Annotated in this window: 110 protein-coding genes (1 of these 110 running past the window's edge); 51 read left to right on the top strand and 59 right to left on the bottom strand. The window is 63.6% G+C overall.

Annotated features, from left to right (window positions below; all coding sequences use genetic code 11):
- The first annotated feature begins 211 nt into the window (after positions 1-211).
- Both ABWL39_RS02695 and ABWL39_RS02690 read left to right on the top strand, forming a co-directional pair.
- Positions 212-451: a DUF4160 domain-containing protein gene (locus tag ABWL39_RS02695; RefSeq protein WP_367786896.1), complete on the top strand. Its 240-nt coding sequence runs from the start codon at positions 212-214 to the stop codon at positions 449-451.
- Positions 411-674, top strand: coding sequence for a DUF2442 domain-containing protein (locus ABWL39_RS02690; protein WP_367786894.1), 264 nt, complete (start codon positions 411-413; stop codon positions 672-674). Before ABWL39_RS02695 ends, ABWL39_RS02690 begins: the two co-directional genes overlap by 41 nt.
- A gap of 562 nt (positions 675-1,236) precedes the next feature.
- Here ABWL39_RS02690 and ABWL39_RS02685 read toward each other — a convergent pair.
- Positions 1,237-1,872 carry a helix-turn-helix transcriptional regulator gene (locus ABWL39_RS02685; RefSeq protein WP_367786892.1) on the bottom strand — a complete coding sequence of 212 codons (636 nt, stop codon included), beginning with the start codon at positions 1,870-1,872 and terminating at the stop codon, positions 1,237-1,239.
- Positions 1,873-2,159: 287 nt separating this feature from the next.
- Here ABWL39_RS02685 and ABWL39_RS02680 point away from each other — a divergent pair, with 287 nt between their 5' ends.
- Both ABWL39_RS02680 and folE2 read left to right on the top strand, forming a co-directional pair.
- Positions 2,160-2,813, top strand: coding sequence for a hypothetical protein (locus ABWL39_RS02680; RefSeq protein ID WP_367786890.1), 654 nt, complete (start codon positions 2,160-2,162; stop codon positions 2,811-2,813).
- A gap of 13 nt (positions 2,814-2,826) precedes the next feature.
- Positions 2,827-3,627 (top strand): GTP cyclohydrolase FolE2, encoded by an 801-nt coding sequence (gene folE2, locus ABWL39_RS02675; RefSeq protein ID WP_367786889.1) that lies wholly within the window; start codon positions 2,827-2,829, stop codon positions 3,625-3,627.
- Positions 3,628-3,830: 203 nt separating this feature from the next.
- On the opposite strand, the gene ABWL39_RS02670 is transcribed toward folE2, so the two are convergent.
- Positions 3,831-5,222, bottom strand: a complete 1,392-nt coding sequence (locus ABWL39_RS02670; protein ID WP_367786887.1) for a cytochrome P450 — start codon at positions 5,220-5,222, stop codon at positions 3,831-3,833.
- A 601-nt stretch (positions 5,223-5,823) separates the two neighbouring features.
- Here ABWL39_RS02670 and ABWL39_RS02665 point away from each other — a divergent pair.
- Complete coding sequence (locus ABWL39_RS02665; RefSeq protein ID WP_367786885.1) at positions 5,824-6,243, top strand: hypothetical protein; 420 nt, start codon at positions 5,824-5,826, stop codon at positions 6,241-6,243.
- Positions 6,244-6,255: 12 nt separating this feature from the next.
- On the opposite strand, the gene ABWL39_RS02660 is transcribed toward ABWL39_RS02665, so the two are convergent.
- From ABWL39_RS02660 to ABWL39_RS02630, 7 genes are all read right to left on the bottom strand, one after another.
- On the bottom strand, positions 6,256-6,840 hold the full coding sequence (locus tag ABWL39_RS02660; protein ID WP_367786925.1) for a glycoside hydrolase family protein: 585 nt from the start codon (positions 6,838-6,840) through the stop codon (positions 6,256-6,258).
- A gap of 480 nt (positions 6,841-7,320) precedes the next feature.
- The gene (locus ABWL39_RS02655) at positions 7,321-8,712 is read right to left on the bottom strand and encodes an alpha/beta fold hydrolase (protein ID WP_367786883.1); all 1,392 of its coding nucleotides are present in this window, start codon (positions 8,710-8,712) and stop codon (positions 7,321-7,323) included.
- 101 nt (positions 8,713-8,813) lie between these two features.
- Positions 8,814-9,443 carry an FABP family protein gene (locus tag ABWL39_RS02650; RefSeq protein ID WP_367786881.1) on the bottom strand — a complete coding sequence of 210 codons (630 nt, stop codon included), beginning with the start codon at positions 9,441-9,443 and terminating at the stop codon, positions 8,814-8,816.
- Between the two features lie 170 nt (positions 9,444-9,613).
- Entirely contained in the window at positions 9,614-10,615 is a 1,002-nt protein-coding gene (locus tag ABWL39_RS02645; protein ID WP_367786880.1) for an alpha/beta fold hydrolase, read from the bottom strand.
- 120 nt (positions 10,616-10,735) lie between these two features.
- Entirely contained in the window at positions 10,736-11,221 is a 486-nt protein-coding gene (locus ABWL39_RS02640) for an acyl-CoA thioesterase (RefSeq protein ID WP_367786879.1), read from the bottom strand.
- Positions 11,218-12,315 carry a M48 family metallopeptidase gene (locus tag ABWL39_RS02635; RefSeq protein WP_367786878.1) on the bottom strand — a complete coding sequence of 366 codons (1,098 nt, stop codon included), beginning with the start codon at positions 12,313-12,315 and terminating at the stop codon, positions 11,218-11,220. Before ABWL39_RS02635 ends, ABWL39_RS02640 begins: the two co-directional genes overlap by 4 nt.
- Positions 12,316-13,116 (bottom strand): TIGR00266 family protein, encoded by an 801-nt coding sequence (locus ABWL39_RS02630; RefSeq protein ID WP_367786877.1) that lies wholly within the window; start codon positions 13,114-13,116, stop codon positions 12,316-12,318. It abuts the gene before it with no gap.
- A 286-nt stretch (positions 13,117-13,402) separates the two neighbouring features.
- Between ABWL39_RS02630 and ABWL39_RS02625 the strand changes: the two genes are divergently transcribed.
- On the top strand, positions 13,403-14,359 hold the full coding sequence (locus ABWL39_RS02625) for a diguanylate cyclase (protein WP_367786876.1): 957 nt from the start codon (positions 13,403-13,405) through the stop codon (positions 14,357-14,359).
- Between the two features lie 191 nt (positions 14,360-14,550).
- On the opposite strand, the gene ABWL39_RS02620 is transcribed toward ABWL39_RS02625, so the two are convergent.
- Positions 14,551-15,870 carry an FAD-dependent oxidoreductase gene (locus ABWL39_RS02620; RefSeq protein ID WP_367786874.1) on the bottom strand — a complete coding sequence of 440 codons (1,320 nt, stop codon included), beginning with the start codon at positions 15,868-15,870 and terminating at the stop codon, positions 14,551-14,553.
- Positions 15,871-16,068: 198 nt separating this feature from the next.
- Here ABWL39_RS02620 and ABWL39_RS02615 point away from each other — a divergent pair, with 198 nt between their 5' ends.
- From ABWL39_RS02615 to ABWL39_RS02605, 3 genes are all read left to right on the top strand, one after another.
- On the top strand, positions 16,069-16,650 hold the full coding sequence (locus ABWL39_RS02615) for a TetR/AcrR family transcriptional regulator (RefSeq protein ID WP_367786873.1): 582 nt from the start codon (positions 16,069-16,071) through the stop codon (positions 16,648-16,650).
- A gap of 357 nt (positions 16,651-17,007) precedes the next feature.
- Complete coding sequence (locus ABWL39_RS02610; RefSeq protein WP_367786871.1) at positions 17,008-18,528, top strand: phytoene desaturase family protein; 1,521 nt, start codon at positions 17,008-17,010, stop codon at positions 18,526-18,528.
- On the top strand, positions 18,521-19,681 hold the full coding sequence (locus tag ABWL39_RS02605) for an FAD-binding oxidoreductase (protein ID WP_367786869.1): 1,161 nt from the start codon (positions 18,521-18,523) through the stop codon (positions 19,679-19,681). The genes ABWL39_RS02610 and ABWL39_RS02605 overlap by 8 nt, the downstream gene beginning before the upstream one ends.
- A gap of 86 nt (positions 19,682-19,767) precedes the next feature.
- Here the strand turns inward: ABWL39_RS02605 and ABWL39_RS02600 are convergent, their stop codons facing one another.
- The 6 genes from ABWL39_RS02600 to rdgB form a co-directional block, all read right to left on the bottom strand.
- Positions 19,768-21,387 (bottom strand): NAD(P)/FAD-dependent oxidoreductase, encoded by a 1,620-nt coding sequence (locus ABWL39_RS02600; RefSeq protein WP_367786867.1) that lies wholly within the window; start codon positions 21,385-21,387, stop codon positions 19,768-19,770.
- Positions 21,388-21,492: 105 nt separating this feature from the next.
- The gene (locus tag ABWL39_RS02595; RefSeq protein WP_367786865.1) at positions 21,493-21,783 is read right to left on the bottom strand and encodes a hypothetical protein; all 291 of its coding nucleotides are present in this window, start codon (positions 21,781-21,783) and stop codon (positions 21,493-21,495) included.
- A gap of 95 nt (positions 21,784-21,878) precedes the next feature.
- On the bottom strand, positions 21,879-22,259 hold the full coding sequence (locus ABWL39_RS02590) for a RidA family protein (RefSeq protein WP_367786864.1): 381 nt from the start codon (positions 22,257-22,259) through the stop codon (positions 21,879-21,881).
- 13 nt (positions 22,260-22,272) lie between these two features.
- A complete protein-coding gene (gene hemW / locus ABWL39_RS02585; protein WP_367786862.1) occupies positions 22,273-23,466 on the bottom strand; it encodes a radical SAM family heme chaperone HemW in 1,194 nt (397 codons plus the stop codon).
- Positions 23,467-23,478: 12 nt separating this feature from the next.
- Positions 23,479-23,937: an N-acetyltransferase family protein gene (locus ABWL39_RS02580; RefSeq protein ID WP_367786860.1), complete on the bottom strand. Its 459-nt coding sequence runs from the start codon at positions 23,935-23,937 to the stop codon at positions 23,479-23,481.
- Positions 23,934-24,536 carry an RdgB/HAM1 family non-canonical purine NTP pyrophosphatase gene (gene rdgB, locus ABWL39_RS02575; protein WP_367786859.1) on the bottom strand — a complete coding sequence of 201 codons (603 nt, stop codon included), beginning with the start codon at positions 24,534-24,536 and terminating at the stop codon, positions 23,934-23,936. The genes ABWL39_RS02580 and rdgB overlap by 4 nt, the downstream gene beginning before the upstream one ends.
- A 131-nt stretch (positions 24,537-24,667) precedes the next feature.
- Between rdgB and ABWL39_RS02570 the strand changes: the two genes are divergently transcribed.
- Positions 24,668-25,507, top strand: coding sequence for a mechanosensitive ion channel domain-containing protein (locus ABWL39_RS02570; protein WP_367786857.1), 840 nt, complete (start codon positions 24,668-24,670; stop codon positions 25,505-25,507).
- Between the two features lie 17 nt (positions 25,508-25,524).
- Here the strand turns inward: ABWL39_RS02570 and ABWL39_RS02565 are convergent, their stop codons facing one another.
- Positions 25,525-25,791: a hypothetical protein gene (locus tag ABWL39_RS02565; RefSeq protein WP_367786855.1), complete on the bottom strand. Its 267-nt coding sequence runs from the start codon at positions 25,789-25,791 to the stop codon at positions 25,525-25,527.
- A gap of 412 nt (positions 25,792-26,203) precedes the next feature.
- Here ABWL39_RS02565 and ABWL39_RS02560 point away from each other — a divergent pair, with 412 nt between their 5' ends.
- On the top strand, positions 26,204-26,788 hold the full coding sequence (locus ABWL39_RS02560; RefSeq protein ID WP_367786853.1) for a putative metalloprotease CJM1_0395 family protein: 585 nt from the start codon (positions 26,204-26,206) through the stop codon (positions 26,786-26,788).
- 115 nt (positions 26,789-26,903) lie between these two features.
- Here ABWL39_RS02560 and ABWL39_RS02555 read toward each other — a convergent pair whose 3' ends face one another.
- The 3 genes from ABWL39_RS02555 to purT form a co-directional block, all read right to left on the bottom strand.
- The gene (locus tag ABWL39_RS02555) at positions 26,904-29,018 is read right to left on the bottom strand and encodes a diguanylate cyclase (RefSeq protein ID WP_367786851.1); all 2,115 of its coding nucleotides are present in this window, start codon (positions 29,016-29,018) and stop codon (positions 26,904-26,906) included.
- Positions 29,019-29,127: 109 nt separating this feature from the next.
- Positions 29,128-29,511: a group II truncated hemoglobin gene (locus ABWL39_RS02550; protein WP_367786850.1), complete on the bottom strand. Its 384-nt coding sequence runs from the start codon at positions 29,509-29,511 to the stop codon at positions 29,128-29,130.
- A gap of 1 nt (position 29,512) precedes the next feature.
- Positions 29,513-30,715: a formate-dependent phosphoribosylglycinamide formyltransferase gene (gene purT, locus ABWL39_RS02545; protein WP_367786848.1), complete on the bottom strand. Its 1,203-nt coding sequence runs from the start codon at positions 30,713-30,715 to the stop codon at positions 29,513-29,515.
- Between the two features lie 157 nt (positions 30,716-30,872).
- On the opposite strand from purT, the gene ABWL39_RS02540 reads away from it, so the two are divergent.
- The 3 genes from ABWL39_RS02540 to ABWL39_RS02530 all read left to right on the top strand — a co-directional run bounded on the left by ABWL39_RS02540 (position 30,873) and on the right by ABWL39_RS02530 (position 33,865).
- Complete coding sequence (locus ABWL39_RS02540) at positions 30,873-32,513, top strand: methyl-accepting chemotaxis protein (protein ID WP_367786847.1); 1,641 nt, start codon at positions 30,873-30,875, stop codon at positions 32,511-32,513.
- Positions 32,514-32,555: 42 nt separating this feature from the next.
- Positions 32,556-32,900, top strand: a complete 345-nt coding sequence (locus ABWL39_RS02535) for an FKBP-type peptidyl-prolyl cis-trans isomerase (RefSeq protein WP_367786846.1) — start codon at positions 32,556-32,558, stop codon at positions 32,898-32,900.
- Between the two features lie 179 nt (positions 32,901-33,079).
- Positions 33,080-33,865: a DUF2189 domain-containing protein gene (locus ABWL39_RS02530; RefSeq protein WP_367786845.1), complete on the top strand. Its 786-nt coding sequence runs from the start codon at positions 33,080-33,082 to the stop codon at positions 33,863-33,865.
- 77 nt (positions 33,866-33,942) lie between these two features.
- Here the strand turns inward: ABWL39_RS02530 and ABWL39_RS02525 are convergent, their stop codons facing one another.
- On the bottom strand, positions 33,943-34,692 hold the full coding sequence (locus tag ABWL39_RS02525; protein WP_367786843.1) for an SDR family oxidoreductase: 750 nt from the start codon (positions 34,690-34,692) through the stop codon (positions 33,943-33,945).
- 142 nt (positions 34,693-34,834) lie between these two features.
- Between ABWL39_RS02525 and ABWL39_RS02520 the strand changes: the two genes are divergently transcribed.
- The 8 genes from ABWL39_RS02520 (at position 34,835) to ABWL39_RS02485 (ending at position 44,099) form a co-directional block, all read left to right on the top strand.
- Positions 34,835-35,788: a D-2-hydroxyacid dehydrogenase gene (locus ABWL39_RS02520; RefSeq protein WP_367786841.1), complete on the top strand. Its 954-nt coding sequence runs from the start codon at positions 34,835-34,837 to the stop codon at positions 35,786-35,788.
- Between the two features lie 10 nt (positions 35,789-35,798).
- A complete protein-coding gene (locus ABWL39_RS02515) occupies positions 35,799-36,128 on the top strand; it encodes a DHCW motif cupin fold protein (protein ID WP_367786839.1) in 330 nt (109 codons plus the stop codon).
- Between the two features lie 371 nt (positions 36,129-36,499).
- Positions 36,500-38,158 (top strand): electron transfer flavoprotein-ubiquinone oxidoreductase, encoded by a 1,659-nt coding sequence (locus ABWL39_RS02510; RefSeq protein WP_367786837.1) that lies wholly within the window; start codon positions 36,500-36,502, stop codon positions 38,156-38,158.
- A 1,019-nt stretch (positions 38,159-39,177) separates the two neighbouring features.
- A complete protein-coding gene (gene ltrA / locus ABWL39_RS02505) occupies positions 39,178-40,857 on the top strand; it encodes a group II intron reverse transcriptase/maturase (RefSeq protein WP_367786923.1) in 1,680 nt (559 codons plus the stop codon).
- Positions 40,858-41,244: 387 nt separating this feature from the next.
- The gene (locus ABWL39_RS02500; RefSeq protein WP_367786835.1) at positions 41,245-41,511 is read left to right on the top strand and encodes a PepSY domain-containing protein; all 267 of its coding nucleotides are present in this window, start codon (positions 41,245-41,247) and stop codon (positions 41,509-41,511) included.
- 51 nt (positions 41,512-41,562) lie between these two features.
- Entirely contained in the window at positions 41,563-42,090 is a 528-nt protein-coding gene (locus ABWL39_RS02495; protein WP_367786834.1) for a cytochrome b/b6 domain-containing protein, read from the top strand.
- Between the two features lie 9 nt (positions 42,091-42,099).
- Complete coding sequence (locus ABWL39_RS02490) at positions 42,100-42,765, top strand: response regulator (RefSeq protein WP_367786832.1); 666 nt, start codon at positions 42,100-42,102, stop codon at positions 42,763-42,765.
- A complete protein-coding gene (locus tag ABWL39_RS02485; protein WP_367786830.1) occupies positions 42,762-44,099 on the top strand; it encodes an ATP-binding protein in 1,338 nt (445 codons plus the stop codon). Before ABWL39_RS02490 ends, ABWL39_RS02485 begins: the two co-directional genes overlap by 4 nt.
- Before the next feature lie 28 nt (positions 44,100-44,127).
- Here the strand turns inward: ABWL39_RS02485 and ABWL39_RS02480 are convergent, their stop codons facing one another.
- The 4 genes from ABWL39_RS02480 to ABWL39_RS02465 all read right to left on the bottom strand — a co-directional run bounded on the left by ABWL39_RS02480 (position 44,128) and on the right by ABWL39_RS02465 (position 48,483).
- Positions 44,128-44,574 (bottom strand): cytochrome c, encoded by a 447-nt coding sequence (locus tag ABWL39_RS02480; RefSeq protein ID WP_367786828.1) that lies wholly within the window; start codon positions 44,572-44,574, stop codon positions 44,128-44,130.
- Positions 44,575-44,780: 206 nt separating this feature from the next.
- Positions 44,781-46,571: an acyl-CoA dehydrogenase C-terminal domain-containing protein gene (locus ABWL39_RS02475; RefSeq protein ID WP_367786826.1), complete on the bottom strand. Its 1,791-nt coding sequence runs from the start codon at positions 46,569-46,571 to the stop codon at positions 44,781-44,783.
- A gap of 224 nt (positions 46,572-46,795) precedes the next feature.
- Entirely contained in the window at positions 46,796-47,734 is a 939-nt protein-coding gene (locus ABWL39_RS02470) for an electron transfer flavoprotein subunit alpha/FixB family protein (RefSeq protein ID WP_367786824.1), read from the bottom strand.
- The gene (locus ABWL39_RS02465; protein WP_367786822.1) at positions 47,734-48,483 is read right to left on the bottom strand and encodes an electron transfer flavoprotein subunit beta/FixA family protein; all 750 of its coding nucleotides are present in this window, start codon (positions 48,481-48,483) and stop codon (positions 47,734-47,736) included. Before ABWL39_RS02465 ends, ABWL39_RS02470 begins: the two co-directional genes overlap by 1 nt.
- A 358-nt stretch (positions 48,484-48,841) precedes the next feature.
- On the opposite strand from ABWL39_RS02465, the gene ABWL39_RS02460 reads away from it, so the two are divergent.
- Both ABWL39_RS02460 and cysE read left to right on the top strand, forming a co-directional pair.
- Positions 48,842-49,264, top strand: coding sequence for a MaoC family dehydratase (locus ABWL39_RS02460; RefSeq protein ID WP_367786820.1), 423 nt, complete (start codon positions 48,842-48,844; stop codon positions 49,262-49,264).
- Between the two features lie 236 nt (positions 49,265-49,500).
- Positions 49,501-50,289 (top strand): serine O-acetyltransferase, encoded by a 789-nt coding sequence (gene cysE / locus ABWL39_RS02455; RefSeq protein WP_367786819.1) that lies wholly within the window; start codon positions 49,501-49,503, stop codon positions 50,287-50,289.
- 170 nt (positions 50,290-50,459) lie between these two features.
- On the opposite strand, the gene ABWL39_RS02450 is transcribed toward cysE, so the two are convergent.
- Positions 50,460-51,383: a histone deacetylase family protein gene (locus tag ABWL39_RS02450; protein WP_367786817.1), complete on the bottom strand. Its 924-nt coding sequence runs from the start codon at positions 51,381-51,383 to the stop codon at positions 50,460-50,462.
- A gap of 171 nt (positions 51,384-51,554) precedes the next feature.
- On the opposite strand from ABWL39_RS02450, the gene ABWL39_RS02445 reads away from it, so the two are divergent.
- From ABWL39_RS02445 to ABWL39_RS02435, 3 genes are read left to right on the top strand one after another with little or no spacing between them, the layout of a single operon-like run.
- Positions 51,555-52,463 (top strand): AAA family ATPase, encoded by a 909-nt coding sequence (locus ABWL39_RS02445; RefSeq protein WP_367786815.1) that lies wholly within the window; start codon positions 51,555-51,557, stop codon positions 52,461-52,463.
- Positions 52,464-52,518: 55 nt separating this feature from the next.
- Positions 52,519-53,487 (top strand): DUF58 domain-containing protein, encoded by a 969-nt coding sequence (locus ABWL39_RS02440; RefSeq protein WP_367786814.1) that lies wholly within the window; start codon positions 52,519-52,521, stop codon positions 53,485-53,487.
- Complete coding sequence (locus ABWL39_RS02435; protein ID WP_367786813.1) at positions 53,487-55,451, top strand: DUF3488 and DUF4129 domain-containing transglutaminase family protein; 1,965 nt, start codon at positions 53,487-53,489, stop codon at positions 55,449-55,451. Before ABWL39_RS02440 ends, ABWL39_RS02435 begins: the two co-directional genes overlap by 1 nt.
- A 78-nt stretch (positions 55,452-55,529) precedes the next feature.
- Here the strand turns inward: ABWL39_RS02435 and rpoS are convergent, their stop codons facing one another.
- The 4 genes from rpoS to surE form a co-directional block, all read right to left on the bottom strand.
- On the bottom strand, positions 55,530-56,486 hold the full coding sequence (rpoS, locus tag ABWL39_RS02430; RefSeq protein WP_367786812.1) for an RNA polymerase sigma factor RpoS: 957 nt from the start codon (positions 56,484-56,486) through the stop codon (positions 55,530-55,532).
- Positions 56,483-57,373 (bottom strand): peptidoglycan DD-metalloendopeptidase family protein, encoded by an 891-nt coding sequence (locus ABWL39_RS02425; RefSeq protein WP_367786811.1) that lies wholly within the window; start codon positions 57,371-57,373, stop codon positions 56,483-56,485. The genes rpoS and ABWL39_RS02425 overlap by 4 nt, the downstream gene beginning before the upstream one ends.
- A gap of 306 nt (positions 57,374-57,679) precedes the next feature.
- Entirely contained in the window at positions 57,680-58,339 is a 660-nt protein-coding gene (locus tag ABWL39_RS02420; protein WP_367786810.1) for a protein-L-isoaspartate(D-aspartate) O-methyltransferase, read from the bottom strand.
- Positions 58,336-59,079 carry a 5'/3'-nucleotidase SurE gene (surE, locus tag ABWL39_RS02415; protein WP_367786809.1) on the bottom strand — a complete coding sequence of 248 codons (744 nt, stop codon included), beginning with the start codon at positions 59,077-59,079 and terminating at the stop codon, positions 58,336-58,338. Before surE ends, ABWL39_RS02420 begins: the two co-directional genes overlap by 4 nt.
- Positions 59,080-59,251: 172 nt before the next feature.
- Between surE and flhA the strand changes: the two genes are divergently transcribed.
- The 8 genes from flhA (at position 59,252) to ABWL39_RS02375 (ending at position 69,761) form a co-directional block, all read left to right on the top strand.
- Positions 59,252-61,348 (top strand): flagellar biosynthesis protein FlhA, encoded by a 2,097-nt coding sequence (gene flhA, locus ABWL39_RS02410; RefSeq protein WP_367786808.1) that lies wholly within the window; start codon positions 59,252-59,254, stop codon positions 61,346-61,348.
- 84 nt (positions 61,349-61,432) lie between these two features.
- Complete coding sequence (gene flhF, locus ABWL39_RS02405) at positions 61,433-62,911, top strand: flagellar biosynthesis protein FlhF (protein WP_367786807.1); 1,479 nt, start codon at positions 61,433-61,435, stop codon at positions 62,909-62,911.
- The gene (locus ABWL39_RS02400) at positions 62,904-63,788 is read left to right on the top strand and encodes a MinD/ParA family protein (protein ID WP_367786805.1); all 885 of its coding nucleotides are present in this window, start codon (positions 62,904-62,906) and stop codon (positions 63,786-63,788) included. The genes flhF and ABWL39_RS02400 overlap by 8 nt, the downstream gene beginning before the upstream one ends.
- Positions 63,789-63,798: 10 nt before the next feature.
- A complete protein-coding gene (locus tag ABWL39_RS02395; protein WP_367786804.1) occupies positions 63,799-64,548 on the top strand; it encodes an RNA polymerase sigma factor FliA in 750 nt (249 codons plus the stop codon).
- A 136-nt stretch (positions 64,549-64,684) separates the two neighbouring features.
- Positions 64,685-65,434, top strand: coding sequence for a flagellar motor protein (locus ABWL39_RS02390; RefSeq protein WP_367786802.1), 750 nt, complete (start codon positions 64,685-64,687; stop codon positions 65,432-65,434).
- Positions 65,435-65,651: 217 nt separating this feature from the next.
- On the top strand, positions 65,652-66,401 hold the full coding sequence (locus tag ABWL39_RS02385) for a lysophospholipid acyltransferase family protein (RefSeq protein ID WP_367786800.1): 750 nt from the start codon (positions 65,652-65,654) through the stop codon (positions 66,399-66,401).
- Positions 66,402-66,584: 183 nt separating this feature from the next.
- Positions 66,585-68,954: a DNA translocase FtsK gene (locus ABWL39_RS02380; protein ID WP_367786798.1), complete on the top strand. Its 2,370-nt coding sequence runs from the start codon at positions 66,585-66,587 to the stop codon at positions 68,952-68,954.
- Positions 68,955-69,161: 207 nt separating this feature from the next.
- Positions 69,162-69,761, top strand: a complete 600-nt coding sequence (locus ABWL39_RS02375) for a CBS domain-containing protein (protein ID WP_367786796.1) — start codon at positions 69,162-69,164, stop codon at positions 69,759-69,761.
- A gap of 4 nt (positions 69,762-69,765) precedes the next feature.
- Here the strand turns inward: ABWL39_RS02375 and ABWL39_RS02370 are convergent, their stop codons facing one another.
- Positions 69,766-70,650, bottom strand: a complete 885-nt coding sequence (locus ABWL39_RS02370) for a LysR family transcriptional regulator (protein WP_367786794.1) — start codon at positions 70,648-70,650, stop codon at positions 69,766-69,768.
- Positions 70,651-70,917: 267 nt separating this feature from the next.
- On the opposite strand from ABWL39_RS02370, the gene ABWL39_RS02365 reads away from it, so the two are divergent.
- Complete coding sequence (locus tag ABWL39_RS02365) at positions 70,918-72,567, top strand: MFS transporter (protein WP_367786793.1); 1,650 nt, start codon at positions 70,918-70,920, stop codon at positions 72,565-72,567.
- 71 nt (positions 72,568-72,638) lie between these two features.
- On the opposite strand, the gene ABWL39_RS02360 is transcribed toward ABWL39_RS02365, so the two are convergent.
- Together ABWL39_RS02360 and ABWL39_RS02355 are read right to left on the bottom strand one after the other, a co-directional pair.
- The gene (locus ABWL39_RS02360) at positions 72,639-72,827 is read right to left on the bottom strand and encodes a glycosyltransferase (RefSeq protein WP_367786791.1); all 189 of its coding nucleotides are present in this window, start codon (positions 72,825-72,827) and stop codon (positions 72,639-72,641) included.
- Positions 72,828-72,916: 89 nt separating this feature from the next.
- Entirely contained in the window at positions 72,917-73,891 is a 975-nt protein-coding gene (locus ABWL39_RS02355; RefSeq protein ID WP_367786789.1) for a glycosyltransferase family 2 protein, read from the bottom strand.
- Positions 73,892-74,242: 351 nt separating this feature from the next.
- Here ABWL39_RS02355 and ABWL39_RS02350 point away from each other — a divergent pair, with 351 nt between their 5' ends.
- The 3 genes from ABWL39_RS02350 to acs all read left to right on the top strand — a co-directional run bounded on the left by ABWL39_RS02350 (position 74,243) and on the right by acs (position 78,450).
- Positions 74,243-74,551 (top strand): DUF485 domain-containing protein, encoded by a 309-nt coding sequence (locus tag ABWL39_RS02350; RefSeq protein WP_367786787.1) that lies wholly within the window; start codon positions 74,243-74,245, stop codon positions 74,549-74,551.
- Positions 74,552-74,556: 5 nt separating this feature from the next.
- Positions 74,557-76,212: a cation acetate symporter gene (locus ABWL39_RS02345; RefSeq protein ID WP_367786921.1), complete on the top strand. Its 1,656-nt coding sequence runs from the start codon at positions 74,557-74,559 to the stop codon at positions 76,210-76,212.
- A gap of 267 nt (positions 76,213-76,479) precedes the next feature.
- Positions 76,480-78,450: an acetate--CoA ligase gene (acs, locus tag ABWL39_RS02340; protein WP_367786785.1), complete on the top strand. Its 1,971-nt coding sequence runs from the start codon at positions 76,480-76,482 to the stop codon at positions 78,448-78,450.
- 152 nt (positions 78,451-78,602) lie between these two features.
- Here acs and ABWL39_RS02335 read toward each other — a convergent pair whose 3' ends face one another.
- The 4 genes from ABWL39_RS02335 to ABWL39_RS02320 form a co-directional block, all read right to left on the bottom strand.
- Complete coding sequence (locus ABWL39_RS02335) at positions 78,603-79,562, bottom strand: hypothetical protein (protein WP_367786783.1); 960 nt, start codon at positions 79,560-79,562, stop codon at positions 78,603-78,605.
- Between the two features lie 131 nt (positions 79,563-79,693).
- Positions 79,694-80,233 (bottom strand): DUF6160 family protein, encoded by a 540-nt coding sequence (locus ABWL39_RS02330; protein ID WP_367786781.1) that lies wholly within the window; start codon positions 80,231-80,233, stop codon positions 79,694-79,696.
- Position 80,234: 1 nt separating this feature from the next.
- Positions 80,235-81,248, bottom strand: coding sequence for a DUF6160 family protein (locus tag ABWL39_RS02325; protein ID WP_367786779.1), 1,014 nt, complete (start codon positions 81,246-81,248; stop codon positions 80,235-80,237).
- Between the two features lie 4 nt (positions 81,249-81,252).
- The gene (locus ABWL39_RS02320) at positions 81,253-81,702 is read right to left on the bottom strand and encodes a DUF6160 family protein (RefSeq protein ID WP_367786777.1); all 450 of its coding nucleotides are present in this window, start codon (positions 81,700-81,702) and stop codon (positions 81,253-81,255) included.
- A gap of 331 nt (positions 81,703-82,033) precedes the next feature.
- On the opposite strand from ABWL39_RS02320, the gene ABWL39_RS02315 reads away from it, so the two are divergent.
- Positions 82,034-83,203, top strand: coding sequence for an NAD(P)/FAD-dependent oxidoreductase (locus ABWL39_RS02315; RefSeq protein WP_367786776.1), 1,170 nt, complete (start codon positions 82,034-82,036; stop codon positions 83,201-83,203).
- A gap of 6 nt (positions 83,204-83,209) precedes the next feature.
- Here ABWL39_RS02315 and ABWL39_RS02310 read toward each other — a convergent pair whose 3' ends face one another.
- From ABWL39_RS02310 to ABWL39_RS02295, 4 genes are all read right to left on the bottom strand, one after another.
- Positions 83,210-83,695 carry a thioredoxin family protein gene (locus tag ABWL39_RS02310; RefSeq protein WP_367786774.1) on the bottom strand — a complete coding sequence of 162 codons (486 nt, stop codon included), beginning with the start codon at positions 83,693-83,695 and terminating at the stop codon, positions 83,210-83,212.
- On the bottom strand, positions 83,679-83,879 hold the full coding sequence (locus tag ABWL39_RS02305; RefSeq protein WP_367786772.1) for a hypothetical protein: 201 nt from the start codon (positions 83,877-83,879) through the stop codon (positions 83,679-83,681). The genes ABWL39_RS02310 and ABWL39_RS02305 overlap by 17 nt, the downstream gene beginning before the upstream one ends.
- A gap of 222 nt (positions 83,880-84,101) precedes the next feature.
- A complete protein-coding gene (locus ABWL39_RS02300; protein ID WP_367786770.1) occupies positions 84,102-84,638 on the bottom strand; it encodes a phosphatase PAP2 family protein in 537 nt (178 codons plus the stop codon).
- Positions 84,625-85,830 carry a glycosyltransferase family 4 protein gene (locus ABWL39_RS02295; protein WP_367786768.1) on the bottom strand — a complete coding sequence of 402 codons (1,206 nt, stop codon included), beginning with the start codon at positions 85,828-85,830 and terminating at the stop codon, positions 84,625-84,627. The genes ABWL39_RS02300 and ABWL39_RS02295 overlap by 14 nt, the downstream gene beginning before the upstream one ends.
- Before the next feature lie 141 nt (positions 85,831-85,971).
- Here ABWL39_RS02295 and recQ point away from each other — a divergent pair, with 141 nt between their 5' ends.
- Entirely contained in the window at positions 85,972-87,771 is a 1,800-nt protein-coding gene (recQ, locus tag ABWL39_RS02290; RefSeq protein ID WP_367786766.1) for a DNA helicase RecQ, read from the top strand.
- 75 nt (positions 87,772-87,846) lie between these two features.
- Here the strand turns inward: recQ and ABWL39_RS02285 are convergent, their stop codons facing one another.
- Positions 87,847-88,146 (bottom strand): hypothetical protein, encoded by a 300-nt coding sequence (locus ABWL39_RS02285; protein WP_367786764.1) that lies wholly within the window; start codon positions 88,144-88,146, stop codon positions 87,847-87,849.
- A 207-nt stretch (positions 88,147-88,353) separates the two neighbouring features.
- Positions 88,354-91,038 carry a GNAT family N-acetyltransferase gene (locus ABWL39_RS02280; protein ID WP_367786763.1) on the bottom strand — a complete coding sequence of 895 codons (2,685 nt, stop codon included), beginning with the start codon at positions 91,036-91,038 and terminating at the stop codon, positions 88,354-88,356.
- 216 nt (positions 91,039-91,254) lie between these two features.
- On the opposite strand from ABWL39_RS02280, the gene cysS reads away from it, so the two are divergent.
- From cysS to ABWL39_RS02245, 7 genes are all read left to right on the top strand, one after another.
- Positions 91,255-92,622 (top strand): cysteine--tRNA ligase, encoded by a 1,368-nt coding sequence (cysS, locus tag ABWL39_RS02275; RefSeq protein ID WP_367786761.1) that lies wholly within the window; start codon positions 91,255-91,257, stop codon positions 92,620-92,622.
- Between the two features lie 11 nt (positions 92,623-92,633).
- Positions 92,634-93,116: a Cys-tRNA(Pro) deacylase gene (gene ybaK / locus ABWL39_RS02270; protein ID WP_367786759.1), complete on the top strand. Its 483-nt coding sequence runs from the start codon at positions 92,634-92,636 to the stop codon at positions 93,114-93,116.
- 6 nt (positions 93,117-93,122) lie between these two features.
- Positions 93,123-93,695 carry a class I SAM-dependent methyltransferase gene (locus ABWL39_RS02265; RefSeq protein ID WP_367786757.1) on the top strand — a complete coding sequence of 191 codons (573 nt, stop codon included), beginning with the start codon at positions 93,123-93,125 and terminating at the stop codon, positions 93,693-93,695.
- 12 nt (positions 93,696-93,707) lie between these two features.
- A complete protein-coding gene (locus ABWL39_RS02260) occupies positions 93,708-94,304 on the top strand; it encodes a trimeric intracellular cation channel family protein (RefSeq protein ID WP_367786756.1) in 597 nt (198 codons plus the stop codon).
- A gap of 69 nt (positions 94,305-94,373) precedes the next feature.
- Positions 94,374-94,985: a CoA pyrophosphatase gene (locus tag ABWL39_RS02255; RefSeq protein ID WP_367786755.1), complete on the top strand. Its 612-nt coding sequence runs from the start codon at positions 94,374-94,376 to the stop codon at positions 94,983-94,985.
- Between the two features lie 114 nt (positions 94,986-95,099).
- A complete protein-coding gene (locus ABWL39_RS02250) occupies positions 95,100-95,537 on the top strand; it encodes a hypothetical protein (protein ID WP_367786753.1) in 438 nt (145 codons plus the stop codon).
- Positions 95,538-95,695: 158 nt separating this feature from the next.
- On the top strand, positions 95,696-96,040 hold the full coding sequence (locus ABWL39_RS02245) for a hypothetical protein (protein WP_367786751.1): 345 nt from the start codon (positions 95,696-95,698) through the stop codon (positions 96,038-96,040).
- Between the two features lie 16 nt (positions 96,041-96,056).
- On the opposite strand, the gene ABWL39_RS02240 is transcribed toward ABWL39_RS02245, so the two are convergent.
- The 12 genes from ABWL39_RS02240 to ABWL39_RS02185 form a co-directional block, all read right to left on the bottom strand.
- Positions 96,057-96,740, bottom strand: coding sequence for a flavin prenyltransferase UbiX (locus ABWL39_RS02240; protein WP_367786749.1), 684 nt, complete (start codon positions 96,738-96,740; stop codon positions 96,057-96,059).
- Between the two features lie 8 nt (positions 96,741-96,748).
- The gene (locus ABWL39_RS02235; protein WP_367786747.1) at positions 96,749-97,297 is read right to left on the bottom strand and encodes a surface-adhesin E family protein; all 549 of its coding nucleotides are present in this window, start codon (positions 97,295-97,297) and stop codon (positions 96,749-96,751) included.
- Complete coding sequence (gene rapZ, locus ABWL39_RS02230) at positions 97,297-98,133, bottom strand: RNase adapter RapZ (protein ID WP_367786745.1); 837 nt, start codon at positions 98,131-98,133, stop codon at positions 97,297-97,299. The genes ABWL39_RS02235 and rapZ overlap by 1 nt, the downstream gene beginning before the upstream one ends.
- Before the next feature lie 67 nt (positions 98,134-98,200).
- Positions 98,201-99,151 (bottom strand): HPr(Ser) kinase/phosphatase, encoded by a 951-nt coding sequence (gene hprK, locus ABWL39_RS02225; RefSeq protein WP_367786743.1) that lies wholly within the window; start codon positions 99,149-99,151, stop codon positions 98,201-98,203.
- Positions 99,138-99,608 (bottom strand): PTS sugar transporter subunit IIA, encoded by a 471-nt coding sequence (locus tag ABWL39_RS02220; RefSeq protein ID WP_367786742.1) that lies wholly within the window; start codon positions 99,606-99,608, stop codon positions 99,138-99,140. Before ABWL39_RS02220 ends, hprK begins: the two co-directional genes overlap by 14 nt.
- Before the next feature lie 284 nt (positions 99,609-99,892).
- Positions 99,893-100,234: a ribosome-associated translation inhibitor RaiA gene (raiA, locus tag ABWL39_RS02215; protein ID WP_367786740.1), complete on the bottom strand. Its 342-nt coding sequence runs from the start codon at positions 100,232-100,234 to the stop codon at positions 99,893-99,895.
- Positions 100,235-100,252: 18 nt separating this feature from the next.
- A complete protein-coding gene (locus ABWL39_RS02210) occupies positions 100,253-101,683 on the bottom strand; it encodes an RNA polymerase factor sigma-54 (protein WP_367786738.1) in 1,431 nt (476 codons plus the stop codon).
- Between the two features lie 49 nt (positions 101,684-101,732).
- Positions 101,733-102,455, bottom strand: a complete 723-nt coding sequence (lptB, locus tag ABWL39_RS02205) for an LPS export ABC transporter ATP-binding protein (protein WP_367786736.1) — start codon at positions 102,453-102,455, stop codon at positions 101,733-101,735.
- Between the two features lie 7 nt (positions 102,456-102,462).
- Positions 102,463-103,068 (bottom strand): lipopolysaccharide transport periplasmic protein LptA, encoded by a 606-nt coding sequence (gene lptA / locus ABWL39_RS02200; protein ID WP_367786734.1) that lies wholly within the window; start codon positions 103,066-103,068, stop codon positions 102,463-102,465.
- Positions 103,049-103,627, bottom strand: coding sequence for an LPS export ABC transporter periplasmic protein LptC (gene lptC / locus ABWL39_RS02195; protein WP_367786732.1), 579 nt, complete (start codon positions 103,625-103,627; stop codon positions 103,049-103,051). The genes lptA and lptC overlap by 20 nt, the downstream gene beginning before the upstream one ends.
- Entirely contained in the window at positions 103,624-104,163 is a 540-nt protein-coding gene (kdsC, locus tag ABWL39_RS02190; RefSeq protein ID WP_367786919.1) for a 3-deoxy-manno-octulosonate-8-phosphatase KdsC, read from the bottom strand. The genes lptC and kdsC overlap by 4 nt, the downstream gene beginning before the upstream one ends.
- Positions 104,164-104,200: 37 nt before the next feature.
- Positions 104,201-105,187 (bottom strand): SIS domain-containing protein, encoded by a 987-nt coding sequence (locus ABWL39_RS02185; protein ID WP_367786730.1) that lies wholly within the window; start codon positions 105,185-105,187, stop codon positions 104,201-104,203.
- A 122-nt stretch (positions 105,188-105,309) separates the two neighbouring features.
- Here ABWL39_RS02185 and ABWL39_RS02180 point away from each other — a divergent pair, with 122 nt between their 5' ends.
- Positions 105,310-107,277 (top strand): cation:proton antiporter, encoded by a 1,968-nt coding sequence (locus ABWL39_RS02180; RefSeq protein WP_367786729.1) that lies wholly within the window; start codon positions 105,310-105,312, stop codon positions 107,275-107,277.
- Positions 107,278-107,349: 72 nt separating this feature from the next.
- Here ABWL39_RS02180 and ABWL39_RS02175 read toward each other — a convergent pair whose 3' ends face one another.
- From ABWL39_RS02175 to pmbA, 4 genes are all read right to left on the bottom strand, one after another.
- Complete coding sequence (locus ABWL39_RS02175; RefSeq protein ID WP_367786727.1) at positions 107,350-108,678, bottom strand: dicarboxylate/amino acid:cation symporter; 1,329 nt, start codon at positions 108,676-108,678, stop codon at positions 107,350-107,352.
- 199 nt (positions 108,679-108,877) lie between these two features.
- On the bottom strand, positions 108,878-109,660 hold the full coding sequence (locus ABWL39_RS02170) for a hypothetical protein (RefSeq protein WP_367786725.1): 783 nt from the start codon (positions 109,658-109,660) through the stop codon (positions 108,878-108,880).
- Between the two features lie 93 nt (positions 109,661-109,753).
- On the bottom strand, positions 109,754-110,389 hold the full coding sequence (locus ABWL39_RS02165) for a DNA-3-methyladenine glycosylase (RefSeq protein WP_367786723.1): 636 nt from the start codon (positions 110,387-110,389) through the stop codon (positions 109,754-109,756).
- Between the two features lie 3 nt (positions 110,390-110,392).
- Entirely contained in the window at positions 110,393-111,745 is a 1,353-nt protein-coding gene (pmbA, locus tag ABWL39_RS02160) for a metalloprotease PmbA (RefSeq protein ID WP_367786721.1), read from the bottom strand.
- Between the two features lie 128 nt (positions 111,746-111,873).
- Here pmbA and yjgA point away from each other — a divergent pair, with 128 nt between their 5' ends.
- The gene (gene yjgA, locus ABWL39_RS02155; protein WP_367786719.1) at positions 111,874-112,416 is read left to right on the top strand and encodes a ribosome biogenesis factor YjgA; all 543 of its coding nucleotides are present in this window, start codon (positions 111,874-111,876) and stop codon (positions 112,414-112,416) included.
- Positions 112,413-112,652: the 5' portion of a molybdopterin adenylyltransferase gene (mog, locus tag ABWL39_RS02150; RefSeq protein WP_367786717.1), read on the top strand. Its footprint extends 345 nt past the window's final position; the window shows 240 of its 585 coding nt (coding positions 1-240); the start codon lies at positions 112,413-112,415; its stop codon lies beyond the right edge, outside the window. Before yjgA ends, mog begins: the two co-directional genes overlap by 4 nt.

Raw genomic sequence — 112,652 nt, 5'->3', positions numbered from 1 at the left:
GTTAAGCCATGATGGATGATCAATCTCTTTGCAACGCTGGGATAGCGCTTCTTACTGCTTGCCCGGCTCAGGCCGGCATGTCGAATGGGGCTCGTTGCTGTGTTCTGTCGAGCGGACGTCCACAATGCAGCTTCGCAGCATTGTGGACGTCCCTCATGTCAAACAGTAGCCGAAATTGGGGCGAGTACCACTGCCATGGTAATATTTGCCAATGGCGCCAACCGTTTTCCGCGAAGGCGGTTTCCGTTTCTTTTTCTTCTCCCGCGAAGAGCCGAGAATGCACGTTCATGTCAGTCATTCGGATGGCGAGGCGAAGTTCTGGCTTGAACCTCAGATCGCCTTGGCTCAAAGTATTGGGTTGAACGATCGCCTACTGCGACAGGCTCAAGCCTTGATTGAGGTGCACGAACATGACATCCGTAGCGCTTGGCAACAGCATTTCGGTAGCTGAAGTAACCCACATCTCTAAGAATGGCTTGTGGCTACTACTGGGCAACGAAGAGCTTTTTGTTCCCTTCTCTGAATTCCCTTGGTTCCAGGATGCGCCTATTGGCAAGGTTCTCGATGTCGAATGGCCTCATCCCAACCACCTATATTGGCCAGCTCTGGATATTGATTTGTCGGTTGAATCCATCCGCAATCCGGCTGCCTTTCCTCTTCGCTCCATGGGCTAACCCGGCATATATGGACTCCCCCCGCAAAGCAAGGGACTGATCGTTTTTGTGGCGGGCAGGAACAGCGGGCAGTCGTATATCCGGCATCTGATGTGGGTGCGGTGTGACCCGTGCCGACATGAAATCTGCAACACGACGCGCCAATCGGTACAAACGGCAGGCGAGCTGCCGGCAGGGTTATCGGCGTCTGATCGTGCGGATTGCTTCCGTTAAGCCATGATGGATGATCAATCTCTTTGCAACGCTGGGATGGCGCTTCTTACTGCTTGCCCGGCTCAGGCCGGCATGTCGAATGCGGTTCGTTGCAGTGTTCTCTGCAAGCACACCGTTTCCTCAAAACCACAGCCATCCCGCAGGGTGGCATCCCGAGTGTAGCCCGCATGAAGCCGCAAGGCGCAATCCGGGGAGCAGGCAGCTTCAACCGCCGTCCGATTGATCCTGCCCGATGGCGCACCGTCGCTCCCGGATTTCGCTGCGCGCTATCCAGGCTACAGCGGCGTTGATCTCTACGCGATACAAGGGGCTCCGCGCCGTTCGACAAGGGCGCGGTTTGCCCGGCGCCCTACCCTTTCCCGCCAATCCTGAAGCGGCAGACGTGTTCGCCCTTGGCCATGCAGCGTTCGTGCTCGATGGGGCCATCGGCGAAGGTGGACATCAGTGCGAGGTCGAAGCGGCAGACCTCGGGGTTTTGCATCGCGAGCGTGTGGAAGATGCAGTTGTCGGCCTCGATCACGCCTTCCGCGTCTTTCGATTCGGCCACCGTGGCGTCGTAGCCGAGGTCGGCCATCACCTCGGCCAGGCGCTGGATGCGTGCCGGCAGCGTGGGCAGGCCGGGGTGCTGGCTGCGCACCTGTTGCGCGACCTGTTCGCCGAGCCGGCCCAGGCGTTCGCCGAGCGCGTCGGCGCCGGCCTCCTGTTTGATCGACTCGATCAGGAGTTGTGCGAACCATGAGTAGTGGCGCGGAAAGCATTCGCGGCCGGCGTCGGTGAGCACATAGAGCTGCTGCGGGCGGCCGCCGGAGGGGCGGGTCTGGCCTTGCGCCACCAGACGGTCGTTTTCGAGCGCGGCGAGGTGCTGACGCACGGCATTGCGCGTGATCTGCAGCTGTTGCGACAGCTCGTCGGCGGTGAGGCCATCCTTATTGCGCAACAGCAGTTGCAGCAGTTCCTTCTGCCGGTTTCCGAGCATGTCCAGCATGGGTCGATTCCTTCGTTCTGCGGGCGGGCCGGGCTGGCCTGCTGACCCACCCATTATAGCGCCTTGCGCCACTATAAACACTTTACACATATTTATATGTACAAAGTGCCTTTTATCTTCTAGACTGGTCTGGCAGTCCACCGGAGGGCCCGAGACCGTGCGCACGGCCAAGGAGCAAGCGGCACGGCAACCACAGCCAACCGGGCGACACACCGCGCCTCCGCCGTGGCCGGTTCGGCCCTTCCCACGCATTCCCCCTCAATGCTTAATCCTGTCAGGAGATCATCATGAACCGCACTTCCCGCCTGTTGCTTTCCTCTGCCCTGCTCGCCGCCCTGGCGCTGCCTGCCATGCCCGTGCTGGCGCATGACTGTCCGCACGACACCGCGACCACCGCCGCCCCGAAACTCGAGCAGACCCGCGCCGTACTGCGCGACCTGTGGGTCGGCCATGCGTTCTGGGTACGCGACGTGGTGGAACAGACGCTGGCCGGCAACACGGCCGCCGCCGCCGAAGCCGAAAAACAGGTGGTGGCCAATGCCAGGCAGATCGCCGGCGCGATCGAGCCCTTCTACGGCAAACCCGCGTCGGACAGGCTGTTTGGCCTGCTGACCGGCCACTACGGCGCGGTCAAGCAATATCTCGAAGCGGCCAAGGCGCGCAGCACCGCCAAGCAGGATGCCGCCACCAAGGCGCTGACCGACAACGCGGGCGAGATCGCCGTGTTCCTGAGCGGCGCCAACCCCAACCTGCCGCTCGACACGCTGCGCGGCCTGCTGCTGGCCCACGGCGGCCACCACATCCAGCAGATCACGCAGTTGCGTGACAAGCAGTACGCGCAGGAAGCCGAGACCTGGGCGGCGATGAAGGACCACATGTACGTCATCGCCGACGCGCTGGCAGGGGCGCTGGCCAAGCAGTTCCCGGCCAAGTTCGCCTGAGCGGAGGACGACGATGAACGCCCCTGAACGCTTACCGCTGCCCGACATCCAGTCGCTGCCGGATGTGCGCAATCTTGCGATCACCGCCGTCGGCGTGAAGGATGTGCGCTACCCGCTGCGGCTCGCTGGTGGCGCCCGGCCGGCCGCGACGGTCGGCACCTGGTCTATGAGCGTGGGCCTGCCGGCCCATGTCAAAGGTACGCACATGTCGCGCTTCATCGAGCTGCTGACCGACGATGCCGCCGTACCGCTCGACGCGGCGCGCTTCACCGCGCTGGCGCAGGCGATGCTGACGCGGCTCGATGCGGACAGCGGCACGCTGGCCGTCGACTTTCCCTACTTCATCGCCAAGGCGGCGCCGGTATCGGGCGTCGAGAGCCTGCTCGACCATCAGGTCACGTGGCGCGTGTCGCTCGCGCCGCATCGTGCGCCGGATTTCCGCATGCGGGTGATGGTACCGGCCACCAGCCTGTGCCCGTGCTCGAAGGAAATCTCGGCCTACGGCGCCCACAACCAGCGCTCGCACATCGGCATCGAGGCCCAGTTGCTGGGGCCGATGACGATCGAGACGCTGGTGGCGGTGGCCGAACAGGGGGCGTCGTGCGAGGTGTACGGCTTGTTGAAGCGCAGCGACGAAAAGTACGTGACCGAGCGCGCCTACGACAACCCGAAGTTTGTCGAGGATCTGGTGCGCGACATCGCACTGGCGCTCGAACACGATTCCCGCATCGGGGATTACCGCGTCGAGGCGGAGAACTTCGAATCCATCCACAACCACTCGGCCTACGCCCTGATCGAGCGGGCGCCGCACTAGGTCTTGTCATGCCGGCAACGCCAGGCCGCGTCTTGGGGCGCGGGCCCTGGCTTGCGCCGTCAACCGGGCGGTGCCGGCCTCAATCTGCGCGACATGGCCAAGTCGCCGGCCAGGCACGCATCGGGCCATCGCCCTGCACGCCAATACCGGCGCGCCCTCCAGGCCGGCCGGAAGGCCCGTCTGGCGCGGCCTCTGGCCCTGGCTCAAACCGGCTGCAGCGTCATGCGCATGCCGTGGCGCGGTCGCATGGTGACGGCGACCTCGGCCTCGACCGGGTGGCCCGGCACCAGCGTCAGCCGGTAGCGCTGCAGAATCTGCGCCAGCAGCAGTTGCCCCTCCATCATCGCGAAATGGTTGCCGATGCACACGCGCGGGCCGGCGCCGAATGGCAGGTAGGCGCAGCGGTGGCGCGCCACGTCGCTCTGCGGCGGCAGGAAGCGCGCCGGGTCGAAGCGCTCGGGCGCCTCCCAGTACGCCGGATGGCGGTGGATCAGGTGGACATTGGTCATCGTGCGGTCGCCATGCCGCATCAGGTAGCCACCGACCGTGGTATCGCGCATCACGGCACGCGGCAGCACCGGCGCGGGCGGATAGAGCCGCATCGACTCCTCGAACACCGCCCGCGTGTAGCTGAGCCGGGCCAGATCGTCGAATACCGGCGTGCGCCCGCCGAGCACCTGCGCCAGCTCGGCACGCAGCCGGGCAGCGGCGTCGGGGTGTAGCGACAGCAGGTAGAAGGCCCAGGTCAGCGCGTTGGCCGTGGTCTCGTGCCCGGCGCCGAAGATCGTGGCGATCTCGTCGCGCAGCTGGCGGATCGGCATCCCCTCGCCACTGGCGTCGTCCCTGGCGGCGAGCAGCATGTCGAGCAGGTCGCCATGCAGCACCCTGCTCTGCACGCGGCGGTCGACCACCTCGTAGATCATCTCGTCGAGCTGCCCCAGCATGCGCCGGAAATGACGGTTGCCCGGCGTGGGCCAGCGGGGCGGCGGCATCAGCGGGTTGGTGAAGCTGGCAAAGGCATAGCGCAGCAGCGCCGTGAACGACTTGCCGAGCTCGTCGGTGCGATCGAGCAGGTCGGAGCCGAACATGGTCTGGCTGACGATATCGACGGTGACGCGCATCATCTCCTGCGCCACGTCGATCTGCGCGCTGGGCGCATAGCGCTGCTGCCAGCGGTCGAGCAGGCGCGTGCCGGCATCGGTCATGGCGGTCGCCATCAGCGCGATCTGCGTCTTGTGGAAGATCGGCTGCATCATCTGCCGCTGGCGCTTCCACGACTCGCCGAAATTCACCACCAAACCCCGTCCCAGCACCAGCGGCAGGCCGCGCACCTCGCCGCCAAGCTCGGCCAGCTTGCCGAAGCTGTCACGCTCCTTGATCAGCACCTGCTCGGCAACATCGGGATGCGAGAAAATGAACAGGCTGCGTTTGCCTAGCCTGACGCGAAACACATCGCCCAACTCGGCGCGCGTGTTTGCCAGAAAGCCCAGCATGTCGCGCTTGAACGGCAGCAGGTTGCCGATCAGGAATTGCCCGGGCGGTGCCGGCGGACGCGGCGGCAGCCCGCCGCCGGGCAGGGTGAGGCTCGGTTGCATGGTCGCTCCAGAGGGATGGGTCACCTATGCTATTAGACTATTTTTTGACCTGCTGCCAGGAAGGTTGACGCCGCTCTGCCCGCACCGCCATTGGACTCACGCCAACCGCGCCGAATGACGCATGCTTGCCCGGCCGGCGACCGGCAGATCGTTGCCAGCAGCTCGCTCGGGCTATCGTCTATCATGAGACTAGCAGCACTTGATCAGTCAAAACTGCACCGTTGCGTCAACTGCCAGTGCAGGAGGCAACGCCTGAAGGATGAAGCAATGTCAGCTCAGCCAGCCGGCCTGTTGTACACCTGTCTTGTCGTCCAGTTGTTTACGTCGAACGCTTGGTCAGACTCCCTCGCAGTGCAACGCCACCCCTTCCGTTCGCCTTCGATTCCTGCACCAACGAACCTGTCCATCTGCTGGTCACCTGAGCTCGGTCTGAAATAGCTAGGCAATATTGGTGAACGACTTGCCGATACGTTCGACTACCCAATCGATGAAATTCGGGATGGACGGGTGTCACAAGCAAAAAATTGCCTGGATCTGTTGGCATTGCGCAAGCAAGGGTACGAGCCACAAGGAGACTGGGGATTGACACAGGAGAGCGAGCTTGGTGCTCAATGCATTGCAACGGCTCGGTCAGGCGACGCCTGCGAAAACCAGCTATGTCAGCGGATTTCATCTCTTGCCTGGCTCACTTGCACTCCTGCCACCAACACTGACGGCGACATTCAGCAGCATCGACGCAGATGCCGCCTATATGGCGGAGTCGAAGGGCAAGAGCTGGCTAAGCTATCAACCCCGGATCAAGGCCAAATTGGATCATGGAGTGTTAGTCGTTGGCGAAAAGACCTGGGAAGTCCGGTTGAAGGTCGTTGCACGGGCCGATTTTGACGGCGATGGCATCGATGATCTGTTGATCAGCATCGGGCAATCAGCCACGCAAGGCACATTTGCCAGTACCAAGTTGCTGTTGATGACCCGGATGACTCCCACCAGCAGGCTAGTAACACTCGAACGCCTGCAGTAAAACTGTTCGCGGTCAGGGCATTTTGGCTGCTGGAGCACTATCTGCGGCGTCGAATAACGCTTTCCGTTTGTCATTCCGACTCTTCTGGCCCTCCAATGCCGAGCAAACGGTCGCGGCCGACTTCCAATCGCCCTTCTCGGCATACTCCTTCAACTTACCCTTGGCAGCATTCTTTGCCGCTCCCGATGCGCCATATTGATAGGCAATGTCGGTGAGTGCCTGTTTAGCCTTCGCCGGGTAGGTAGCAAAACCTTTGAAATAGGTTGGCCGCTGTTTTTGAAATTGTTTGACGTCCCTTAGCCAGCGCTCACCAATGTCTGAGGGAGTCATGACAAGCTTGGTGAATATGTAGTATGCCGTTGCAGGAGGATGATTTTTCCATTTCCCGCCTTTAGGTGGAGCCGGCTTTGCACTGACTACTGACTTGAATTCCGAGGCCTTGTCTTCATCAGGCGCCAATATCTTGGTTTTCGCGTCATACATGCGTAGTTGCTTGGCATCGTCAACCGTCCGCAAGTAAGTTCCAATTCCAACGGTGACCTTGTTTTTACTATCTAGGTACATGTATGGAATATTTCCCTCTGCAGTAACAAGCATCTCGTACAACTCAGCATACTCGTCCGGAGGTGACCGAAGTTTCCAATCGCGGATTCACAAAGTAAGTGCAACACGGCCCCGAAAAGGAGGGCAAGCTGAGATACTGAAAGCATCCGACTTCCGCCAAGAAAAAGGATGCCTTGATGAATAAGTACCACCAGCTCACCCAAGACGAACGATACCTGATGACGGCGCTGAAGCGTAGCGGCTACCGCCAAGCCAACACCGGCAGGCTGGGGCTGCCATAGTCGTTACTGCCAAGGGGACCAGGCGTATCACCAAGCAATGTGGTGAAGTTTGGATCAGCCTGATCAAAGCTTCCCAAGGGGCCACAAGTCCGCGCAGGAATATTGACCGGCCCAAGTGGCGTACAAAGTGGGCCAGGTATGCGTGATCCATTTAATCTCCTCCAAATCACACACATCAGCGGCAAATTTGTATTTAGACGATAAGGTTTATTTTGCCTATGCCCGCAATGCCCTATTTCCCACCCGCCGCGCCCTCCCACGGCAGATTGCGCGACAGCAGCACGTTGAGCAGGTTGTCCTGAAAGTTGATGTTGTTGGTGAGCTGGTCGTGGTTCTCGCACAGGAAGAACCAGTAGGCGATCGGCAGGAAATTGTCCTCGCTCTGCTCGTCCATCGGGTCCAGCGATTCGCGCGCCAGCAGCGAGGGCTTGGTGACGCGGCCATCGCCGGGCTCCAGCATCAGCTCCTCGTAGGGCACGCCGGGCTGCGGGTGGCGGATGTCGCCGGGGGTCAGCCGTACCTGGGGCTGGCCCTTATCCTGCTCCATCAGCAGTCTGGCCGGGGTCAGCCCGCAGTCGCCGCCGAACAGCACATAGCGGATCGGCGTGGCCGGCTCGGGCGTCGACAGCGCCCACAAAAAGCGCCGCGCGCGTTCGAGGCGGTAGGCGAAGAAGCGCCGCAGCGCTGCCAGCCGCGCGCTGGCCTGTGGCCCGCCCGGGCCGAGCAGGCGGGCCTCGACGGCCGGGTCGTAGACGCCCCAGCGGTAGCGCTGCCAGGTTTCGGGGGCAAACAGGTCTTCGTGCAACGTGTGGCCTTCCGCGTCGATCAGCCAGCTCAGCAGGGGGTGGGGAAACAGCTCGTAGCCGCTCGGCAGCGTCGCCAGCACCTCGGGCGGGATGCGGCCGAGCCCGATCGGCTCGCCGGCGAGAAAGGCATGCAGCGACGACACCGAGCCGAGATTGGGGGTGCCGAGCAGGATGAACTTGCGCACGCGCGAGGTGCCGTAGCGCAGGTAGTAGCGCGCCACCAGCCCGCCCATGCTGTGCGCGACGAAATCGACGCGCAGCCCCGGGTCGCCGTAATCCTGGCGGATGGTGTCGATCAGCCGCTCCAGCGCCTGCGCGTGCTGCGTGTTGTCCTGGCGGAAATCGTAGGGAAACACGTAGTAGCGCCGCTCGCCGGGCTTCACCGGGGTGCCCGGCACGCCGCGCACGTAACCGCCGTAGCGTTCGAGGGTTTTCACGATCGGCCCGTAGATGTCGCGCCCCAGCACCTGGTCGGCGATGTCGTAGGCCTCGAGCGAATCGGCCAGCACCTGCAGGCTCGTCGGGTCGAAGCGCAAGGCGAGGCGCTGATAGTCGCTGAACAACACGTCGTAACCCGAGCCCGGCCACACTTCGGCGCCGGTCCGGCGGTCGCGCAGCTTGGAGCCGAACAGGCCGGGGATCAGCACCAGCGGCGTGGTGTCGGAGGCGTTGTCGGCAACCCGGTACAGGCGCGCCAGGTCGGGCCGTGGCGCCGTCGCGCAGGCGGCGAGCAGCACGCAGAACAGCGCGATCAGGGCATGAAGCGCACGCTGCATTGGCGTGGCGCGCGCGCGGTGACAGGCCGGTGACGTCAGCATTCGCCCTCCCTTGCCGGTGCCGAGGCCGCCTGCCGGCCTCACTACAGCATAGAACAAAGCCGGCAATTGCCGGCTTGTCGGGGCTAGCGCCAGGCGGCGGACTAACGCGCGAGCGGGTTGGGCGTCGGCTCGGCGAGCTTGCTGAGCAGGTTGCGGTCGGTGTGGTGGAAGGGCTCGCTCTGGCCGCGGATCATCATCACCGTGTCTTCGTCGTAGCCCCAGCTGCCGTCAGGGTGGATCGTCACCTTGATGCGGAACTCGACGGTGCGGAAGCCGTAGTCGAGGAACGGCGTCGAGCGGATGCCGAAATTCGGGTCGTCGGCCGTCGCCACCAGCTCGAACTCGGTTGCATCGGGCTTGACCTTGCCCACCGCCATGACCACCTGGCCGCGCGGGATGGTGAGCGTGTGGACCACCGTCTCGGTAGCCGGCTCCCACAGCCAGTAGCCGACCTGCTCGTGGTAGGTCTTCACCTGCTCGGGCTTGGTGATATGGATGTGGTAGCGCAGGCCGTAGAGCAGTTGCGGGCCGTTGGTCTGCGGGTCGGTCGGCTGCAGCTCGTAGCGCTCGACATAGGCCTGCTTCTTCGGGCCTTCGGCTTTAGGCTTCACGTCGAGCCCGCGCGTGCCCTGCCAGATGCCGGCCATGGGGCGCAGCGGGCCGAGGTTGGCAAGGGTATCGACGTCGAGCGGGCTGGGCTCGGTATAGATGTCTTGGGGGAAATCGGCCATCACATGCTCCGGGGCGGTTTTCGACAAGCTGACAGTGTAGCGCGGCGGCGGCCGGCCCGCTGCCAGATGCGCTGTTTGCCCGCCGCAAAGCCGCCCGGGCTGCGGCATCCACACCACAACGACGCAAAAAAGGCCGCGCTGGGTGGCCTGGTGTTGTGGCGCGCGGGCGCTCAGCGCATGTTGACCACCGTCTCGGTGCCCACGCTGCCGGTCTGGATGAAGCGGTCGAGATCCTGCGACGAGCGCCACGGCAGCTCTTCCATCGGCATGTGGCCGACGCCGTCGTAGAACACGTATTGCGCGCTCGGCAGCGCCTTGAGCCAGCGCATCGCCACCGACAGCGGCACCCATGGGTCCTGCTTACCCCACATGATCAGTGTGGGCATGGTGATCTTGTCGATGCCGGGCGAGTCGGTCTTCGAGCGCTCCACCATCTCGCGGAAGATCTTCACATAGGCATCGCGGTTGCCCGGCCGTAGCGTCATCTCGTAGTAGCGGTCGACCAGCGCATCGGTGACGAGGCCCTTGTTCATGTACACGTCGCGCAGGTTGGCGGCAACCATGAAGCGCGGTGTCATCGATGTCACCACCTTGTCGGCGCCGGGGGTCTGCGCCAGCTTGACGATGAACGGCACCGGCTGCTGGAAGCCGGGCGAATCGAGCAGCACCAGCTTGCTGACCTTCTCCGGGTGGGCCACGGCGTAGTTCCAGGCGAAGAAGGCGCCGAGCGAGTTGCCGGCCATCACGCAGTTGTCGACGCCGACGCGCGCCAGGAACTTGTCGAGGAAATCGACGTAGCCTGCCGTGGTGTAGTTGCCGCTCGCCATCGGCCCGGTCAGGCCGAAGCCGGGCACGTCGAGGCGCACGATGCGGTAGCGGCCCTTCAGCCGCTCGGTCCAGCCGTCCCAGGTCTGCAGCGAGGCGACGATGCCGTGCAGCAGCACGATGGTCGGGCCCTTGCCCTCGATGCGGTAGTGCACCATGGTGCCGTCGATGTCGACGAACTTCGACTCGGCGTTGGCGTACTTGGCTTTCAGCGTTTCGAGCGGGATATCCTTGACCGCCACGGTGCCGGAGCAGCCGGCGACGGCGAACAAGGCCAGCAGCGCGAACAGCAGGCGCAGCTGCGCGAGACGAAGGTAGGCCTGGCGGCCGGCAAGGGATCGGTACATGAACTGCAACTCCGGAGGGGCTGTCGCCACATTGACGACGGCATATTCGACTAGAGCGATTAGTCTAACACAGCAATGGGAAGTTCCCGCGACCAGGCGGCAGCCCGCACCGCCACGGCGTCAGCCGCCGCTGGCCCGTATCTGCCCGGCGCGCTGCTCGAATTCCTGCCGCAGCTGGCGGCGCAACTGGGCCGCCTCGAAGCGCTGCACCTGCTCGGGCGTGCGCAGATCGAGCGGCGGCACCGGCGTGGCGCGGCCTTCCTCGTCCACCGCCACCATCGTGAAGTAGCAGCTGTTGGTATGACGCACGGCCTGCCCGCGGATGTCCTCGGCGATCACCTTGATGCCGACCTCCATCGAGGTGCGGCCGGTGTGGTTGATCGAGGCGAGAAAGGTCACCAGCTCGCCGACATGGATGGGCTGGCGGAACATCACCTGGTCCACCGACAGCGTGACGACATAACGGCCGGCATAGCGGCTGGCACAGGCGTAGGCGACCTGGTCGAGCAGCTTGAGGATGGTGCCGCCGTGCACATTGCCGGAGAAGTTGGCCATGTCCGGCGTCATCAGCACCGACATGGAGAGCTCGTGATTGGGAAGGTTCATGGCTTGAGGCTGGCTTTGATCGTCCCCCAATCATACGGCAAAGGCCTCGCCGGCCATCCGCCTTTTTTGCCAAGCTCGGCCTCCAGCGCGGCAAAGCGGGCATCGCTGGTGGGATGGGTGGAGAGCATCGCCGGGGTGGCGCCACCTTGCGAGCTGGCCAGCTTGCGGTAGAAGCGCAACATGCCCTGCGGCGCGATGCCGGCACGGCGCAGCGCATCCAGCCCATGCAGATCGGCATCGCTTTCCTGCTCGCGGCTGAAACTGAGCCCGGCCAGCTGCTGCGCCATGCCGGCCGCCACGCCGCCACTGGCGTCACCCAGCGCGAGCGAGGCCAGCGCCGAGAGCCCGAGCCCGTGCACCAGCGCCTTGAGCGAGTGGCGGCGCTCCACATGCTGCACCTCGTGCGCCAGCACACCGGCCAGCTCCTCGGCGCTGTCCGCCCGCGCCAGCAAGCCGGTGTAGACAACGACGGTGCCGCCGGGCACGGCGTAGGCGTTCACCTCGGGCGATTGCGCGAGGTAGAAGCGGTAGCGGTAAGCCGAGCCTTGCGTCAGGCGCGCGCCGATCTCGCTCACGGCCTGCGCGGCTGGCCCGCGCCCGATGAGCTTGAGAGCGGGCTTCTCGCGCGCGAACACCAGCTCGCCGAGCTGGCGCTCCTGCTCGATCGGAATGCGGTCGGCAAGCCAGCCGGCGATGCGCGCCGATTGCCAGACGAACAGCCCAAGCAGCAGAAAAGGCAGCAGCACGGCGAGCCCGAGCACGCCCCATAGTGTCATGGCGCGGCGCTGGCGTTGCCGCCCGGCGCGGCCGACAGCCGCCACCTGCGCCAGCAGGCCCGCCGGTGGCCGTGCTGCGAGCCGCTGCAGGCTTGCCTTGTCGGCCAGATGCGCGGCATAGCGCGCGTCCCCCGCCTGCCAGGCCAGTTGCCACTCGTCGAGGCCGAAGCCGGCCAGCGTCAGGCTCACCTGCGACAGCGCGACCGCCAGCTCGGGCCGGCCGGGCACGGCCAGCGCGCCGTCGCTCAGTTCGAGCTCGACCGCCTCGCCGCCTGCAGCGAGCCCCGGCCCGAACAGCCGCGCGGGAACACGCCGCATTTACTCATCACCGCCAAACAGGCCGCCCAGCACCGCGCCGCCGAGCACCGAGCCCTGCTCCTGGCTGCGCCCGCCGGCCGCCGGTGCGGCCAGCACGATGCGGTTGGCCAGCCGCGACAGCGGCAGCGACTGCAGCCACACCTTGCCCGGCCCGCGCAGCGTGGCAAAGAACAGCCCCTCGCCGCCAAACAGCGCGCTCTTGACCTTGCCGACAAACTGGATGTCGAAATCAATGCTGGGCTGGAAGGCCACCACGCAGCCGGTATCGACCCGGATCGTCTCGCCCGGCGCCAGCACCTTCTCGGCGATCGCGCCGCAGGCGTTGATGAAGGCCAGACCGTCGCCTTCGAGCTTCTGCATGATGAAGCCCTCGCCGCCGAAGAAACCGGCGCCGAGCTTCTTCTGGAAGGCGATACCCATCGACACGCCCTTGGCGGCGCAGAGGAAGGCATCCTTCTGGCAGATCAGCGTGCCGCCGATGTCGGGCAACTGCACCGGCACGATCTTGCCCGGAAACGGCGCGGCAAACGCGATGCGGCGCTTGCCCGAACCCTCGTTGTGGAACACCGTGGTGAACATCGATTCGCCGGTCAGCAGCCGCTTGCCCGCACCGAGCAGCTTGCCCATGAAGCCCGACTGCTGGGCCGAGCCATCGCCGAAGATGGTGTCCATCTCGATGCCGTCCTGCATGTACATCATCATGCCCGGCTCGCCCACGGCGGCCTCGCCCGGGTCGAGTTCCACTTCGACATACTGCATGTCGTCGCCGAAGATTTCGTAGTCGATTACGTCCATTGCCATGGTAGTGCTCCGTCAGGTTGATGAATGGATTCTGTTGCCGTGTTCAAATCATGATGCGCGGCACTCGGACCAGGGCCGGGCCCGCGGGTTCCCGCTGTGGGTGGCCGGAGGCGACTTGCCGGGCGGCATCTTTGCAGACCGCACCTTGTCGGCTGCATTTGGCCAGCCGCGTCTCGCCGGCCACACTTAGCCAGCCGCGTCTCGCCGACCGCCACTATCCCACATCACGGGGGGGCGCAACATGCCTATAATGGCTACACATAACGACTATAGAGGGATCGCCACCATGACCGCCAAGCTCGCCGACGACAGATTGTCGATTCTGATCGTCGCGGAACAGGACGTTGCCGGCCCGTTTGCCGCAGAGCTGGCGCGGCGCGGCGACAAGGTCAGGCAGACGGCCGACCCGGCCGGTGCCGTGGCGCTGACGGTGGCATCGTCGCCCGATCTGGTGCTGGTGGCACCGCAGGCATCGCTGTTGAGCGAGCTGGTCGGATCGTTGCGCGACAATATGCAGGGCCAGCCGCCGCTGGTCATCGCGCTGGTCGATTTCGCCCAGCATGGGCAGATCGAGGCCGCGCTGCAGGCCGGCGTCGACGACGTGCTGCCGCGCCAGCTGAACCCGAGCCTGCTGCTCGCCAAGTTGCGCTGGCTGCGCAGCGTGCGGCCGTTCTCGGGGCGGCCGGTGGCGATGGTCACCGACCGCGCCCACGGCGGGCTGGACCCGGTCACCGGCCTGCCCAACCGCTTCCTCTTCGACGACCGGCTCAACCACGCGCTGTACCGTGCCAAGCGCGAGCTGTTCAAGGTCGCCACGCTGCTGATCGATCTGGACGGCTTCCGCCAGGTCAACGAGCGCTATGGCGAGGAAGCCTGCGAGCTGGTGCTGCGCCAGATCGGCGCACGGCTGCTGGCGGCGCTGCGCAAGACCGACACCATCGCACGCATCGGCCGCGACAAGTTCGCGGTGCTGCTCGAACGGGCCGAGCAGCAGGACGATGTCGCCATGCTGGCGCGGCGTTTCATCGACCGCGTGAACCTGCCGGTCGAATTCGGCGGCGTACCGCTGACGCTCGGCGCCAGCGTGGGGGTTGCCCTGTTCCCGATCGACGGCAGCGATGCCGAACAGCTGCACAAGGCCATGGACCTGGCGATGTACAAGGCCAAGACCAACGGCAAGAACACCTATGCCTTCATCAGCGAGCGGCAGGAGCAGGATATCTGCATGCTCAACCCCTCGTGACCGCCCGCCGGTAGCGACAATCGATCAAGCCCGGCGGCCTGCCGTGGTGCCGGCCGTGGTGGCCGCGCTGGGCCTCGCGTTGCACGGCAGGCAGGTGCGCGCCGGGGTGATCCAGATCGTAGAGGACAGCCCGGGCGAGGCAGCCGCCATCGCCGCGCCCAGCCTTTATTCGAGCCTATCTCCCGCAACCGTCAGGTCCGGCCCGCGCGCAGCGCCCGGTAGACCACCGCTGGCGCGAGCAGGGCGCTCGGCCTGTCCAGCAAGTGCACCACGCGCAGCACCGCACGGGCCACGGCCATATCGCGGCTGGCGGCGTGCATGACCCGCTCGACATAGCGTTGCATCAAGCCAAAGCCAAACGGGCGCTTCGCCGCCACGCAAGGCAGCGCAAGGTCGCTGGCGATTGCGAATTCCCACGGGTCGGCCACCACCCTGGCGGCGCGTCTGAAGAATGCAGGCCAGATCCGCTCGCCGCCGGCTGCCAGGCAGTCGCGCAGCGCCAAGGCCTGTTGCGCCGCGATGGTCATGCCTTGGCCGTAAACAGGATTGAAGCTGCACAGCGCATCGCCCGTGACGAGATAGCCCGCAGGAAAGCGCGACAGCTTATCGTAGCGGTTGCGCACGCTGGCCGGGTATTTGAAGCGTTGCGGGGCGCCGATGGCCTCGGCCTGTGAGATGACCGCGTCGATCTCCGGCGCGCTGTGGCGGCGGATATAGTCGCGGAATGCCTCCAGCGTCGCCGGCGCGGCGCTGTCGCCATAGCTGCCGCAGCTGACGATCCAGCGCTCCCCTTCCTGCTCCATCATGCCGGACGGCACGGGGTTGGCGGCATCGGGCGCCACGAACACCGCGCGCACCCCGGCGTCGTGCGGCTCGCTCCGCCGGAACCAGCAACTGCTGTAGGTGACGTTGACCGTGAGCGTATCCTGCATGGGCAGCGGAAAGCCCGCCTGCTGCAGCCACTGGCGGGAGCGGCTGCCACGGCCGCTGGCGTCGATCACCAGGTCCGCGTCGAGCGTTTGCGGCGCAGCGCCATCCGCGCTGTAGCTGACGCCGACGACGCGCCTGCCGTCGCCGCTGAAGACAAGGCCGCCAACGCTGACCCCGTGGCGCAGCTCGACCTGGCCGATGGCGGCGACCCGCCCGGCCACCACGTGTTCGAGCAACGGCCGGCTCGCCACCAGGCCAGCGATGCCGCTGTCGCCGCTGACGAAGCGCGTGCGCTTGCCGACATAGAACAGCGCATCCTTCAGCATGTCGCCGACCGCACCGCCCTGCGCCACCACGTCGTCGACGATGCCGGGCAACAATTGCTCCAGCGCGATGCGGCCCGCGGCCAGAAAACCGTGCACATGCGCCCCTTGCGGCACGCCCTTGCGCGGCACGATCGCCTCACGCCGGGTGTCACGTTCGAGAATCAGCACCTGCTCGAAAAAGGGCGCGACCGCCGCCGCCACGAGCAGGCCCGCCATGCTGCCGCCGATGATGACGGCACGCTTGCCATCCGACATTGAGTTTTCCCCGTGAGCGAGTGTGATGGCCACCATGCAGCCGGGCCCGGTATGGCATGGCCCACCTGCGGCGGGCTGGCGCCATGCGATGGCAGCACGTCGGCGACCAAAGTGGCAGCCGCTATCGATACGCGGCACCACAAATCTTGACATCGTAAAGTTGCCATCGTAGTTGGGCTGGCTTTACATTGTCAACATATGAGCGAATCCAGTTATCACCATGGCGATCTGCGCAATGCCTTGCTGTCGGCCGCCGAGCAGATCCTGCGCGAACAGGGGCCGGAGGCGCTGACGCTGCGCGCCTGCGCGCGCCAGGCCGGCGTCTCGCACGCCGCGCCCACCCACCATTTCGGCAATATCGCGGGCCTGTTGACGGCACTGGCCTGCATCGGCTTTCAGCGCATGCTGCAGGTACAGCAGCGGATGCTGAGCGACGAGCCGTCCGATCCCACCGCCCGCGCCAAGGTGGCGGGGATGGGCTATATCCAGTTCGCGCTCGACAACCCGGCGCTGTTCGACCTGATGTTCCGCGATCCCAGAATCGACTGGCAGGATGCGGCGCTGGTCAGCGCCTTCAAGGCGGCGCGCCAGCCGGTGTTCGACGCCATTCACGCGCTCGAGGCCACGCACGGCCCGGCACCGGGGCAACTGAGCTGGATCAAGGCCTGGAGCCTGGTGCACGGCTTCTCGACACTCGCCACCAGCGGCCTCTTGCGCAACACCGACAGCACGCAGCCACAGCAGGACCTGCAGGAACTGATGCGCAAGCTGTTCGACTGAGCCACGGGTTCGAGCCCCCCGCGCCTACTAAGCTGCACGGGCCGTGCCTGGCCGACTCGTCGGCAATCAAACATTACCGTACTGGCCCGGGAGGAGCATGCAAGCGCCCGGCCACGCGGGCCCGCCACCGCAGCAGCACAACGCCCCTCTTCCCCCTCCCGGGTCTCGCTCTGACGTCAACCCGCGCACCATGTTGACGTCGACAAGATTTCCCTCTACGCTAAATCTTGGCATCGGCAAGATTAGCCGCTCGCAGCCGCGACGACTGCGGCCCCGCATTGACCGACGGTATGCCGAGCACGGCCATGGCGGCTTATTTCAACCAAATCTTTACATCGACAAGATAAGGAGACACGGATGGCGCATTTTGACGCGGTGGTGATCGGTGCCGGCAATGCCGGGCTGACCGCCGCCACCAAGCTGCAGCGCAGCGGCTGCAAGACCCTGCTGCTGGAGCGGCACAATGTTCCCGGTGGCTGCGCCACCTCGTTCATACGCGGCGATTACGAATTCGAAGTCGCGCTGCACCAGCTGAGCGGCCTCGGCACCGAGGCGCAGCCCTTCATCATGCGCCAGCTGTTTGCCGACCTGGGCGTGCTCGACAAGGTCGAGTTCGTGCAGGAACACGAACTGTACCGGCTGGTGATCCCCGGCCTGTTCGACACCACGCTGCCGGCGAGCTGGAAGGGCATGATGAAGCAGCTGCAGGCCAACTACCCGCAGGAAAGCGACGCCATCGAGCGCTTCTTCGACATGGCCTCGAAGCTGACCATGGAAAACTTCCTGCAACTGCCGCAGTGCCGCCGCGCCAACGACGCCGCGATGCTGCAGGCGACCTGCCCGACCTATGTCGCCTACGGCCTGCGCCCGGCGCAGGACGTGCTGGACGAGTTCTTCGACGATGACAAGCTGATCTCCACGATCGCCATCTACTGGTGCTATCTGGGTGTGCCGCCAAGCCAGCTGCCGTTTGCCGACCTGATGGCGATGCTGTTCGCCTATTGCACCTTCAAGCCCTGGAATATCCGCGGCGGCTCGCAGGCCCTGTCCAGCGCCCTGCTCGACGCCTTCCTGCGTGCCGGTGGCGAGGTGCGCTTCAACTGCGGCGCCGAGAAGATCCTCACCGAAGGCCGGCGCGTGAGCGGCGTGCGGCTGGCCTCGGGCGAGACCGTCCGCTGCGACGCGGTGCTGTCCAATGCCAGCCCGCTGGTCACCTACAACGAGCTGCTCGACTGGGACGCGCCGCCGCTGGAAATCCAGCAGGATTTCAAATCGCGGCGCATGGGCACCTCGGCGCTGGTCGTGTACGTCGGGCTCGATTGCCCGCCGGAAGCCGTCGGCATCACCACCGCCTCGACCTTCATCGGCAGCACCACCGACAACGATGCGATCCACGAGCGCATGAGCAGCTTCGACAAGCCGCTGTTCGGCATGGCCACCTGCTACAACTTCGTCGATACCAAGCTGGTGCCACCGGGCAAGAGCCTGATCTCGCTGGTGGCGCTGCAATACGGCGAGATGTGGCGCAAGCTGCCGCCCGGGGACTATCTGCGCACCAAGTACGAGCAGGGCGAATTGCTGATGCAACTGATCGAGGCCGTCTTTCCCAGGCTGCGCGAGCACATCGAGGAGCTCGAAGTGGCCACGCCGCTGACCATGATGCGCTACCTCAACAGCCCGGACGGCGCGATCTACGGCTTCAAGCAGCACACCGTCGATTCCGAACTGTTCCGCGATCGCCTGCAAGGGGTGGCAGGCCTCTACAACGCCGGCAGCTGGGTCGGCATGGGGGGCTTCCAGCCTGCCTATATGTCGGGCGAAGCGACTGCGCGCGCCGTGTTGAAACATCTGTTACAGAAGGAATTGGCCCATGCCTGACACTACCCTCCTCAACGCCGTGGCCGGCTATGCCGAGGCAATGGCCGACAAGCACCAGCTGGAGCAGCACGGCAGCGATTTCAGCGAGCTCAGGCACGCAGTCGGCGCAACACTCGCGCAACTGCACCCCACGCGCATCGCGCTCACGATCGCCGACATCATCGACGAGACGCCGAGCACCCGCACGCTCCGCCTGGTGCCGCTCGCAGGCGAGCTGCCGCCGTTCCAGGCGGGGCAGTATGTCAATCTGTACGTGGACATCGACGGCGTGCAGACGGCGCGCCCCTACGCGATCTCGTCGTCGCCGTCGGTGCGCAGCCACTATGACCTGACTATCAAGCGCGCGCGGGATGGCTATGTCAGCCACTACCTGCTCGACCGCGTCGCGGTCGGCCAGCGGCTGGAGAGCAGCGGACCCATGGGCACCTTCTTCCACAACCCGCTGTTTCACGGCAGCGAGCTGGTCTTTCTCGCCGGCGGCTCAGGCATCGTGCCGGCGCGCAGCATGATCCTGGATATGCTCGATCGCCACCTGCCGTGGCGCTTTCAGGTGATCTACGGCAACAGCTACGCCGACGACGTGATCTTCCAGCAGGAATTGCGCGAGCTCGCGGCAGCGCACGACAACTTCACGCTGACCGAAATCGTTTCACGGCCCGCCGACGGCTATACCGGCCTGGCCGGGCATCTGTCGGCGGAACTGATCGAGCGCCTGGTCGGCGATGTGGCAGGCAGGATGTACTACATCTGCGGCCCAACACCGTTTAACGACAATTGCCTGGCCCAGCTGGCGCAGCTGGGCGTCAAGCGCCGGCGCATCCGCGTCGAGGCCAACGGCGCGCCCAAGTGCCCGGCCAGCCTGGCGCAGTGGCCCGCGCATGTGAGGCAGGACCACGAGGTGACGGTCACCGTGCATGGCAAGGGCAGCTTCCGCGCGCGCGCCGGCGAGCCGCTGCTCAACAGCCTGGAGCGTAACGGCTATGCCGCCGAGAACGCCTGCCGCTCGGGCGAATGCAGCCTGTGCCGGGTCAAGCTGCTGTCGGGCGAGGTGTTCAACCCGCCCGAGGCCAAGCTGCGTCAATCCGATCGCGATTTCGGCTGGGTCCACACCTGCGTGGCTTTCCCGACGCAGGACATCGAAATCCTGCTGTAAGTGACGGCGGTACCGGTGCACGATCGCACCGGTGCCGCTGGCGGGCAGGCCCGACGCAGCCAGCCGCCCCCCAGACGAGGCTGCGCTCAACGCGGGGCGGGCTGCCCCGTCATGCTGAGCGCCACGGCCTCGGCCACCTCGATGCCATCGACCGCGGCCGACAGGATGCCGCCCGCGTAGCCGGCCCCCTCGCCCGCCGGGAACAGACCGCGCGTATTGAGGCTCTGGTAGTCGTCGCGATTACGCGTGATGCGGATCGGCGACGAGGTGCGCGTCTCGACGCCGGTAAGCACCGCGTCGTGCATCGCATAGCCCTTGATCTGCTTGTCGAAGGCCGGCAGCGCCTCGCGGATCGCCTCGATCGCATAGGCGGGCAGGCTCGGGTTCAGATCGCCGAATTTCACGCCGGGCTTGTAGGATGGCTCGACCTCGCCGACACCGCTCGACGGCCGGTTGGCGATGAAGTCGCCGACCAGCTGACCCGGCGCCAGGTAACCGCCGCCACCGAGCTCGTAGGCGCGCGACTCCAGCTCGCGCTGCAGCTCGATGCCGGCCAGCGGGTGATCGCTCGGGAAATCGGCCGGGGTGATGCCGACGACGATGCCGCTGTTGGCGTTGCGCTCGTTGCGCGAATACTGGCTCATGCCGTTGGTGACGACGCGGTTCGGTTCCGACGTGGCCGCCACCACCGTCCCGCCCGGGCACATGCAGAAGCTGTATACCGAGCGGCCGTTGCTCGCGTGGTAGACGAGCTTGTAGTCGGCCGCGCCAAGGATGGCGTTGCCTGCAAAATCGCCGAAGCGCGCGCGGTCGATCAGGGACTGCGGGTGCTCGATGCGGAAGCCGACCGAGAACGGCTTCGCCTCGACATACACCCCCTTGTCGTAAAGCATCTGGAAGGTATCGCGCGCGCTGTGGCCGATCGCCAGCACCACGTGCGAGGTGGCGATGCGCTCGCCGCCGGCCAGCACCACGCCGCGCACCTGGCCGTTGTCGATCTCGATCTCGTCGACCTTGCTCTGGAAGCGCACCTCGCCGCCGAGCGCCTCGATACCGGCTCGCATCTCCTCGACCATGCCGACGAGGCGGAAGGTGCCGATATGCGGCTTGCTGACGTAGAGGATCTCCTCCGGCGCGCCAGCCTTGACGAACTCGTCGAGCACCTTGCGGCTGTGGAATTTCGGGTCCTTGATCTGGCTATAGAGCTTGCCGTCGGAGAAGGTGCCGGCGCCGCCCTCGCCGAACTGCACATTGGATTCGGGGTTCAGTACCGACTTGCGCCACAGGCCCCAAGTATCCTTGGTGCGCTCGCGCACGGCCTTGCCACGCTCGAGGATGATGGGACGGAAACCCATCTGGGCCAGGATCAGGCCGGCAAACAGGCCGCACGGCCCCATGCCGATGATGACGGGGCGTTCGCTCAAGCCGGCCGGCGCCTGCGCCACGAACTGGTAGCGCATGTCGGGCGCGGGCCCGATGTGGCGGTCGTCACGCAGGCGTTTGAGCACCGCGGCCTCGTTGCGCAGCTCGACATCGACGCTGTAGACCAGCGAGATCGCACTCCTCTTGCGCGCGTCGTAGCCCCGCCGGAAGATGCTGAAGCCGAGCAGGTCGCCCTCCTTCACGCCAAGCCGCTTGAGTACGGCAGCCTTGAGCTCGGGCTCGGCATGGTCAAGGGGGAGTTTCACTTCAGTCAGTCGCAACATACGCATCTTCCGGGTTTACAAACAACACAGCCGCACGTTCGCGCGGCTGGAAAAATAGCATTTTACCGCTGTATCGACGCGCGGCAAAATCGGGCGCGGGCCGGCTCAGCCGCGGAACTTGGCACCTGTCGCGGCTGCGTGCTGGTTGACCGCGTCCACCGCGAACGCCTCGTCGAAGCGCGCGCAATCCTCGTTGCGGCATTCGAAGAAGGCCTTCTGCACGTGCCAGGTGTCACCCGAGCGGCTCAGGCCTTCCTGGCGCGGCGAAAATACCAGGTGCCGGCCGCAGAACGGGCAGGCGATATCGGTTTCCTGGGTGTAGGCGTCGGCAATCTTGCCGACCTCGAGCGTGCCCATGAAACGGAATCTGTCGGGGGCTTGGTCTGTCATCTTCATGCTTTCTACTGGCTGGCGGGCGGCTGCCCGCGCGCATCTTGCAAAGTAAAAACGGCGATCGTCGACCGCCGTCTCACGCTTGATGGGCGAGCGGATCAGCTCAACACCATCACCGCATCGGCCTCGACCACGCCGCCGCGCGGCAGGCTGGCAACGCCGACTGCAGCGCGCGCCGGGTAAGGCTCCTGGAAATACTGCCCCATGATCTCGTTGAACTTGGCGAAGTTCGACAGATCGGTCAGGTAGGCATTGAGCTTGACGATGTCACGCGTGGTGCCGCCCGCGGCCTCGCACACGGCGCGCAGGTTCTTGAATACCTGGTGGGTCTGCGCTTCGAAGCCCTCGGCCATCTCCATGGTGGCCGGATCGAGGCCGATCTGGCCCGACATGTAAACGGTGGCGCCGGCCACGACGGCCTGCGAGTAGGTGCCGATGGCCTTGGGGGCGCGCTCGGTGGAGATGATTTCCTTCTTCATGCTGACTCCTTGTTCAGTCCGGTTCCCCGTTGAGGAACAGTTGCAGTAAATCGTTGAGAAAACGCTGGCCGGCCTGTGTCGGGCGGATGCCGACATGGTCGCGCTCGAGCAGGCCACGCGCTTCCGCCTCGCTCAGCTCACGCTCAATTCTAGCCAAGGGCAGGCCGGTGCGCTCGGTAAACAGCTGGCTCTCGAAGCCGCCCGTCAGCCGCAGCAGGTTCATCATGAACTCGAAAGGCAGCTCATCGAGCGCGACCTGACGGCTTTCCTGCACCGGCGCGCCGGCGGCGATCTCGCGCAGATACTGCGTCGGCTGCTTGTAGCGCATCTCGCGCACGATGCGGTCATGGAAGGTCAGCTTGGAATGTGCGCCGGCGCCGATGCCGAGATAATCGCCGAACTGCCAGTAGTTGAGGTTGTGCTGGCAGCGCCGGCCGGGCCGCGCAAACGCCGAGGTCTCGTAATGATCGAAGCCGGCAGAGGCAAGCTCCGCCTCGACCATCTCCTGCATGTCGGCCGACAGCTCGTCGTCGGGCAAGGCGGGCGGGTAGCGGTAGAACAGCGTGTTCGGCTCCAGCGTCAGGTGGTAGGCCGACAGATGCGTGGAGCCGGCGTCGATCGCGGTGCGGATGTCGGCCTGCGCCTCGGCCAGCGTCTGCCCGGGCAGCGCGTACATCAGGTCGAGATTGAAGTTGTCGAAATGCCGGTGGGCAATCTCGATCGCGCGCTGCGCCTCGCGCTCGTCGTGGATGCGGCCGAGCGCCTTGAGGTGACCTGCGTTGAAGCTCTGGATGCCGATCGACAGGCGGTTGATGCCGGCCGCACGGTAATCGCGGAACTTGTCGGCTTCGAAGGTGCCGGGGTTGGCCTCCAGCGTGATCTCGGCATCGGCATTCAACGCCACGCGCGCGCGGATGTCGGCCAGCAGCCGGTCGAGCCCGGCGGCCGAGAACAGGCTCGGCGTGCCGCCGCCGAAGAAGATGCTGACCACGCGGCGGCCCCAGATCGACGGCAGCGCCAGCTCCAGGTCGCGCACCAGCGCATCGAGATAGCCGTTCTCGTCGAAGCCGTTCTTCGCCTCGTGCGAATTGAAGTCGCAATACGGGCACTTGCGCACGCACCACGGCATGTGGATGTACAGCGCCAGTGGTGGCAGCGCCTGCAGCTGCCAATGGCTGCGCCCGGCGGGAAGGGAAATCGTCTGCATGGCGGGTAAGACTCAGCCGAGCGGCGCGAGATTCAGCGCGTAGTAAAAAAACTGTATGTCGCGCTGCCAGCCCAGCGATTCGTACAGTGCCTGCGCCGTCGCATTGTCGGTGGCGGTGGACAGCACCAGCTGCACGGCGCCCCGCTCGCGCCCGGCTGCCGCCGCCGCAGTCATCAGCTGGCGGCCGACGCCGTGGCCGCGATAGGCCGGATCGACGAACAGGTCTTCGAGGGTGTAGATGCGGTCGGCGGCGAGCGAGGAAAAGGTCGGGTACATCTGGATGAAGCCGGCCAGCCCGTCGCCCGCATCGGCCACCAGCAGCAGCGATTCGGCCTTGCGCATGCGTTCGCCGAGATAGGCACGCGACAGCGCGAGGTCAGCCGGCAGCGTGTAGAACTGGCGATACGCGTCGAACAGTAGCGCCAATCGGTCGAGGTCGGCGGGTGTCGCCAGGCGGACGTGCAGGTTCATGCGGCACCACCATCGCGGCGGCGCAGCTTCGCCACCAGTTCGACCAGGGCCTTGCCACGATGGCTCATGCGGTTCTTGATATCGGCGTCGAGCTCGGCCACCGTCTTGCCGGTTTCCGGCACCAGGAACAGTGGGTCATAACCGAAACCGCCCTCCCCGCGCGGCGCGTCGAGCACCTCGCCATGCCACTCGCCCTCGGCGATCAGCGGCTGCGGGTCGTCGGCATGGCGCACGAACACCAGCACCGCCACATAGTGCGCACGGCGGTCGACCTGCCCGGCCAGGTCGGCCAGCAGCTTGTCGTTGTTGCGCGAGTCCGATTTCGGCTCGCCGGCGAAGCGTGCCGAATACACGCCCGGCGCGCCGCCCAGCGCCGATACGCAGATGCCGGAATCGTCGGCCAGCGCCGGCAGGCCGGTCACGCGGCTCGCATGGCGCGCCTTGGCCAGCGCATTCTCGACGAAGGTGCAGTGCGGTTCTTCCGCCTCGCTCACGCCCAGCTGGCCCTGCGGCACGATGTCGAACCCGAGCGGCGCCAGCAGTGCGCCGAACTCGCGCAGCTTGCCCGCGTTATTGCTTGCGATAACCAGTTGTTGCATGAGAGGAATTCCCGAAAAGAGGCGGCAGGCGAAAAGGGCCGAAGGTTACTCCAACTGGCCGGTGCGCGCCAGCCGATGACATAATCGCCGGGTTCATGCCATCAACGGACCAGAAAGCGCCCACAGCCGCCATGCCGCCACTCTCCACCCTGTTCCAGGAACGCACGATGCTGCTGGACCTGTTCAGCACGATCCTGTTCGCGCTATTGCTGGTCGTTGCCCGCTTCGTGGTCAGGCGCATGATCGTCGCGCGCCAGGATCTGCCGCCGGAAGTCCGCCGGCGCTGGCAGGTGACGCTGCGCAACAGTATCCTGCTGACCTTTCTGCTCGGGCTGGTATTCATCTGGGGGCATGAGATCCGCACGCTGGCCGTGTCGCTGGTCGCCATCGCGGCGGCGATCGTGTTGGCCACCAAGGAGCTGATCCTGTGCCTGATCGGCGGTATCTATCGCACCAGCTCGCGCGTGTTCGACATCGGCGATGTGGTCGAGATCGGCAGCACGCGCGGCAAGGTGGTCGACCGCAACCTGCTGTCCACCACGCTGCTGGTCAGCGGCTCGACGGCGGCCGGCCGGCTGGCCACGATCCCGAACAGCCTTCTGCTGAACCAGCCTGTATTCAACGACGCCCTGTTCGGCGACTACACCTTGCAGCTGATCACGATCCCCCTGCCCACGGGGGCCGACTGGCAGCGCGCCGAGGCGCTGCTGCTGGCCGCAGGCGAGGCCGAATGCGCGCCCTACCTGTCGCACGTGAGCGACCATGCAGCCCACGTCGAGCGCCACCGCGCACTCGACGTACCGAGCGTGGCGCCACGCGTGCGCCTCAAGCTGCCCGATCACGAGCACATGGAGTTGCAGCTGCAGGTGCCGCTGCCGATAAACGGCCGCCTCAGCGCCGAGCAGCGCATCCTGCATGCCTTCATGTCGGCATGGCAGGCGCCTTCCGCCAACGCGCCGCTGGCGAGCTAGCATGCCGCTGCGGTGGGCTATTTCCAGGGGATCTCGATGAAGATGCCGCGCTTGCGGATGCGGACCTTCATCTTCTCGCCGCCGAACTGGAGCTCGAGCCGCTTGCCCATGGCTTTCTTGAGCTCGCGTTCCTGGTCCTGCTCGGCCAGGTTGGGCGGCGGTGGAATCAGGTAGCTAGGTGGGTTCTGCAGTTCGGCGGGAATCGCCGGAATGAGGCTGGGGTCAACCAGACGCAGCTTGAGTGGGATGGTCACCTTGGCGGGCGGCGCATCGGGATGGTCCAAAAGAATGGCAGGCGGCTCCGCAGCCCGGAGACCGCCTGCCCAACATGCCGTCGTCGCTGCCAGGACTAGGCACAACCCACACTTCAGCATCGTCTGTACTCCCATAACAGGTGCGGGAGAAAAGGTGCTCAATTGGCGGACAAGGCCGCGTCAGCACACCTCATGTCTGTACATTAGCATTTACTAATCGTTATGCAAGCGAACTGGGGAAGGCTTCTCGAATTCAGTTTCGGATTATTTGAAGCAGAGCACAAGGTCAGAATGAGCGTTTGCGAGAGGCCGCGGGCAAACACATATGCGCTGCTTCAAATAATTTCATGTCATACCGCCTGTTTAGCCTGAAAAACCCAGCATTGTCATTCTCAATCAAGCACCTATACTCATAGCAAGGCTCGCTTTACGGCTGCCCATCATGCTGAATTCTGTAAGCTCCTCCTCCGGTCTTTCCTACGCCACGCCGCAGACGCGTGGCCAGGGTCAGGTCGCGTCCGGCGATCAGGCCAAGGGCCAGGGTGGCACCGACAAAGCCAGCGCCGGCAATTCATCGCAAGACAGCCAGCAGGTCGACCAGACCAATATCGCTCAACTGAAAGCCCGCGACAGCGCGGTGCGCGCTCACGAACAGGCGCACATCGCCGCCAGTGGCGGGCTGGCTGAGGGCGGCCCGAGCTTCGTCTACCAGCGGGGGCCCGATGGCAAGAATTATGCGATTGGCGGCGAGGTCAATATCGATGCCTCGCCAGGCAGAACGCCACAGGAGACCATTACCAAGGCGCAGCTGGTCAGGGCTGCCGCGCTCGCCCCGGCCGACCCATCGCCGCAGGACCGTTCGGTTGCGGCACACGCCACGCAGATGGAGCTGCAGGCACGAGCCGAGTTGCTGACGCAGGGCTCGCAGCAGACCGCCAAATCACGTGAGTTGAATGGTGACAGCAACCCCGCGATCCGTGCCTATAGCGGCGCGGATAACGGCTCGAGCTTCAACGCCTATGCCTGACCCGGCGCTCGTCGCCTTGCACCGCGTTGGTGATCTGCCGCACACAGGGCTTGGTTGCACGAACCGCCGCGCATAAAGCAGACCGGCGCAACACAACAGGATCGCGCACCGGCCTTTACGACGCCACCACCCGCCCCTTGCCCTGCCGCTTGGCCTGATACATCGCCTCGTCGGCGCGCGCCAGCAATTGCTCGGCAGTCATGCCCGGCATGACCAGTTGCACGCCGATGCTGGCGCTGATGCTCGCGCGGCCAGCGGCGAGATCAAACGGCAGCAGGATTTGCGCCAGCATCTTCTCGGCGATGTCGGCAGCGTCCAGCGGATTGGCCAGGTCGGTCAGCAGCACGGCGAATTCGTCGCCACCCAGCCGTGCCACCAGGTCGGTGCGGCGCAGCAGTTCCGCCAGGCGCTGCGCGACGATCTGCAGCAGCTCATCGCCCGCTTCATGCCCCAGCGTGTCGTTGATCGCCTTGAATCCGTCGAGGTCGACGAACAGCAAGGCATCGTGGCGGCCGCCCGGTCGCGCCATCTCCACCATCGCCGACAAGGCCTGATCGAAGCCACGCCGGTTGGCCACGCCGGTCAGCGCGTCTTGCCGAGCCAGCCGCATTGCCTGCTCCATGCTCTGGCGCTGGTCCGAGACGTCACGGCCGATCAACACATAGCGCAGCCCGCCCTCGTCGGCCAGATCGATCGACCAGATCCAGACATCCACGATCTTGAGCTGCCGCTCCCGCGACAAGACGGTCAGCTCGCCGTGCCACTCCGTGCCGTGCCGCAGCACCGCCGCGACGTCATCGAAGGTGAACTGCACCGGCCGCGGAAACAGGAACCATGGCCGCCGGCCGCGACAGGCCGAGACGGGCCACCCGGCGATGGCCTCGAAGGCGGCATTGGCCTGCTCGACGCGAAAACGTCCGTCGAGCACCACGATCGCATCATGGGCGTGGGCATAGATACGATCGAGCACCCGCCCCCTGAGCCGCCCCTCGCGCTGATCGGTCATGTCGCGGCAGATGCCGATCAGGCCGAGGAACTGGCCGTTGCGGCCGAAACGGCCACGCGCACGCACCTGCAGATAACGCCAGCCATTCGCACCATGCCAGCGGAAGTAAGTTTCGACCTGGGCCTGCTCGCCGTTCTGCAGCTCGTCGAAGCGGGGCACCAGATCATGGGCCAGGCCGCCGGCTGCGCGGTGCAGGAACTCGATGACCGGCGTGCCGATCAGCCCGTGATATTGATCGCCGAGCAGCTCCGCCACTCCTGGCGACAAGTAGCTGAAACGGCCGGCGCGGTCGGTTTCCCAGATCCAGTCCGACTCCATCTCGACCACGTCGCGAAAGCGCGACTCCATCCTGTCGCGCTCGCCGCGCACGGCATCGAGCAGCTCGGCCGAACGACTCGCGCGCGAAGCCTGCACCATGACGATGGCGAAGCCCAGCAGCAGTATGCCCGCCAGTGGCCAGATCATGTGGTGGGCCAGGCGCGGGGAGATCGGCTCGCTGTCCCACAGTAGGGAACCGATGGGCTTGCCGCTGACATCGGTCAGCACCAGGCTGCGTGGGTTGTCCACGCCGTCGCTGGCATAGCGCACATGCCCCAGCCCCAGTTGCTGCTCCATCTCGCTGAGTCGCAGCAGGTTGAGGGGGTAGATGAAAACGGTGACAAAACCATCGTTCGGCGCCTTGGCGAACGCCGACGGGGTGTCGGGCTGAATCGCCGCCGCTGCGACAATGACAGGCTGGCCTTGCAGGCGCAGCATCCCCGCCGCCACGCGCGGTGTGGCCGAGCGCCGTGCCTGCGCCGCCAGCCGCGCTACAGCGGCATGAGCCTCGGCATCGAGCAAGGGCGGCTTGCTGGTTGCGCCAAATGGCGTCAGCCAGGGGCGGTCGTCGGGGTCGAGGAAATAGATCGCCTGGATGCCGAACGCCCACAAGCCCGGCGTCGCGATGTTCTGTACGGCCCACCGCTCGTTGCGACGCTCAACGACCTGCTCATAGGCCTCGTTCCAGTGGCTGTTGTCGACGGCGAGCCACTTCACTTGCCGCTGCTGGCTCGCCAGCGTCTGCGTCAGCAGCTGGCGCGCATAATTGTGCGTATTGATGTCGAGCTCGCGCTCGGCGACAAACAGCAGGCCGAGCACGCCCGCGCTGCCGAGCAGCAGGACGTAGAGGGTGGGCCGGATCAGGGCCCACAGGATGGTTCGGGAATCCGCAACAGGCTCAGCCATGGCGCGATGTCAGTCCGTCGGACGATGCCGGGCCCGCACTCAGCGGGCGCCAGGAAATGGATGTTCTGCCATCGTTATAGCCACAGACCGATGCCGCTGCCGCCCGCCACTACTCGCGATTGCGCATGAAATCCGCGGTACGCCAGAACGATACTTCGAGCCGTTCGCGCAGGGCGTCTTCCATCGGGATCTCGGCCATGGCCTGCAGCATGCACAGCATCCACTGGTCGCGCGCCGCTTCGTCCACGGCAAACGGCAGATGGCGCGCACGCAACATCGGGTGGCCGTGCTTCTGCACGAACAGGTCCGGCCCGCCGAGCCAGCCGGACAGGAACATGAACAGCTTGTCGCGCGACGAGGTCAGGTCGGCCGGGTGCATCTCGCGGATGTGCGCGGCGCGCGGGTCGCTCGCCATGATTTCGTAAAAGCGGTCGACCAGCTGGCGCACCACCGCCTCACCGCCGAGCAATTCATAGGCGCTCAACTCGGCCATGTCACACCCCCTTCACTGGCTGCACTCGCGTGGCTGCGAGCTTGGCCCGCTCGCGCGCCAGCTCGGTATCGTCGCCATTGGCCAGCGCGACCCCCATGCGGCGGCGCGCGAACGACTCGGGCTTGCCGAACAGGCGCAGGTCGGTTTCTGCCACCGCCAGCGCCTCATCGACGCCTTCAAAGGCAATGCCGGGCGCATCGAGCTCGCCGTAGATCACGGCCGATGCGCCCGGGCGCCGCAGGCTGACGTCGACCGGCAGGCCGAGAATGGCCCGTGCATGCAGCTCGAACTCGGAGAAGCGCTGCGAACACAAGGTGACGAGCCCGGTATCGTGCGGCCGCGGGCTCACCTCGGAGAACCACACATCGTCGCCCTTGACGAACAATTCGACGCCAAACAGGCCGCGCCCGCCCAGGTTGTCGGTTACCGCCTTGGCGATCTCGCGCGAGCGGATCAGCGCGCCCTGGCTCATCGCCTGCGGCTGCCAGCTCTCGACATAGTCGCCCTTGACCTGCAGATGGCCGATCGGTGCGCAGAAATACGTTTCAACATTGCCGTCCGCCCCATTGGCGCGCACGGTCAGCTGCGTGATCTCGTAATCGAAATCGATGAAGCCCTCGACGATGACCTTACCCTGATTGATGCGGCCACCGGTGGCAGCGTAGTCCCAAGCGGCGGCGAGCTCGTCCGGGCCATGCACGGTAGATTGCCCCTTGCCCGACGACGACATCACCGGCTTGACCAGGCAGGGGTAGCCGATACCAGCATCCACGGCGGCGCGCAGCTCGTCCAGGCTCTCGGCAAAGGCATAGGGCGAGGTCGGCAGGCCCAGCTCTTCGGCGGCCAGGCGGCGGATGCCTTCGCGGTTCATGGTCAGCTGCGCGGCACGCGCGGTCGGGATCACCTCGGCCAGCCCTTCGCGCTCGATCTTGACCAGCTCATCGGTAGCGATCGCCTCGATCTCGGGCACCACCAGATGCGGGCGTTCGAGCTCGATCACGCGACGCAGCTCGCCCGGGTCGGCCATATTGATGGCGTGCCAGCGATGTGCCACCTGCTGCCCCGGTGCATGCGGGTAGCGGTCCACCGCGATCACCTCGATGCCCAGCCGCTGCAAGGCAATGATGACCTCCTTGCCGAGCTCACCGCTGCCGAGCAGCATCACGCGGGTCGCGCCGCGGCTGAGTGGCGTGCCAATACGCATCGTGTCGTCCTCAAGTCGATTTCAAGGGGCGGATTCTAGCATGGCCGCCGGCCCTCATTTTGTCCGCGATCAAGCCCGATCTCTTGCTATAAAAAATCCATGCATCGATACAAATAATTGATTTATCAGGAAATACTAATCAACAGAAAGTCGAGACATGCTCAACAACATACGAATCAGCGCGCGCATTGCAATCGGGTTCGGCATATTGATTGCGTTGCTTGCCATCACCACCCTGCTTGGCTACACCGCAGGCATTCGCGAGCGCAATGAAATCGATGCGTTAGTCAGCAACCAGGTGACCAGCGGCTTTGCCGCCGCCGACATGCTCTACCGCTCGATGCTGCTGCGGCGCTACGAGAAGGATCTGATCATCAACCTGCAAGACCCGGCCAAGGTCGACGAATACAAGAGCAAGTGGGACGAGTCCCTGGCCAGATTCAACGACGCCAAGGCCACGGCGCTCAAGCTCGCGGACGACGACGAGAAGGCGCACATCCAGCAGTTCGAACAGGCCATGGCGGCCTATACCGCGGGTTTCGGCAAGATTCACCAAGGCGTCAAGCGCAGCACCTACCCCGGCCCGGCCGATGCCAACAAGGCGATGGGCGAATTCAAGCAACCGATACACGAGATGGAGAAAGGCATCAGCGAATTCCAGCAACAACAACTCAAACATGCGCAGGACAAGGCCGGCGCCACGGTGCTCGGCGCCCAGCTCTCGGCTCGCACGACCTTGATTCTCGGCGTGATCGCCATCGTCATCGGCCTGCTCGCCGCCTGGCTGATCGCACGCTCAATCACGCGCCCGCTGGTGCAGATGCAATCGACCATGACCCGCATCGAGCACAGCGGCGACCTCACCCAGCGCATCGGCTACCAGTCTGGCGACGAGATCGGGCTCGCGTCGCGCGCGTTCAACAGCCTGATCGAAAGCATGCGCACCGTGCTCAGCGAAGCCCAGCACAGCGCCAACCTGCTCCGGCATGCCTCGCAGGACCTCAACATTGCCTCCGAACAGGTCGCCCAGGCATCGGGCCTGCAGGCCGAAGCGGCGGCCTCGACTGCGGCGGCGGTCGAGCAGATGACGGTCAGCATCAACGTGGTGGCCGACAATGCGCGCAGCGTCGAACACGATGCGATGAACGGCCGCACGCTCAGCGACGACGGCATGCGCCTGGCCAGCGATACCGCGCGGGAAATCAACCAGATCGCCGATGCCATCTCCGGCTCGGCCACCGTCATCGGCTCGCTCAGCGAGCGCTCGCGCGAGATAGGCGGCATCGTCCACGTGATCAAGGACATCGCCGACCAGACCAATCTGCTTGCCCTCAACGCCGCCATCGAAGCGGCCCGCGCCGGCGAGCAGGGGCGCGGCTTCGCGGTCGTCGCCGACGAGGTGCGCAAGCTGGCCGAGCGCACCACCCAGGCCACTGCCGAAATCTCGCGCATGATCGACGCGGTGCAGCACGACACCAGCAGCGCGGTGAATTCGATGCAGTCCGCCAGCGACAAGGTCGGCATGGGCGTGTCGCTGACGCAGCAGGTATCCAGCTCGCTGACCGAGATCAACCACTTCACCGTGGGCACGGCCAGCATGATGGCCGACATTTCCACGGCCATTTCCGAGCAGAGCTCCGCGAGCACGCAGATCGCCCAGAACGTCGAAAAGATCGCCCAGATGAGCGAGGAGAACAACGGTGCGATACGGCAGACGGCATCGCTCGCCAACGAGCTCAAGGCCACGGCGCATACCCTCGATGCGCTGGTCCGGCGCTTCCAGATCGGCGCGGCCTGAGTTACGCTGCGTCGGTTTTCCGTTAACTAGCGAGCAAGCGACATGAGCAAGATTGAACATCCCTCCGGCCTGATCACCGAAGACCTGGCCACCGGCGACGGCGCCGAAGCCCAGCCCGGCCAGTACGTGGTCGTGCACTACAGCGGCTGGCTCGAGGACGGCTCGAAGTTCGACTCCAGCCTGGACCGCAACGATCCGTTCCGCTTCCGGCTGGCCGGTGGCGAAGTGATTCGCGGCTGGGATGATGGCGTGGTCGGCATGAAGGTCGGCGGCAAGCGCAAGCTCACCATCCCGTCCGATCTCGCCTATGGCGATCGCGGCATCCGCGGCGTGATTCCGGGTGGCGCAACGCTGATTTTCGAGGTCGAACTGCTGCGCGTGATCTAAGCGCCAACCGCAGGGTTTCCACAAGCCAGGGCTGTCCCGACAGGGGCGGCCCTTTTCAATTCTGGCGCCACTTTGCACCAAGTTGGAGCAGCATTTTCAGCGCTTGCCAGCAGCATGAAACTGGCGCATAAATAGCTGACATAACAAGAAAAAACGCTACTAACCATAAGGAGAACACCATGCAGGAGACCCTCCAGCGCGAGGATGCAACACCGAGCTTTCCGACGATACGCAATGTGCCGATGCTGGAGCCCTTTACCTGGGTCGTGGCCGCCGCCCGCGACCTGAGGCGGGCGCCGCTGGCGAGCCTGTTCTATGGCTGTGTTTTCGCCGCCATGGGATGGGGACTGGAGGCGCTGTTCGTCTCCGCGCCGCACCAGACGATCACCCTGATCACCGGCTTCATGTTGCTTGGGCCCTTCCTGTCGATCGGCCTCTACGAAATCAGCCGGCGCCTCGAGGAGCAGGACAAGGTACGCTTTCTGCCGACGCTGACCGCCTGGCGCGCCAACCTGTCGGGCATCAGCCTGTTCGCCATGATCCTGGCGCTGGCCTTTGCCGGCTGGATGCGGGTATCGGTGGTGGTATTCGCCCTGTTCTACACCGAACAGGTGCCGACGATAGAAGGCATGTTCGCGAGCACCTTCTTCAGCGCGGACAACCTGCCCTTCCTCACCATCTATTTCGGCACCGGCCTGCTGTTTGCCCTGCTGGTGTTCGCCATCAGCGTGGTGTCGATCCCGATGCTGCTGGATCGCGACGGCGATACCATCACCGCCATCTTCACCAGCTGTATTGCGCTATGGCGCAATCCCGCGGCGATGACGGTATGGGGGCTGATCATCGTCGGCGTGTGCACGCTGGGTTTCGCCACCCATTTCTTCGGCCTGGTGCTGGCGCTGCCGCTGATCGGGCTGGCCAGCTGGCACGCCTACCGCGACATCGTGCTGCCGCCGCCAGCCTGAGACGGCAAGCCCCGCCACCAACAAAAAGCCCCTTCTTTGCGGAAGGGGCTTTTACTTGCCTCAAGGGCAAAGGCTGATCAATGCTCCTGCATGCGCGGGCGGATCGTGACCTCGCTCACGTCGACATGATCAGGCTGGTTGATCACGAACATGATGGCGCTGGCGATATCGTCGGGACGCAGGATTTCGCGGTCCGGCGCCCATACCCCGCCCTTGGACGTCACGTCCATGCGCAGCGGGTCCTGGCGCAGGCTCTTGGGCAATTCGGTATTCACCGCACCCGGCTGGATGTCGGTCACGCGCACGCCGTAGTGCAGCGCCTCTTTGCGCAGCGTGTCGGATACCGCACGCAACGCGGCCTTGCTCGCGCAGAACACGGCGGCCGAGGCGAAAGTCACCTTCGCGGCAACCGAGCTCAGGTTGACGATGTGGCCGTTCTTGCGCTCCTTCATGCCCGGCAGCACCGCCGCAATCGCGTACAGCGCGCCCTTGAGATTGATGTCGATCATGCGGTCCCACTCGTCGACGCGCGCGATGTGCATCGGCGACAGGGTCATCACTCCCGCGTTGTTGATCAGCACATCGACCCCGCCCATGGCCTTGAGCTCGCGCCCCAGTTCGTCCATGGCCTCGCGGTCGGAGACATCCACCGGCTTGATGACAGGGTGGCCGCCGGCCGCCTTCATCGCCTCGGCCAGGTCATCGAGCAGATTCTCGCGGCGAGCCGACAGCACGACCTCGGCGCCGGTACTGGCCAGCATCAGGGCAGTCGCAGCACCGATTCCGCTCGATGCGCCCGTGATCCAGACACGTTTTCCCTGCAACATACGAATTGATCTCCTTCCCAAGCGTGTCGGTATGCTACACCAATTTTCGATGCACGAAACCTGAAGCCGTGGACGCCGGGCCGAAAGCCCAAGCCTGCCGGCCACGACTATAATCGGTAGCAATCACCCGCCGGAATATGTCATGACTCAAGCATCCCGCATCGTGTTTCTCGATCGCGACAGCCTGCCTGTCACGCTACGCGCCCCTACCCTGCCTCATGAATGGCTCGACTTCCCCAACACCCGCGCCGACGACGTGGTGGCACGGCTGCAAGGCGCTAGCGTCACCATCACCAACAAGGTGCCGATCAGGCGCGAGATGCTCGCCCGCCTGCCCGAGCTCAAGCTGATCGCCGTCGCCGCCACCGGCGTCAACCAGATCGATCTGGATGCCTGTCGCGAGCTTGGCGTGACCGTCTGCAATATCCAGGGCTATGCCAGGCACACCGTGCCCGAGCACGCGCTGATGCTGATCTTGGCCTTGTCGCGCAGCCTGCTTGGCTGGCGCAGCGACCTCGAAGCGGGCGCCTGGCAGGCCGCCGACCAGTTCTGCCTGTTCAACCGACCGGTGCGCGATCTGCATGGCGCAACACTGGGGATACTCGGGCGCGGCTCGCTCGGGGAGGGGCTCGCCACGCTGTGCCGGGCGCTGGGAATGAACATTGTCTACGCCGAGCGCAAGGGCACGCAGGCCGCGCGCACGGGCTACCTGCCTTTTGTCGAGGTGCTGCGCTGTGCCGACGTGATTTCACTGCACCTGCCGGCCATGGCCGAGACACATCACACGCTGTCGCACCGCGAGTTCGCGCTGATGCAGCCCCACACGATCATCATCAATACCGCGCGCGGCAGCCTGATCGACGAGGCGGCGCTGGCCCAGGCGCTGCAACAGGGCCGGATCGGCGGCGCCGGGCTCGACGTGCTGAGCGAGGAGCCGCCGTGCCGAGGCAACCCGCTGCTCGATCTGCGCCTGCCCAACCTGATCGTCACCCCGCATTGCGCGTGGGAAGGCAGCGGCGCCATGGCCGACCTAGCCGAACAGTTGATCGGCAATATCGAAGCCTTCTTCGCGGGCGAGCCGCGCAACCAGGTTTGAGCCTACAACGATGAACATCGACAACCTGCCATTTGGCACGACCGACTGGCGCCAGATCGAGCCGACACGGCACGCGGGCGAAACCGGCCATGCACTGTGGCGTACCTGCCAGTTCGGCGAGCTGCGCGTGCGCATGGTCGAGTACTCGCCCGGCTACCTGGCCGACCACTGGTGCCGCAAAGGTCACATCCTGCTGTGCCTGGCCGGCGAGTTGCATACCGAGCTCGCAGACGGGCGGCAGTTCGTGCTGACCCCCGGCATGAGCTATCAGGTAGCCGACAACGCCGAGCCGCACCGCTCAAGTACGCCAGTCGGTGCGACGCTGTTCGTGGTGGATTGAACCCCCTGGCAAGAGCGGCGACGTAAGCAAGTTCCAGGCGCGCCGTGCTCGTCTCAATGATTTCCCGGAATGGGGCTGCTCCGTCGCCAAGAGCGGCGACGTAAGCAAGTTCTAGGCGCGCCGTGCTCGTCTCAGTGATTTCCCGGAATGGGGCTGCTCCGTCGCCAAGAGCGGCGACGTAAGCAAGTTCTAGGCGCGCTGGGGCGCGCCAAGAACTTTGCTTAAACAAGCGTTTGCTTGGCGTTTTTTGACTTGCCAACCAATTCATAGCATCATTAGCCCGGTTTCGATTGGATACATACCGTGCCGGCACGCGGCGCCGAGCTTGGGCAACTGAGTCGCACTCAGGCAGACGAGAGAGGGAAAGTAAAGTGGAACGCGAATTTATGGAATACGACGTCGTAATCGTTGGCGCCGGCCCCGCAGGCCTCTCCGCCGCGATTCGACTCAAGCAGCTGGCGGAACAGAACGGCAAGGAAATCAGCGTGTGCGTGCTGGAAAAGGGCTCCGAAGTCGGCGCGCACATCCTGTCCGGTGCGGTGATGGACCCGATCGCCATGAACGAGCTGTTCCCTAACTGGAAAGAGCTCGGCGCGCCGCTCAATACGCCCGTCGTCGAGGACCAGTTCCTGTTCCTGACCGAGACTGGCGCCAAGCGCTTCCCGGAAAAGCTGATGCCGCCGTTGCTGAACAACCACGGTAATTACATCGTCAGTCTCGGCAACGTCTGCCGCTGGCTCGCGGCCCAGGCCGAAAACCTCGGCGTGGAAATCTATCCGGGCTTCGCCGCCGCTGAAGTGCTCTACCACGAAGACGGCTCGGTCAAGGGGGTCGCCACCGGCGACATGGGCATCGGCCGCGATGGCGAGCACAAGAGCGACTACGCGCCCGGCATGGAGCTGCACGCCAAGTACACCTTCATCGGCGAGGGCGTGCGCGGCTCGCTGGCCAAGGAAATCCAGGCCAAGTTCAATCTGCGCGATGGCGTCGATCCGCAGAAATTCGGTATCGGTCTCAAGGAGCTGTGGGAAATCGACCCGGCCAAGCACAAGCCCGGCCTCGTCATGCACTCGCAGGGCTGGCCGCTGGGCAGCGAAACCGGCGGCGGCTCCTTTCTCTACCACCTGGAAAACAACCAGGTTGCGGTTGGCTTCGTGGTTCACCTCAACTACGAAAACCCGCATCTTTCGCCCTACGACGAATTCCAGCGCTTCAAGACGCATCCGGCGATCCGCAGCTTCTTCGAAGGCGGCAAGCGCATCTCCTACGGCGCACGCGCGATCAACGAAGGCGGCCTGCAATCGGTGCCCAAGCTGACCTTCCCGGGTGGCGCATTGATCGGCTGTTCGGCGGGCTTCGTCAATGTGCCGCGCATCAAGGGTAGCCACAATGCGATGAAGACCGGCATGCTGGCCGCCGAAGCGGCTTACGATGCAGTCGTCAATCAGGGCCGCAACGGCCACGACGAGCTGACGCCCTATATCGATGCCTACAAGAAGTCCTGGGTGTACGACGACCTGTTCAAGGTCCGCAACGTGAAGCCTGGCTTGAGCAAGTTCGGCATGTGGGGCGGCACTCTGTATGGCGGCTTCGACATGTGGATGCACTGCCTCGGCGTCAAGCTACCGTGGACCTTCCACCACACCAAGGCGGATAACGAGTGCCTGCGCCCCGCCAGCGAAATGCCGAAGATCGAGTATCCGAAGCCGGATGGCAAGATCAGCTTCGACAAGCTCTCGTCGGTGTTCATCTCCAACACCAACCATACAGAGGATCAGCCCATCCACCTGCGTCTCAAGGACGCCGGCGTGCCGATCAAGATCAACCTCGCCAAGTATGACGCACCCGAGCAGCGCTACTGCCCGGCTGGCGTATACGAGATCGTCAAGGAAGGCGCTGATGCGCCGCGCCTGCAGATCAACGCGCAGAACTGCGTGCACTGCAAGACCTGTGACATCAAGGACCCGACCCAGAATATCAACTGGACGGTGCCCGAAGGCGGCGGCGGCCCGAACTACCCGAACATGTAAGTGCGACGTGAGTCGCTTAGGTCCGCTGGCCTAGCACCACTTTAATCCATTGGTTTCAATGGGTTAGGCTCTCATTGCGAGAGTTGAAGGAGTAGAAATCAGCAGACGATCTGATGTGCGATAGCATATTTGCAATGCCATCGGCATCCGACTCGTCGGGTGGTGTGGCAGCTTATTTGCTCATTGCCCCTGTTAATAGGGCGCCCTACCGGGCGCCCACTCACCCCGTAGCAACCTACCCAGTTGTCCCCTCGGGATGCCACTCTGGCATCGTCATTCTGTTGTCGTTTGCTGCAGCAAAGCCCAAGTGGCGTAAGCTGTTGATGTGATTGTTCCACCACACAAACAGTCCGTGTGGCAGGGAACCCACTGTTCAGCCAGTGGTAGCCTAGGGGTAGGGCTTTTCCGGTAACGGATTGGTCTGAAGCACCCTGACAATGTACCCCCTGGAAGTTTCGGGCTGGTCGTCCTCGTGAGAGGCTGACTGGGATGCTGCCAACTGCAAGGCGGTTAAGGGGCTAGGCTGGATGGTATGGTCAACGCAAGTGAACTGTCGATAAACGTCGTTATCGGGAACAAGCCAAACGCAGTTGATAGGCTTGAGCCAAATAGGCACGTGGTCAAGTTGTCTCGCTTTACATTCGGGACACGCTGATGTGGTACCACCGGCGGAATGACAGGGCCTACCCCATTCGTGTCGCATCAATGGAACACGGCAAGCCCGTATCGTTACCCTCGTGGCAGGTGAACCGCAAGGAACACTGTTGACGGTGCGGGAATAGGAGGATGGAAGAAGCGAACGCCGAGCTGTAATGGTTCGGATAGGGGGTTCTACCTCACGCGAAAGCGGGCTGACGTCCATCTGGTCTCTCCTGGCGAGCAGACCTGTTTACCCTCTATGAAGGCGCAAGCTTAACGGTTTTCGCCATTCAACCTACTGTCCCAATCGGGGTGAAAGCCACCCCGCAAGGGGCATGCTTTCTCCTGAATGGGTCAAATCTGTCTATCAGGAGGATTGCATGACTAGCGTTTCACTGGAATCAGTGGAATCTGCGTTCTCCGACGTTCCAATAGCATGGCACCAGATCGATTGGTACCGTGTGCACCGGAATGTCCGAGGGATGCAGTTACGAATCGCCAAGGCAGCACGGGCCGGTCAATGGCACAGGGTTTTGACCCTGCAACGTTGGTTGGTCCGGTCGTTCGGCGGGCGCGCATTAGCAGTCAAGCGCGTCACGGAGAACCGCGGTAAACGCACGCCAGGTGTGGACGGAGAAATCTGGTCTACGCCTACGGCGAAATGGTGTGCCATCGAACGGTTGACACGACGGGGCTATCGCCCCAAACCATTGCGGCGGGTGTACATCCCCAAAGCCAATGGCAAGCGCCGACCGTTAGGGATTCCGACTATGCTGGACCGAGCCATGCAGGCGCTGTATCTGCTGGCTTTGGAACCGGTGGCGGAAACCTTGGCCGATGGCAATTCCTATGGCTTTCGACGCGAACGGGCCACTGTGGACGCGATTATTCAGTGTCATATTTCACTGTCACGATCGTTTTCTCCGGTGTGGGTTCTGGAGGCCGACATTCAAGGCTGTTTCGATCACAGCGACCATCATTGGCTACTGACACACATCCCCATGGATCGGGAGGTGCTACGTAAGTGGCTCAAGGCGGGTGTGATCGAATTTGGTGCGTTTCAGCAAACGACCGCTGGCACGCCCCAAGGCGGCATCATCTCCCCCACCCTCGCTAACATGGCGCTGGATGGGCTGGAGGCGGCCATGCAAGCCGAATTTGGACCTAAAGACTCAGCCAAAGGGCGACGGCATCAGATCAATCTGGTGCGATATGCGGACGATTTCATCATCACTGGCCGTTCGAAAGAATTGCTGGAGCAGCAAGTTTTGACTGTCGTAACGCGTTTTCTGGCGGAACGCGGGTTGACGCTATCGATGGAAAAGACGCGTATCACCCATGTTGAGGCTGGATTTGATTTGTTGGGTTGGACTGTGCGGAAATTCGACGGCAAGTTGTTGGTGAAACCATCGAAGAAGAATGCGAAAGCGTTCTTGACCCGTGTCCGCTCGATCATCCGATCCAATAAACAGGCAACACAAACTGACCTGATCCACCTGCTCAATCCTGTGATCCGGGGCTGGGCGAATTATCACCGCAGTCAGGTGGCGAGCGAAACCTTTGCTCGGGTGGACAGTGAGATTTATCGTTGTCTGTGGCGCTGGGCCAGTCGACGCCATTCAACCAAGAGTAAGCGATGGATCAAGCAGCGTTACTTCCATCGGATCGCCCAACGTGAATGGACCTTTGCAACTGATCGCATCGATGCCGATGGGAAACACCAATGGTGCTCTCTGGTTTACGCCAGTGATAACGCCATTCGGCGTCATACCAAGATCAAGGCGGAAGCCACGCCTTTTGATCGGCAATGGGAGCATTACTTCGAGGTGCGGGCTACCGCCCGCATGCTGGCGTCAGTGTCGCATCGCCGTCGTTTGGCGACGCTATTGGCAAGGCAAAACGGCAATTGTCCGGTTTGCCGCCAGTTGTTTACCTCGTGGGAATCACTGGATGTCCACCACCTTGTCTGTACCACGGATGGGGGTAGTAATCGGCTGGATAATCTGGTGCTACTGCACCCCAATTGCCACCGGGAACTCCACCATGCGCACGCCGCATGAGGGTGCTGCCGGCTGTCTCTTCACCGAGAGATGGCTTGGTTAGAGGCTTGAGCCGGATGCGGGGAAACTTGCATGTCCGGTTCTGAGGGGAGGAGATTGCCGCAAGGGGATCTCCTTACCCGACTGGCGGGATGACAAATGGGGTGAGCATGGCTCACCCCATTTTCTTTTGTGCAGCCAGACAGCGCCCCATCATGGGTGTCCGCCAATACCCCATTGCCTCTTGGGTGATCACACCTCTCTCCCGGGCGAGCGACCGGCATATCGCCCCCCAAGGCGCCCACAGCCGGTCCACACCGCGTTAAGCGGGATTTAAGGCTCGCGTGTTGGAATGCATGGGCAGACAAGCACATCGCTTGTTCCCATCCCCCTCAAGGAGCCCTCACCATGAAACGCCTGTTGCTGACCGCCGCCCTGCTCGCAGCCACCTCGACCGCCTTTGCCAGCCCGGAATGCACCAAGGAGCCCAAGGACAAGTGGATGACCCAGGACGCGATGAAAAAGAAAATCGACGAACAGGGCTACAAGGTCAAGAAATTCAAGGTGACCGGCAACTGCTACGAAATCTACGGCTGGAACAAGGAAGGCAAGAAGGCCGAGGTGTATTTCAACCCGGTCGACGGCTCGATCGTGAAGCAGGAAATCGGCGGCTGATGGCCAATCGGCCGGGATGCCCCATCCCGGCCATCCGACGGGAGTAAGCACATGCAGCATGTCAAAGTCTGGGACCCGCTGGTACGACTGTTCCACTGGTCGCTCGCCACCTGCTTCCTGCTCAATATGGCCTTCACCGAAGAAGGCAAATACACGCACCGCATGGTCGGCTACGTGGCGCTCGGGCTCGTGGCGTTCCGCGTGCTGTGGGGCTTCATCGGCAGCCGGCATGCGCGTTTTGCCGATTTCGTCCCCGCCCCCGCCCGCCTGCTCGATTACCTGCGCAGCCTGAAGCGGGGCAAGGCGCCACGCTATCTGGGCCACAATCCGGCGGCGGCGATGATGATTCTGGCGCTGATGGGCGGCATGCTGCTGCTCGGCTTCACCGGCTGGCTCGCCACTACCGACGCTTTCTTCGGCGAGGACTGGCTCACCGATCTGCATGGCCTGATCGCAGACGGCATGCTCGGCATGATCGTCATCCACGTTTCGGCGGCGATCATCGAGAGCCTGCGCCACCGCGAAAACCTGATCATATCGATGGTGACCGGCCGCAAACGCGCGGAAGAGGTGGAGTAAACTTCCGCCATGCGCATCCTGTTGATCGAAGACGACGCCCTGCTGGGCGATGGCATCATGGCTGGCCTGAAACAGGCGGGCCATACCGTGGACTGGCTGCGGGACGGCATCGCGGCGGAGTCGGCCCTCAATACCGATCACTTCGATGCCGTCGTGCTCGACATCAACCTGCCGCGGCAGGACGGCCTGAGCCTGCTGAAGAAACGCCGTGCGGCCGGCGACAGTACGCCGGTCCTGCTGCTGACCGCGCGCGACACGGTGGCGGACAGGGTACGCGGGCTCGATGCCGGCGCCGACGACTACCTGGTCAAGCCGTTTGCGCTCGACGAGCTGGCCGCCCGGCTGCGCGCGCTGATCCGGCGCGGCCACGGGCGCCCGGCGTCGCTGATCGAGCACGGCGAGCTGAGCATCGATCCGGCCGAGCACACCGTGCAGCGCAACGGCGCACCGGTTGAGCTTTCCCCCCGGGAATTCGCGCTGCTGAGCCACCTGCTAGAGCACCGGGGCCAGGTGCAGTCGCGCGCGCAACTCGAAACTGCCCTGTACGGCTGGAGCGAAGATGTCGACAGCAATGCCGTGGAAGTCCACGTCCATCACCTGCGCAAGAAACTCGGTACCGAACTGATACGCACCATTCGCGGTGTGGGCTACCTGGTGCCCAAGCCCAAGTCATGACCACGGCCCGCCCAACCCCGCCGCACTCACTGCGGCGCCGCCTGACCGTGGCGCTGGTCACCGCGCTGGGCCTGGGCGGCCTGCTGCTGGCAGTGGCGCTGTATCTGAACGCGCGACACGAAATCGACGAACTGCTCGATGCGCAACTGGCCCAGACAGCCCGCACGGCCCTGGCACTGCACGCCGAAAGCGAAGGCCAGCATGAAGACCACGAATACGAATACAGCAACCTTGGCCGTCATCACGAGTACGAGCGCAAGATCGCGCTGACCATTTATGCCCCTGGCCGCGCCGACCCCCTGCTGCTGATCGGGCCATCTCCGCTGCCCATTCCGCCGCGCTGCAATCGCTACAACAAGCTGCAGCTCGACAAACACGCCTGGCGCAGCTACTGCCTCGAAGACGGGCATGGCAACCGCTACATCGCCGGGCAGTCGGAGTCGATCCGGCGAGAGCTTGCCGGCAAGATTCTGCTGTCGCAATTCGTGCCCGTTCTGCTCGGTCTGCCGTTGATCGGGCTGCTGGTGTGGCTTTCGGTCAGGCAGGCGCTGCTGCCGCTGGCCGGTGTATCGACCGCGGTCGCGGCGCGCGGCCCCAACGACCTGACGCCGGTCGACGCCTCGGCCGCACCGGCCGAAGTGCAGCCGCTGATGACGGCACTCAACACCCTGTTGTCGCGCATCGGTGCGGCACTCGAAAACGAGCGCCGTTTTACCGCCAATGCCGCGCACGAGCTGCGCACCCCGCTCGCCGCCCTGCGCACGCAGGCCGAGGTGGCACGGGCCCAGGCCGATACCGCGCCGCTACGCGAAACGCTAGACAAGGTCATTCGGGGCGTGGACCGAGCAACCAGGCTGCTCGAACAGCTGCTGCTGCTGGCCAGGCTGGACGAGACGACCATGGCGGCTCCCAGCCCACACCCCCTGTACCCGATCGCCGCGAGCGTGGTCGGCGACATCGCGCAGCAGGCCATCGACCGCCAGATCGAGCTCGAACTCAACGGCGACGAGGCCGCCAGCGCAGCGGTCGACCCCATGTTGCTGGCCATTGCGCTGCGCAACCTGGTCGACAATGCCGTCCGCTATACGCCGCCGGGCGGGCAGGTCACGATCACGCTGGCCCCCGGCCGCATCGCCGTCAGCGATACGGGGCCCGGCATGGATCAGGCCGAGCTCGGCCAGGCGACCGCGCGCTTCTTCCGTGGCAGCGACGTCACCGCAAGCGGCAGCGGCCTGGGGCTATCGATCGTGGAACGGATCATGGCGCTGCACCAAGGCCGCCTCATCCTGACATCGACGGCCCAGGGGCTGACGGCGGCCCTGCAGCTAGGCTAGCTTTCGTTGGCACCGGCGATGCCGGGCCTCAATCGATCCTGAAACGGTCGTGGCACTGCTTGCACGACTGCTCGACGCGGTTGAACGGCGCACGCAGCTGCCCCTTGTCGCTCGGCTTGCTGGTCGCGGCCGTGACGAGCGCCTGCGTCGCCGACATCATCGTGTCCTGTGCCGCCTTGAAGGTCTGGGGGTCGGCCCACACCTCGGCCTTGGCATGCGTCTTGTCCCCTTCGTGCAACTCGGTGAACAAGGGCCATGGCTGCTGGGTGCTGGCATCGAGCTCGCGCGACATCTCGAGAAAACGCGCGGCATTGTAGCTGGTGCGCTCGTTGAGCATGCCCTGCAAGGCTTCGCGGGTCTTCAGCATCTGCTTGAAGATCTGCTTGCGTTGATACACCGGGCCGTTCTTGTCCTCGCCGCATCCCGCCAGCGCCACACTGGCCGCCAGCACCAGCCATCCCCACTGCTTGTTCATAGTTTCCTACCCAACAGACTTGATGATTTCCTGAGCCCCGCCAACCGCGCGGGCCGAGCGGCTCATCGCCGATGACCCGCACCTTACTTAATGCGGCATAGCGCAAATGGATGACCGGCGATGGCCATCATGTGTGAATCAATACGCGACTCGCCAAACAAAAAACCCGCGCCAAAGCGCGGGCTTTTCGATGAGACAGGGACGGCTCAGAACAGTTCGTCAGCAAGTTCCAGCGTGCTGTCCGCGCCATTCAGTATCTCGTAGCCGTAGCTCAGCGCCTGGCACGCGATATGGTCGGCGAAGAAGCGCGCGGTGATGATCTTGGCCTTGAAGAACTCGGCGTCGCCCTCGCCCGCCGCCAGCTTGCCCTTGGCGATCAGAGCAGACTTGGCCAGCAGCCAGCTGCCGAGCGTCACGCCCATCAGCATCAGGAACGGCACCGAGCCGGCAGCAGCCTTCTTCGGTTCGGCGTCGAAGTTCGCCAGGATGTAGGCGGCGGACTCCTTGGCGGCCTTGGCAGCCTGCTCCAGACCACGCTTGATCGCGGCGAACTCGGCACCTTCGACACCGGCCAGCGCGCCGATCGTCTTCTCGATCTCGGCCAGCAGGGCATTGCAGGTTGCGCCCTTCTCGCTCGCCAGCTTGCGGCCGATCAGGTCCATGCCGTGGATGCCGGTGGTGCCTTCGTAAATCGCGGTGATGCGGGCATCGCGCATGTGCTGGGCCGCGCCGGTTTCCTCGATGAAGCCCATGCCGCCGTGCACCTGAACGCCGAGCGAAGTCACGAGGTTGGCGACTTCAGTGTTCCAGCCCTTGATAATCGGGATCAGGAAGTTGATCAGGTACTGGTTCTTCTGGCGCTCGCCAGCGTCGCCAGCGTTAGCCGCCTTGTCCAGCGCGGCGCCACCGAAATAGGCCAGAGCGCGCATGCCCTCGATGTAGGCACGCATCGTCATCAGCATGCGGCGTACGTCCGGGTGGCGAATGATGGCCGCCGCAGCCGGATCGGGCGAACCGAGTTCGCGCGACTGCAGACGCTCCTTGGCGTAAGCCACGGCCTTCTGGTAGGAACGCTCGGAGATCGCCAAGCCTTCGACGCCCACGCCGAGACGGGCATGGTTCATCATCGTGAACATATAGGCCAGGCCCTTGTTGGCCTCGCCCACGAGGTAGCCGACGGCACCGCCGTTGTCACCGTAACTCATCACCGCAGTCGGGCTGCCATGGATACCCAGCTTGTGTTCGATCGACACGCAGAAGGCGTCGTTGCGCTTGCCCAGGCTGCCGTCGGCGTTGACCATGAACTTCGGCACGACGAACAGCGAAATACCCTTCACGCCAGCCGGCGCATCGGGCAGACGGGCCAGCACCAGGTGAACGATGTTGTCCGCCATATCGTGCTCACCCCAGGTGATGAAAATCTTCTGGCCGGAGATCAGGTAGGTGCCGTCAGCCTGCGGCACGGCCTTGGAGCGCACCTGCGCCAGGTCGGAGCCGGCTTGCGGCTCGGTCAGGTTCATCGTGCCCGGCCATTCGCCGCTCGACATCTTGGGCAGATAGGTTGCCTTGATCTCATCCGAAGCATGATGGTGGATCGCCTCGATCGCACCCAACGTCAGCAGCGGGCACAGCGAGAAGGCGAGGTTCGAACCACACCACATTTCTTCGGTTGCCATCGTCACCAGTGCCGGCAGGCCCTGGCCGCCGAATTCGGCCGGCGCGCGCATGCCCACCCAGCCCGCGTCGCGGAACTGGTGATAGGCATCCTTGAAGCCTTCGACCGTCGTCACGACGCCAGCGTTGAACTTGTGCCCCTTGTCGCCCGCCTTGTTGAGCGGAGCCAGAATGTCGGATGCGAACTTGTTCGCTTCTTCCAGGATCGCTTCCACCAGCTCGATGCTGGTTTCCTCGTTACCAGGCAGGGCCAGTACATCGGCCAGGCCGGCGATTTCGTTGAGGACAAACTGCTGGTCCTTCAGGGGGGCGCTATAGGGCATGCTTCTCTCCGATTTGAGTATCTAGATTCCTGTAACCCGGATGCCGCGTGTCTCCGGTGGTTGCCTCAGCGCGACCACCGCGCGGCACCTTGGCCGGGCTACGTAAGACGTAAAAAAGGCACAGGCCTGCGTAACGTCCGCAATGCTGCCTGTGCCTTCCTTTTATTCTTGTTGTCGGCAGGTTGGGCGGCGTGTGGGGTCGCGCGCCCATCCATGCACATAACTTACTTCGACAGCTCGGCGATCAGTTCCGGTACGACCGTGAACAGATCACCCACCAGGCCATAATCGGCAACCTGGAAGATCGGTGCTTCTTCGTCCTTGTTGATCGCGACGATGATCTTCGAGTCCTTCATACCAGCCAGGTGCTGGATCGCACCCGAGATACCGACGGCAACGTACAGTTGCGGCGCAACGATCTTGCCGGTCTGGCCGACCTGGTAGTCGTTCGGCGCGTAGCCGGCGTCAACCGCGGCACGCGAAGCACCGACTGCAGCACCGATCTTGTCGGCGAGCGGCTCGATTACGGCCTTGAACTGCTCAGCCGAACCCAGCGCACGGCCACCGGAAACGATGATCTTGGCTGCGGTCAGTTCCGGGCGGTCGGACTTGGTCAGCTCGTTGCCGACGAAAGCCGACTTGCCAGCGTCTGCACCGGCAGCGACGTTTTCAGTCGCAGCGGAGCCGCCTTCGGCCGCAACGGCATCGAAAGCAGTGGTACGAACGGTGATGATCTTGATCGCGTCGGACGACTGAACGGTCGCGAACACGTTGCCGGCGTAAATCGGGCGCACGAAAGTGTCGGCCGATTCAACCTTGATGATGTCGGAAACTTGAGCCACGTCGAGCAGCGCGGCAACGCGCGGCAGGAAGTTCTTGCCCGAGGTGGTGGCCGGTGCCAGCACGTGGCTGTAGCCCTTGGCCAGGCCAACGACCAGGTCGGCGACGTTTTCGGCCAGACCGTGCGCATACTGGGCAGCATCGGCAACCAGCACCTTTGCTACGCCAGCAATCTTGGCGGCAGCAGCAGCGGCGCCAGCCACACCTGCACCTACAACCAGGACGTGAATGTCGCCGCCCAGCTTCTGCGCTGCGGCAACGGTGTTCAGCGTGCCGGACTTGATGGACGCGTTATCGTGTTCTGCAATAACCAGGATGCTCATTAGATCACCTTCGCTTCATTCTTCAGTTTAGCGACCAGCTCGGCAACCGAGCCCACCTTCACGCCAGCCGAACGCTTCGGCGGCTCTGCGACCTTCAGAGTCTTCAGGCGCGGGGTGATGTCGACGCCCAGATCGGCCGGGGTCGTCTTGTCCAGCGGCTTCTTCTTGGCGGCCATGATGTTCGGCAGCTTGACGTAGCGCGGCTCGTTCAGGCGCAGGTCAGTGGTGACCACGGCCGGCAGTTGCAGCTTGACGGTTTCCAGGCCGCCGTCGACTTCGCGGGTAACGGTGACGGCTTCGGCAGTCAGCTCGACCTTCGATGCGAAGGTGCCTTGAGGCATGCCAGTCAGCGCGCCCAGCATCTGGCCGGTCTGGTTGGAGTCGTCATCGATCGCCTGCTTGCCGAGGATGACCAGTTGCGGCTGTTCCTTGGCAACGATGGCCTTCAGCAGCTTGGCCACAGCCAGAGGCTGCAGCTCGGCCTCGGTCTCGACCAGGATGCCGCGATCGGCGCCCATGGCCAGTGCGGTGCGGATCTGCTCTTCGCACTTACCCGAACCCAGCGACACGACAACGATTTCAGTGACCTTGCCGGCTTCCTTCAGGCGCACGGCTTCTTCCACGGCGATTTCGTCAAACGGGTTCATCGACATCTTGACGTTGGCGATATCCACATCGCTACCATCGGCCTTGACGCGAACCTTCACGTTGTAATCGACAACGCGTTTTACAGCGACTAGAGCTTTCATGATTCTCCTGCTTTGGTCGGAGGCGGCTGAACCGCCGTGAACACTTGACGCCGCATGGGTCGGAAAGCCGCTCTGGACGGGGCTTTACAGCAACTCTAGGGGCAGCGCCGATCTGAAACCTGAGGCCGGCTAGCCTATCACGACAGGGGTAGCCTGTCATGCTGGGCCCGGTTCGCGCAGTATCTGATGGGATGGGCGAAACGGCCTTGATAAAAGTCAAACAAGCGTTTGATTTATACACCAAAGCCGGTCTCTTCGGCAACACATATTTGAAGCGTTTTAAACGCTCCTGCGTTTGCGTTTTCGGGGCGCTGCCGTGACAATGTGTGCAGTGCAACATTCACGGAACCCCAAGCGCATGACGATCTATATCGAAGACATGTCGGTCGGCCAGGTGGCCGAGTACGGCAAGACCATCACCGACGCGGACATCATCCTGTTTGCTGGCGTCACCGGCGATAACAATCCCGTGCACATCGACCAGGAATATGCGGAAAAAACTCCGTTCGGCACCCGCATCGCCCATGGCATGCTCACCGCCAGCCTGATTTCGACCGTGCTCGGCACCCGCCTGCCCGGCCCCGGCACGATCTATCTGAGCCAGTCGGCCAAGTTCAAGGCACCAGTCAAGATCGGCGACACGGTTCAGGTCAGGGTGAGCGTGAAGGACATCGACCTTAACCGCAAACGCGTGACGCTCGAAACCAACTGCTATGTCGCCGGCAAGCTCGTGCTCGAAGGCGAGGCACTGGCGATTGCTCCGAGCAAGCCCACAGCGTAATATCGTTACATCCGTTTATTATGTGCCGGAAGGCCGCCCGCGCGGCCTTTGCCCTCTCGTGATCACCGTACGCTCCCGCCTCGCTCCCTGCTGTTCGCTTCGCCGCTCCGGCGAGCGATGTTGATTCTGTTCGCCTCAGCTCAGGCCTTTTCCCGCTGTCACGCCACTGTCCGCGCCAACCATGGCCTGGCGGACTACAATGCCTTTTGAAGAGACGCTACAGAATGAATCAACGCATGATCGACCGAGACCCAGTCTGGACCGCCATTCACGCCGAAGTGCAGGCCGCCGCCGAAGACGAGCCCATCCTGGCGAGCTTCCTGCACATGACGGTGCTGCGCCACAAGCGGCTGGAGGATGTGCTGGCCTTTCACCTGTCGAGCAAGCTCGCCACCAGCACCATGGATGCGCGCACGCTGATGGAGCTGATCGCCGAGGCGCTCGATTCCGATCCGATGGTCGGCGCCGCCGTGCGGGCTGACATCAAGGCGGCCTATGAACGTGACCCGGCCTGCACCAGCTATTCGACGCCACTGCTCTACTACAAGGGCTTTCATGCGCTCGCCAGCTACCGCATCACACACTGGCTGTGGGGCCACGGCCGGCAGACGCTGGCGCTCTACCTGCAGAACCGCATTTCGGAGGCATTCTCGGTCGACATCCACCCGGCAGCCAGCATCGGCCACGGCATCCTGCTCGACCACGGGCATGGCTTCGTCGTCGGCGAGACGGCGGTGATCGAGGACAATGTATCGATCCTGCACAATGTAACGCTGGGCGGCACCGGCAAGGAAAGCGGCGACCGTCACCCGAAGATCCGTACCGGCGTACTGATCGGTGCCGGGGCCAAGATACTCGGCAATATCGAGGTCGGGCGCGGCGCCAAGATCGGTGCCGGCAGTGTCGTGCTGGAGTCGGTTCCGCCGCACGTCACCGTGGCAGGCGTCCCGGCCAAAATCGTCGGTATGGCCGATTCGGCGGAGCCGGCGCTGAACATGAATCACCGCTTCGACTGCAGCAAATGATCGAAGCGGGCGCCCTGCCCGTTCGATGAAAATGACGATGCCCGACTGCTTGACCAGTCGGGCATCGAATTTGCCGACGATTGCGTTCGTGGCAGCCACTGCCAGGCCGACCACGCGGCCTGCCGTGCTCTATGCAGGCAGCTTGCCGCCACGAGGCGGCAGCCAGTTCGTCAAAGGTCCGCCAGCGCCCGCAAATGGGCAACCACGCTGCGGCTCAGGGCCGACAACTCATACCCCCCTTCGAGCACCGAGACGATGCGCCCCTGGGCGTGCTCCTCCGCGAGCTTGCGCAATTCGGTCGTGACCCAGGCATAGTCGGCCTCCACCAGCCCGAACGACGCCATGTCGTCCTCCAGGTGGGCATCGAAGCCCGCCGAAATGAAGATCATCTCGGGGCGGAACGATGCGATCGCGGGCAGCCAGCTTTCCTGCACGGCTTCGCGCCATTTCTCGCTGCGCGTGCCAGCCGGCAGCGGTACGTTGACCATATTGGTGCCCATGGGCTGGTCGCCGGAGTACGGATAGAACGGATGCTGGAACGTCGACACCATCAGCACGCGGGCGTCGTCGTGGAAGATCTCCTCGGTGCCGTTGCCGTGGTGGACGTCGAAGTCGACCACCACTACGCGTTGCAGCTTGTGCTGCATCAGCGCGTGCGCGACACCGACGGCAAGGTTGTTGAAGAAGCAGAAACCCATCGCCTTTTTGGACTCGGCATGGTGACCGGGCGGGCGCACACAGCAGAAGGCATTGGGCGAACTACCCTCCATCACCAGATCAACCGCCTTGACTACCGCACCGGCCGCGCGCTGCGCCGCCAGCAGGGTATGCGGCCCCATGGCGGTATCCGGGTCAAGGTGGGTGATGCCGTGCGACGGGCTGCTGGCCTCGATCTGCTCGATATAACGCGGTGTGTGCACGCGGGCTAGCTGCTCGCAGGTGACCAGCGGCGCTTCGACATGCTGCAGGAAGTCCATCAGTCCGTTGGCGATCAGTTGATCCTCGATCGCCTGAATGCGTTGCGGACATTCGGGGTGATACGCCCCCATATCGTGTAGTAAACAATCCGGGTGCGTGACAAAAGCGGTGAGCACCTGGCCCCTCCATTTATTGATCAGCCAATTCAACAAGATTTTCCGGGCCTCGACGGATTATTATTGGTGAATAAGGCAATACAGCCGCCTTTGGTGGGATAGCGCATTCTACTCCGAACACCGCTCGATTCGGGCAGTCTCACGACGAGCAACAACAATAAACATACAAACATGTCGCCTTTACACACCGCCATCCAGCAAATTGACCTGGTCGTTCTCGGCAAAACCAGGCAGATCAGGCTTGCCATGGCCTGCCTGATCGCCGGCGGCCATCTGCTCATCGAGGATTTGCCCGGCGTCGGCAAGACGACGCTGGCGCACGTGCTGGCAAAAACGCTGGGGCTGCAGTTCCAGCGCATCCAGTTCACATCCGACCTGCTGCCCGCCGACATCATCGGCGTATCGATCTACGAACGCAGCGCCGAGATGTTTCGCTTTCATCCGGGGCCAATCTTTGCACAGCTGATTCTCGCCGATGAAATCAATCGCGCCACGCCCAAGGCGCAGAGCGCGCTACTCGAAGCCATGGAGGAGCGCCAGGTGACGCAGGACGGCACCACCCACACGCTGCCCGATCCCTTCTTCGTGATTGCGACGCAGAACCCGCAACAGCAGATCGGCACCTTCCCGTTGCCCGAGTCGCAGCTGGACCGTTTCCTGATGCGGCTCGCCTTAGGCTACCCCGATCGCACGGCGGAGCGCGCGCTGCTTGCCGGCGACGACCGGCGCCAGATGATCAGCGAGTTGACGCCACGCATGTCGCCTGCGGACCTGCTCCAGCTGCAGCAGGAAAACCGTGCGGTTCGCATCTCGGGTGCGCTGCTCGACTATGTCCAGGCCCTGCTCGCCCATACGCGGCAGAGCCCGCGCTTCGTCAATGGCTTAAGCCCGCGCGCCGGTCTGGCACTGCTCAGCGCCGCGCGCGCCTGGGCCTTGCTCGATGGCCGCCAGGCGGTGCTCCCCGAGGATGTGCAGGCGGTGATGCCGAGTGTCGCCGGCCACCGCCTGATCACGCCGGCCGGCCAGATGAGCAGCGAGGACGATGTCGCAGCCCTGCTGCGCGAGGTGGCCATTCCTTGACGGCCTGCACAACCGCACCTCATTTCCCAGCGACAGCGAGCGAGCGGCACTGGACATGAACCCATGGTTGAGTGCGCCACGCAGCCAGTTCGAACGCTGGCTGTTCCGCCCTATCGGGCCACGCGCGGGCCCGATCGTGCTCGGCCATCGGCAGATTTTCATCGTCCCGTCGCGGCTGGGGCTGGGCTTCGCCGTCTTGCTGCTGGTCCTGCTCGTGGGCTCGCTCAATTACGAGTTGAGCCTGGGCTACGTGCTGACCTTCTGGCTCGTCGGTATCGGCCATGCGTCGATGTACCACTGCTACCGCAACCAGTCCCGCCTGAGCCTGCGCCATGGCAAATGCCAGCCGGTCTTTGCCGGCCAGCGCGCGCGCTTCGAAATCGTGCTCGACAACCTCAACCGTCACGCGCGCCGCAATGTGCAACTAACCCTGCCCGGCGAGGCGTCCGTCGCGGTCGACGTGCCGGCGCAAGGCAGCGCCGAGGCCTATATGGAGCGGCCTGCCACCTCCCGCGGCTACCTGTTGCCGGGCCGCATGACCATTTCCAACCGCTATCCGCTCGGGCTGTTCTACGCGTGGTCCTACGCCGACTTTGATGCCCGCTGCCTGGTCTACCCCGAGCCCGAGGCAAACGTCGGCCTGCCGGCGGCCTCGGGCCACGGCAGGCAAGGCCGGCATCGGGGAGCGGGCCAGGATGACTTTGCCGGCCTGCGCCCGCATCGCCCAGGGGACTCGCTGCGCCACATCGCCTGGAAATCGGCCGCCCGCGGCGACACGTTGCTGACCAAGCAATTCATCGGCAGCGAGGTGGGCTCGCTGTGGCTCCGCTGGGACGACATGCCCCCCGACTTCGGCGTCGAACAGCGGCTCTCGCGCCTGACCGCCTGGGTGCTGCAGGCGGAGCGGGCCGGGCTCGACTACGGCTTGCGCCTGCCGGGCAGCGAGCTGGCCCCAGCGCATGGCCCGCAGCATGAACAGTTATGCCTGCAGGTGCTCGCCCTGTTCGGCAAGAAATCCGCCTGATGTTCTGGCGCAAAAAGCAGCCTGCTACGTCCGAGGCCCGCCTGGGGCGCATCGACACCTTCTGGCTGATTGCGGCCACGGCCCTGTGCGGCGCGCCGCTGGCACTGCATCTCGACCTCTGGATGAGCCTGGCTCTGGCCACCCTGCTGCTGTGGCGTACCCAGATCGCATTGAGCGGCGGTACACTGCCATCGAAGTGGCTGCTGGCACCGCTTACCCTGCTCGCCGCTGCTGCCGTGCTGGCGACGCAGGGCACGCTGCTCGGCCGCTTCGCTGGCGTGGGGCTGTTCAGCCTGCTGGTCGGCCTCAAGCTGCTGGAAACGGAACACCAGCGCTCGGCGGTGCTCGTTATCCTGCTCGACTATTTTCTGATCATCACCCAGCTCCTCTTCGGCCAGGGGCCGTGGGCGGCATTATCGATGGCATTGCAGCTGCTTGCCGTCACGGCCACGCTGCTCGGGCTGTTCGGCTCGCCGTCAGGCGCGCGGCAGCGCCTCAAGGCTACCGGGCTGATGTTGCTGCAGGCCTTGCCGGTGATGGCCCTGCTGTTCGTGCTGTTCCCCCGTATCCAGGGGCCGCTGTGGCGCCTGCCGGAAGAGCGCGGCGGCGCACGCACGGGCCTTTCCGACGACATGTCGCCGGGCACCATCGCCGAGTTGTCGCAATCGGCCGAGACGGCGTTCCGCGTCAGGTTTGCCGGCAAGCGCCCGGCACAGAACCAGCTTTACTGGCGCGGGCCGGTGCTATGGCACTTCGACGGCCAGACCTGGCGTGCCGACCCGCTGGCGACGGCTGGCAGCCCCGTACCGGCTTGGGTCAAGGGCGATTCGGTCGATTACACGGTGACGCTCGAACCGCATCGGCGCAACTGGCTGTTTGCGCTCGATGTGCCGGTGCGCATCCCGCCCGATGCGCGCCTGTCTTCCGACTACCAGCTATTGTCCAACAATCCGGTCAACGAGCTAAAACGCTACGATGTCAGCTCGATGACGCACTACCTGCTGCCGACGCACCCCGGTGCGCTGCAGGCGGCACTGGCGTTGCCCTCCGGCTACAACCCGCGCAGCGTGGCGCTGGCAAGGGATATCCGCACACGTGCCGCCACACCCCAGGCCGCGGTCGAGGCCGTGCTGAAAATGTTCAATCAGCAGCAGTTCTACTACACGCTGGAGCCGCCCAGGCTCGGGCGCAACAGTGTGGACGACTTCCTGTTCGCCACGCGGCGCGGCTTCTGTGAGCATTACGCCAGCGCCATGGTATTCCTCGCACGCGCCATGGGTATTCCAGCGCGGGTCGTCACCGGCTACCAGGGAGGGGAATTCAACCCGCTCGGCAACTACCTGATCGTCCGCCAGAGCGATGCCCATGCCTGGACCGAGGTCTGGTTCGATGGCGCAGGCTGGGTGCGCGTCGACCCCACGGCCGCGGTGGCGCGTGAGCGTGTCGAAAGGAACCTGGCGGCAGCCCTGCCCGAAGCCGAGGCACTGCCGTTCTCATTGCGCACTCAGCCCGAGTTTTTGCGCCGCCTGCGTTTCGGTGTCGATAACCTCCTCAACCACTGGAATCAGTGGGTAATCGGCTACGACACGCAGCGCCAGCGCAACTTCCTGCGCTCGATCGGCATCGAGGATTTCGTTTCGAGCCAGATGCTCGCAGCCTTGCTCGTCGGCGGCTTGCTTGCGTCGGCGCCGGTCCTCGTCTGGCTGTGGTGGCGCGGACGGCCGCTCAGGGCCGACCCAGTGCAGGCCGCATGGCTCACATTCTGCGCCCGGCTCGCGCGGCACGGCGCCAGCCGCCATCCTCACGAGGGGCCGCGCGATTTTGCGCGCCGTGCTGCGGCGCTGCTGCCACAACATGCCACCGAGATCACCGCCATCGCAGACCTGTACATGCAATTACGCTACGGCGGAAATGATGCCGACGCCAAGCCCTTGCGCGCGCTCGTGCGGCGCTTCAGGCCGTGACCGCACGCTGACCGGCAGGCCGAAAACAAAACAGCCCGGGATCGACCGGGCTGTTCAAATCGGGATAGCGTGCCGTAATTACAGCAGGTATTCCTTGGTCACGCCGCGGCGTCTGAGCAGCCGTCTTAGTCCTTCCAGCGCCTCGATCTGGATCTGACGCACGCGCTCGCGTGTCAGGCCCAGGCTTTCGGCCAGGTCCTCGAGCGTACAGACGTCGTAGCCATTGAGCCCGTAGCGACGCTCGATGACCATGCGCTGCTTGTCGTTGAGCTGACCCAGCCATTCCTGCACATAGCGCTCCACTTCCGCGTTGTGGAACACCTGTTCCGGCCCTTCGCGCTGCTCGTCCGGGATCGATTCGCCGATCGACAGCATCGGGTCGATATCGAGCGGCGCATCGAGCGACGCCATGCGTTCGTTCAGGTTGAGCACCCGGCGCACGTCGTCGACCGCCTTGCCCAGCAGGTGGGCGATGTCTTCGACCGTCGGCTCGCGCCCCATCTGCGACTCGAGGTGGCGCTGCGCACGCAGATAGACATTGAGCTCCTTGATCACATGCACCGGCAAACGGATGGTCCGCGACTGATTCATGATCGCGCGCTCGATGCTCTGGCGTATCCACCAGGTGGCGTAGGTCGAGAAACGGAAACCGCGTTCAGGGTCGAACTTCTCCAGCGCGTGCATCAAGCCGATATTGCCCTCCTCGATCAGGTCGAGAAGCGCCATGCCGCGATTGATGTAGTGCTTGGCGATGTTCACCACCAGCCGCAGGTTGTGCTCGATCATCTTCTGCCGCGCCTCGAAATCTCCGGCGACGACGCGGCGCGCCAGCATGCGTTCCTGCTCTTGCGTGAGCAGTGCATTGTGGCCGATGTCGTTGAGGTAAATCTGGGTTACGTCACTGAGTACTTCAACCGGGGCGGCTTCTTGTTCTTCCTGAGCTTCCTCCGACTCATTCTCCTCCTCGAGTTCTGCCTCGAGTAACTCCTCGTCCTCGACGATGTCTTCCTCTTCGATGGTCATTTTTGTACTCATGATTTTTCAGCCGGTAAATACTTTAACGGGTCCACCGGTTTACCGAACCGGCGAATCTCGAAATGCAGTTTCACCTGGTCGGTGTCACTGTCCCCCATCTCCGCGATCTTGTCTCCCTTGTTGACAACCTCCCCTTCCTTGACCAGCAATTGTTGATTATGGGCATACGCGGTCAGGTATGTTTTATTGTGTTTTACGATCAGTAACCTGCCGTACCCGCGCAACCCCGTGCCACTGTAAACCACCTTGCCTGCGGCCGCTGCGAGCACCGGCTGCCCGCGCTTGCCACCTATATCGATACCCTTGCCACTCGCGGCAAACCCGCCGATCAGCTTGCCGACGACGGGCCATTGCCAGCTGTCGACGTCATCGTTCGACTCGACGCCCGCAGCAGCTTTGGTGCTGTCCTGCTTGGCGTCAGCCTTGGCATCCGGCTTCTGCTCGCCCTTGTCGGCGGGTGCTGCACCTGCCTTGGCGCCAGCAACGCGAGCATCGCCAGTTGCTTTGACATCCGTTTTATCGGTCGGTTTTGCCGCGGCTTTAGCCAATACCGCCACGGGCGGCGCCTTGACCTTGGCCGACTCGATCGCCAATTGTTCGACGGCGGCGAGTGCCTTGTCCGAATAAGATTGCTTGATCAGTTTGGGCCCGTCTTTCAGGGCCAGAGGTGCCACAGCCTTGGCTGCCGGCTCTGCCGGCTTGGCGGTCGTCTCCGACGAGGCCAACGGTGTCACCACGACACCGGATTCGCCCTCGGGCTGGGTCAGCCGCAACACCTGGTCGACCAGAATACGGTTCGGGTCTTCCAGCTTGTTCCACTGTGCCAGCTCGCGATAGTCGAAACCATATTCGAGCGCAATGCTGTAAAGCGTATCGCCCTTCTTCACCGTGTAGCTTGGCGGCCGTGTGTCGGGATCGTTGTCCGGCGCGGGCGCTTGGGCCTTACGAGGGGGCTGGGGTTTTGTTTGCTGAGATTGGGTACGATCAACGACGGGTGCACGCGTCTGTGGGGTGGAGCCGCATGCACTCAGCAGGATCGAGACGATCGCGATAACTGCCCAACTATCTCGGCCGCATGGCCGGAGTGCGCCTCCTTTACGAGTGGGCCGAACCTCGGTCCGGCGAGAATTGTTCTCGTTAAACAGCAATTTGGTAGCGTTCGGGAATACGATAGGGCAACAAAATGGTGCGCGTCAAGCCAGGCCGGCCAACAGCGGCACAAATTTAACGGCTTCTAATTTTGTCTCGGTGAATCCCTGGTCTGTTCGCTCGATCAGGTAGAGATGCTGCTCATGGGTTCCGAGCGGCAAAACCATACGTCCTCCGATCTTCAGTTGGCTCAACAGCGCCGTTGGCACGTGGCTTGCGGCGGCGGTGATGAGGATGGCGTCGAACGGCGCCGCCTCGGGGATGCCCTGGTGCCCGTCCCCATGCTTGAGACGCACATTGAGAATGCGCAGTTCCCGCAAATGCTGGCGCGCCTTGTCGAGCAACGAGGCAAGCCGTTCGATCGAGTATACCTCGCGCGCCACCTTGGACAGGATCGACGTCTGGTAGGCGCAGCCGGTGCCGACCTCGAGCACGCGTTCGAGCGGGCTGCCGTTGCGCACCAGCTCGGTCATGCGGGCCACGATATAGGGCTGCGAAATCGTCTGGCCGAAACCGAGCGGCAGCGACACGTTCTCGTAGGCGCGGTGTGCGAGCGCTTCATCGACGAAGATGTGGCGCGGGATATCGGCCATCACGCCAAGCACGACCTCATCACGCACGCCGTCCGCACGCAGGCGGTCGACCATGCGGCTGCGCGTGCGCTGCGAGGTCATGCCGATACCGCGATGATCGCTGCTCTTCATGACGCCAGCCAGGATTGGACAAGGTCAGACTGCCCATAGGCCGTCAGGTCGATCTGAAGCGGGGTCACCGAGACGCGATTATTGGCCACTGCGTGGAAATCGGTACCGGGCCCTGCATCGGCGGCCCCACCGGCGGCACCGATCCAGTACATCGTCTCGCCCCGTGGATTGGTGGTCTTGATCATGCCCTCGGCCTTGTGCCGACGGCCAAGGCGGGTGATCTCGACGCCCTTGAGGTCTTCATAGGCGATATCCGGCACGTTGACGTTGAGCAGCACCGGCTTGTCAAAAGGCTTGCGCGCCAGGCGCTGCACGAGTTCGACCGTCACCCTTGCCGCGGTCTCGAAATAGCGTGCCGATTTGCTCGTAAGCGACACGGCAATCGCCGGCACACCAAGCTGGAAGCCCTCGGTTGCCGCCGCGACGGTACCGGAATAGATGGTGTCGTCGCCCATGTTGGCGCCGTAGTTGATGCCGGAGACGACGAGGTCCGGCTGGTCCGGCATCATGCCGGTCACCGCGAGGTGCACGCAGTCGGTCGGTGTGCCGTTGACGAAGTAAAAGCCATTTGCCGCGCGCCGCAGCATCAGCGGCCGATCGAGCGTGAGCGAATTGCTGGCGCCGCTGCGGTCGCGCTCGGGTGCCACCACGGTGACCTCGGCGACCTGCGACAGCGCGCCGGCAAGGCAAGCCAGCCCCGGTGCAAAGTAGCCGTCGTCGTTGCTGACGAGAATATTCAAATCAATCCCCCTTGTGCCGCATGAGCTTGTTGGAAGCTGTTGTGGCGCTCATCGACATTCATCGAGGCGATTTTAACCGCGCCTCAGACAAACAGAAAGCGATTGCGCTACGGCCGCCCCGTGGCGAGCATCGGCACGTTATACTTAGCGGAATTTTTTACCTAGAAATCAGATGGAAGCGCCTCAATCCACGCTCCCTTTCCTTGGTGGAGTCAACCTCAATCGCCTGGCAGGGCCGATCCTGATCCTGCTCATCCTGGCGATGCTGATCCTGCCGTTGCCGACGTTTCTGCTCGACCTGCTGTTCACCTTCAATATCGCGCTGTCGATCATCGTCCTGATGGTCAGCCTGTATACAACCCAGCCGCTGCAGTTCTCGGCCTTCCCGACCGTGCTGCTGGTGACGACGCTGCTGCGGCTGTCGCTCAACGTCGCCTCGACGCGTGTCATCCTGGCCAATGGTCATACCGGCGAGAATGCCGCGGGCAAGGTGATCGATGCGTTCGGCCACTTCCTGATCGCCGGCAACTTCACGATCGGCATCATCGTGTTCGTGATCCTCACCATCATCAACTTTGTGGTGATCACCAAGGGTGCGGGCCGTATCGCGGAAGTCAGCGCCCGCTTCACCCTGGATGCGATGCCTGGCAAGCAGATGGCGATCGACGCCGACCTCAACGCCGGCCTGATCGGCGAGGAAGATGCACGCCGCCGCCGCTCGAACATCACCCAGGAAGCCGAGTTCTTCGGCTCGATGGACGGTGCCAGCAAATTCGTGCGCGGCGACGCCGTGGCGGGCATCCTGATCATGACCATCAACGTCGTCGGCGGCCTGCTCGTCGGCATGTTGCAGCACGACCTGGCGTTTGCTTCGGCGGCCAGCAAGTACACGCTGCTGACCATCGGCGACGGTCTGGTGGCGCAGATCCCGGCACTGATCATCTCCACCGCCGCCGGCGTGGTGGTGAGCCGCGTCGGCACGGGTGAAGACCTGTCGCAGCAACTGATCGGGCAACTGTTCCAGCGCGTGCAGGTGCTCTATATCACCGCCTCGGTGCTCGGCCTGCTCGGCGTCATTCCGGGCATGCCCCACATCCCGTTCATTCTGATGGCGGGCAGCATGGCCGGCCTGGCCTATATGCTGGAACAGCGCGAGAAACGGGCACTCGAAGCACCGCCCGAGGCCGCGCCACCGCCCGCCCCGGCACAACCCGAATTACAGGAAGTGGGCTGGGCGGACGTCGCGCCGGTCGACCTGATCGGGCTCGAAGTCGGCTACCGGCTGATCCCGCTAGTCGACCGCAACCAGGATGGCGAGCTGCTGCGGCGGATTCGCGGCATACGCAAGAAGATCGCGCAGGAGATGGGCTTTCTCGTGCCGCCCGTGCACATCCGCGACAATCTCGAACTCAAGCCGAATACCTACCGCATCACGCTGAAGGGCGTCGACGTGGGCACCGGCGATGCCTATGCCGGCATGTATCTGGCGATCAACCCGGGCCGTGTGATGGGCGAAATTGCCGGCACCCCGACCAAAGACCCGGCCTTCGGCCTGCCCGCGGTATGGATCGACGGCGCCACCCGCGAACAGGCGCAGGCGCTGGGTTATACGGTTGTCGACGCCAGCACCGTAGTTGCCACCCACCTGTCGAACATCCTCAATCAGCACGCCTCCGAGCTGCTGGGGCGCGAGGAAGTGCAGGCGCTGCTCGATCATATCGGCAAGGAGTCGCCAAAGCTGGTCGAAGAGCTGGTCCCCAAGATCATCCCGCTCGGCACGTTGCAGAAGGTGCTGCAGAGCATGCTCGACGACGGCATGCACATCCGCGACATGCGCACCATCCTCGAAACACTGGGCGACAACTACAGCCGCACCCAGGATGTCGACGAGCTGACCAGCCTCGTCAGGGTCGCGCTCGGCCGTGCTATCATCCACCAGCTTTTTGGCGACGCGCAGGAACTCGAGCTGATCGCGCTCGACCCGCAACTGGAAAACATCCTGCTCTCGGCCGTCCAGGCCAAGGGCGGCGCTGGCGGCGGGCTTGAACCCGGCCTCGCCGAGGCCCTGCTGCAACAGGCAGCGCAGGTGGCTGATCAGCGCGAACAACAGGGACAGGTGTCGGTACTGATGGTGCCGCCGCCGCTGAGGCCGCTCCTGTCGCGCTTCTTGAAGCGCAGCGTGCCGCAACTCAAGGTTGTCTCACATAGCGAGATACCCGATACTAAGAATATAAGAGTCGTGGCGGTGATTGGCGGGAGGAGCCAGTAACCGTGACAGACGGCCCGGCACCCGCCTGGGTGCAGCCTGGAATCACCTGCCGGCGCCACGACCCCACGCCCACCAAGGCTGATAATGATCGTCAAGAAATTCTACGGCACCAGTACCCGAGATGCGCTGCGCCAGGTGCGCGATGCATTGGGGCCTGACGCCCTGATCCTGTCCAACCGCCAGATCGCTGGCGGGGGCGTCGAGATCATGGCGGTATCCGATGCCGATGTCGCCACGCTGACCTCTGCCCCCAATCCGGCTGCCCGCAACCGCCCGGTCGTGCAAACCCCGGCGGCGGCCCCGCGTGGCCGCCAGGTGGAGAACACCTACGCCCTGCCGGAAGACGACCCGAACGACACCGACGCGTTTGTTGCGGCCATTTCCAGCCAGCGCCCCGCCCCGCGCATCGAGCCGACGCGCGAGCCGGCACGGGTCGTCGAGGCCAAGCCATTCAACCCGCCGCGCCTGACGCCGGAGACGCCGCCGGCCCAGGCGCCCGAGGCGGCGCCAGCCAAGCCGGCAGCACGCTATGTCGTCGACAACGAGCCGCCAGCCCGCCCATCTGCAACGGCCGCGAGCGCCGATGTGGGGCCGGAGCAGATGAAGGCGATCGTCGACGAGCTCAAGCTGCTGCGCAGCATGATGGAAGGCCAGCTCGCCGGATTCGCCTGGAGCGACATGCAGAAGCATGCGCCGGACAAGCTCGAGATCTTCCGCCGCCTGCTCTCCTTCGGTTTCAGCCCGGCCCTGTGCCGCCAGCTGCTGGAACATCTACCCGCCGATTACGACGCCGACACTGGCATGAAATGGGTGCGCGCCGCGCTGCAGCGCAACCTGCCCGTGATCTCGGCCGGCGAAGACCTGATCGAACGCGGCGGCGTTTACGCGCTGGTGGGGCCGACGGGTGTGGGCAAAACCACCACAGTCGCCAAGCTCGCCGCACGTTGTACACTCAAGCACGGTGCCAGTAAGGTGGCGCTGATCACCACCGACAGCTACCGGATCGGCGCGCACGACCAGTTGCGCATCTACGGCAAGATACTCGGCGTGCCCGTGTATTCGGTGAAGGATGAAGCCGACCTGCAATTGACGCTGTCCGACCTCGGCAACCGCTTCATGGTGCTGATCGATACCGTGGGCATGAGCCAGCGCGACAAGCGCCTGACCGAGCAGATCGCCATGCTGGCGGGGCAAGGCAGCCAAGTGCGCCGCATCCTGCTGCTGTCGGCCAACGCCCAAGGCACCACGCTCGATGACGTGGTGCGTTGCTACTCGGCGGATGGCCTGTCCGGCTGCATCCTGACCAAGCTCGACGAAGCCATGGCGCTGGGCGATAGTCTCGACGTGATCATCCGTCACAAGCTCATGCTGCATTTCGTCACCAACGGCCAACGCGTGCCCGAGGATCTTCACCTCGCCAACCCGCTCTACCTGCTCGACCGTGCCCTGCGCATCACGCAGGATCCCTCGGCCTATGTGCTGAGGCCGGACGAATTCCCGGTATTTGCCGCCGCGCGCGCCGGCGGCAAGCCGGATGCGCTCGCAGGGGGCCTGAATGGCTGAGTGGCACAGCGATCAGGCTGCAGGACTACGCAGGCTGGTATCCAAGGCTGCGCCACGCTCGATCTGCTTCAACGGCGGCCGGGGCGGCACCGGCGCGAGCAGCACGATCCTCAACCTGGCCGTGGCGATGTCGCTGTCCGGCAAACGCGTGCTGATCCTCGACGAACACCGGCGTAGCGGCAACATCGCCAGCCGGCTGGGCCTGGCGGCCCCGATGGACCTCGAGCAGGTGCTGCTTGACCGGCTACCGCTGGAAAGCCTGCTCTACACCGGCCCCAGCGGCATCGAACTGATGCAGGTATCGGCCAGCACGGCGCAGCTCGCCAGGCTGTCCGCCTTCGAAGAAGACCGGCTCGCCTTCGAGTTCAGCCAGCTGACCTCGTCCACCGACGTAATTCTCATCGACGCGCTGGCGGCGGAAGGCAACCGCGTGCCGAGCTTCAACCTGGCCAGCGCGGTCAGCGTGATCGTCGTCAGCAATCGCGCCGAATCGCTGACCGATGCCTACGCAATGATGAAGCTGCTCAACCGCGAATACGGGCAGCGCCAGTTCCGCGTACTGGTCAACCGGGTCGACAGCCTTGCCGAAGCAAAAGCCGTGTTCGAGCGGCTGACAGAAGTCTCCCAGCGCTTCATCGACGTCGAGCCCAAGCTGATCGGCTACGTGCCCGAGGACGACAAGCTCGCGCAGGCCAGCCGCCTCGGCCAGCCGGTCGTCACCGCCTTTCCCGCTGCCGACGCGAGCCAGGCGTTCGAGCAACTCGCGCGCAGCATCGAGAAATGGCCCCCACCCGACGACGAGCGCTATGCCACCGTCGGCTTCCTGCACCGGCTCATCCAGAGCAGCCGTGCGCTGGCGGAAGGTCTGAATCATTAGGTACGCCACCATGTACAAACCAGACCTGGGTGTGACACCGGAAGACCGCATCCGCCAGTTTGGCCCACTGGTCAAGCGCATCGCCTATCACTTCATGACGCGCGTGCCGGCCAGCGTCGAGGTCGACGACCTGATCCAGGTCGGGCTCATCGGCCTGATGGAAGCCGCGCATAATTTCGACCCGACGCAGGGTGCGCAGTTCGAGACCTATGCCTCACAGCGCATCCGCGGCGCCATGCTGGACGAGCTGCGCGATGCCGACTGGATGCCGCGCAGCACGCGCAAGAACCTGCGCACCATCGAGGCGACGATCCAGCGGCTCGAACAGACGCTGGGCCGCCCGCCCAGCGAGCAGGAGATCGCCAACAGCCTGCAGCTGCCACTCGCGGATTATCAGCAGATGCTTGGCGACACCCGCGGTTATCAGCTCATCTATTACGAGGATTACGACGAAGACGGCGAGCATGATCAGCTCGATCACTTTGCCGCCGATCACCACAGCAACCCGCTCGATAGCCTCGATGACATGGACTTCCGCAAGCATCTCGCCGCCGGTGTCGCGGCGCTGCCGGACCGCGAGAAGATGGTCATGGCGCTCTATTACGAGCAGGAGCTGAACCTCAAGGAAATCGGTGAAGTGCTCGGCGTGACCGAGTCACGCGTCTGCCAGCTGCACAGCCAGGCCGTCGCGCGCCTGCGCGGCAACCTCAGCGACTGGTTGCCCGCCAACCCGGGCCGCAAGCGGCGTAAGGCAGCCTGAGCTACACGGCGCGCTCGTCGCGGAGTGATGCCAGCCTGCTAGAATGACCGATAGGCGTGGTGCCCGAGCCCGCCCAAGAATAATACGAACGTCGCCATAGCGCGGCGCGAACCAACAACAACGACCGCCCCAAGGCATGCAAAATCTAGACAAAATCAGTGTGATCGGCATTGTCGTCGCCATCGGCGCCATTCTGGGCGGCCAGGCGCTGGAGGGCGGGCACATCGCCTCGCTGTTGCAACTGACCGCCTTCCTGATCGTCCTCGGCGGCACGGTCGGTGCGGTGATGCTGCAGAGTTCGCCACGCGTGTTCATGGAGGGCGTCAGGCTGGGGCGCTGGGTGTTTTCCCCCCCCGATTACGACCCGCGCAAGTTGATCAAGACCGTGATCGAATGGAGCCAGGCAAGCCGCAAGGGCGGCCTGCTGGCGCTGGAGGCCTACATCGGCTCACAGAAGGACCCATTCATCCGCAAGGCGCTACAGATGCTGGTCGACGGCGCCGAGCCAGAGGCCTTGCGCCATGCGATGGAGCTGGATGTCTCCACCTATGAAGAGCACATGCGCCGCTCGGCCAAGATATGGGAAGCGGCGGGCGGCTACGCGCCGACTGTCGGCATCCTGGGCGCGGTGATGGGGCTGATCCACGTGATGGAGAACCTGTCCGACCCGGGCAAGCTTGGCTCGGGTATCGCCGTTGCCTTTGTCGCCACCATTTACGGCGTGGGCTCGGCCAACCTGCTGTTCCTGCCGATCGCCAACAAGCTCAAGACCCATATCGAAAACCAGGTCGCACTCAAGGAAATGCTCATTGACGGTCTGATCGCCATCGCCAACGGCGAGAATCCGCGCCTGATCGAAACCAAGCTGATCGGCTACGTCGGCTGACGGCCGGCCCCAGGGCTATCGCCACGGGCCAGGCCGGCTGCGGCTGCACGGGCCATGCCTCTTGTGGATCGGGCACCCTGCTCGACAAGCAATGATGCGCATACGTCTGCACGTATCTCCCCCATCACCTATATTGGTGGCATATGGGACGACACCTCGATGACCGCCACCCGCCCAGCCGTGCGCTGACCTCACCCCCTCGCCATGGAGGTGCGGCATGCTGCTGACCGCCGCACACTGGCTGCGCATGCTGGCAGGCTGGGTGGACCTGACCCTGCACACGCTGCTGATGATCGTCCTGGCCCTGTTGCCGCGCAGCCTGGCCCGACGCATCTACCCGCCGCTGTTTCATGCCTGGTGCCGTACCTTCGTCAAGGCGCTGAATGTCGACCTGCGGCTGCACCAGCACAATCGCCTGCCGCTGCCGCGCCAGTACATCCTGATCGCCAATCACCCGTCCGCGCTCGAAGACGTCGGGGTGCCGGCGTTGTTTCCGGTTGTCTCGCTGGCCAAGGCCGAGGTGGCCGACTGGTGGTTCGTCGGCCGTATCGCGGTCGCCGCCGGCACGCTGTTCGTGCAGCGCGAGTCGGCGGAGTCGCGCCAGGCCGCGCTGCAGGCCATTGTCGATGGCCTCGCGGCGGGCAAGAACATCTGCCTCTACCCGGAGGGCGGCTGCAAGGGCCGGCGGCTGTTCAAGATGTTCCGCTATGGCGCGTTTGAAGCGAGCCTGCGCTCGGGCGTGCCGATCCTGCCCGTGTTCATCCACTATGAGGCGCAGGAGGATTTCGAATGGCAGCCGCCATTCACGCTGCTCGACAAGCTCCACCACTTCATGACGACCCGCAACAACCGCGCCAACTATCACGTGTTCGACGCGATCGACCCAGCCCAGTTTGCCGATAAGCAGAGTTACAGCGATCATGTCTACGGCCTGTACCAGCAATGGCAGGCCAAATACCTGGAATAGGCACGCCCCGCCCTCCCGTTTCCTCGCGGCAATTCACGCCCAAGCCCCCGCGCCCCCCTCACAACCAGCCTGGATGCGGCCTCCGCGGCCATGCAGCGGATCGGGCCTACAGATTTGCGATAAGCCGCCGTTATGCGTTTATAATGCAGCTAATAAAGCGCTTAAACTTATCGCAGTAGCTATATGAATTTCCTGAAAAATTTCTTCAATAAAGCGCCCAAGCGCCAAGCCGTACCCAATTCCGCCCGCTCGCCGCTGCCACCTCAGGTGGCCAGCCTGTTGCGAGAGTCCTGGTGGTTGTTGGGTGTGGTCGCGGCGATCTATCTGGTGCTGATCCTGCTGTCCTATCAGCCAACCGACCCCGGCTGGTCGCACAGCGCCACCCGCGCACAGCTGCAGAACCGTGGCGGCGAGGTCGGCGCCTGGGTGGCCGACATGCTGCTCTACCTGTTCGGCATGTCTGCCTGGTGGTGGGTGGCATTCTGCGTATCCGCCATCTGGTGGGGGTACAAGCGCATCGATCGCGTCATGACCGCCTCGCGGCCGGTGCTGGTGATCGGGCTGGTCGGCTTCCTGATGATGCTGGTGGCGTCGAGCGGCATCGAGGCATTGCGCATGCACAGCCTCAAGGCCGCGCTGCCGATGGCGCCAGGCGGCCTGCTTGGCGCCGTCGTGGGCGGGCACCTGCACCATGTGTTCGGCTTTACCGGCGCCACACTGGTGATGCTGACGCTGATGGCCATCGGTTTCTCGCTGTTCTCCGGCATGTCCTGGCTCACCGTGATGGAAAAACTCGGTGGCGCCATCGAGGACGGCTATTTCTGGGTGGTCAACACCATCGAGGCATGGCAGGACCGCAAGATCGGCGCCGTTGCCAAGGTCGAGCGGCAGGAGAAGGTCAAGGTCGAGAAGAAGAAGCAGGAAGAGGCCCCGCCTATCCACATCGAGCCGCAGATGCTCGAAGTGCCTGTCGCCAAGAAGGTCGAGAAGGCGCGCGAGGAAGAAAAGCAGAAAGAAATCCAGCCTGTGCTGTTCGACGACCTGCCCGTGCCGACGGCCTCGGGCGAGCTGCCGCCGCTGGCCCTGCTGGCACCGCCGCCGCCGCTGCAGGAGACGGTGTCGCACGAGACGCTCGAATACACCTCGCGGCTGATCGAGCGCAAGCTCGCCGACTTCGGCGTCGAGGTCAAGGTCGTGGCCGCCTACCCCGGCCCGGTGATCACGCGTTACGAAATCGAGCCCGCCATCGGCGTGAAGGGCGCACAGATCGTCAACCTGATGAAGGATCTGGCGCGCGCGCTGAGCCTGGTCAGCATCCGCGTGGTCGAAACGATCCCGGGCAAGACCTATATGGGCCTCGAGCTGCCAAACCCGAAACGCCAGATGGTGCGGCTGTCCGAGATCCTCTCGTCCGAGGCCTATGCGCAGATGCACTCCCACCTGTGCGTGGCGCTGGGCAAGGACATCGCCGGCAAACCGGTGGTGGCCGACCTGGGCAAGATGCCGCACCTGCTGGTGGCCGGCACCACGGGCTCGGGCAAGTCGGTCGGCGTGAACACGATGATCCTGTCGATGCTGTACAAGGCCGCACCGCAGGACGTGCGCTTCATCATGGTCGACCCGAAGATGCTGGAACTGTCGATCTACGAAGGCATCCCGCACCTGCTGGCGCCGGTCGTCACCGACATGAAGCTCGCCGCCAACGCACTCAACTGGTGCGTGGCCGAGATGGAAAAGCGCTACCGGCTGATGTCGGCCATGGGTGTGCGCAACATCGCCGGCTACAACCAGAAGCTCAAGGACGCCGAGAAAGCCGGCAAGAAGATCACCAACCCGTTCAGCCTGACCCCGGACGACCCGGAGCCACTCGAATGCCTGCCCTTCATCGTCGTCGTCGTCGATGAATTCGCCGACCTGATGATGGTGGCCGGCAAGAAGATCGAGGAGCTGATCGCCCGCCTGGCGCAGAAAGCGCGTGCAGCCGGCATCCACCTGGTGCTGGCGACCCAGCGCCCATCGGTGGACGTGATCACCGGCCTGATCAAGGCCAACATCCCCACGCGCATGGCCTTCCAGGTGTCGTCCAAGGTCGATTCGCGCACGATTCTCGACCAGATGGGCGCCGAATCGCTGCTGGGCCAGGGCGACATGCTGTTCCTGCCGCCGGGCACGGGCTACCCGCAGCGCGTCCACGGCGCCTTCTGCGCCGACGAGGAAGTGCACAAGGTGGTCGAATACCTGAAGCAGACCGGCGAGCCAAACTACGTCGAGGGCATCCTCACCGGCGAGGCCATGCTCGGTGGCGGTGATGCCGCCGGCGGCGCGGGCGGTGAAGGCAGCAGCGATGGCGAGGCCGACCCGCTCTACGACGAGGCCGTGGCCATCGTCATCAAGACCCGCCGCGCCTCGATCTCGGCCGTGCAACGTCATCTGCGCATCGGCTACAACCGTGCCGCGCGCCTGATCGAACAGATGGAAGCCGCCGGGCTGGTGTCACCGATGGAGTCCAACGGCAACCGCACGGTGCTGGCGCCGAACCGCGACAACGAATAAGCGCCGGCGCCCCAGCCGGCAGCCGCGTCGCGATGACGTGGCAGCTGGCCGTGGCGCAGGCACTGCACGATTCACCCCTCAGCAAGACAATTCAAAGGGCCGCAAGGCCCTTCCTTTTTTTGCCGTGCGCGAAACCGGCATGAGGCCGCGCAATTTCCTAAACTGAAATTCGCTGGATTGCTTCGCGCCTTGTTCAGGAGGGAAATCATGCAAAGACCACACAAGACACTCCCCTTTGCCCGGGTCGACCCGAGCTCGACCTGCGTCAGCCCCGACCGCGGCTACACCAACCTGACACTCGAGCACCCCGCGATCGCCGTCATGACCGACTTCCGCCACACTCCGGCGTTTACCGCATCGGCCGACACGCCGATCGAGCACGCACTGGGCAAGATGAAAACGGTGGGCGTGCGTATGCTGCTGGTGGCGGACAGCGATGGCCTGTTGCACGGCATCGTCACTGCCAACGACATTCTTGGCGAACGTGCGATCGAGTTCATGGAGGCCAACCGGGTCAAGCGTGAGGAGGTGCGCGTGGAGGACATCATGCACGAGCACGACATGCTCTATGCCTTCAAGCTCAACGACGTGCTCAACGCCACGATAGGCGATCTGGTCGCCACCCTGCGCCACTACGGCTTCCAGCACGTGCTGGTGACGACGATCGACCACAACGAGCCGAAGGTACGCGGTATCTTCTCGGCGGCCGACATCGCGCGCCTGCTCAAGGTGAATTTCGACCCGATGACGCGTGCCAACAGCTTTGCCGAGCTTGGCAAGGCGCTGATCCCGTCTGCCGCGGCCTGAGCCCTCAGGCGGGCAGGCCCCATACCTCGCGCACGATCTCGAGCAGCACCGATACCAGCACATCGCCATCGCGCTCGGCGGGGTAGATGAAATTGAGCGGTGCAATCTTCCTGACGTTGCCCCACTCGATGACATCGCCCTGGTCGAGCGCTTCCTGCGCGAGCTCCTCGCGCATCAACGACATGCCGACACCGGCCTTGACCAGCGCCAGTGTCGTGCTTTCCTGGTCGAGTTCGAATACCTTCTGCGGCGAAATATTGTGTTCACGGAACAACTCGTTGGCGAGCTTGTTGTAGGAGTTGAACTGATTGATCCACACCCAGGGCAGCTTGCCGACATCCTTCCAGGTGGCGGAGGCCAGCTTGTCGGCCCAGGCGACCGGCGCCACCACGCGGAAGGTCAGGTCGCGCAGGTGCACGGCGTGGACGTTGACGTAGGGGTTCTTGCCGATGAAGAAGCCGCAGTCGAGCTCCTTCTTGCGCACCTCGTTGAGCACCATGCCCGAAATGCTGTGGAAGGTCAGCGCATCGAGCAATGGATAGCGACGGCGGATCTCGACCAGCAGCTCGGCCAGGCGGATCAGCACCGGGTCGCCCACCGTGCCGATGCGCACCTTGCCGCTCAGATTGCCCTGCAGGCCGCGCGCCAGGTTGATCAGGCCACGCGCATCGGCCAGCACACGCTCGGCCTCGGGCAGCAGCACCTGGCCGGCCTTGGTCAGCACCACCCCGCCAGCGGTGCGCTCGAACAGGCTGACGCCCATTTCCTCTTCCAGCGCCTTGATCTGGGCGGTGACCGCCGGCTGGCTCAAATGCAGTATTTCCGCGGCCTGCGTCAGGTGCCCCTGCTGGGCAACCGCGACAAACGTCCGCAACTGATAGATTTCCATGTCTCTTCCAACCTGCCACCGTTGAGGAATCGGGAGCACTGGCTCCGGTCTTTTTCTGGGGCTAAAACTTACATCAAGTCGCCGCAACGCGGCATCAGCTTTATTGATAGCTCAAATAAATTTATGCGATTTGTGCCATCCATCACCATGATCTATCACGTATAAGGCGCTGTTTACCGGTTGCTTCGACCCCTGTGACGCGATGCCACGACGAAGCCAGGCAGCACCACAAATCGTCTCGCCCACACAAGACCAGAGGAGGCAAGCATGGCGGACACTCATGTCATCACGGGGGACGAGAAGCGGGTCATATTCGCTTCATCCCTGGGCACCGTTTTCGAATGGTATGACTTCTACCTCTACGGCTCACTCGCAGCCATCATCTCCAAGCAGTTCTTCGCAGGCGTCAACGAAACCACCGCTTTCATCTTCGCGCTGATGGCCTTTGCCGCCGGCTTCGCGGTTCGCCCCTTCGGCGCCCTGGTGTTTGGCCGGCTCGGCGACCTGATCGGGCGCAAATACACCTTCCTCATCACCATCCTGATCATGGGTATGTCGACAGCCGTCGTCGGCCTGCTACCGGGCTACGCCAGCATCGGTGTTGCGGCGCCGGTCATCCTGATCTGCCTGCGCTTGCTGCAGGGCCTGGCGCTGGGCGGCGAATACGGTGGGGCCGCGACCTATGTGGCCGAGCATGCCCCGCCGGGCAAACGTGGCGCCTTCACCGCATGGATTCAGACCACCGCCACGCTGGGCCTGTTCCTGTCGCTGCTGGTGATCTGGACCTGCCGCAACGCGCTGGGCAAGGATGTGTTCGAGGCCTGGGGCTGGCGCGTGCCTTTCCTGGTGTCGATCCTGCTGCTGATCGTGTCGGTCTACATCCGCATGCAGTTGAATGAATCGCCGGTGTTCAAGAAGATGAAGGAGGAAGGCAAGCAGTCGAAAGCGCCGCTGACCGAATCCTTCGGCCGCTGGAGCAATCTGAAGGTCGTCATCCTGGCGCTGCTCGGTGCGGTCGCAGGCCAGGCCGTGGTGTGGTACACGGGCCAGTTCTATGCGCTGTTCTTCATGACCAAGACGCTCGGCGTCGCACCAGACCAGGCTGACCTCTACATTGCCGCCTCACTCGCCATCGCCACGCCGTTCTTCCTGATATTCGGCTCGCTCTCCGACAAGATCGGCCGCAAGAAGATCATCATGCTCGGCTGCCTGCTTGCCGCGCTGACCTACTTCCCGCTGTTCAAGGGGCTGACGCACTATGTCAACCCGGCGCTGGAAACCGCGGTAGCACAATCACCCATCGTGGTAACCGCCGATCCGGCCAAGTGTGCATTCCAGTTCGACCCGATCGGCAAGGCCACCTTCAAGCAATCGTGCGACATCATCAAATCGGCGCTGGCGAAGAAGGGCATCCCCTATTCCAATCAGGCCGCGCCGGCCGGCGCGTTGGCCAACGTCACCATCGGGGCAACGAAGATCGACAGCTTTGAAGGCAACGGCCTGCCCAAGGATGAATTCAAGGGTAAGTCCGACGCCTTCAACAAGTCGCTCGGCGATGCGCTCAAGACGGCAGGCTACCCGGCGAAGGCAGATCCGGCGCAGATCAACACCTTGATGACGATCGCTATCCTGACCATTCTGGTGATCTACGTGACCATGGTCTACGGCCCGATCGCGGCCATGCTGGTCGAGCTGTTCCCGACCCGCATCCGCTACACCTCGATGTCGCTGCCCTACCACATCGGCAACGGCTGGTTCGGTGGCTTCCTGCCAACCGTGGCGTTTGCCATGGTGGCGAAGACGGGCGATGTCTACTACGGCCTGTGGTACCCGATCGTGATCGCCGTGGCGACCTTCATCATCGGCAGCCTGTTCCTGCCGGAGACCAAGGATCGCGACATCTACGCGAACGACTGATCAGCACCACCGTGCAACGCAACAGGGCGCTTCGGCGCCCCGTTGTTTTATCACGCACGGGGGGCGCAGGATCAACGCGGCCACACATAATCGGCCCCATGCGCCAAGGCATGGCAAATCGCCTGGTTATGGCCAGCGGTGAAGCCGAGGTTTCGCGGGTTGCTGAGCAGCGTCACCACAGGGAAGCACGCACGGACCAGCTCAGCCGAGCCGTCTGTCGACCCGCTGTCAACGACGATATCGAGGTTGTCGTAGCCCATCGCGCAGCGAGGCCAGGCACGGCTGGATGTGCTGGCCGCTGTTCCAGCACAGGATAGGGACGACAACCCGTGGCGTCGGTAACGCTGGGCTAACGCCTGAAGAAACGCCGCGGCAGGGCGGCGAGCAGGCCCGGCTGCTGGCGGCGATGGGCGAGCAGAGCCGACAGGGTCGATGCCGGCTGGCGCAGCATGGCGCTCCAGAACGATGCGCCATAGTCGCTCAGCAGCGCGTCGATGCGGCCTTGCAGCTTCTGGTGGCTCGGCGACGAGGTTTTCATCTCCGCCAGCACGATGCGCCGGTAGGCGAGCTCATCCACCGTGCGCTGCAGATGCTCGGGCGTGCCCCACTGGGTGCCCGCAAAGATGTTGACACCACGGCCGTAGCGCACCTCGACGCGGGACGAAAAGCAGAAACGAGCCCCTGCCCGCGCGCAGCCGATCCAGAACAGGTAATCCTCGCCAGCACGACGCAACTCGGTGCGAAAGCGCACGGCAGCCAGGGGCTTCAGGCGGAACACCACGCTAGAAGTACCGATAAGGTTGCCGAACACGATCTGCTCGACCATGTCGCCCGCGTACTCGTAGCCATCCTCGATCGCCGGCAATGGCCGGTATTTCGCGAGGTCGACCTTGCCGCCGCGCTTGAAGGCGCTGACCTGCTGATCGAGCTGATAGATGTCGGTGAAATAGAAATCATGCCCCTGCTCCAGCGCCTTGACCGCGCGGCTCAGGTGATCCGGCACCCATTCGTCGTCGGAATCGAGAAATGCTACGTAGTCGGCGGCGCCGGCCAGTTCATCCAGCCCGCGGTTGCGCGCCCCGCCAGGGCCACGGTTGGGCTGACGGATCAGCTGTAGCGTCATCGACGCGGGCAACTCGATGTCCTGCGCCTCGGCATCGGCCGCGACCGGCGACGCATCGTCCACCACGATCACACGGCAGGGGCCTGCATAGTCCTGCGCAGCCACGCTGCGCAGCGCACGGACCAGCACGCCCGGCTCGCGCTGGAAGAAGGGAATGATCACCGCGATGCGCGGCGCATCCTGGTTCGGCAAGGCTGTCATGGCAAGGTGCTCCGGGCTATGCGGTGCAGGCCCCGCCCGGCCTGCCGGGAAGGCCCATGTTCACGTCAAGGTAGCGTTGGATCATAGCATGTAAACAGCATTTTTCCGCGTAGGCGGCGCCCTGCCTGGGCTGCGGCGGCACGGGCGGATTTGCCCCCGATATCAGCGAATTTTATCGCCCCCATCAGCGCAAGCTGTTTTTCCCTCGCCAAGCCAGTGGCGACGCGCCATTGAGTGCCACGTATCGGGCCGGTGAATTCCGCCTATCAGAATTTGCGATTAGACCCTCAACTCTAGCGGGCATAGATTGCCCTCCACGGATTTCCGTATTCCAAAGAAGGAGGGACATATATGAACGAGGAACTGATGCGGCGCATCGAGGCAAATCCCAGGTTTGCCGAGTTGGTCCACAAGAAAACCAGCTTCGGCTGGAAGCTGTCGCTGGTCATGCTGGCGATCTACTACGGCTTCATCCTGGTGATCGCCTTCTCGCCCAAGACCCTTGGCGCATCGCTGTCGGGTGGCGTCATGACGGTCGGCATCCCGGTCGGCGTGGCAGTCATCCTATCGGCCTTCCTGTTGACCGGCATCTACGTGCGCCGCGCCAACTCCGAGTTCGACACCCTGAACGCACAGATCATCGAGGAGGCACACAAGTGAGCACGCTGCGCAATGCATTCTGGACCGCCGCGCTGAGCCTGGCCGCCCCGCTGGCCATGGCCGGCGAGGCGCTGACCGGCGAGGTCAAGCGCCAGCCGCTGAACTGGCACGCGATCATCATGTTCTTCGTATTTGTCTCCTTCACGCTCGGCGTCACTTTCTGGGCGGCCCGCCGCACCAAATCGGCCAAGGACTTCTACACGGCCGGCGGCGGCATCACCGGCTTCCAGAACGGCCTGGCGATTGCCGGTGACTACATGTCCGCGGCCTCCTTCCTCGGCATCTCGGCGATGGTGATGACCAAGGGCTACGATGGCCTGATCTATTCGATCGGCTTCCTCGTCGGCTGGCCCATCATCCTGTTCCTGGTGGCCGAGCGCCTGCGCAACCTCGGCAAGTACACCTTCGCCGACGTCGCCTCCTACCGCCTGCAGCAGAAACCGGTGCGCGTGCTCGCAGCAACCGGCACGCTGGTGGTCGTGGCGCTCTACCTGATCGCGCAGATGGTCGGCGCGGGCAAGCTGATCCAGCTCCTGTTCGGCATGAGCTACACCTCGGCGGTGATCATGGTCGGCATCCTGATGGTGCTCTACGTGACGTTCGGCGGCATGCTGGCCACCACCTGGGTGCAGATCATCAAGGCGGTCATCCTGCTGGCTGGCGCGACCTTCATGGCGTTCATGGTGCTCAACACAGTCGGCTTCAGCCCCGAGCAGATGTTCGCGACCGCCGTGCAGGCGCACGAGAAGCATGCAGCGATCATGGAGCCGGGCCAGCTCGTATCGAACCCCGTCGATGCCGTATCGCTGGGCTTGGCGCTGATGTTCGGCACCGCCGGCCTGCCGCACATCCTGATGCGCTTCTTCACCGTGAAGGATGCCAAGGAAGCGCGCAAATCGGTGTTCTTCGCGACCGGCTTCATCGGCTACTTCTACATCCTCACCTTCATCATCGGCTTCGGCGCGATCATGCTGGTGTCGACCAACCCCGACTTCAAGGATGCGGCAGGCAAGCTGATCGGCGGCGACAATATGGCGGCCGTGCACCTGGCCAAGGCGGTTGGCGGCGACCTGTTCCTGGGCTTCATCTCGGCCGTGGCCTTCGCTACCATCCTGGCTGTCGTGGCAGGCCTGACGCTGTCCGGCGCCACCGCGGTATCGCATGACCTCTACGCCAACGTGTTCCGTCGCGGCAAGAGCGATGAAGCCAGCGAAATGCGTGTTTCCAAGTATGCCACCGTGGCGCTGGGCGTCGTCGCGATCATCCTCGGCATTGCCTTCGAGAAGCAGAACATCGCCTTCATGGTTGGCCTGGCCTTCTCGATCGCGGCATCGGCCAACTTCCCGGTACTGTTCCTGTCGATGTTCTGGAAGCGCCTGAGTACACGCGGCGCCGTCGTGGGCGGCTTCATCGGCCTCGCCTCCGCCGTGCTGCTGATCGTGCTCGGCCCGACCGTCTGGGTGGATGTGCTCAAGCACAAGGAAGCGCTGTTCCCGTACAAAAACCCAGCCATCTTCTCGATCACGCTGGCGTTCTTCTCGACCTGGCTGGTCTCGATACTCGACACCAGCGAGTCGGCCAAACGCGAGCATGCCGCATTCCTGCCCCAGTTCATCCGCTCGATGACGGGCATCGGCGCAGAGGCCGCATCGAAGCATTAACCGGTTTACTCCCTCGACTTGGCAACACCCCACGGCTTGCCCCGCCGCCTACACGGCGGGGCCTTTTTTTGAGCACTGGCGCGGGTTTCCGGCTATCAGCCCGACTGATTCTGCGCATCAGAAAATGCAATTGGATTTCAAACTCCACGCTATCTAGAGTGTTAGCACGACGAACGCTGTTGAAAGCCAGTCCAGACAGGCTGTTTTTCACCAGCGGTTACGACACCCGAACACCGCGCCCACCCATTCATCAAGAGGGAAACACACATGTCCACGATTGACTCGATCCTCAAGGAAAACCGGGTTTTCGAACCGAACGAAGAGTTCCGCCGCAAAGCCACGATCTCGGGGATGGATGCCTACAACCAGCTGTGCGAGCAAGCCAACGAGCACTACGCCGGCTTCTGGGGTGAGCGCGCACGCGAGGCCATCACCTGGAAGAAGATGTTCACCCGCGTGCTCGACGAGTCCAATCCTCCGTTCTACAAGTGGTTCGACGATGGCGTGCTCAACGTCTCGTACAACTGTCTGGATCGCCATCTGGCGCAGCTCGCGAACAAGATCGCAATCATCTTCGAAGCCGACGACGGCAGTGTGACCCGCGCCACCTACGCCGAGCTGTATCGCCGCGTCTGCCAGTTCTCCAATGGCCTGAAGAGCCTCGGGGTCGGCCGGGGTGACCGCGTCGTCGTCTACATGCCGATGAGTATCGAAGCTGTCGTCGCCATGCAGGCCTGCGCCCGCATCGGTGCGATCCACTCGGTGGTGTTCGGCGGCTTCTCCGCCAAGTCCCTGCAGGAGCGTATTCAGGATGCCGGCGCCAAGTTGGTGATCACCGCCAACGAAGGCATGCGCGGCGGCAAGGCCGTGCCACTGAAGGCCGTCACCGATGAGGCCTTCGAGATGGGCGGCTGCGACAGCGTGCAGAAGGTCGTGGTCTACCAACGCACCAACAATGGCTGCAGCAAGTGGAACGAGGCGCGCGACATCTGGTGGCACAAGCTCACCGAGGGCCAGGCGGAAGACTGCGAACCCGAGTGGATGAATGCGGAAGACCCGCTGTTCGTGCTTTACACCTCCGGCTCCACCGGCAAGCCCAAGGGCGTGCAGCACAGCTCCGGCGGCTACCTGCTCGGCGCCATCTGCACCATGCAATGGAGCTTCGACTACAAGCCAAACGACATCTTCTGGTGCACCGCCGATGTGGGCTGGATCACCGGCCACACCTACGTCACATACGGCCCGCTCGCCGTTGGCGCAACCCAGGTCATCTTCGAGGGCGTGCCGACCTACCCGGATGCCGGTCGCTTCTGGCAGATGATCGAGCGCCACAAGGTCACCACCTTCTACACCGCACCAACCGCGATCCGCTCACTGATCAAGCTGGGTGCGGACCTGCCCAACCAGTTCGACCTGTCCAGCCTGCGCCTGCTGGGCACCGTGGGCGAGCCGATCAACCCCGAAGCCTGGATGTGGTACTACGAAGTGGTCGGCAAGCGCCGCTGCCCGATCGTCGACACCTGGTGGCAAACCGAGACCGGCAGCCACATGATCACGCCGATGCCGGGCGCGGTACCAACCAAGCCGGGTTCGTGCACGCTGCCCGTGCCGGGCATCATGGTCGACATCGTCGATGAGGCAGGTGCCCCGGTCGAGCCGGGCAAGGGTGGCTTCCTCGTCATCAAGCGGCCCTGGCCTTCGATGGTACGCACCATCTGGGGCGACCCGGAACGCTTCAAGAAGACCTATTTCCCGGAAGAATTCAACGGCCAGCTCTACCTCGCCGGCGACTCGGCCAACCGCGACGAGAACGGCTATTACTGGATCATGGGCCGTATCGACGACGTGCTGAACGTATCGGGCCACCGCCTGGGCACGATGGAGATCGAATCGGCGCTCGTAGCCAACCCGCTGGTGGCCGAGGCCGCCGTGGTCGGCAAGCCGCACGAGGTGAAGGGCGAAGCCGTGGTTGCCTTCGTCGTGCTGAAGAAGACCCCGGAAACGGCCGATGAGGCGAAGCAGATCGCCAAGAACCTGCGCGAATGGGTCAGCCACGAGATCGGCGCCCTCGCCCGCCCAGAGGAAATCCGCTTCGGCGACAACCTGCCCAAGACCCGCTCGGGCAAGATCATGCGTCGACTGCTGCGCTCGCTTGCCAAGGGCGAGGAAATCACGCAGGACGTATCGACGCTGGAGAACCCGGCGATCCTGCAACAATTGCAAGAAACGGTGAACTAAGCTCTCCCAGGTTCACCGATGGCGTGGTTAGCGCGTGTCACACGACACGCGCTTTTTTTATGGTCTGGACTCAGTCAGGCTGGCAAGCCCAATGGCTTCGGCTCGGGCGCTGAAGCCTGCGCCATTCCCGCTGGAGTGGCGCAGAAACAGCATTACCAGCGACGGATGGGGGGATTGGAGGTATTGAGCACGCTCAGATCACCGGTCATGTTCTTGATCTGATAAATGCGGGCGTTGTCGGTCAGGTTGAGCCAGACCCCCTGCTGCGTGGGCGTGTAGTCGGCGCTGCCGGTAGCCTTGGGGTAGAACAGGCCACTCACCTTGTTGAACGAAATGAAGAAGTCGCGCGTGGGATCGGCCGAGTCACCGCACGCCCCCTGCGCGCCGGTGCGCCCCAGGCACAAGGAATCGAACTTCTGGTAGGCGTCGGTCACGGCGGTCGCCGTCCCGCCCGTGGTGGTCGCGGTGCCATCGCCCGTCGAACGCTGCCCGTAGCTGTTGACGTTGAAGGTGCCGTTGGTCTGTGTGGACGTCAGGTAGGTGCGGCCGGACAGCGCATTGAGATTGAGCCCCAGCATGCCATCCGCCTCTTCGAAGCCGATACGGACGCCAAGGATCTCCCGCGTCGTCGAGCTGTCCTGCGCATCACGCATGGCGAACTCGATATACGGGTTCTTGATGGTAAACGGGTGATAGACGCCATCTTTCTGGTAGCCGGTAAACACCAGCGCATCGGAATTGACGTCGTAGGCCTGGGTCGGGAAGCTGGGATTGTTGTACCCCCCCAGGCGCAGCTTTCCGATCTCCGAGTCGAGCGAGATTTCGGCACCGATGCGCAGCTTGGAATAGGAAATATCGCCGGTAATCGCCGCACCGGTCGAATCCTTGGGCACGCCCGATACGTCATAGCCGTTGATCTTCGAATTGGCATCCGGCGTCAACGTACCTGTCACGACGGGCGCTGTGTGCTGGGTGACGTTCGTCACCTCGATCAACGCCTGCCCCCAATGCTCCGACATCACGTCGTCGCTGATTGATTTCAACTCTGCCTGTGCAGCAGCTGGAACGGACCCAAGCACAAGCAGCGTCAGCATGGTTTGCCAACGGCTCACTGGTATCACCTCTGAAATTTCTGACCATTTTAAATGGGCACCACGTCGTCCACGGGGGATCGCGTTGGCCTCATATTCGTTGATTGTGTTGCGCCGGCTGCAAACCGGGTAATACGGGTCAAGCCTGCGGGTCAATGCCCGAACATCTTGACCCAGGAACCGCTATTGAACTGCACGCGCCCAACGAACTGCGTCGAGCCCAGGTTGTTGATCGGCTCGTACTCCTGGCGCTGAACCACGCCCGTCTGCGACACAATGTTGACCTGCTCGCGCGCCACGCCAAGGCTGCTCTGGACCGAGATGCTGTCCCAGGCCAGGTCGATGTCGATGTACTGCGGCAACGTGAACATGACTGAATCCGGGTTCCCCAACCCATTGGACACCACGTCGATCAGCAGCGGCGTCTGGAAGTCGATGTAGCCGTGCAGGTGCTCATAGGCAAGATAGGCTGCCTTGTTGCCGGTTGCCTCGTCAAACCCGAAGTAGATACTGTTGGTCTTGAAAACCGATGTGCCGCTGCCCTGCGCCGTCCCCCCGAACTCGAAATGCAGGCGCCGGATCGACAGGCCATCCTGGCCGGTGACGTCGCTCAGCACGCCGTCCTCGAGCTCCTGGGGTTGCGCCATGGCGATGGCGGGCAGGATAAGCAATGCAGCCAGCAATGCGCGCATGTCAAAGGTCCTTGAACTTGATGCGCATGGAGTAAATCTTCATGTCGCCAATGATCTGCTTGCCGAAGTCGCACATGCCGCCAGCGCAACGGCTGGACTTGGTCGTCACCGAATCGACGACGATGGAGCCCTGGGCCAACGGCACCGCTCCGTCCATCGCCTGCACATTGACGTTCCCCATGGTCATGGTGAGGCTCGGCTTGCCGTCGACGTTCTCTGCCTTGACGACAAACGCGCCCGCAGCCGAGTCGCCGAACTTGAAACGGCTGCCATCGGCACATGAATCGTTGGTCAGGTTGCCGCACAGGGCGATGCCGGAGAACTTCCACCATTCATCGAGCGTGGCGCTGTCCTGGCGCGACACGCCGGCCGCGAAGCGCGGGTAGATGCCGATTTCACCGATGCGCAGCTCCGTGTCGACCGCCCAGCCGTAACCATCACCAGCTGCGCTCAGCTGAATCTTGGTGCCCTTTTGCACGACATCGTTGATTTCGAATCGCCCGAGGGTCCAGCGCTGTGGCGCCGATGCAGCGGTCGGGGCGTAGTTCTGGTCAGCGTAGACAGGGGCGAAATCACTGACGGTAAAACTGGCGCTCAACTTGCCAAGGCCACTGGTGTTGTCGGGCAGCTTGAACTGGATGGCGGCACGGCCATCGCTGAGCTTGACCAGGTCCAGCTTGATCGGGTCGGTGATCGGGGCGAACTGCGAGGTCTGGACATCGAGATCGGTCAGCTCGACATAATCCTTCTCGAAATCGAGATAATTGAGGCCGGAATCGTATTTGGTCCGGCGTGGCGCGGTGAAACGGATGCTGTTGGCTTTACCCGGCGTGACGCCGGTGCCTGGAATATCGGTCACGCGAAAGCCGAAGTTGTCGCTGAGCACGATGGACAAGCCATCCTGGCCGCTCACCTGCTGTAGGTCGGCGTCGCCAAGATCCGTCAGGGCCGCGTTCACGGACATCGACAGCATCAGTGGCAGTGCCGTGGCCAGGCAAGTCTTCAGCTTTGTCATCGTCTTAGTGCGCCGCGAGTTCGACATAGGACTTGGACATGTCAAAGCCCATCGCATACACCGAGCCGAAACGGCTGACGCTGGCCGCCGAACCATCGGCACGCAGGCCCTGACGCATTTCGAGATCCTTCACGCCGACGGAAAACTGCGCGATCGGCAATTCGATGAAGATCGAGTCATCCTTGACGTCGAGCCGCGTCAACAGGATGCCTGGCGTCGCATTCTGCACGTCCTGGCCCGTCCAGTTGATGACGAAGTTGGACAGCGCGAAGGCGTTGGTCTCCCCCGCCTGCACCTGCTGGAACTCCATCGAGCCCTTGACCTGAACCTGCATCAGCACGCTCAGGCCCTCGCGCCCCACGGTCTCGGACATGGTGGCGTCGTCAATCGCCACCAGTTCGGCGTGTGCGCTGCCGGCCAGCAAGGCAAGCATCATTACCAGGGTATTTCTCATGCTACTTCTCCTTTGTGCACTCGCATGCCGATCAAATAGTCGATACGTTTATCCGTATCTGACTTCGCCTCTGCTCGGGCCGAGGTCTCATATGCCTCATCAAGTGTTTTTTTCAAGTCATTGTTCTGACTTAATGTTTTTTCAAACAAACACTTCTGTGTCGGTGCAAGTGCGTTTAGATATTCTACTCTAAACCAATGACATTGCAATATGCCGCCTTAAGTTTTTGCTCTAATAATGAGATCGGCATGATCGCTGTCCGGTGTGGCGCAAATCCCTTTCTGCCGTCCGCCATCGCTTTGATAGAATGGCGGTTTTTCCGGCGCATACCATGCATTTCGACGTCATTATCGTGGGGGCCGGCGCAGCGGGCATGATGTGCGCCCACGTCGCAGCGCAACGCGGTCGCAGCGTGCTGCTGATCGACCACGCGGAGAAGCTGGCCGAGAAGATACGCATCTCGGGCGGCGGCCGCTGCAACTTCACCAACATCAACGCTCGGCCCGAGAACTACCTGTCGGGCAACCCGCATTTCTGCCGCTCGGCGTTGGCGCGCTACACCGCGCGCGATTTCCTCGATCTGGTCGAGCGCCACGGCATTGCCTATCACGAAAAGAAGCTGGGCCAGCTATTCTGCGACGACAGCTCGCAGCAGATCATCGACATGCTGCAGCGCGAATGCGATGACGCCGGGGTGCAATGGCAGATGCCCTGCAGTATTGCCAGCATCGACAGGCAGGACGGGATGTTCACGCTGAGCACCAGCAAGGGCGCCTTCAGCTGTGCGAGCCTGGTGATCGCGACCGGCGGCCTGTCTATCCCGCAGATCGGCGCCACCGGCTTCGGCTACGACGTGGCCAGGCAGTTCGGGCTGGCGATCACGCAGCTGGCGCCGGGGCTGGTGCCGCTCACCTTCCAGCCAGAAGACCTGGCCCCGCTCGCAGACATGGCGGGCCTGTCGGCAGAGGCGAGCGTCAGCTGCGGCGACACCGCCTTCCGCGAGAATGTGCTGGTCACGCACCGGGGGGTGTCGGGCCCTGCCATCCTGCAGATTTCATCCTACTGGCGGCCGGGTGAGCTGATCCACATCAACCTATTCCCAGCCAACGACGCATTGGCGTGGCTTGAGTCGCACCGACGCAGCGACCAGTTGCTCGCGAACCTGCTTGCGCAACGCCTGCCCAAGCGGCTCGCGCAGCTGATGGCAGAGCGCGCCGATGCGAACAGGCCGGTGCGCCAACTCAACGAGCCCGAGCTTCAGCAGATCGCCGCGCAACTGGAAGACTGGGCAATCAAGCCTGGTGGCACCCAGGGCTACAAGAAGGCGGAAGTCACGCTGGGCGGGGTCGATACCAATGAGCTGTCGTCCAAGACGATGGAGGCGCGGCGCGTGCCGGGCCTGTATTTCATCGGAGAGGTCGTCGACGTGACCGGCTGGCTCGGTGGGTACAATTTCCAGTGGGCGTGGTCGTCGGGCTATGCCGCGGGGCAGTTCGCCTGACAAGGCTCAGCGCTTGCGCCGGGCGGCCAGCTCGATCTCTCGCACGAACGCCTTGGAAGGCAGATAGCCGACAACGCGGTTGAGTTCCTTGCCTGACGCATCGACAAACACCGTGGTCGGCGTGGTCTGCACCTGATAGTAGCGGGCCAGGCGGCGCCCGCTCAACGGCTCGCCGCCCAGCCATGGCAGCGGCGCGTCGTCGAACAGGTTGACGCCGACCGCATCGAATGCGGCAGTCGCTGACGTGGCGACCGCGTCGAAACGAAAGGTGCTGCTCACCATGCGCTCGCAATAGCCACAGGCTTCCATCCAGAAAAACAGCATGACCCCCTTCGCCGGCCGGCCAGGCACCTCGCCTTGCACTGCGGCGGTCTGACCGGGCGCGACGAACCAGGCCGGCATCGGCATCGCCGCCTCGTCGGCTGCAACGGCCGGGCCCGCGACAGCCAAGCCCAGCAACAGCAGCCACATCTTGTTACTTGGCAGCCTCACCGGCTTCCTGCTTTTCCAGATTGTCGCGCTGCTGTTGCGCAGCCTGCTGCACGGTCTGGTCGACCGCCTTGGCATCCTGCAATTGCTGGCGTTGCGATTCGAGCAGCTTGACCGGCGGTTTTTCTTCGGTCTTGCCACAGGCAAGCAGGCTCGCCGACAGCGCGGCGATCATCAGTAGACGCATGGTGGCCCCATCATGGAATTGAACGGCACCATCATCTTAATCCCAGCTCGCCTGTTTTTGCAGCCGAAGCGCGTGGCAGGCCGACGAGCGGCCATGCGCATCAGCCATCAGGCTGATCGCCACGCGGAAAAGAGGCTCGCCCCATCCATCCGTGATCTCATTGCGCGGCCCCCACAAGCGGGGCCATTCCCACCTCGTGGCTTGTTCGCGCCCGACTGGCGGCTAGCCGAAGATCAGCAGCGACAGGCCGCCAACGAAGGAGCCGATCAGGCCACCGGCCAGCACATCGCTCGGATAGTGCAGGCCCAGCACCATGCGCGACAGTGCGACCAGTACCGCGAACGGCAACAGCAGCCAGGTCAGGGCGGGATAATAGTGCAGCGCGATCAGCGTGAACGATACCGCGTGCAGCGTGTGCCCGGACGGGAAGCTGAACTGGTCGAGCGGCGCCACGCACAGCGCAATGCTGTCGCTGCGGCAATAGGGGCGCGGCCGCGAGGTCATGGCCTTGAGCCATTTGTAGAGCAAGGTGCAGAGCACGCCGACCACGATCATGTGCACCACCGGCTGCAGCGCCGCATCGGCATAGCGCGCCAGCAGCACGGCCATCAGCACGTACCAGAACACGCCATCGCCAAGCCGGCTGACGATCGCGAAGACGCCGCGTACCGGGCGATAGGCAGTGGCCCGGTTGGCGCGCTCGGTCACGCGCCGGTCCCAGGCTTCAAAACGCTGCAGCGACAGTTCAAGTTTGCTCACGGTGTTCCTCCCAGGTCGAAATCACGTCGATGAGGCACGACTCGAATTCGGCCACGACCTGATCCCAGCTCAGGTGCGCCACCGAGTTGGCCGCCTGGCGCCGCACATCGGCCAGCAGCCCGGCGTGCGTGGCCAGCTCGCGGCCGGCGTCGATGAAGGCGGCCTCGTCGTGGAGCCCGGCCAGCATGCCGTTCTGGCGTGGGCGGATATGCTCGCGCGCCGCGGCGTAGTCGTAAGCGACCACGGCCAGGCCCGAGGCCAGCGCCTCGATGGTGACGTTGCCGTAGGTCTCGGTCGTGCTTGGAAACAGGAACACGTCGGCGCTCGCATAGTGGCGCGCCAGGTCTTCGCCGGTACGCATGCCGGCGAACAGATGATCACGGTAGCGCTCAGCGAGGCCGGCCCGCTCGGGGCCATCACCCACCCACAGCATGCGGCAGGGCCTGCCGCTCGCCCGCATGGACTCGAAGGTGCGCAGCACCAGCGGCAGATTCTTCTCGGCGGCCAGACGGCCGACGTAGGCGACAACTACTTCGCCCGGCTTCAGGCCCCAGCTGGCGCGCAGCTCGTCATCGCGGCGCTCCGGGTGGAACAGGCGGGTATCGACACCGCGCGCCACCACCGACAGATTGCGATACCCCGCACCTTCGAGCGTGCGGGCGATCTCCTCGGTCGGCACGAAGGTCAGCAGCGAGCGGTTGTGCAGTTTGCGCAGGTAGGCGTGAATCGGCTTGTTGAGCCAGCCCACGCCATAGTGCTTGCTGTAGCTGTGGAAGTTGGTATGAAAATCGGAGGTGACCGGTATCTTGAGCTTGTTGGCCGCGGCAATGGCGGACCAGCCCAGCGGCCCCTCCGTCACCACATGCACCAGGTCGGGCCGCTTGTAGGTCCAGGCACGCGTCAGCGCCTGCTTGGCCGGCAGGCCAAACTTGAGGCCGTCGTAGCGGGGGATCGGCAAGCCGCGCCTGAGCAGCTCTTCGTAGTTGTCGTCGGTGCGCGCCACATCCTGCGCATGCTGGCGCGGGCGGATCAGCTGCAGCTGGTGGCCGCGCGCCTGCAGGCCATTCACCATGCGGCCGATGGTCATCGCCACGCCGTTGATTTCCGGCGGGTAGGTTTCCGTGATGATGGCGAGGCGCAGTTGCCGGCGCTGCGTGGGCAATTCGCTTACCAGAAAGGGTCGGGCATCCATGCGGTCAATTTGCATGAGATGCAAGACAACACCATGAAAAATAGATGAAAGTTTGGTGACGCCGGCGCCGGCAAAACAGCCATCGGCCACACGCCAGTCTGGGCCGTTATAATGACGGGCTTGCCATCGTCCCCGTCCCCCATGTCCAGCGCAGTCCATATTCTCAACCACGTGTTCGGCTACCCCCATTTCCGCGGGCAGCAGCAGGCCATCGTCGAACGCGTGGCGGCCGGTGGCGACGCTCTGGTGCTGATGCCGACCGGCGGCGGCAAATCGCTGTGCTACCAAGTGCCCGCCCTGCTGCGCGAGGGCTGCGCCATCGTCGTCTCGCCGCTGATCGCGCTGATGCAGGACCAGGTCGATGCGCTGCGCCAGCTCGGCGTCAAGGCGGCGTTCCTGAATTCGACGCTGGCACAGGACGAGGCCCAGACCGTCGAGCGCGACCTGCTCTCGGGCGAGCTCAAGCTGCTCTACGTCGCGCCGGAGCGGCTGATGACCGCGCGCTTCCAGGCCCTGCTGGCACGGGCGCGCATCTCGCTGTTCGCGATCGATGAGGCGCATTGCGTATCGCAATGGGGGCACGACTTCCGGCCCGAATACATCCAGCTCTCGGTACTGCACGAGCGCTTCCCCGATATTCCGCGCATCGCGCTGACCGCCACGGCCGACCAGCTCACGCGGCAGGAGATCGTCGAGCGCCTGGCGCTGCAGCAGGCAGAGGTCTTCCTGTCGAGCTTCGACCGGCCGAACATCCGCTACACCGTGGTGGAAAAGGACAACCCGCGCCGCCAGCTGCTGTATTTCCTGCGCAACCACGAGGGCGATGCCGGCATCGTTTACTGCCTGTCACGCAAGAAGGTGGAAGAGACGGCCAAATGGCTGCGCGAACAGGGCATCAAGGCCCTGCCCTACCATGCCGGGCTCGACGCCGAAACACGCCAGGCCAACCAGAGCCGCTTCCTGCGCGAGGATGGCGTCGTGATGGCCGCCACCGTCGCCTTCGGCATGGGCATCGACAAACCCGACGTGCGCTTTGTCGCGCACCTCGACCTGCCCAAGAGCCTCGAAGGCTATTACCAGGAAACCGGCCGCGCCGGCCGCGATGGCCTGCCCTCGCACGCCTGGATGGCCTACGGCCTGCAGGACGTGATCCTGCTGCGCGAGATGATCGAGCAATCGGGCTCGCCCGACGAAATCAAGCGCGTCGAGCGGCAGAAGCTCGACGCCATGCTCGGCTACTGCGAAGCGCCCTCCTGCCGGCGCCAGGTGCTGCTGCACTACTTTGGCGAAGACTCGGGCCCCTGCGGCAACTGCGACATGTGCCTGAACCCGCCGCAGATGTGGGATGCCAGCGAGGCCGTGCGCAAGGCCCTGTCGGCCATCTACCGCAGCGGGCAGCGCTACGGCGCGGCCCATGTGATCGACATCCTGCTGGGGCGCGACACACAGAAGATGCGCGAATGCGGCCACCAGCACCTATCCACCTACGGTATCGGCCGCGACGTGCCCGAGGCGCAATGGCGCTCCCTGCTGCGCCAGCTCGTGGCCACCGGCATGCTCGGCGTCAATGAGCACGGCGGCCTGCATCTACAGGAGGCGTGCCGGGCCGTGCTCAAGGGCGAGCAGGATATCCAGCTGCGGCGCGTGCGCGACGAAGCCAAGTCGAGCTCGCACGGCGAGCGCAAGGCGATCGAGCTCAACAGCGATGAAGAGCGAGAACTGTGGGCGGCGCTAAGGCAATGCCGCAAGCGCCTGGCGGAAGAGCAGAACGTGCCGGCCTACATGATCTTCGGCGATGCCACGCTGAAACAGATGCTGGAAAAGCGCCCGCAAAGCCTCGAGGCCCTGCACGGCCTGTCCGGCGTGGGGGACCGCAAGCTAGAGCTGTACGGCACCGACTTCCTCGATGTGCTGCGCGCCCATGCCCGCACACATGGTTGACGGCAAGCGCCACCGCAATGAAACAGGCCCGGTCGAGACCGGGCCTGTTTCATTGGCAAACCACTGTGGCCGGAATCAGTGCACCCACTTGTCCGAGTCTTCCTTGCGCCGGCCGAAGCCCAAGCGCTGTTCGTTGCCATTCAGCAGCAGGTTGGCGAGCAACTGCTCGCGATATTCGTCGTCGGGCTGCGCGCGCCTGTCGTTCAGGCGCCGGTCCATCGCCTGCTGGCTGGTCTGGTAATAGAACTTGGCGGCCTGGGGCGGATAGGATGGCGTCGCAGCTTCGTCCCCGCGGCTCAGGTCCTGCTGGTCATAGGGCTCGGATTGGTGAGTGTAGTAGTGCTCACCTGGTTGTTGTGGGTATTGCTTGGTCATGGTCATCCTCCTGTTATAGATGTACCTGCCCGCCCCGGCAGCCCTGCCGGAACGGCTGCATCACGGCCGCTGTGCCACGGGAGAGGTTCAGCGTTCGATACCAAGGGCCCGTTCCAATATCCGGAACAGGCTCTGCGCGGACGACCAACTCAATGCCCGCCGCCTCCCTTTGAGCATAGGCAAGCGGGAATTGTTCCTCCACTTTTTTTACAGGGTTTTGATGGCGCGACGCAACGCCGCGTCCTCCTCATGGTTGCGGATCGCAAAACCGAGCCTTTCCATCAGCTTGAGCATATTGCTGTTGGCGGCGAAGATTTCCCCTTCGATGACCTTGAGCCCCTTGAGCCGCGCCGCGTCGAATAGCCGGTTCATCAACAGCGAGCCCACCCCCTTGCCCTGCCAGTCGTCCGCTACCACCAGCGCGAACTCGCACGACTCGCCATCGGGGTTGGCGGCAAAGCGGCTGACACCGATCTGCCGCTCCTGGCCGTTCTCGTCCACGATATAGCCGATCAGCGCGAGCTCACGCGCGTAGTCGAGCTGGGTGAGGCGTATCAGCAAGCTGTCGGGCAGCTGCTTCATGGTGTTCATGAAGCGGTTGTAGCGCGATTCCTCGGACAGGCCGCGCACGAAGATCTGCTGCAGCTCCGCGTCTTCCGGGCGCATCGGGCGGACGTTGACGATCGTGCCATCCTTCAGCGTAGCGGCCGAGATCAGATCGGCCGGGTAAGGGTGGATCGCCATGTGGCCGTAGCGCCCGCCCATCGTCGAATACGGGGCCAGCACGATGCGCGCGTCGAGCGCCACGACCCCGTTCTCGTCGGCGAGGAAGGGGTTGATGTCCATCTCGCGGATCTGCGGCAGCTCGCACACCATTTCCGAGACGCGCAGCAGCACACTCTTCACGGCATCGATACGTGCCGCAGGCAGATTGCGGAACTCGTGTAGCAGGCGGCTGACGCGGGTGCCCTGGATCATCTTCTCGGCCAGGAAATCGTTGAGCGGCGGCAACGCCACCATGCGGTCGTTGATGATCTCGACCGTGATGCCGCCAGAGCCAAACGCCACCAGCGGCCCGAACACCGGGTCGTGCGTGACGCCGACCATCAGCTCGCGGCCATGGCGCAGGCGCACCATCGGCTGCACGGTGACGCCGTTGATCTTGGCGTCGGGCCGGCGCAGGCGCGCGCCGTCGACGATCAGGCGAAACGCGTCGCGTACCGCCTCGGCATTCTTGAGGCCGAGCACCACGCCGTTGACGTCGGTCTTGTAGAGGATGTCGGTCGAGTTGATCTTGAGCGCCACCGGGTAGCCGAGCTGCTCGGCGATCGCCACGGCCTGGTCCTGATTCTCCGCCGGGATGCTGGTCGCGATCGGGATATGGAAATACGACAGCAGCTGCAGCGCCTCGTGGCTCGCCATGACCTGCCGCCCGGAATCGAGCACACGGTCGATCAGCGCCCGCGCCTCGTCGAGCTGTGGCGGGTCTTCCTTGTGGGCGAGCGGCCCGGGCACCTGCAGCAACAGCTTCTGGTTGCGCTGGTAGACGGCCAGCGCCCAGAACACCTCGATTGCGTTCTCAGGCGTACGGTAATGGGCGAGCTTGTGCTCGGCAAACACCCGCCGCGCGGCCTGCACCTTGCCTTCCCCCATCCAAACCAGCAGCAGCGGCTTGTTAAACTCGCCTCGCAGCTTGGCCATGACGCGGGCCGTAGCCTCGGCGTCGGTATGGATTTGCGGGGTGTAGATGACCACCACGCCGTCGACGTTGCCGTCGGCCAGGCAGGCGCGCGTTGCGGCTTCAAAGCGCTCGGGCGGCGCGTCACCAATGATATCGACCGGATTGGCGCGCGACCAGGATGCCGGCAGCGCCTTGTCGAGCTGGGCGATGGTCTCATCCTTGAGCTTGGCCATGCGCACGTGCAGGTCCGACATGCGATCGGCCGCCATCACGCCGGGCCCGGCGCCATTGGTGATGATGGCCAGGCGCGGCCCGGTGGCGCGGTAGTTGGAGGTCAGCACGCGCGCGGCGGCAAACAGGTCGGCCACGCTGCGCACGCGCACCGCGCCGGCACGGCGGATGCACGCTTCGAACGCATCATCGCGCCCCACCATGGCGCCGCTGTGCGTATGCGGGCTTTGCAGCACCATGCCATTGCGCCCGGCCTTGATCACGATCACCGGCTTGGTGCGCGAGGCGGCGCGCAAGGCGCTCATGAACACGCGCGCGTCGCGGATGCCCTCGATGTAGAGCAGAATGCCGCGCGTCTGCGGGTCGTTGACGAGGAAATCGAGCACCTCACCGAAATCCACGTCCACCGTCGCGCCCAGCGACACGACGCTGGACAGGCCCACGTCGTTGGTCTCGGCCCAGTCGAGGATTGCCGTGGACAGCGCCGTCGATTGCGACACGAGCGCCAGGTTGCCCGGCCTGATGGCACCGACATAGTCCGTGGCGTTGAGCCCCAGCGCCGGCCGCATGATGCCGAACAGATTGGGCCCCAGCAGCCTGAGCCCGCCCTTGCGCGCCAACTCACGCGCCCGGTTGAGCGCCTGGGCATGCTCGTGGTCGGCCATGATCAGGCCCTGCGACAGGATCACCGCGGCCTTGACGCGCTTCTTCACGCAATCGGCCACCACATCGGCGAGCACTTCGCCCGGTGTGGCGATGACGGCCAGGTCCACCGGCCCGTCGATATCCTGCACATGATGGTGCACGGGTAGCCCGTGCACGGTGCGGTGATGCTTGTTCACCGCGTAGATCTTGCCCTGATACTTGGCAGCCTGCAGATTGCGCGTCACCACGTCGCCGAGCGAACCGGCGCTCTCACTCGCGCCAATCACCGCCACCGATCCCGGCGCAAACAAACAACTCAGATAGTGCGGGCCCATGCGCCGCTCCTGTATGTCATATCGTTCCCTCGATCTTAACAGAACCCGGTCACCACATTTTTACCTGGATCAAGCCCAGAGAAGTTTTAGTCCAGCAAGGAACATGCCCAATTGCGGCCGGCGTTCAAGCAAGACGGCAAGATTTGCTAGAATACGAGACCGGCCCGGCACCATCATCGCCCGGCTCCGTTACAGAATAGCCGCTCAAGGAACACCATGCTCCACATCCACAACTCGCTGTCCCGCCAGAAAGAAGTCTTTACCCCGATCACGCCCGGCAAGGTCAATATGTACGTGTGTGGCATGACGGTGTACGACTACTGTCACCTTGGCCACGCACGGGTCATGGTGGTGTTCGATATGGTGCAGCGCTGGCTGCGCACCAGCGGCTACGCGGTCAACTATGTACGCAACATCACCGACATCGACGACAAGATCATCAAGCGCGCGGCGGAAAACCAGGAAACCATCGAGGCGCTGACCGGCCGTTTCATCCAGTACATGGACGAAGACGCCGCCGCGCTCGGCGTGCAAAAACCCGACCACGAGCCGCGCGCCACCCAGCATGTGCAGGGCATGATCACGATGATCGAGCAGTTGATCGCCAACGGCCTCGCCTACCCGGCCGACAACGGCGACGTCTACTACTCGGTGCATGGCTTCGCGGGCTACGGCAAGCTGTCGGGCAAATCGCTCGACGACCTGCGCGCGGGCGAGCGCGTCGATGTCGACCCGCACAAGCGCGACCCACTCGATTTCGTGCTGTGGAAGGCATCGAAGCCGGGCGAGCCGTCCTGGGACAGCCCCTGGGGCGCAGGCCGCCCCGGCTGGCACATCGAATGCTCGGTGATGAGCTGCCATCACCTGGGCGAGCATTTCGACATCCACGGTGGCGGGCAGGACCTGCAGTTCCCGCACCACGAGAACGAAATTGCCCAGGCCGAGGGCGCGCACGGCCATACCTATGTCAACTACTGGATGCACAACGGCTTCCTCAACGTCGACAACGAGAAGATGTCGAAGTCGCTCGGTAATTTCTTCACGATCCGCGACGTGCTGGCCCAGTACGATGCCGAAGTCGTGCGCTTCCTCATGTTGCGCACGCACTACCGCGGCCCGCTCAACTATTCCGACGTCCATCTGGACGACGCCAAGCACGCGCTGACGCGCCTCTACACGGCGCTCAAGAACGTGCCTGCAGCTGCGGTCGAGATCGACTGGAGCAACGAATACGCCAAGCGCTTCCAGGCCGCGATGAACGACGACTTCGCCACGCCCGAAGCGGTATCAGTGCTGTTCGAACTGGCCAACGAGGTGAACCGCACGCAATCGGCCGCCGAAGCCGGCCTGCTCAAGGCTCTGGCCGGCCTGCTCGGCTTCCTGCAACGCGATCCGCAGGCCTTCCTGCAGGCGGGCTCGGCCGACGGCCTCAGCAACGAACAGATCGACGCGCTGATCGCGCAGCGCCTCGACGCCCGCAAGAACAAGAACTGGGCCGAATCCGACCGCATCCGCGACGAGCTGAAGGCTGCCGGCGTGATTCTCGAAGACGGCTCGCAGGGCACCACCTGGCGTCGCCAGTAAGGGCCGGCCACATGTCGCAGGACAAGGTTCCCGTCACCGCCGCCGTGCGCGTGCTGCGCCAGCACAAGGCGGCGTTTACCGACCATCTCTACGAATACGAGGAGCATGGCGGCACCACGGTCAGCGCACGCGAGCTCGGTGTCGATGAGCACGCCGTGGTCAAGACGCTGGTCATGGAGGACGACGCCAAGCGGCCGCTGGTGGTGCTGATGCATGGCGACCGCGAAGTCTCGACCAAGAATCTCGCGCGCCTGATCGGCGTGAAAACCATCGTGCCCTGCACGCCCGATACCGCCAACAAGCACTCGGGCTACATAGTCGGCGGCACCTCGCCCTTCGGCACGCGCAAGGCGATGCCGGTGTATATGGAGCAGACAATCGCCGAGCTGCCGCGCATCTACATCAACGGCGGCAAGCGCGGCTACCTGGTCGGCCTCGACCCCAGGGTGGTGCTGGACATCCTGCGCCCGACGCTCGTCAACGTCGCGATCTGAGCCGCCATGGACGAGCGTTTTCCCACCTCCAACCCGCAGGCGTCCCGGCCATCGCCGTGGCTCGCCGGCCATTTCGGCCTGATTCGTGCCGGCGGCCACGTGCTCGATCTGGCATGCGGCTATGGGCGCCACGCCCGCGCACTGACGGCGCTTGGTCACCCGGTGCTGGCGGTGGACCGGGACCCGCAGGCGCTAGCGACGCTGGCCGGCACGCCGGGCATCACCACGCTCACGGCCGACCTCGAAGGGGCGCCGTGGCCACTGGCTGGCCAGCGTTTCGACGCCATTCTGGTCAGCCATTACCTGCATCGCCCGCTGTTTGCCCACCTGCTGGGCGCGTTGGCGGAGGATGGGGTGCTGCTCTACGAAACCTTCGCCCGGGGCAACGAGCAATTCGGCCGCCCGCGCAACCCGGATTTCCTGCTGCATCCCAACGAATTGCTGACGGCGTTTGTGCCGTCCCTGACGGTCGTGTCGTTCGCGCAAGGCGTGGTCGACACACCTCACGCGGCGGTCGTCCAGCGGCTCTGCGCGGTCGGCCCGGCCTACCCCTGGCCGCCCCGCCTGCCGGCAGCCTGAGCCAGCCATCCCGTGGAACTGCTGTCCGTCGTCGGCACCATCGCATTCACCGTCAGCGGCTATCTGATCGGCGTGCGCAAGCGTTTCGACCTGCTGGGCATCGTCATCCTCGCGTTGCTGACCGCGATTGGCGGCGGCATCGTGCGCGATGTCACGCTCAACCACCTGCCCCGCATCTTCCTCGACAGCCGGCCTCTGTGGGCCATTTTCGGTACGCTGGGTGTGGCCTGGGTGGTACAGCTGCACCGCCGCAGCCACGTCTGGCTATCCAGGCTGTTCATCGTGGCGGATTCGGCAGGGCTGGTCGCCTTCAGCCTGACCGGAGCGCAACTGGCGCTCGACAGCGGCCTTGGGCTGTTCGGCGTGGTATTCATCGGTTTCATGACCGCGGTGGGGGGCGGCCTGATCCGCGACATGCTGGTCAACGACGTCCCTTTCATCCTGCACAAGGACTTCTACGGCAGCGTCGCCATCCTCGTCGCGGCGGGGTTGTTTGCGTTGTCGCGCCTCGACGCCGTCAGCCACGTGTCAATCTATACCCTTGCGGCGCTGGGGCTGACCCTGCGCCTGCTCGCCCATGTGCGCGACTTCCAGCTCCCCAAAGCCTGACGCGACGCCCCGCCCGCAGTGCTAGAATGAATTCATCCCCATAGCGGAGCGGGCCCGCCAAGCATCACCATGACTTTCGACGAAACCCTGCAGTGGCTGCGCGAGCGGCTGGCCGCGCCCTTGCCGCCGATGCACCGGGGTGACCGCCCGGAACTCCCCGAAGGCCCGCTGACCCCGGCGGCCGTGCTTGCCCCCATCGTCTTTCACGATAGCGGCCCAACCATTCTGCTGACCCAGCGCACCCATCACCTGAGCAAGCATGCCGGGCAGATCAGCTTCCCCGGCGGCCGCGCGGAGCCTCATGACCCGAGCCCGGAAGCCACGGCGTTGCGCGAGGCGGAAGAAGAGGTCGGCCTGCCGCGCGCGCATGTCATGCTTGCCGGACGGCTGCCGGAGTACATCACCATCACCGGTTTTCGGGTGACGCCGGTGGTCGGGCTGGTGCGCCCGGGGTTTTCATTGCAGCTCGACGTCAACGAGGTCGAGCAGGCATTCGAAGTCCCTCTCGCCCATCTGCTCGACCCACTCAACTACCAGCGCCACCCTTACCAGATTGGTGAACGCAGCGGCAGCTACCTGGCCGTGCCCTATGGCGAACACTTCATCTGGGGCGCCACGGCGGCCATGTTGATGACGCTGAGTGAATGCCTGCGCCCCAGCCCACGTCGGCCGGGCGACTAGAAGCGAAATTATATTTACTTTAGAATCAGTGACAAACCGCCCGGCAAAGGCAAGAGCACAAGCCTCACGCCAATGCCAGGGCAAGCCGATCGACCAGACCCGCGCAGGTACAAGATGGCGCAATTTGACACGCAAATCGTCCCAACCCATTTGCTGCAGTCCGCCCCCTATCGCCAGTTGATGGACTGCTGGCTAGGCCATGACCCGGAGCACGAGCCGTGGCAGGAACAGGTCGAGCACGGCCTGAACACGACACGCGACCTCTATCTGAGTGCCATGCATACGCAGCAGCTATGGGCCAGCTGGTCCGATAAGGTTGTCGGCGATGCCCGCGACAACTTCATTACCATGCTGAGCCAGCTCGCCGCCGCCCTACCCGCCGCCGCAGGCAGTCTGACGCCGGTGCGCTCGGCGGTGATCGCCGGCTCCTGCGCCTACACATCGCTCTCGAAGGCTTCGCGCCAGGTCAGCCACTTTGCCAGCGCCAACCTCTCTGCGGCGGCGATTCATGCGTTCAAGCAAGGATATCGAGAAAGCCGCAAGCACGGCTGACAGGGCGCCACAGCTCACCTCACATGGAAATCGCCACCGGGCCCGGCAGCTTGGCCATGCGCGACAAAAAATATAATCCTGCCTGCGCACGACCATCTGTAACACTGTCAGACATTTGTGCTATAAATAATCAGGCCGATAGCCACGAATAGCCAAGCATGAATACAGCCATCGTGATCAACCTTGATTACGAACGATATGGGAATGAACTCTGCAGCCAGTACTGGCACCGCATCAGTGCCGTCATGGAGGCATCCGGCTTCGTTCGCAGCAACCGCATGTTCCTCAGCAACCTGCAGCAGGACGAAGCCTTCCAGAACGCACGCTGGGTGATTGGCCAGATCGACGAACACACGCGCCACAACCCGGTCACGCTGCTACAGGCAATCCGCGAGTTCTACGGGCTCGACTACACCCAAGTCACCAATCTGATCACCCCCCCCCCCCAGACCATCGCCGTCGAGTTCATCGACAACGAGCTGGCCCCACAAACCGTCAACTGACACCGCAGCACGGGCTTCAGCATTCGAATGCAGGGGCATCCTCCAGACCGCCCCAGCGCTTGATCAGCGCATTGCCGATACCAATTTGATCGAGTATCCGCGATACCACGAAGTCGATGAGATCACCCACGGCCTGCGGGTGCGTGTAAAAACCGGGATTTGGAGGCAGGATCGTGGCCCCGGCTCGCGCCAGCAACGCCATATTGTCCAGATGGATGACCGAGAACGGTGTCTCGCGCGGGACCAGCACCAGTGGCTTGCGTTCCTTCAGCATGACATCGGCCGCCCGCTCGATCAGGTTATCGCTCATGCCGTGCGCGATCGCCGCCAGCGTACCCATCGTGCAGGGGCAAACCACCATTGCATCGGCAGGGTGCGAACCTGAGGCGACGGGCGCAAACCATTCCTCACGCCCAAATACCTTCAATTGTCCCGGGGCCGCCTCGAAACGCATCGCCAGAGCCTGCTCGACATCCGCGGCACGTGACGGCAACAACCAGTCCATTTCCTGCTTGGCAACGATCTGTGCCACCTGCGAATACAGCAGCCAGACCCTGGCACCACTTGCCAGCAGGCACTGCAGCAGGCGCATGCCATAGGGCATACCGGACGCGCCGGTCAGCGCAAGCGTGACAGTCTTGCCGTCGGCCCGCTCGACCCGCGGGGGCTGGGCGAGCAGTTGTTCATAGCAATCGAGCATGGCGTCCTCTAACGGGGAGTGGGAACAGGCTCGCCAGCCGGGCCCGCCTCCGGCTGTCTTCCATTGCTGCCGACCTGTACCGAGGGCTGGCCGGCGCTGTCCATGCCCGGTACCGGGCGTTTCGAGCCGATCATGCGGCACAGGGTTTGTTCCAGGCTGTCGGCCAGGGAATCCGGCACGATGGGACTGGGCTCCCGGTCAGGCTCAGCAGCCTGGTCAATCAGCTTCCCGGCCTGATCGTACAGCAGCCAGTTTTTCATCTGCAGCGTGTGACGCGCGCAATCGAGGCGTTCGTAGAACAGTGCGGACCCCGCCTGACCGTGGCGGCTCAATTGCGGCTGTGTAAACACCACACGGCGCCAATAGGTGATTTCTTCACCATCAATCAGCAGCCGGGATTTGTCCAGGCTGTGCAGATGGGTATCGGCCGTGGTGCGCATCGCCAGCCAGTCCGCCGCGGCCACCATGTCTGGGCACACGAACAACAGCAAGGCTAGGCAGAGCCTGTCCACGCTCAGCAGCGCTCTGCGGCCGCTCCCCAAGGCTGCGCCAGCCATCAGGGCAGCTCGCGATGCCGCACCATGACCTGCTGTTCGCCCGCAAAGCGCTTGCTCAAGCGCTCGGCCATATAGACCGAGCGATGCTGGCCACCGGTGCAACCGATGGCAACCGTCAGGTAGCTGCGGTTGTCCTTGATGAAACATGGCAACCAGCGTGCGACATAAGTTTCGATGTCCAGATACATCGCCTCGACCTCTTCATGCGCCAGCAGGAAGTCGATCACCGGTTGATCGCGCCCGGTCAACGGCCTCAGCACCGGGTCGTAATGCGGGTTGGGCAGGCAGCGTACGTCGAACACCAAGTCGGCATCGAGCGGAATGCCATGCTTGAAGCCGAACGACTCGACGATCAGGGTCACGCGGGATTGATCGAGCTCGACGAAGGTCTTCACCCAGTTGCGCAGCGCATTGGCATTGAGGTCGGAGGTATCGATACGATGGCCGAGATCGCCCACCCTAGCCAGCATCTCGCGCTCCAGGCTGATCGCTTCGGTGACGGTCAGGGTCGAGATGGCAAGAGGATGACGGCGACGGGTTTCCGAGAAGCGCTTGACCAACGCGTCCTGCTTGGCTTCAAGGAAGAGCAGGCGCACATCGACCCCCTGCGCCCGCAGAGCATCGAGCTGCTGGGGCAGCGCATCAATGCTCGGCCCTCCGCGTACATCCACGCTGATGGCGATCTTCTCGTTGCCTTCGGTACACAGGTAGCTGGCAATGTCCGGCAGGAAAACCGTCGGCAGATTGTCGATACAGTAATAGCCGCTGTCCTCCAGCATCTTGAGCGCCACGCTCTTGCCGGACCCCGAGAGGCCAGTAATCAGAATCAACTGCATCGCGTATTTTCCTTGAGAATCATTCAGTGTCGGGCCGCACAACAGGTTTAGGCACACATGGCCCGGTCTAGTTCATGCCTTCGCCCGATTCCATATAGCGTTGCTGCCGTTCGATGAATTCCTTGGTGCTGTCGAGCCCACGCAGCTGCAGGATGTAGTTGCGTACCGCCGCCTCCACCAATACCGCCAGGTTGCGGCCCGCGGCCACCGGCAGCATGACGCGGCGCACCGGTACGCCGAGCACATCCTGCGTGGCTTCGTGCGAAGCCAGCCGGTCGAGCATCACCATGTTTTCAGGGTTGGCCTTCTGCAGGTGGATGATCAACTTCAGCGTCTTTTTCGGGCGCACCGCCGTTTCACCGAAGATCGCCTTGATGTTGAGGATGCCCAGACCGCGCACTTCGAGGAAGTCACGCAGCATCGGCGGGCAGCGCCCTTCGAGTATTTCCGGTGCGACGCGGAACACCTCCACCGCGTCGTCGGCAACCAGCCCGTGGCCGCGCGAGATCAGCTCCAGCGCCAGCTCCGACTTGCCCATGGCCGAGTCACCGGTAATCAGCACCCCCACCTCCAGCACGTCGAGGAACACGCCATGCAAGACCGTGGACACTGCCAGCGCCTTCGATAGATAGAAGCGCAGCACGTCCATCAGGTAGGGGCTCTTCTCCGGCGAGCTGAACAGCGGCACCGATGCCGACTCGCAGGCATCCACCAGGACCTGCGGCACCCTCTCTCCATTGGCCACGATCATGGCCGCCATCTGGTTCGAGAACAGATGCTCGATCGAGGTACGCAGCACGTTGCCATCCAACGCGCGCAGATAGTCCATCTCCGCTACACCGAGCACCTGCACCCGGTTCGGGTGAACGAAATTGAGGTGCCCGACCAGCGCCAGCGTCGGCTTCTGCACGATATCGTTGGTCAGCAGATTACCGGCCCCGGCCGTGCCGGCGACCCAGGTAAGCTGCATCTTCTTGGCGTTGTCGTCGTAGAGCTGCTGAACGCTAATTTGGGGCATACGGCTCCCAGCCCATGATCAGGCGATGCGCTTCGGCGGCGTCGGTTGCCTGCTCGAGTTTTTCGCGGAACAGCTTGTGGCTGAACATATCGGCCAGCTCGGACAACAGCTGCAGGTGCAAATCCGTTGCGGTTTCCGGCACCAGCCAGACAAACAGCAGACCCACCGGTTTGCCGTCGGGGGCATCGAATGGAATCGCCTGCTTGAGTTTGACGAAGGCGCCGATCGCCTCCTTGAGCCCCTTGACGCGACCGTGTGGCACAGCCACGCCGTGCCCAAGCCCGGTGGAGCCCAGTTTCTCACGCGCAAACAGCGCATCGAATACCGTGCTGCGGCCGATATTGTTGTTGTTTTCAAACAGCAGGCCGACTTGTTCGAATACCCGCTTCTTGCTTGCCACGTCGAGATCGAAGAATACGTTCTCGGCTGGCAGAATTTTCTTGATCAGAAGACTCATACACGACGCCGCTACACGGCGCCCCAAATTCAGCAAATATTGGCAATTCTAGCCCGCTAAGCCCTGCGCTGCCACCATGGCGCCAGCCAGGCATCGTATTGAGCGGGCAGCTGTGGCGTGCTTGCGACGCCCGCCCTCACGCCAGACGAACATAACAAGTAAAAAGAGGGGCGCGGAACGCCCCTCTCATCCAGCACAGCCCATATTGGTCGATACGTCTTTGCTACCCACTCTGGGCGGCCGCGCGGCGCCATCGGCGCGACGACCACCGGGGACTCGACCGATTATTCCTCTTCGGCCATCTCACCCAATTGCTGATGCTTGATACCGCCATCGTGTCGGCGTTCTTGGAACTTCTCCTTGTATTTCAATACTTGGCGATCCAGCTTGTCAGCCAAGGCGTCGATGGCAGCATACATGTCTTCATCGGTGGCCTCGACGTGTATGTCTTTTCCTCGCAGGTGGACATTGACATCAATCTTCTGTTGCAGCTTGTCGACCGACAGCACGACGTTCACGTCGATGACATGATCGAAATGCCGGGTGACACGGTCCAGCTTCGAAATCACATAGTCACGAATGGCTGGCGTGATTTCCAGGTGATGCCCACTGAGGTTGAGATTCATAAGGTTCTCCTTACTTCGTTACAGGGACTTGCGCTGGTTAACCGGGGGGATCTGCATGGCTTCGCGGTACTTGGCAATCGTGCGTCTGGCGACGACGATGCCCTGCTTGGCCAGCAAATCGGATATGACACTGTCTGATAACGGCTTTTTCTGGTCTTCTCCGCCCACCAGCTGTTTGATGAGCGCCTTGATCGCAATGGCGGAGCATTCGCCGCCAGCGTCCGTCTCTACATGACTGCCAAAAAAATACTTTAGTTCAAAAATGCCGCGCGGTGTGAGCATGAACTTCTGCGTGGTGACGCGCGAAATCGTCGACTCATGCAGATCCAGCGCCTCGGCAATGTCGCGCAGCACCAAGGGCCGCATGGCAACTTCACCATGCTCGAAGAAGCGGTACTGCCGATCGACGATGGCCTGCGCCACGCGCAGGATGGTGTCGAAGCGCTGCTCCACATTCTTGATCAGCCACTTGGCCTCCTGCAACTGCATGGCGAGTTGCGAGCCGCCATTATCTCGGTGCTGCTGCAGGATATTGGCGTACATGCGGTTGATCTTGAGCTTGGGCATGGCGGCACCGTTCAGGCTGGCCGTCCAGATGCCCTTGACCTGCTTCACCACGACATCGGGCACGATGTAGCGGTTCTCGCTCTGCGCAAACTCGGCGCCGGGGCGCGGGTTCAGGTTTCGGATGATGGTCTGGGCGTCTTTCAGCGCAGCATCGTCGCACCCGAGTAACTTCTTGAGACGGGTGTAATCCTTGCTCGCCAGCAGGTCGAGATGCTTCTCCGCAATCTGCAGTGCGGTGCGAACCGAGGGCGTGTTCGGCATGCCGGACAACTGCAGCACCAGGCATTCAGCAATGCTGCGCGCGCCGATGCCGACAGGCTCGAGGTTCTGCAGATGATGCAGCGCGATGCGCAGCTCGTCGAGCTCGACTTCCAGTTCTTCCGGCAAGGTCTCCAGAATCTCTTCGAGCGGCACAGGCAGGAAGCCACCCTCGTCGAGGTTGTCGATCAACACCGACACCAGGGCCCGGTCGCGGGTCTCGAGCTGCATCAGGCGCAGCTGGTCTTCCAGATATTCGCGCAGCGTCGGCACATCGGCCGTCTGCTGCTGGTAGTCGCTGTCATCGTCGTCGTCGCGTGGTGCGCTGGCGTAGCTCGGCTCACCCCAGTCATCGGACGAGAAATCTTCATTGCTGCCTTGTGGTTCTTCTGCCGGCGTGTCGCTCGGCTGCGATGCGCCCTCGCTCGAAAACTCCTGCGGCGACGGCATGTCAGGCGCGCTGCCTGGCTCGTCGGCGCGCTCCAGCATCGGGTTTTCCTGCAGGAAACGCTCGATCTCCTGGTTCAGGTCCAGCGTGGACAGTTGCAACAGCTTGATCGACTGCTGCAACTGCGGCGTCAATGCGAGATGTTGGGAGAGTTTGAGTTGTAGAGATTGCTTCATATTGTCGACGGTGCGGTTCGGGGCCCGCCCCGTGCGTAGCTTGCGCGATCTAGAGCCTGAAGTGCTCGCCCAGGTAAACTTTCCTCACACATTCATTATAAACAATTTCATCCGGCTTACCCGCGGCAAGCACCGACCCATCGTTAATAATGTACGCGCGATCGCAAATGCCGAGCGTCTCACGCACATTGTGGTCGGTGATCAGCACACCGATGCCGCGCGATTTGAGAAAGCGGATGATTTTCTGGATATCGAGCACCGCGATCGGGTCGACGCCAGCAAACGGCTCATCCAGCAGGATGAAGCGCGGGTTGCTCGCCAGCGCCCGCGCGATCTCGACGCGCCTGCGTTCGCCACCGGACAGGCTGACCGCCGCCGAATCGCGCAGATGGGCGATGTGCAGATCGTGCAGCAGGGCTTCGAGCTGATTCTCGATGGCGGCCTTGTCACGCTCGCGCAATTCGAGGATCGCCTGGATGTTCTGCTCGACCGTCAATTTCCGGAAGATCGAGGCCTCCTGCGGCAGATAGGATAGCCCCATGCGCGCCCGGCGGTGGATCGGCAGATGGGTGATCTGCTGGCCATCGAGCTCGATATCGCCACCATCGGTCGGCACCAGGCCAACGATCATGTAGAAGCTCGTGGTCTTGCCCGCGCCGTTCGGGCCAAGCAGGCCGACAACCTCGCCGCTGTCGATGTTGAGGGAAACGTCACGCACCACGGTGCGCGACTTGTAGACCTTCTTGAGGCTCTTGACGACCAGATGACTCATGCCTGGCTCATTCCTCTCGTGGCTTGACAATGCTGGACGAGGGCTTGAGCGTGGCCGGCGCCTCGGCGGGCTTGCCGCTGGCGGGCGCGCCTTCCTTGGGCTTGGGCTGGATGGTCATGCGCACGCGGCCGGGCTGCTGCCCCTGGGCCGGCTTGGCGTCGCCGCCAGGGCCGACCTTGAAATCGCCATTTTGCTGATCGTAGAAGATGTAGTCGCCGCGCACTTCATCGGTGCCGCGCTTCAGGCGCGCCTTGGTGAACAGCTGCAGCTGCCCGAGCTTGCCGTTGTAGTCGAGCCGCTCGGCCTGGGCTTCGAGGTATTCGTCGCTGTTGTCGCGCTTCTCGCGGTAGCTGATCGGATACCCGTTGGCTGTGGCAAAGTAGTTGCCTTCGGCATCCTGCTTGATGATGGCCTTGTCGGCACGCAGTACCATCGTGCCCTGGGTCATCACGACGTTGCCGGTGTAGGTGCTGGTCTTGTTCTTTTCATCGCCGGTAAACCCATCGGCTTCGACCTGGATGGGCTTGTTGCGGTCGGCGCTCTCCGCCTGCGCGGCAATCGGCGCGGCCAGCAACAGCGCAGCGATGAAATGTTCAGGCTTGAGGTTTGACATAGGTCGCCCTGACTCTCGATTTCAGTTTGATGATCTGGGTGTTGCGGTCCAGCTCCATGCCGACTGCAGTCACCTTCATGGTGTCATTCCATATCTCGACGGCGCTGTCGGTCTTCAACATACCTTTGCGCGGCCACGACCAAAGCTTGGTGGTGACCAGATTGAGTGGCGTCGACCTGGCATCGGCATCTCGCACCATGTGCACGTTACCGCCGAAATAGAAGGTTTCGTCATCCTGCGTGACGCGCACGTCGGCGGCATCGACACGCATCACCGGCTGATTTGGGGTGTAATCCGTCATGCGCACGCCGAACAGGTCGGTGTAGTTGCCCAACTGGTAATGCATTGCGCGTTGCGCGGTGACGATGTATTGCGGCACGCCGTTGATGCCGGTCTGGGTGGCGCGAAAGTGCTGCATGGTCACGTCGGGCACCCCGGCCTTGGCGCCCTGCGCCTCGATGCCGGGGAGCTGGCTCACCCGGTCGAGCCAGTAGGTGCCGGCGGCCAGCGCGGCAGCCACGGCGATGGGAGCGATCAGACCGCCACGTTCCAGCGTCATTCCAGGTACTTTGCCATTTGCTGATCGAACGTGCCCTGCGCCTGCATCAACAGCTCGCACACCTCGCGCGCGGCACCCTCACCGCCACCGGCAACCGCGACATAATGGGAGTAGCGTTTGACGCTCGCCGGCGCGGCCGGCACGGTGAACGCGATGGCACAGCGGCGCATCACCGGCAGATCGACGACGTCGTCACCCATATAGGCTGCCTGCTCGGCCGTCAGTCCTAGCTTGGCGAGCAGTTCGGCGAATGCCGTCAGCTTGTCTTCGACGCCCTGGTAGAGGTGATCGATACCTAGATTTTTGGCGCGCAGCTCAACCAGGCGCGAGCGCCGGCCGGTGATGATGGCCAGCTCGACACCGCTGGCCTTGAGCATCTTCAGCCCGTGGCCGTCGAGGGTATTGAAGGCCTTGATCTCTTCGCCACTGTCGGACAGATAGAGTTTGCCGTCGGTCAATACGCCGTCTACGTCAAAAATCATTACGCGGACCGACTGCGCCCGCTCGAATACTGCCTGCATGAAATATCCTTTGATTGTGCCCCCGCACAGGGGCAGCCCAGCCTACTGCAGCTTATACCACGCCGGCCCGCAGCAGGTCCTGCATATTGAGCGCGCCGACCAGGCGGCCATCGGGGTCGCATACGAGCAGCCCGCCGATCTTATTGGCTTCCATGATCTGCACCGCTTCGGCCGCCAGCTTCTCCGGCCCGATGCGCCGCGGATTGGCGCTCATGACCTCACCCACCGGCGTGGCCTTGAGGTCGACGTCGCGGTTGAGCACGCGCCGCAGATCGCCGTCGGTAAAGACCCCCAGCACTCGCCGTTCGGCATCCACGATGGCCGTCATTCCCAGGCCCTTGCGCGACATTTCGAACAATGCGTCCTTGAGCAGCGTGTCGGCGGACACCGCAGGCAGGGCCTCGCCCTCGTGCATGATGTCGCGAACATGGACGAGCAGGCGCCGCCCCAGGCTACCGCCGGGATGGGTCATGGCGAAGTCGTCGGCGCCGAAGCCACGGCGGTCGAGCAGCACGATGGCCAGCGCGTCGCCCAGCGCCAACTGGGCCGAGGTACTGGCCGTCGGCGCGAGATTGAGCGTGCAGGCTTCCTTGTCCACCCCCGAATCGAGCACGACGTCGGCCTGCCGGCCCAGCGTCGAATCACGCTTGCCGGTGATCGCGATCAGCGGCACGCCACGGCGCTTGATCGGCGTCAGCAACGCAATCAGCTCCTCACTCTCGCCGGAGTTGGACAGCGCCAGCACCACATCGCTTGGGGCGATCATCCCCAGATCGCCGTGGGCAGCTTCGCCGGGGTGCATGAAGAAGGACGGCGTGCCGGTACTGGCGAGCGTCGCGGCGATCTTGCGGCCGATATGGCCGGACTTGCCCATACCGCTCACCACGACACGCCCCTTGCAGGCCAGCACGATATCGACGGCGCGGGCAAAGCCATCGTCAAGCTTGTCGGCACAGCCCAGGATGGCCGATGCCTCGATTTGCAGCACTTCGCGCGCCAGCGCCAGCACGGCCGCAGAAGAAGAGTTGGTTACTGTCATGGGGCGAAAGTATAACAAGGTTATAATCGAGCGAAAAAAGAAACCTCGGCCGCTCATTGGCAAGCCGCTCCAGGCTTGAATTGCAGACGCAAGGCGGCCGTTCACGCCAACGGGAACCCTCCATGCACGGCGCCTTGCCTGCCACGCTCATCCTGCTTGCCGCCGCGGTACTGGCGGTTGTCGCCTGCCGCCAGCTGAAGCTGCCGGCCCTGCTCGGCTACCTGATCGTCGGCATCGTCATCGGCCCGAACGCGCTGGCCCTGCTGCCCAACAGCGAGGACACCTCCTACCTGGCCGAGTTCGGCATCGTGTTCCTGATGTTCAGCATCGGCCTGGAATTCAGCCTGCCCAAGCTCAAGGCGCTGCGCCATTCGGTGTTCGGCCTCGGTGCCGGCCAGGTGCTGGCGACCATCGCGCTGACGCTGCCGCTGGCCTGGTTCGGCCACCTGCCCTGGGCGGCCAGCGTGGCGCTGGGCGGGGCGTTGGCCATGTCGTCGACGGCGATCGTCAGCACCTTGCTCAACGAGCGCGTCGAGCTCAACACCCCGCACGGGCAACAGATCATCGGCGTGCTGTTGTTCCAGGACCTGGCCGTGGTGCCCTTGCTGATCCTGATCCCCGCGCTGGCGAACCCGGCCGGCGGTGTGATCGAGGCACTGGGCTGGGCGACGTTCAAGGCCATCATCGTGCTCACCATCCTGCTCTACTACGGGCAGAAGCTGATGCGGCCATGGTTCCACATGGTGGCCAAGCAGCGCTCGAAAGAGCTGTTCATCATCAACCTGCTGCTGGTGACGCTCGGCATCGCCTACCTGACCTCGCTCGCCGGCCTGTCGCTGGCGCTGGGCGCCTTCCTGGCCGGCATGCTGATCTCTGAGACCGAGTACCGCTACCAGGTCGAAGACGATATCCGCCCGTTTCAGGATGTACTGCTGGGCCTGTTCTTCGTCACCGTCGGCATGCGCCTCAACTTTGCCACGCTCGAGCAGCAATGGCCGCTGCTGCTGCTCTTCCTGGTGCTGCTGATCCCGCTCAAGGCCTTGCTGATCTTCGGCCTATCGCGGTTGATGCGCAGCCCGAGCTCGGTTGCCTGGCGTACTGCGTTGTCGCTCGCCCAAGCCGGGGAGTTCGGCTTCGTGCTGATCGCGCTGGCTCACGGGCACCAGCTGCTGCCCCCCAATCTGGAACAGGCGCTGCTCGGTGCCATCCTGCTGTCGATGCTGGTCGCGCCCTTCCTGATGCAGAAGCGCGACGCGCTGGTGCGACGCTTCGTCGCATCGGAATGGCTCAACGAGTCGCTCAACCTGACCCAGATCGCAGTGCAGTCGATGCTCGCGCGCAACCACGTGATCCTGTGCGGATACGGCCGCAGCGGCCAGAATCTGGCGCGCCTGCTGGAGCGCGAGGAAATCCATTTCTTCGCGCTGGATCTCGACCCGGAGCGGGTGCGCGAGGCCGCAGCGGCGGGCGACTCGGTGGTGTTCGGCGATGCCGGCAAGCGCGAAGTGCTGATGGCGGCCGGCCTATCGCGTGCGCAGGCGGTCGTCGTCACGTTCAGCGACACGCATATGGCGCTGCGGATCCTGAGCCACGTGCAGGCGCTGAAACCAGGCCTGCCGGTGATCGTGCGCACCTTCGACGAAACCGATGTCGACAAGCTCAAGGAAGCCGGCGCGGTCGAGGTGGTGGCCGAGGTGATGGAGGGCAGCCTGATGTTGGCCTCGCACGTACTGATGCTGCTCGGCACGCCGCTCAATCGCGTGCTGCAACACATCCGCAGCGTCCGCGAGGAGCGCTACGACCTGTTCCGCGGCTTCTTCCGCGGCGCGACGGATGACAGCGACGACCCGAGCGAACAGGATCAGCCGCGACTGCACAGCGTGCTGATCACCGAAGAGGCCGCCTCGGTCGGCAAATCGCTTGGCGAGCTGCGCGTTGCCGAGCTGGTCGAGATCAAGGCAATCAAGCGGCGCAATATCAAGGGCGTCGAGCCCAGCGACGAGGTCGTGGTCAACGTCGGCGACGTACTGGTGCTGCTGGGGCGCCCCGCCCGGCTGGCCAAGGCGGAAGCCCGCCTGCTCGAAGGCTGAGGCCAGGTGCGGCTTCGCGACACATAAAGAAAAACCCCGCCACTTGGCGGGGTTGCTTGCCTGCGGTAGGCCTCAGCGGCTGGCGGCAGCCAATGTCGCCAGCTCGGGCAGGCCGAGGTCGATTGCCGGCATCACCGGCTCTTCGTCGGCCTGGCCCGACAACACGCGCTGCAGCTTGGCGTGATCGAGCTCCTTCTCCCAGCGCGATACCACCACCGTAGCAACGGCATTGCCGATGAAGTTGGTCAGCGCGCGCGCCTCGCTCATGAAGCGGTCGATCCCCAGGATCAAGGCCATACCGGCAACCGGGATACTCGGCACCACCGCCAGTGTCGACGCCAGCGTAATGAAGCCAGCACCGGTGATGCCACTAGCCCCTTTCGAGGTCAGCATGGCCACCGCCAGGATGGTCAGTTGTTGCGTCAGCGTGAGATCGGTGTTGGTGGCCTGGGCGATGAACAGCGCCGCCATGGTCATGTAGATATTGGTGCCATCGAGGTTGAACGAATAGCCGGTCGGCACCACCAGGCCCACCACCGGACGCGAGCAGCCGAGCCGTTCCATCTTGCTCATCAGGCGCGGCAGCGCGCTTTCCGACGAGCTGGTGCCCAGTACGATCAGCAGCTCCTCCTTGATGTAGGCGATGAAGCGGATGATGCTGAACCCGGTCGCCCTGGCGATGGTGCCCAGCACCAGCAACACGAACAATGCGCAGGTCAGGTAGAAGGAGCCCATCAGCTTGGCCATCGGGATCAACGCATCGATACCGTACTTGCCGATGGTGAACGCCATGGCACCGAACGCGCCGATCGGGGCGGCCTTCATCACAATATTGACGATACCGAACACCACCTTGGAGAACTGCTCGACCAGATCCAGCACCGGCTTGCCCTTGTCGCCAAGCGCGGACAGCGAGAAGCCGAACAGGATGGCCAGCAGCAGCACCTGCAGGATGTCGCCCTTGGCGAAGGCATCGACGAAGGTAGTCGGAATGATGTTGAGGATGAAGTCCACCGTGCCCTGGGCATGCGCCTTCGCGGTGAAATCGGCGATCGCCTTGGTATCGAGCGCCGCCAGATTGGCGTTGAAACCCGCTCCGGGCTTCAATGTGTTGGCGACGACCAAACCGATCAGCAAGGCGAAGGTCGAGACGACCTCGAAATACAGCAGCGCCTTACCGCCCACGCGCCCGACCTTCTTCATGTCCTGCATGCCGGCGATGCCATGCACAACGGTGCAGAAGATCACTGGAGCAATGATCATCTTCACCAGCTTGATGAAGCCTTCGCCGAGCGGCTTGAGATTGACGCCCAGCTTGGGCTCGAAATAGCCAAGCAGCACGCCGGCGGCGATGGCGAACAGGACCTGCACGTACAGGACTTGGTAGAAGGGCTTTTTCACGTTGTCGCCTCCATCAGGGTTTCGGATGGTGTGACACTACGCTCGCCAGCCCCTTGAATCGATTGTGAATATCCACATCACGGTTAGCCACATCGTGGATAACCGAAACCCATTGCCACCTTGCCGGCGCGGGAAGCAGGCAAAAAAAACCGCAGCAGACACATAGGCCTGCTGCGGTTTGTCGGATGCGGCCCGAAGTTCAGTCTTCGAGTTCGGCTGCGGCGCGCATCTGGTCGAGTTTCTCCATCGCCTCGACCGACTCGGCTTCCGCCGCTTCGTTGTAGAGGCGAGTCGCGTCGTCGATCTTCTTGTCGCCAAACAGCATCATCAGTGCATTGGCGTACTCGATCTTGGCGATAGCCGAGTCCGACTTGATCGCCAGCGCCTTCTCAAAGTGCTCGACGGCCTTGTCCTTGCTCGCGCCATAGGTCAGGCCAGCCAGCATCGGGCCAACCTTGTTGACGATTTCGGCATGGCAGGAGCCATAGGCAGTGTGCGCCTCGGAATGATCGGGGGCGAGTTCCAGCGTCTTGTCCAGGCAGTTCTTGATGGTCCCGGCCAGGCCTTCGGACAGCGCCTTGGCGATCGAGATCGTCTGGCCGTAGCGGCCGGTCGCCATCGCGGTGAAGTACCAGCTATTGGGATTGTCGGGCATGTCCTTCTGCGCGGCCTCACCAAGCTTCATGGCTTCCTGGAAAGCCTTCATCTTGGCGCGTTCGTCGTCGACCAGATAGGTCGCGTGAATGGCCAGTGCCTTCATCGCCACGGTGTAGCCGGGCACGCCAGCTTCGAGGCCCAGCTCGTAGGCCTTTTCGAAATTACCTTGATGGTATTGGCGCCAGGCTTCCTGCACCTCTTTGTCTTCCGGGAACGGCTCGCAATCGCCCTGATGCAGGCGGGCCCAGTTCTTCTTGAGCGCAGCACCAGCGTAAACAAACTCGTCCGATGCGTGCGGGAATTCATGCCAGTCTTGTTTGGCCATTATTTTCTCCTTTGTAAAATCCAATGCTTGCCAACAATCATGTGTCGTCAGCGTTATATTTTTTAGCGTGCGCTATCGCACGCCCTCCCAACATCAATACTGAACGGGCAACGGCTCCAGGCTGCGCCACATATACCAGGTCGCAACCGAGTGCCAGGGCGCCCAACGTCGGGCGATCTCGCGCATCTTCAATTTGCTGATCGGCTGGCCGTCGTTGTAATGCATGCTCATCGCGCGTTGCAAGCCGATATCGTCCACCGGCAACACGTTCGGGCGCGCCATGAAGAAGATCAGGAACATTTCGGCCGTCCACTGGCCGATCCCCTTGATGGTCGTGAGCCGTTGGATCACCTCATCGTCATTGAGCGCCTCCCACTCCGCCAGCATGAACGGCTGGGCGATGAAGTAGCGCGACAGCTCGTGCAGATACAGCGCCTTGCGGCTCGACAGGCCACAAGCCTGCAGGTCAGCCTGCTCGTGCTTGAGGACGGTCTCGGGATTGACGTCGCAGACACGCTCGACGAAACGCTGCCAGATGGACTCAGCAGCCTTGGTGGACACCTGCTGCGCGACAACCGAGCGGGCCAGCGTGGTGAAGGCGTCGCCGCGGCTGCGCATGTGCAGGCCGCGGTTATTGGCGATCAGCTTGGCCAGCACCTCGTCCACGTCGGACAAGGCTGCCGTTGCCTGCTCCCAATAGGGCGGCGGGACGATCTTGCTGACGGACATCGCTCAGTTTCCCGCCACGGTCATACGGTCGATCAGGATCGAGCCGCACTGCTTGGCCCCGCGCACCAGCACATCGGAACCGATGCCCGCCACGCCCATGAACATGTCCCGCAGATTGCCGGCGACCGTGATTTCCTCGACGGGGAACTGAATCTGCCCGTTTTCCACCCAGAAGCCGGCTGCGCCACGTGAATAATCACCCGTCACCGAGTTGACGCCATGGCCAAGCAGCTCGGTGACCAGCAGCCCGCGATCCATCTTCTTCAACAGGCCGGCGAAATCCTCACCCGTCGAATCGACGATCAGATTGTGATTGCCGCCGGCGCTGCCCGTCGAGCGCATGCCCAGCTTGCGTGCCGAATAGCTGGCGAGGAAATAGCCGTTGACGATGCCCTGACTGACCACGTCGCGGTCATGCGTGGCAACACCCTCGCTGTCGAACGGCGAGCTGCCGAGCGCCCGCACCAGGTGTGGCAGCTCGCGGATCGTGACCAGCGGCGAAAATACCTGCTTACCGAGGCTGTCGAGCAGGAAGCTCGACTTGCGATACAGGGCGCCGCCGCTCACGGCCCCCACGAAATGCCCGAGCAGGCCCGCAGCCAGCGGCGCCTCGAACAGCACTGGCACCTGCGTGGTTTCGATCTTGCGCGCGCCCAGGCGACGCACGGTGCGTGCTCCGGCGGTCTGTCCGACCAACTCGGGCGTGTCGAGATCCCCGGCATTGCGCGCAACGCTGTACCAGTAGTCGCGCTGCATGGCGCCATTCTCTTCGGCGATGACCGAGCACGAGAGGCTGTGGCGCGATGTGGCATAGCCATTGCAAAAGCCGTTGCTGTTGGCGTAGATGAAATGCGATTGCTGGGTCGAGACCGATGCACCATCGGAATTCGTGATGCGTGGATCGACGGCACGCGCCGATGCCTCGCACAGCCTGGCCAGGTCGATCGCCTGCTCGACCGGCAAGGCCCAGGGATGGTAGAGGTCCAGGTCGGGCACCGCGTTGCCGGCCAGTAAGGCTGCGTCAGCGAGCCCCGCGCAATCGTCCTCTGCGGTACGCTTGGCGATGGACAGCGCAGCACGCACGGCATCTTCGACGGCCTTCGGCGACAGGTCAGAGGTGCTCGCGTAGCCTTTGCGCTGGCCAACGTAGACCGTGATGCCGATCCCCTTGTCGCGGTTGTATTCGATGGTCTCCACCTCACCCTGACGCACGCTCACGTTCTGGCCGAAACCTTCCGATATTTCCGCTTCACAGGCTGAAGCGCCACCGTTCTTGGCCAGCTTCATGGCAGCCTGAACGATGTCGGCAAACCTTTCGCGTGGATAGGCAAATGCGGAGGCGGTGACTGTAGACATAGATGATTATGTATGGATTATGAGGCAGGCCCGACCCTTGCGGTACAAAGCCTGAATGTAATGTTTCGGTTATCATACCAAAGTTTATTCATTCCAAATGGATGACCGGGCAACCGGCGCCGAAAAGCATGCAAGAAGACGATCAAATCATCAGCAAAACCCGCCGCAAGCAGGAAATGGAAGAGCTGCAGGACCTTGGCGCCAAGCTGGTCAAGCTCAACAAGGATCAGCTCAAGCAACTGGGCCTGCCCGAGAAACTGTTTGAAGCGGTAAAGGAGGCCCAGCGCCTCACGGCACACGGCGCCATCCGCCGGCAGATGCAGTACATCGGCAAGGTGATGCGCGAGGTCGATCCGCAGCCGATTCAGGCCTTTCTCGCCCGCCTTGCAGGCGAATCAGGCGAACACACCGCCTGGCTGCATCAACTCGAGCGCACGCGCGAACGGCTGCTCGCCGCCGACGCGGCACTCCCCACGTTTCTGCAGGAACACCCGGAGGCCGATGCGCAGCAGCTGCGCACGCTGATCCGCAATGCCCGCAAAGAGCGTGAAGACAACAAGCCGCCAAAGAATTTCCGCGCGCTGTTTCAGCTGCTGCGCGACCTGATTCCCGAGCCCGGCCTTCCGGGCGGCCCGAAGCCTGCCGCGACAGACGATGAGGAAGAAGCATGAGCACACTCAAGATTGGCCTCGTCTCGATCAGTGATCGGGCCAGCCAGGGCGTCTACGAAGACAAGGGCCTGCCGGCCTTGCAAGGCTGGTTCGAGGCGGCGCTGACAACCCCGTTCGAACTCGTTTCCCGCCTGATTCCCGATGAGCAGGCAGAAATCGAGGCGACCTTGAAACAGCTGGTGGATGAGACAGGCTGCCACCTGGTGCTGACCACCGGCGGTACCGGCCCGGCACTG

Origin of the sequence: Chitinivorax sp. PXF-14 (assembly GCF_040812015.1) — a bacterium.
GTDB lineage: Bacteria > Pseudomonadota > Gammaproteobacteria > Burkholderiales > SCOH01 > JBFNXJ01.
Note: the sequence above shows the minus strand (reverse complement) of the source record. Positions and strands in the feature narration are given on the sequence as shown.

Bases quoted from the DNA above. Each gene is read 5' to 3' on its own strand.
- ABWL39_RS02695 (WP_367786896.1), top strand. From the start codon at position 212: ATGGCGCCAACCGTTTTCCGCGAAGGCGGTTTCCGTTTCTTTTTCTTC.
- ABWL39_RS02690 (WP_367786894.1), top strand. From the start codon at position 411: ATGACATCCGTAGCGCTTGGCAACAGCATTTCGGTAGCTGAAGTAACC.
- ABWL39_RS02685 (WP_367786892.1), bottom strand. From the start codon at position 1,872: ATGCTGGACATGCTCGGAAACCGGCAGAAGGAACTGCTGCAACTGCTG.
- ABWL39_RS02680 (WP_367786890.1), top strand. From the start codon at position 2,160: ATGAACCGCACTTCCCGCCTGTTGCTTTCCTCTGCCCTGCTCGCCGCC.
- folE2 (WP_367786889.1), top strand. From the start codon at position 2,827: ATGAACGCCCCTGAACGCTTACCGCTGCCCGACATCCAGTCGCTGCCG.
- ABWL39_RS02670 (WP_367786887.1), bottom strand. From the start codon at position 5,222: ATGCAACCGAGCCTCACCCTGCCCGGCGGCGGGCTGCCGCCGCGTCCG.
- ABWL39_RS02660 (WP_367786925.1), bottom strand. From the start codon at position 6,840: ATGCTTGTTACTGCAGAGGGAAATATTCCATACATGTACCTAGATAGT.
- ABWL39_RS02655 (WP_367786883.1), bottom strand. From the start codon at position 8,712: ATGCTGACGTCACCGGCCTGTCACCGCGCGCGCGCCACGCCAATGCAG.
- ABWL39_RS02650 (WP_367786881.1), bottom strand. From the start codon at position 9,443: ATGGCCGATTTCCCCCAAGACATCTATACCGAGCCCAGCCCGCTCGAC.
- ABWL39_RS02645 (WP_367786880.1), bottom strand. From the start codon at position 10,615: ATGTACCGATCCCTTGCCGGCCGCCAGGCCTACCTTCGTCTCGCGCAG.
- ABWL39_RS02640 (WP_367786879.1), bottom strand. From the start codon at position 11,221: ATGAACCTTCCCAATCACGAGCTCTCCATGTCGGTGCTGATGACGCCG.
- ABWL39_RS02635 (WP_367786878.1), bottom strand. From the start codon at position 12,315: ATGCGGCGTGTTCCCGCGCGGCTGTTCGGGCCGGGGCTCGCTGCAGGC.
- ABWL39_RS02630 (WP_367786877.1), bottom strand. From the start codon at position 13,116: ATGGCAATGGACGTAATCGACTACGAAATCTTCGGCGACGACATGCAG.
- ABWL39_RS02625 (WP_367786876.1), top strand. From the start codon at position 13,403: ATGACCGCCAAGCTCGCCGACGACAGATTGTCGATTCTGATCGTCGCG.
- ABWL39_RS02620 (WP_367786874.1), bottom strand. From the start codon at position 15,870: ATGTCGGATGGCAAGCGTGCCGTCATCATCGGCGGCAGCATGGCGGGC.
- ABWL39_RS02615 (WP_367786873.1), top strand. From the start codon at position 16,069: ATGAGCGAATCCAGTTATCACCATGGCGATCTGCGCAATGCCTTGCTG.
- ABWL39_RS02610 (WP_367786871.1), top strand. From the start codon at position 17,008: ATGGCGCATTTTGACGCGGTGGTGATCGGTGCCGGCAATGCCGGGCTG.
- ABWL39_RS02605 (WP_367786869.1), top strand. From the start codon at position 18,521: ATGCCTGACACTACCCTCCTCAACGCCGTGGCCGGCTATGCCGAGGCA.
- ABWL39_RS02600 (WP_367786867.1), bottom strand. From the start codon at position 21,387: ATGTTGCGACTGACTGAAGTGAAACTCCCCCTTGACCATGCCGAGCCC.
- ABWL39_RS02595 (WP_367786865.1), bottom strand. From the start codon at position 21,783: ATGAAGATGACAGACCAAGCCCCCGACAGATTCCGTTTCATGGGCACG.
- ABWL39_RS02590 (WP_367786864.1), bottom strand. From the start codon at position 22,259: ATGAAGAAGGAAATCATCTCCACCGAGCGCGCCCCCAAGGCCATCGGC.
- hemW (WP_367786862.1), bottom strand. From the start codon at position 23,466: ATGCAGACGATTTCCCTTCCCGCCGGGCGCAGCCATTGGCAGCTGCAG.
- ABWL39_RS02580 (WP_367786860.1), bottom strand. From the start codon at position 23,937: ATGAACCTGCACGTCCGCCTGGCGACACCCGCCGACCTCGACCGATTG.
- rdgB (WP_367786859.1), bottom strand. From the start codon at position 24,536: ATGCAACAACTGGTTATCGCAAGCAATAACGCGGGCAAGCTGCGCGAG.
- ABWL39_RS02570 (WP_367786857.1), top strand. From the start codon at position 24,668: ATGCCGCCACTCTCCACCCTGTTCCAGGAACGCACGATGCTGCTGGAC.
- ABWL39_RS02560 (WP_367786853.1), top strand. From the start codon at position 26,204: ATGCTGAATTCTGTAAGCTCCTCCTCCGGTCTTTCCTACGCCACGCCG.
- ABWL39_RS02555 (WP_367786851.1), bottom strand. From the start codon at position 29,018: ATGGCTGAGCCTGTTGCGGATTCCCGAACCATCCTGTGGGCCCTGATC.
- ABWL39_RS02550 (WP_367786850.1), bottom strand. From the start codon at position 29,511: ATGGCCGAGTTGAGCGCCTATGAATTGCTCGGCGGTGAGGCGGTGGTG.
- purT (WP_367786848.1), bottom strand. From the start codon at position 30,715: ATGCGTATTGGCACGCCACTCAGCCGCGGCGCGACCCGCGTGATGCTG.
- ABWL39_RS02540 (WP_367786847.1), top strand. From the start codon at position 30,873: ATGCTCAACAACATACGAATCAGCGCGCGCATTGCAATCGGGTTCGGC.
- ABWL39_RS02535 (WP_367786846.1), top strand. From the start codon at position 32,556: ATGAGCAAGATTGAACATCCCTCCGGCCTGATCACCGAAGACCTGGCC.
- ABWL39_RS02530 (WP_367786845.1), top strand. From the start codon at position 33,080: ATGCAGGAGACCCTCCAGCGCGAGGATGCAACACCGAGCTTTCCGACG.
- ABWL39_RS02525 (WP_367786843.1), bottom strand. From the start codon at position 34,692: ATGTTGCAGGGAAAACGTGTCTGGATCACGGGCGCATCGAGCGGAATC.
- ABWL39_RS02520 (WP_367786841.1), top strand. From the start codon at position 34,835: ATGACTCAAGCATCCCGCATCGTGTTTCTCGATCGCGACAGCCTGCCT.
- ABWL39_RS02515 (WP_367786839.1), top strand. From the start codon at position 35,799: ATGAACATCGACAACCTGCCATTTGGCACGACCGACTGGCGCCAGATC.
- ltrA (WP_367786923.1), top strand. From the start codon at position 39,178: ATGACTAGCGTTTCACTGGAATCAGTGGAATCTGCGTTCTCCGACGTT.
- ABWL39_RS02500 (WP_367786835.1), top strand. From the start codon at position 41,245: ATGAAACGCCTGTTGCTGACCGCCGCCCTGCTCGCAGCCACCTCGACC.
- ABWL39_RS02495 (WP_367786834.1), top strand. From the start codon at position 41,563: ATGCAGCATGTCAAAGTCTGGGACCCGCTGGTACGACTGTTCCACTGG.
- ABWL39_RS02490 (WP_367786832.1), top strand. From the start codon at position 42,100: ATGCGCATCCTGTTGATCGAAGACGACGCCCTGCTGGGCGATGGCATC.
- ABWL39_RS02485 (WP_367786830.1), top strand. From the start codon at position 42,762: ATGACCACGGCCCGCCCAACCCCGCCGCACTCACTGCGGCGCCGCCTG.
- ABWL39_RS02480 (WP_367786828.1), bottom strand. From the start codon at position 44,574: ATGAACAAGCAGTGGGGATGGCTGGTGCTGGCGGCCAGTGTGGCGCTG.
- ABWL39_RS02475 (WP_367786826.1), bottom strand. From the start codon at position 46,571: ATGCCCTATAGCGCCCCCCTGAAGGACCAGCAGTTTGTCCTCAACGAA.
- ABWL39_RS02470 (WP_367786824.1), bottom strand. From the start codon at position 47,734: ATGAGCATCCTGGTTATTGCAGAACACGATAACGCGTCCATCAAGTCC.
- ABWL39_RS02465 (WP_367786822.1), bottom strand. From the start codon at position 48,483: ATGAAAGCTCTAGTCGCTGTAAAACGCGTTGTCGATTACAACGTGAAG.
- ABWL39_RS02460 (WP_367786820.1), top strand. From the start codon at position 48,842: ATGACGATCTATATCGAAGACATGTCGGTCGGCCAGGTGGCCGAGTAC.
- cysE (WP_367786819.1), top strand. From the start codon at position 49,501: ATGATCGACCGAGACCCAGTCTGGACCGCCATTCACGCCGAAGTGCAG.
- ABWL39_RS02445 (WP_367786815.1), top strand. From the start codon at position 51,555: ATGTCGCCTTTACACACCGCCATCCAGCAAATTGACCTGGTCGTTCTC.
- ABWL39_RS02440 (WP_367786814.1), top strand. From the start codon at position 52,519: ATGAACCCATGGTTGAGTGCGCCACGCAGCCAGTTCGAACGCTGGCTG.
- ABWL39_RS02435 (WP_367786813.1), top strand. From the start codon at position 53,487: ATGTTCTGGCGCAAAAAGCAGCCTGCTACGTCCGAGGCCCGCCTGGGG.
- rpoS (WP_367786812.1), bottom strand. From the start codon at position 56,486: ATGAGTACAAAAATGACCATCGAAGAGGAAGACATCGTCGAGGACGAG.
- ABWL39_RS02420 (WP_367786810.1), bottom strand. From the start codon at position 58,339: ATGAAGAGCAGCGATCATCGCGGTATCGGCATGACCTCGCAGCGCACG.
- flhA (WP_367786808.1), top strand. From the start codon at position 59,252: ATGGAAGCGCCTCAATCCACGCTCCCTTTCCTTGGTGGAGTCAACCTC.
- flhF (WP_367786807.1), top strand. From the start codon at position 61,433: ATGATCGTCAAGAAATTCTACGGCACCAGTACCCGAGATGCGCTGCGC.
- ABWL39_RS02400 (WP_367786805.1), top strand. From the start codon at position 62,904: ATGGCTGAGTGGCACAGCGATCAGGCTGCAGGACTACGCAGGCTGGTA.
- ABWL39_RS02395 (WP_367786804.1), top strand. From the start codon at position 63,799: ATGTACAAACCAGACCTGGGTGTGACACCGGAAGACCGCATCCGCCAG.
- ABWL39_RS02390 (WP_367786802.1), top strand. From the start codon at position 64,685: ATGCAAAATCTAGACAAAATCAGTGTGATCGGCATTGTCGTCGCCATC.
- ABWL39_RS02385 (WP_367786800.1), top strand. From the start codon at position 65,652: ATGCTGCTGACCGCCGCACACTGGCTGCGCATGCTGGCAGGCTGGGTG.
- ABWL39_RS02380 (WP_367786798.1), top strand. From the start codon at position 66,585: ATGAATTTCCTGAAAAATTTCTTCAATAAAGCGCCCAAGCGCCAAGCC.
- ABWL39_RS02375 (WP_367786796.1), top strand. From the start codon at position 69,162: ATGCAAAGACCACACAAGACACTCCCCTTTGCCCGGGTCGACCCGAGC.
- ABWL39_RS02370 (WP_367786794.1), bottom strand. From the start codon at position 70,650: ATGGAAATCTATCAGTTGCGGACGTTTGTCGCGGTTGCCCAGCAGGGG.
- ABWL39_RS02365 (WP_367786793.1), top strand. From the start codon at position 70,918: ATGGCGGACACTCATGTCATCACGGGGGACGAGAAGCGGGTCATATTC.
- ABWL39_RS02360 (WP_367786791.1), bottom strand. From the start codon at position 72,827: ATGGGCTACGACAACCTCGATATCGTCGTTGACAGCGGGTCGACAGAC.
- ABWL39_RS02355 (WP_367786789.1), bottom strand. From the start codon at position 73,891: ATGACAGCCTTGCCGAACCAGGATGCGCCGCGCATCGCGGTGATCATT.
- ABWL39_RS02350 (WP_367786787.1), top strand. From the start codon at position 74,243: ATGAACGAGGAACTGATGCGGCGCATCGAGGCAAATCCCAGGTTTGCC.
- acs (WP_367786785.1), top strand. From the start codon at position 76,480: ATGTCCACGATTGACTCGATCCTCAAGGAAAACCGGGTTTTCGAACCG.
- ABWL39_RS02330 (WP_367786781.1), bottom strand. From the start codon at position 80,233: ATGCGCGCATTGCTGGCTGCATTGCTTATCCTGCCCGCCATCGCCATG.
- ABWL39_RS02325 (WP_367786779.1), bottom strand. From the start codon at position 81,248: ATGACAAAGCTGAAGACTTGCCTGGCCACGGCACTGCCACTGATGCTG.
- ABWL39_RS02320 (WP_367786777.1), bottom strand. From the start codon at position 81,702: ATGAGAAATACCCTGGTAATGATGCTTGCCTTGCTGGCCGGCAGCGCA.
- ABWL39_RS02315 (WP_367786776.1), top strand. From the start codon at position 82,034: ATGCATTTCGACGTCATTATCGTGGGGGCCGGCGCAGCGGGCATGATG.
- ABWL39_RS02305 (WP_367786772.1), bottom strand. From the start codon at position 83,879: ATGCGTCTACTGATGATCGCCGCGCTGTCGGCGAGCCTGCTTGCCTGT.
- ABWL39_RS02295 (WP_367786768.1), bottom strand. From the start codon at position 85,830: ATGGATGCCCGACCCTTTCTGGTAAGCGAATTGCCCACGCAGCGCCGG.
- recQ (WP_367786766.1), top strand. From the start codon at position 85,972: ATGTCCAGCGCAGTCCATATTCTCAACCACGTGTTCGGCTACCCCCAT.
- ABWL39_RS02285 (WP_367786764.1), bottom strand. From the start codon at position 88,146: ATGACCAAGCAATACCCACAACAACCAGGTGAGCACTACTACACTCAC.
- ABWL39_RS02280 (WP_367786763.1), bottom strand. From the start codon at position 91,038: ATGGGCCCGCACTATCTGAGTTGTTTGTTTGCGCCGGGATCGGTGGCG.
- cysS (WP_367786761.1), top strand. From the start codon at position 91,255: ATGCTCCACATCCACAACTCGCTGTCCCGCCAGAAAGAAGTCTTTACC.
- ybaK (WP_367786759.1), top strand. From the start codon at position 92,634: ATGTCGCAGGACAAGGTTCCCGTCACCGCCGCCGTGCGCGTGCTGCGC.
- ABWL39_RS02265 (WP_367786757.1), top strand. From the start codon at position 93,123: ATGGACGAGCGTTTTCCCACCTCCAACCCGCAGGCGTCCCGGCCATCG.
- ABWL39_RS02255 (WP_367786755.1), top strand. From the start codon at position 94,374: ATGACTTTCGACGAAACCCTGCAGTGGCTGCGCGAGCGGCTGGCCGCG.
- ABWL39_RS02250 (WP_367786753.1), top strand. From the start codon at position 95,100: ATGGCGCAATTTGACACGCAAATCGTCCCAACCCATTTGCTGCAGTCC.
- ABWL39_RS02245 (WP_367786751.1), top strand. From the start codon at position 95,696: ATGAATACAGCCATCGTGATCAACCTTGATTACGAACGATATGGGAAT.
- ABWL39_RS02240 (WP_367786749.1), bottom strand. From the start codon at position 96,740: ATGCTCGATTGCTATGAACAACTGCTCGCCCAGCCCCCGCGGGTCGAG.
- ABWL39_RS02235 (WP_367786747.1), bottom strand. From the start codon at position 97,297: ATGGCTGGCGCAGCCTTGGGGAGCGGCCGCAGAGCGCTGCTGAGCGTG.
- rapZ (WP_367786745.1), bottom strand. From the start codon at position 98,133: ATGCAGTTGATTCTGATTACTGGCCTCTCGGGGTCCGGCAAGAGCGTG.
- hprK (WP_367786743.1), bottom strand. From the start codon at position 99,151: ATGCCCCAAATTAGCGTTCAGCAGCTCTACGACGACAACGCCAAGAAG.
- ABWL39_RS02220 (WP_367786742.1), bottom strand. From the start codon at position 99,608: ATGAGTCTTCTGATCAAGAAAATTCTGCCAGCCGAGAACGTATTCTTC.
- raiA (WP_367786740.1), bottom strand. From the start codon at position 100,234: ATGAATCTCAACCTCAGTGGGCATCACCTGGAAATCACGCCAGCCATT.
- ABWL39_RS02210 (WP_367786738.1), bottom strand. From the start codon at position 101,683: ATGAAGCAATCTCTACAACTCAAACTCTCCCAACATCTCGCATTGACG.
- lptB (WP_367786736.1), bottom strand. From the start codon at position 102,455: ATGAGTCATCTGGTCGTCAAGAGCCTCAAGAAGGTCTACAAGTCGCGC.
- lptA (WP_367786734.1), bottom strand. From the start codon at position 103,068: ATGTCAAACCTCAAGCCTGAACATTTCATCGCTGCGCTGTTGCTGGCC.
- lptC (WP_367786732.1), bottom strand. From the start codon at position 103,627: ATGACGCTGGAACGTGGCGGTCTGATCGCTCCCATCGCCGTGGCTGCC.
- ABWL39_RS02185 (WP_367786730.1), bottom strand. From the start codon at position 105,187: ATGACAGTAACCAACTCTTCTTCTGCGGCCGTGCTGGCGCTGGCGCGC.
- ABWL39_RS02180 (WP_367786729.1), top strand. From the start codon at position 105,310: ATGCACGGCGCCTTGCCTGCCACGCTCATCCTGCTTGCCGCCGCGGTA.
- ABWL39_RS02170 (WP_367786725.1), bottom strand. From the start codon at position 109,660: ATGGCCAAACAAGACTGGCATGAATTCCCGCACGCATCGGACGAGTTT.
- ABWL39_RS02165 (WP_367786723.1), bottom strand. From the start codon at position 110,389: ATGTCCGTCAGCAAGATCGTCCCGCCGCCCTATTGGGAGCAGGCAACG.
- pmbA (WP_367786721.1), bottom strand. From the start codon at position 111,745: ATGTCTACAGTCACCGCCTCCGCATTTGCCTATCCACGCGAAAGGTTT.
- yjgA (WP_367786719.1), top strand. From the start codon at position 111,874: ATGCAAGAAGACGATCAAATCATCAGCAAAACCCGCCGCAAGCAGGAA.